119 protein-coding genes, 1 tRNA gene, 1 other RNA gene and 2 pseudogenes (1 of these 123 cut by a window edge) are annotated in these 109561 nt (G+C 52.6%); 86 read left to right on the top strand and 37 right to left on the bottom strand.

The window, feature by feature from the left end:
- A protein-coding gene (locus ACQE3Y_RS13400; RefSeq protein ID WP_426981874.1) for a DUF441 domain-containing protein crosses the window boundary here: on the bottom strand, positions 1-237 show its 5' portion. Its footprint begins 213 nt before the window's first position; only the first 237 of its 450 coding nucleotides appear in the window; the start codon lies at positions 235-237; its stop codon lies beyond the left edge, outside the window.
- Between the two features lie 238 nt (positions 238-475).
- On the opposite strand from ACQE3Y_RS13400, the gene ACQE3Y_RS13395 reads away from it, so the two are divergent.
- A complete protein-coding gene (locus ACQE3Y_RS13395; protein ID WP_426981873.1) occupies positions 476-2041 on the top strand; it encodes a methyl-accepting chemotaxis protein in 1566 nt (521 codons plus the stop codon).
- Positions 2042-2111: 70 nt separating this feature from the next.
- Here the strand turns inward: ACQE3Y_RS13395 and fbp are convergent, their stop codons facing one another.
- The gene (fbp, locus tag ACQE3Y_RS13390) at positions 2112-3119 is read right to left on the bottom strand and encodes a class 1 fructose-bisphosphatase (protein WP_426973286.1); all 1008 of its coding nucleotides are present in this window, start codon (positions 3117-3119) and stop codon (positions 2112-2114) included.
- 168 nt (positions 3120-3287) lie between these two features.
- On the opposite strand from fbp, the gene mpl reads away from it, so the two are divergent.
- On the top strand, positions 3288-4643 hold the full coding sequence (gene mpl / locus ACQE3Y_RS13385; protein WP_426973288.1) for a UDP-N-acetylmuramate:L-alanyl-gamma-D-glutamyl-meso-diaminopimelate ligase: 1356 nt from the start codon (positions 3288-3290) through the stop codon (positions 4641-4643).
- A gap of 95 nt (positions 4644-4738) precedes the next feature.
- On the opposite strand, the gene yjgA is transcribed toward mpl, so the two are convergent.
- Complete coding sequence (gene yjgA, locus ACQE3Y_RS13380; RefSeq protein WP_085069914.1) at positions 4739-5284, bottom strand: ribosome biogenesis factor YjgA; 546 nt, start codon at positions 5282-5284, stop codon at positions 4739-4741.
- Positions 5285-5459: 175 nt separating this feature from the next.
- Here yjgA and pmbA point away from each other — a divergent pair, with 175 nt between their 5' ends.
- From pmbA to ACQE3Y_RS13325, 11 genes are all read left to right on the top strand, one after another.
- Positions 5460-6800: a metalloprotease PmbA gene (gene pmbA / locus ACQE3Y_RS13375; RefSeq protein WP_426981872.1), complete on the top strand. Its 1341-nt coding sequence runs from the start codon at positions 5460-5462 to the stop codon at positions 6798-6800.
- A 406-nt stretch (positions 6801-7206) separates the two neighbouring features.
- Positions 7207-7536 carry a glycine dehydrogenase gene (locus tag ACQE3Y_RS13370; RefSeq protein WP_426973291.1) on the top strand — a complete coding sequence of 110 codons (330 nt, stop codon included), beginning with the start codon at positions 7207-7209 and terminating at the stop codon, positions 7534-7536.
- A 55-nt stretch (positions 7537-7591) separates the two neighbouring features.
- Positions 7592-7948 carry an SFCGS family glycine-rich protein gene (locus ACQE3Y_RS13365; protein ID WP_085069919.1) on the top strand — a complete coding sequence of 119 codons (357 nt, stop codon included), beginning with the start codon at positions 7592-7594 and terminating at the stop codon, positions 7946-7948.
- Positions 7949-7950: 2 nt separating this feature from the next.
- Positions 7951-8250, top strand: a complete 300-nt coding sequence (locus ACQE3Y_RS13360; protein ID WP_250650944.1) for a DUF4312 family protein — start codon at positions 7951-7953, stop codon at positions 8248-8250.
- Between the two features lie 33 nt (positions 8251-8283).
- Complete coding sequence (locus tag ACQE3Y_RS13355) at positions 8284-9060, top strand: DUF4311 domain-containing protein (RefSeq protein ID WP_085069922.1); 777 nt, start codon at positions 8284-8286, stop codon at positions 9058-9060.
- Between the two features lie 13 nt (positions 9061-9073).
- The gene (locus ACQE3Y_RS13350) at positions 9074-9718 is read left to right on the top strand and encodes a DUF4310 family protein (protein ID WP_426981871.1); all 645 of its coding nucleotides are present in this window, start codon (positions 9074-9076) and stop codon (positions 9716-9718) included.
- A 47-nt stretch (positions 9719-9765) separates the two neighbouring features.
- A complete protein-coding gene (locus tag ACQE3Y_RS13345) occupies positions 9766-10899 on the top strand; it encodes an amidohydrolase/deacetylase family metallohydrolase (RefSeq protein WP_426981870.1) in 1134 nt (377 codons plus the stop codon).
- A complete protein-coding gene (locus ACQE3Y_RS13340; protein WP_426973296.1) occupies positions 10883-12004 on the top strand; it encodes a DgaE family pyridoxal phosphate-dependent ammonia lyase in 1122 nt (373 codons plus the stop codon). Before ACQE3Y_RS13345 ends, ACQE3Y_RS13340 begins: the two co-directional genes overlap by 17 nt.
- Positions 12001-12741, top strand: coding sequence for a 2-dehydro-3-deoxy-phosphogluconate aldolase (dagF, locus tag ACQE3Y_RS13335; protein ID WP_426973298.1), 741 nt, complete (start codon positions 12001-12003; stop codon positions 12739-12741). The genes ACQE3Y_RS13340 and dagF overlap by 4 nt, the downstream gene beginning before the upstream one ends.
- A 46-nt stretch (positions 12742-12787) precedes the next feature.
- Entirely contained in the window at positions 12788-13087 is a 300-nt protein-coding gene (locus tag ACQE3Y_RS13330) for a beta-propeller fold lactonase family protein (protein ID WP_426973299.1), read from the top strand.
- Positions 13088-13127: 40 nt separating this feature from the next.
- The gene (locus tag ACQE3Y_RS13325; RefSeq protein WP_426981869.1) at positions 13128-15038 is read left to right on the top strand and encodes a BglG family transcription antiterminator; all 1911 of its coding nucleotides are present in this window, start codon (positions 13128-13130) and stop codon (positions 15036-15038) included.
- Between the two features lie 68 nt (positions 15039-15106).
- On the opposite strand, the gene rnpB is transcribed toward ACQE3Y_RS13325, so the two are convergent.
- An RNA gene (gene rnpB, locus ACQE3Y_RS13320) (RNase P RNA component class A) lies at positions 15107-15484 on the bottom strand.
- A 32-nt stretch (positions 15485-15516) separates the two neighbouring features.
- Positions 15517-16380 carry a 16S rRNA (cytidine(1402)-2'-O)-methyltransferase gene (gene rsmI / locus ACQE3Y_RS13315; protein ID WP_426973302.1) on the bottom strand — a complete coding sequence of 288 codons (864 nt, stop codon included), beginning with the start codon at positions 16378-16380 and terminating at the stop codon, positions 15517-15519.
- Between the two features lie 61 nt (positions 16381-16441).
- Between rsmI and ACQE3Y_RS13310 the strand changes: the two genes are divergently transcribed.
- The 4 genes from ACQE3Y_RS13310 to dolP are packed head-to-tail and all read left to right on the top strand — an operon-like array spanning position 16442 to position 20046.
- Positions 16442-18505 carry a penicillin-binding protein activator gene (locus ACQE3Y_RS13310; protein ID WP_426973303.1) on the top strand — a complete coding sequence of 688 codons (2064 nt, stop codon included), beginning with the start codon at positions 16442-16444 and terminating at the stop codon, positions 18503-18505.
- On the top strand, positions 18463-18858 hold the full coding sequence (locus ACQE3Y_RS13305) for a YraN family protein (RefSeq protein WP_250650936.1): 396 nt from the start codon (positions 18463-18465) through the stop codon (positions 18856-18858). Before ACQE3Y_RS13310 ends, ACQE3Y_RS13305 begins: the two co-directional genes overlap by 43 nt.
- 14 nt (positions 18859-18872) lie before the next feature.
- Positions 18873-19460 carry a DnaA initiator-associating protein DiaA gene (diaA, locus tag ACQE3Y_RS13300; protein WP_426973305.1) on the top strand — a complete coding sequence of 196 codons (588 nt, stop codon included), beginning with the start codon at positions 18873-18875 and terminating at the stop codon, positions 19458-19460.
- A 13-nt stretch (positions 19461-19473) separates the two neighbouring features.
- On the top strand, positions 19474-20046 hold the full coding sequence (gene dolP / locus ACQE3Y_RS13295) for a division/outer membrane stress-associated lipid-binding lipoprotein (RefSeq protein ID WP_426973306.1): 573 nt from the start codon (positions 19474-19476) through the stop codon (positions 20044-20046).
- A 39-nt stretch (positions 20047-20085) separates the two neighbouring features.
- Here dolP and ACQE3Y_RS13290 read toward each other — a convergent pair whose 3' ends face one another.
- Positions 20086-20790: a pirin family protein gene (locus tag ACQE3Y_RS13290; protein ID WP_426973308.1), complete on the bottom strand. Its 705-nt coding sequence runs from the start codon at positions 20788-20790 to the stop codon at positions 20086-20088.
- A 132-nt stretch (positions 20791-20922) separates the two neighbouring features.
- On the opposite strand from ACQE3Y_RS13290, the gene ACQE3Y_RS13285 reads away from it, so the two are divergent.
- Complete coding sequence (locus ACQE3Y_RS13285) at positions 20923-21822, top strand: LysR family transcriptional regulator (RefSeq protein WP_085069943.1); 900 nt, start codon at positions 20923-20925, stop codon at positions 21820-21822.
- Positions 21823-21902: 80 nt separating this feature from the next.
- Here ACQE3Y_RS13285 and ACQE3Y_RS13280 read toward each other — a convergent pair whose 3' ends face one another.
- From ACQE3Y_RS13280 to ACQE3Y_RS13235, 10 genes are all read right to left on the bottom strand, one after another.
- Complete coding sequence (locus ACQE3Y_RS13280) at positions 21903-22889, bottom strand: glutathione S-transferase family protein (protein WP_426973310.1); 987 nt, start codon at positions 22887-22889, stop codon at positions 21903-21905.
- Positions 22890-22958: 69 nt separating this feature from the next.
- Positions 22959-23351, bottom strand: a complete 393-nt coding sequence (locus ACQE3Y_RS13275) for a DoxX family protein (protein ID WP_426981868.1) — start codon at positions 23349-23351, stop codon at positions 22959-22961.
- Positions 23352-23555: 204 nt separating this feature from the next.
- Entirely contained in the window at positions 23556-23843 is a 288-nt protein-coding gene (locus tag ACQE3Y_RS13270; RefSeq protein WP_426973313.1) for a YqjK-like family protein, read from the bottom strand.
- Positions 23840-24238 (bottom strand): phage holin family protein, encoded by a 399-nt coding sequence (locus tag ACQE3Y_RS13265; protein WP_250650930.1) that lies wholly within the window; start codon positions 24236-24238, stop codon positions 23840-23842. The genes ACQE3Y_RS13270 and ACQE3Y_RS13265 overlap by 4 nt, the downstream gene beginning before the upstream one ends.
- A 2-nt stretch (positions 24239-24240) precedes the next feature.
- On the bottom strand, positions 24241-24546 hold the full coding sequence (locus ACQE3Y_RS13260) for a DUF883 family protein (RefSeq protein ID WP_085069951.1): 306 nt from the start codon (positions 24544-24546) through the stop codon (positions 24241-24243).
- Positions 24547-24588: 42 nt separating this feature from the next.
- The gene (locus tag ACQE3Y_RS13255) at positions 24589-24960 is read right to left on the bottom strand and encodes a DUF1090 domain-containing protein (RefSeq protein WP_157130164.1); all 372 of its coding nucleotides are present in this window, start codon (positions 24958-24960) and stop codon (positions 24589-24591) included.
- 185 nt (positions 24961-25145) lie between these two features.
- On the bottom strand, positions 25146-25520 hold the full coding sequence (mzrA, locus tag ACQE3Y_RS13250) for an EnvZ/OmpR regulon moderator MzrA (RefSeq protein WP_085069955.1): 375 nt from the start codon (positions 25518-25520) through the stop codon (positions 25146-25148).
- Positions 25520-26197, bottom strand: a complete 678-nt coding sequence (locus tag ACQE3Y_RS13245; RefSeq protein WP_426973316.1) for a DedA family protein — start codon at positions 26195-26197, stop codon at positions 25520-25522. Before ACQE3Y_RS13245 ends, mzrA begins: the two co-directional genes overlap by 1 nt.
- A 339-nt stretch (positions 26198-26536) precedes the next feature.
- On the bottom strand, positions 26537-27307 hold the full coding sequence (gene exuR / locus ACQE3Y_RS13240) for a transcriptional regulator ExuR (protein ID WP_426973317.1): 771 nt from the start codon (positions 27305-27307) through the stop codon (positions 26537-26539).
- Between the two features lie 161 nt (positions 27308-27468).
- A complete protein-coding gene (locus tag ACQE3Y_RS13235) occupies positions 27469-28773 on the bottom strand; it encodes an MFS transporter (RefSeq protein WP_426973319.1) in 1305 nt (434 codons plus the stop codon).
- 421 nt (positions 28774-29194) lie between these two features.
- On the opposite strand from ACQE3Y_RS13235, the gene uxaC reads away from it, so the two are divergent.
- From uxaC to ACQE3Y_RS13220, 3 genes are read left to right on the top strand one after another with little or no spacing between them, the layout of a single operon-like run.
- Positions 29195-30604 (top strand): glucuronate isomerase, encoded by a 1410-nt coding sequence (gene uxaC / locus ACQE3Y_RS13230; protein WP_426981867.1) that lies wholly within the window; start codon positions 29195-29197, stop codon positions 30602-30604.
- Positions 30605-30618: 14 nt separating this feature from the next.
- A complete protein-coding gene (locus tag ACQE3Y_RS13225; RefSeq protein WP_426981866.1) occupies positions 30619-32064 on the top strand; it encodes a tagaturonate reductase in 1446 nt (481 codons plus the stop codon).
- A gap of 12 nt (positions 32065-32076) precedes the next feature.
- Positions 32077-33567, top strand: coding sequence for a UxaA family hydrolase (locus ACQE3Y_RS13220; protein WP_426981865.1), 1491 nt, complete (start codon positions 32077-32079; stop codon positions 33565-33567).
- Between the two features lie 60 nt (positions 33568-33627).
- Here ACQE3Y_RS13220 and sstT read toward each other — a convergent pair whose 3' ends face one another.
- The 3 genes from sstT to ACQE3Y_RS13205 form a co-directional block, all read right to left on the bottom strand.
- Entirely contained in the window at positions 33628-34866 is a 1239-nt protein-coding gene (sstT, locus tag ACQE3Y_RS13215; protein WP_426981864.1) for a serine/threonine transporter SstT, read from the bottom strand.
- 243 nt (positions 34867-35109) lie between these two features.
- On the bottom strand, positions 35110-36087 hold the full coding sequence (locus ACQE3Y_RS13210) for a TerC family protein (RefSeq protein WP_426973328.1): 978 nt from the start codon (positions 36085-36087) through the stop codon (positions 35110-35112).
- Between the two features lie 260 nt (positions 36088-36347).
- Complete coding sequence (locus tag ACQE3Y_RS13205; protein WP_426981863.1) at positions 36348-37340, bottom strand: Gfo/Idh/MocA family protein; 993 nt, start codon at positions 37338-37340, stop codon at positions 36348-36350.
- Between the two features lie 158 nt (positions 37341-37498).
- Here ACQE3Y_RS13205 and ACQE3Y_RS13200 point away from each other — a divergent pair, with 158 nt between their 5' ends.
- A complete protein-coding gene (locus ACQE3Y_RS13200; RefSeq protein WP_426981862.1) occupies positions 37499-39184 on the top strand; it encodes a chloride channel protein in 1686 nt (561 codons plus the stop codon).
- On the opposite strand, the gene ACQE3Y_RS13195 is transcribed toward ACQE3Y_RS13200, so the two are convergent.
- Complete coding sequence (locus ACQE3Y_RS13195) at positions 39181-39684, bottom strand: M48 family metallopeptidase (protein ID WP_426981861.1); 504 nt, start codon at positions 39682-39684, stop codon at positions 39181-39183. The two genes, ACQE3Y_RS13200 and ACQE3Y_RS13195, sit on opposite strands and share 4 nt — an antisense overlap.
- An 84-nt stretch (positions 39685-39768) precedes the next feature.
- Between ACQE3Y_RS13195 and rlmG the strand changes: the two genes are divergently transcribed.
- Positions 39769-40887, top strand: a complete 1119-nt coding sequence (gene rlmG, locus ACQE3Y_RS13190) for a 23S rRNA (guanine(1835)-N(2))-methyltransferase RlmG (RefSeq protein WP_426981860.1) — start codon at positions 39769-39771, stop codon at positions 40885-40887.
- 15 nt (positions 40888-40902) lie between these two features.
- Here rlmG and ACQE3Y_RS13185 read toward each other — a convergent pair whose 3' ends face one another.
- The gene (locus tag ACQE3Y_RS13185; RefSeq protein WP_426981859.1) at positions 40903-42918 is read right to left on the bottom strand and encodes an FAD-dependent oxidoreductase; all 2016 of its coding nucleotides are present in this window, start codon (positions 42916-42918) and stop codon (positions 40903-40905) included.
- Between the two features lie 184 nt (positions 42919-43102).
- Entirely contained in the window at positions 43103-46666 is a 3564-nt protein-coding gene (locus ACQE3Y_RS13180) for an ATP-binding protein (RefSeq protein ID WP_426981858.1), read from the bottom strand.
- 518 nt (positions 46667-47184) lie between these two features.
- Here ACQE3Y_RS13180 and ACQE3Y_RS13175 point away from each other — a divergent pair.
- The gene (locus ACQE3Y_RS13175) at positions 47185-47886 is read left to right on the top strand and encodes a response regulator (RefSeq protein WP_426973339.1); all 702 of its coding nucleotides are present in this window, start codon (positions 47185-47187) and stop codon (positions 47884-47886) included.
- A gap of 75 nt (positions 47887-47961) precedes the next feature.
- Here ACQE3Y_RS13175 and ACQE3Y_RS13170 read toward each other — a convergent pair whose 3' ends face one another.
- Positions 47962-48678 (bottom strand): polyphenol oxidase family protein, encoded by a 717-nt coding sequence (locus ACQE3Y_RS13170; RefSeq protein WP_426981857.1) that lies wholly within the window; start codon positions 48676-48678, stop codon positions 47962-47964.
- 665 nt (positions 48679-49343) lie between these two features.
- Here ACQE3Y_RS13170 and ACQE3Y_RS13165 point away from each other — a divergent pair.
- From ACQE3Y_RS13165 to ACQE3Y_RS13155, 3 genes are all read left to right on the top strand, one after another.
- The gene (locus ACQE3Y_RS13165) at positions 49344-49988 is read left to right on the top strand and encodes a carbonic anhydrase (RefSeq protein WP_426981856.1); all 645 of its coding nucleotides are present in this window, start codon (positions 49344-49346) and stop codon (positions 49986-49988) included.
- Positions 49985-51460, top strand: a complete 1476-nt coding sequence (locus tag ACQE3Y_RS13160; protein ID WP_426973342.1) for a SulP family inorganic anion transporter — start codon at positions 49985-49987, stop codon at positions 51458-51460. The genes ACQE3Y_RS13165 and ACQE3Y_RS13160 overlap by 4 nt, the downstream gene beginning before the upstream one ends.
- 229 nt (positions 51461-51689) lie before the next feature.
- Positions 51690-53123 carry a diguanylate cyclase gene (locus tag ACQE3Y_RS13155; RefSeq protein ID WP_426981942.1) on the top strand — a complete coding sequence of 478 codons (1434 nt, stop codon included), beginning with the start codon at positions 51690-51692 and terminating at the stop codon, positions 53121-53123.
- A gap of 71 nt (positions 53124-53194) precedes the next feature.
- On the opposite strand, the gene ACQE3Y_RS13150 is transcribed toward ACQE3Y_RS13155, so the two are convergent.
- Together ACQE3Y_RS13150 and ACQE3Y_RS13145 are read right to left on the bottom strand one after the other, a co-directional pair.
- Complete coding sequence (locus tag ACQE3Y_RS13150) at positions 53195-53407, bottom strand: hypothetical protein (protein WP_426973344.1); 213 nt, start codon at positions 53405-53407, stop codon at positions 53195-53197.
- 309 nt (positions 53408-53716) lie between these two features.
- The gene (locus ACQE3Y_RS13145; RefSeq protein WP_426981855.1) at positions 53717-55141 is read right to left on the bottom strand and encodes a PLP-dependent aminotransferase family protein; all 1425 of its coding nucleotides are present in this window, start codon (positions 55139-55141) and stop codon (positions 53717-53719) included.
- 217 nt (positions 55142-55358) lie between these two features.
- Between ACQE3Y_RS13145 and ACQE3Y_RS13140 the strand changes: the two genes are divergently transcribed.
- The 7 genes from ACQE3Y_RS13140 (at position 55359) to ACQE3Y_RS13110 (ending at position 63244) form a co-directional block, all read left to right on the top strand.
- Complete coding sequence (locus ACQE3Y_RS13140) at positions 55359-56345, top strand: hypothetical protein (protein WP_426981854.1); 987 nt, start codon at positions 55359-55361, stop codon at positions 56343-56345.
- 122 nt (positions 56346-56467) lie between these two features.
- The gene (locus ACQE3Y_RS13135) at positions 56468-58606 is read left to right on the top strand and encodes an iron-containing redox enzyme family protein (protein ID WP_426981853.1); all 2139 of its coding nucleotides are present in this window, start codon (positions 56468-56470) and stop codon (positions 58604-58606) included.
- A 19-nt stretch (positions 58607-58625) separates the two neighbouring features.
- Entirely contained in the window at positions 58626-60458 is a 1833-nt protein-coding gene (locus tag ACQE3Y_RS13130; protein ID WP_426981852.1) for a carbamoyltransferase family protein, read from the top strand.
- Between the two features lie 11 nt (positions 60459-60469).
- Positions 60470-60622 (top strand): hypothetical protein, encoded by a 153-nt coding sequence (locus ACQE3Y_RS13125; protein ID WP_426981851.1) that lies wholly within the window; start codon positions 60470-60472, stop codon positions 60620-60622.
- Positions 60623-60626: 4 nt separating this feature from the next.
- Complete coding sequence (locus tag ACQE3Y_RS13120; RefSeq protein ID WP_426981850.1) at positions 60627-61949, top strand: aspartate aminotransferase family protein; 1323 nt, start codon at positions 60627-60629, stop codon at positions 61947-61949.
- Between the two features lie 32 nt (positions 61950-61981).
- Complete coding sequence (locus ACQE3Y_RS13115) at positions 61982-62584, top strand: formyltransferase family protein (RefSeq protein WP_426981849.1); 603 nt, start codon at positions 61982-61984, stop codon at positions 62582-62584.
- 33 nt (positions 62585-62617) lie between these two features.
- The gene (locus ACQE3Y_RS13110; RefSeq protein ID WP_426981848.1) at positions 62618-63244 is read left to right on the top strand and encodes a LysE family translocator; all 627 of its coding nucleotides are present in this window, start codon (positions 62618-62620) and stop codon (positions 63242-63244) included.
- A 601-nt stretch (positions 63245-63845) separates the two neighbouring features.
- Here ACQE3Y_RS13110 and ACQE3Y_RS13105 read toward each other — a convergent pair.
- Positions 63846-64882, bottom strand: a pseudogene (locus ACQE3Y_RS13105) (phage integrase).
- 1 nt (position 64883) lies between these two features.
- Entirely contained in the window at positions 64884-65465 is a 582-nt protein-coding gene (locus ACQE3Y_RS13100; protein WP_426973349.1) for a phage repressor protein CI, read from the bottom strand.
- Positions 65466-65605: 140 nt separating this feature from the next.
- Between ACQE3Y_RS13100 and ACQE3Y_RS13095 the strand changes: the two genes are divergently transcribed.
- From ACQE3Y_RS13095 to ACQE3Y_RS13070, 6 genes and pseudogenes are all read left to right on the top strand, one after another.
- Positions 65606-65827, top strand: a complete 222-nt coding sequence (locus tag ACQE3Y_RS13095) for a regulator (protein ID WP_426973351.1) — start codon at positions 65606-65608, stop codon at positions 65825-65827.
- Between the two features lie 30 nt (positions 65828-65857).
- A pseudogene (locus tag ACQE3Y_RS13090) lies at positions 65858-65962 on the top strand (phage regulatory CII family protein); the annotation flags it as partial.
- Between the two features lie 40 nt (positions 65963-66002).
- Positions 66003-66428 carry a hypothetical protein gene (locus tag ACQE3Y_RS13085; protein ID WP_426973353.1) on the top strand — a complete coding sequence of 142 codons (426 nt, stop codon included), beginning with the start codon at positions 66003-66005 and terminating at the stop codon, positions 66426-66428.
- A complete protein-coding gene (locus ACQE3Y_RS13080; RefSeq protein ID WP_426981847.1) occupies positions 66425-66709 on the top strand; it encodes a hypothetical protein in 285 nt (94 codons plus the stop codon). The genes ACQE3Y_RS13085 and ACQE3Y_RS13080 overlap by 4 nt, the downstream gene beginning before the upstream one ends.
- Before the next feature lie 158 nt (positions 66710-66867).
- On the top strand, positions 66868-68910 hold the full coding sequence (locus tag ACQE3Y_RS13075; RefSeq protein WP_426973356.1) for a replication endonuclease: 2043 nt from the start codon (positions 66868-66870) through the stop codon (positions 68908-68910).
- Positions 68911-68983: 73 nt separating this feature from the next.
- The gene (locus ACQE3Y_RS13070) at positions 68984-69172 is read left to right on the top strand and encodes a hypothetical protein (protein WP_426973357.1); all 189 of its coding nucleotides are present in this window, start codon (positions 68984-68986) and stop codon (positions 69170-69172) included.
- On the opposite strand, the gene ACQE3Y_RS13065 is transcribed toward ACQE3Y_RS13070, so the two are convergent.
- Positions 69169-69432, bottom strand: coding sequence for an ogr/Delta-like zinc finger family protein (locus tag ACQE3Y_RS13065; protein WP_426973358.1), 264 nt, complete (start codon positions 69430-69432; stop codon positions 69169-69171). The genes ACQE3Y_RS13070 and ACQE3Y_RS13065 overlap by 4 nt on opposite strands.
- A gap of 1144 nt (positions 69433-70576) precedes the next feature.
- On the opposite strand from ACQE3Y_RS13065, the gene ACQE3Y_RS13060 reads away from it, so the two are divergent.
- The 20 genes from ACQE3Y_RS13060 (at position 70577) to ACQE3Y_RS12965 (ending at position 85490) form a co-directional block, all read left to right on the top strand.
- Positions 70577-71053: a phage tail protein gene (locus tag ACQE3Y_RS13060; RefSeq protein ID WP_426973359.1), complete on the top strand. Its 477-nt coding sequence runs from the start codon at positions 70577-70579 to the stop codon at positions 71051-71053.
- Positions 71054-71219: 166 nt separating this feature from the next.
- Positions 71220-72374: a DUF2586 domain-containing protein gene (locus ACQE3Y_RS13055; RefSeq protein ID WP_426981846.1), complete on the top strand. Its 1155-nt coding sequence runs from the start codon at positions 71220-71222 to the stop codon at positions 72372-72374.
- 2 nt (positions 72375-72376) lie between these two features.
- The gene (locus tag ACQE3Y_RS13050; RefSeq protein WP_426973362.1) at positions 72377-72832 is read left to right on the top strand and encodes a phage protein; all 456 of its coding nucleotides are present in this window, start codon (positions 72377-72379) and stop codon (positions 72830-72832) included.
- A gap of 4 nt (positions 72833-72836) precedes the next feature.
- Positions 72837-73127: a holin gene (locus tag ACQE3Y_RS13045; protein WP_426973363.1), complete on the top strand. Its 291-nt coding sequence runs from the start codon at positions 72837-72839 to the stop codon at positions 73125-73127.
- On the top strand, positions 73124-73465 hold the full coding sequence (locus ACQE3Y_RS13040; protein ID WP_426973365.1) for a M15 family metallopeptidase: 342 nt from the start codon (positions 73124-73126) through the stop codon (positions 73463-73465). The genes ACQE3Y_RS13045 and ACQE3Y_RS13040 overlap by 4 nt, the downstream gene beginning before the upstream one ends.
- Positions 73465-73827, top strand: coding sequence for a hypothetical protein (locus ACQE3Y_RS13035; protein ID WP_426981845.1), 363 nt, complete (start codon positions 73465-73467; stop codon positions 73825-73827). The genes ACQE3Y_RS13040 and ACQE3Y_RS13035 overlap by 1 nt, the downstream gene beginning before the upstream one ends.
- Positions 73772-73945, top strand: a complete 174-nt coding sequence (locus tag ACQE3Y_RS13030) for a hypothetical protein (RefSeq protein ID WP_426973368.1) — start codon at positions 73772-73774, stop codon at positions 73943-73945. The genes ACQE3Y_RS13035 and ACQE3Y_RS13030 overlap by 56 nt, the downstream gene beginning before the upstream one ends.
- 1 nt (position 73946) lies before the next feature.
- A complete protein-coding gene (locus ACQE3Y_RS13025) occupies positions 73947-74213 on the top strand; it encodes a putative phage tail assembly chaperone (protein ID WP_426973369.1) in 267 nt (88 codons plus the stop codon).
- The gene (locus ACQE3Y_RS13020) at positions 74210-74401 is read left to right on the top strand and encodes a DUF6890 family protein (protein ID WP_426981941.1); all 192 of its coding nucleotides are present in this window, start codon (positions 74210-74212) and stop codon (positions 74399-74401) included. The genes ACQE3Y_RS13025 and ACQE3Y_RS13020 overlap by 4 nt, the downstream gene beginning before the upstream one ends.
- A gap of 74 nt (positions 74402-74475) precedes the next feature.
- Positions 74476-76380 (top strand): phage tail tape measure protein, encoded by a 1905-nt coding sequence (locus ACQE3Y_RS13015; RefSeq protein ID WP_426973370.1) that lies wholly within the window; start codon positions 74476-74478, stop codon positions 76378-76380.
- Positions 76377-76706 (top strand): DUF2590 family protein, encoded by a 330-nt coding sequence (locus tag ACQE3Y_RS13010; protein WP_426973371.1) that lies wholly within the window; start codon positions 76377-76379, stop codon positions 76704-76706. Before ACQE3Y_RS13015 ends, ACQE3Y_RS13010 begins: the two co-directional genes overlap by 4 nt.
- A complete protein-coding gene (locus ACQE3Y_RS13005; RefSeq protein ID WP_426973373.1) occupies positions 76703-77887 on the top strand; it encodes a baseplate J/gp47 family protein in 1185 nt (394 codons plus the stop codon). Before ACQE3Y_RS13010 ends, ACQE3Y_RS13005 begins: the two co-directional genes overlap by 4 nt.
- Positions 77880-78452 (top strand): phage tail protein, encoded by a 573-nt coding sequence (locus ACQE3Y_RS13000; protein ID WP_426973374.1) that lies wholly within the window; start codon positions 77880-77882, stop codon positions 78450-78452. Before ACQE3Y_RS13005 ends, ACQE3Y_RS13000 begins: the two co-directional genes overlap by 8 nt.
- A 9-nt stretch (positions 78453-78461) precedes the next feature.
- Positions 78462-80411 carry a phage tail protein gene (locus ACQE3Y_RS12995; protein WP_426981844.1) on the top strand — a complete coding sequence of 650 codons (1950 nt, stop codon included), beginning with the start codon at positions 78462-78464 and terminating at the stop codon, positions 80409-80411.
- The gene (locus ACQE3Y_RS12990; RefSeq protein WP_426973376.1) at positions 80411-80848 is read left to right on the top strand and encodes a tail fiber assembly protein; all 438 of its coding nucleotides are present in this window, start codon (positions 80411-80413) and stop codon (positions 80846-80848) included. The genes ACQE3Y_RS12995 and ACQE3Y_RS12990 overlap by 1 nt, the downstream gene beginning before the upstream one ends.
- Positions 80838-81560, top strand: coding sequence for a hypothetical protein (locus tag ACQE3Y_RS12985; protein WP_426973378.1), 723 nt, complete (start codon positions 80838-80840; stop codon positions 81558-81560). Before ACQE3Y_RS12990 ends, ACQE3Y_RS12985 begins: the two co-directional genes overlap by 11 nt.
- On the top strand, positions 81532-82098 hold the full coding sequence (locus ACQE3Y_RS12980; protein ID WP_426973379.1) for a hypothetical protein: 567 nt from the start codon (positions 81532-81534) through the stop codon (positions 82096-82098). The genes ACQE3Y_RS12985 and ACQE3Y_RS12980 overlap by 29 nt, the downstream gene beginning before the upstream one ends.
- Positions 82085-83731, top strand: a complete 1647-nt coding sequence (locus ACQE3Y_RS12975; protein ID WP_426973381.1) for a hypothetical protein — start codon at positions 82085-82087, stop codon at positions 83729-83731. Before ACQE3Y_RS12980 ends, ACQE3Y_RS12975 begins: the two co-directional genes overlap by 14 nt.
- 491 nt (positions 83732-84222) lie before the next feature.
- Positions 84223-84543 carry a hypothetical protein gene (locus ACQE3Y_RS12970; RefSeq protein WP_426973382.1) on the top strand — a complete coding sequence of 107 codons (321 nt, stop codon included), beginning with the start codon at positions 84223-84225 and terminating at the stop codon, positions 84541-84543.
- The gene (locus ACQE3Y_RS12965) at positions 84540-85490 is read left to right on the top strand and encodes a glycosyltransferase (RefSeq protein WP_426973384.1); all 951 of its coding nucleotides are present in this window, start codon (positions 84540-84542) and stop codon (positions 85488-85490) included. The genes ACQE3Y_RS12970 and ACQE3Y_RS12965 overlap by 4 nt, the downstream gene beginning before the upstream one ends.
- 163 nt (positions 85491-85653) lie before the next feature.
- Here ACQE3Y_RS12965 and ACQE3Y_RS12960 read toward each other — a convergent pair.
- The 5 genes from ACQE3Y_RS12960 to ACQE3Y_RS12940 form a co-directional block, all read right to left on the bottom strand.
- A tRNA-Ile gene (locus tag ACQE3Y_RS12960) sits at positions 85654-85738 on the bottom strand.
- 287 nt (positions 85739-86025) lie between these two features.
- Positions 86026-86652: an HNH endonuclease gene (locus ACQE3Y_RS12955; RefSeq protein ID WP_426981843.1), complete on the bottom strand. Its 627-nt coding sequence runs from the start codon at positions 86650-86652 to the stop codon at positions 86026-86028.
- Positions 86652-87821, bottom strand: a complete 1170-nt coding sequence (locus ACQE3Y_RS12950) for an AAA family ATPase (RefSeq protein ID WP_426981842.1) — start codon at positions 87819-87821, stop codon at positions 86652-86654. The genes ACQE3Y_RS12955 and ACQE3Y_RS12950 overlap by 1 nt, the downstream gene beginning before the upstream one ends.
- 227 nt (positions 87822-88048) lie before the next feature.
- The gene (locus tag ACQE3Y_RS12945) at positions 88049-89068 is read right to left on the bottom strand and encodes a phage integrase (RefSeq protein WP_426981841.1); all 1020 of its coding nucleotides are present in this window, start codon (positions 89066-89068) and stop codon (positions 88049-88051) included.
- Positions 89069-89076: 8 nt separating this feature from the next.
- Entirely contained in the window at positions 89077-89697 is a 621-nt protein-coding gene (locus ACQE3Y_RS12940) for a phage repressor protein CI (RefSeq protein ID WP_426981840.1), read from the bottom strand.
- A gap of 90 nt (positions 89698-89787) precedes the next feature.
- Here ACQE3Y_RS12940 and ACQE3Y_RS12935 point away from each other — a divergent pair, with 90 nt between their 5' ends.
- The 10 genes from ACQE3Y_RS12935 (at position 89788) to gapS1 (ending at position 96056) form a co-directional block, all read left to right on the top strand.
- Positions 89788-90024: a regulator gene (locus tag ACQE3Y_RS12935; RefSeq protein ID WP_239315397.1), complete on the top strand. Its 237-nt coding sequence runs from the start codon at positions 89788-89790 to the stop codon at positions 90022-90024.
- 35 nt (positions 90025-90059) lie between these two features.
- Positions 90060-90569, top strand: coding sequence for a phage regulatory CII family protein (locus tag ACQE3Y_RS12930; protein WP_426981839.1), 510 nt, complete (start codon positions 90060-90062; stop codon positions 90567-90569).
- 7 nt (positions 90570-90576) lie between these two features.
- The gene (locus ACQE3Y_RS12925) at positions 90577-90768 is read left to right on the top strand and encodes a phage filamentation protein Fil family protein (protein WP_426981838.1); all 192 of its coding nucleotides are present in this window, start codon (positions 90577-90579) and stop codon (positions 90766-90768) included.
- A complete protein-coding gene (locus tag ACQE3Y_RS12920; protein WP_426981837.1) occupies positions 90732-91073 on the top strand; it encodes a DUF5347 domain-containing protein in 342 nt (113 codons plus the stop codon). Before ACQE3Y_RS12925 ends, ACQE3Y_RS12920 begins: the two co-directional genes overlap by 37 nt.
- 68 nt (positions 91074-91141) lie before the next feature.
- Complete coding sequence (locus ACQE3Y_RS12915) at positions 91142-91372, top strand: DUF2732 family protein (RefSeq protein WP_426981836.1); 231 nt, start codon at positions 91142-91144, stop codon at positions 91370-91372.
- Positions 91372-91599 (top strand): TraR/DksA family transcriptional regulator, encoded by a 228-nt coding sequence (locus ACQE3Y_RS12910; RefSeq protein WP_426981835.1) that lies wholly within the window; start codon positions 91372-91374, stop codon positions 91597-91599. Before ACQE3Y_RS12915 ends, ACQE3Y_RS12910 begins: the two co-directional genes overlap by 1 nt.
- The gene (locus tag ACQE3Y_RS12905) at positions 91596-91910 is read left to right on the top strand and encodes a DUF5405 family protein (protein WP_426981834.1); all 315 of its coding nucleotides are present in this window, start codon (positions 91596-91598) and stop codon (positions 91908-91910) included. Before ACQE3Y_RS12910 ends, ACQE3Y_RS12905 begins: the two co-directional genes overlap by 4 nt.
- Complete coding sequence (locus ACQE3Y_RS12900; protein WP_426981833.1) at positions 91903-93906, top strand: replication endonuclease; 2004 nt, start codon at positions 91903-91905, stop codon at positions 93904-93906. Before ACQE3Y_RS12905 ends, ACQE3Y_RS12900 begins: the two co-directional genes overlap by 8 nt.
- Before the next feature lie 100 nt (positions 93907-94006).
- Positions 94007-94195: a hypothetical protein gene (locus ACQE3Y_RS12895; RefSeq protein ID WP_426981832.1), complete on the top strand. Its 189-nt coding sequence runs from the start codon at positions 94007-94009 to the stop codon at positions 94193-94195.
- A 334-nt stretch (positions 94196-94529) separates the two neighbouring features.
- The gene (gapS1, locus tag ACQE3Y_RS12890) at positions 94530-96056 is read left to right on the top strand and encodes a GapS1 family protein (RefSeq protein ID WP_426981831.1); all 1527 of its coding nucleotides are present in this window, start codon (positions 94530-94532) and stop codon (positions 96054-96056) included.
- A gap of 94 nt (positions 96057-96150) precedes the next feature.
- Here gapS1 and ACQE3Y_RS12885 read toward each other — a convergent pair whose 3' ends face one another.
- Positions 96151-97185 carry a phage portal protein gene (locus tag ACQE3Y_RS12885; RefSeq protein ID WP_426981830.1) on the bottom strand — a complete coding sequence of 345 codons (1035 nt, stop codon included), beginning with the start codon at positions 97183-97185 and terminating at the stop codon, positions 96151-96153.
- Positions 97186-98952 carry a terminase ATPase subunit family protein gene (locus ACQE3Y_RS12880; protein ID WP_426981829.1) on the bottom strand — a complete coding sequence of 589 codons (1767 nt, stop codon included), beginning with the start codon at positions 98950-98952 and terminating at the stop codon, positions 97186-97188.
- Between the two features lie 142 nt (positions 98953-99094).
- On the opposite strand from ACQE3Y_RS12880, the gene ACQE3Y_RS12875 reads away from it, so the two are divergent.
- The 11 genes from ACQE3Y_RS12875 to ACQE3Y_RS12825 all read left to right on the top strand — a co-directional run bounded on the left by ACQE3Y_RS12875 (position 99095) and on the right by ACQE3Y_RS12825 (position 104530).
- Positions 99095-99928 carry a GPO family capsid scaffolding protein gene (locus tag ACQE3Y_RS12875; RefSeq protein ID WP_426981828.1) on the top strand — a complete coding sequence of 278 codons (834 nt, stop codon included), beginning with the start codon at positions 99095-99097 and terminating at the stop codon, positions 99926-99928.
- 16 nt (positions 99929-99944) lie between these two features.
- Positions 99945-101000: a phage major capsid protein, P2 family gene (locus ACQE3Y_RS12870; RefSeq protein WP_426981827.1), complete on the top strand. Its 1056-nt coding sequence runs from the start codon at positions 99945-99947 to the stop codon at positions 100998-101000.
- Between the two features lie 3 nt (positions 101001-101003).
- Positions 101004-101654, top strand: coding sequence for a terminase endonuclease subunit (locus ACQE3Y_RS12865; RefSeq protein ID WP_426981826.1), 651 nt, complete (start codon positions 101004-101006; stop codon positions 101652-101654).
- 100 nt (positions 101655-101754) lie between these two features.
- Positions 101755-102219, top strand: coding sequence for a head completion/stabilization protein (locus tag ACQE3Y_RS12860; RefSeq protein ID WP_426973415.1), 465 nt, complete (start codon positions 101755-101757; stop codon positions 102217-102219).
- A complete protein-coding gene (locus tag ACQE3Y_RS12855; RefSeq protein WP_150034663.1) occupies positions 102219-102422 on the top strand; it encodes a tail protein X in 204 nt (67 codons plus the stop codon). Before ACQE3Y_RS12860 ends, ACQE3Y_RS12855 begins: the two co-directional genes overlap by 1 nt.
- A 4-nt stretch (positions 102423-102426) precedes the next feature.
- Positions 102427-102642, top strand: coding sequence for an HP1 family phage holin (locus tag ACQE3Y_RS12850; RefSeq protein ID WP_250650651.1), 216 nt, complete (start codon positions 102427-102429; stop codon positions 102640-102642).
- Positions 102623-103135 (top strand): lysozyme, encoded by a 513-nt coding sequence (locus tag ACQE3Y_RS12845; protein WP_426981825.1) that lies wholly within the window; start codon positions 102623-102625, stop codon positions 103133-103135. The genes ACQE3Y_RS12850 and ACQE3Y_RS12845 overlap by 20 nt, the downstream gene beginning before the upstream one ends.
- Entirely contained in the window at positions 103135-103560 is a 426-nt protein-coding gene (gene lysB, locus ACQE3Y_RS12840; protein WP_426973741.1) for an Rz-like lysis system protein LysB, read from the top strand. Before ACQE3Y_RS12845 ends, lysB begins: the two co-directional genes overlap by 1 nt.
- A complete protein-coding gene (gene lysC / locus ACQE3Y_RS12835; RefSeq protein WP_426973418.1) occupies positions 103451-103693 on the top strand; it encodes an Rz1-like lysis system protein LysC in 243 nt (80 codons plus the stop codon). The genes lysB and lysC overlap by 110 nt, the downstream gene beginning before the upstream one ends.
- A complete protein-coding gene (locus ACQE3Y_RS12830) occupies positions 103656-104081 on the top strand; it encodes a phage tail protein (RefSeq protein ID WP_426973420.1) in 426 nt (141 codons plus the stop codon). Before lysC ends, ACQE3Y_RS12830 begins: the two co-directional genes overlap by 38 nt.
- The gene (locus tag ACQE3Y_RS12825; RefSeq protein WP_426973422.1) at positions 104081-104530 is read left to right on the top strand and encodes a phage virion morphogenesis protein; all 450 of its coding nucleotides are present in this window, start codon (positions 104081-104083) and stop codon (positions 104528-104530) included. The genes ACQE3Y_RS12830 and ACQE3Y_RS12825 overlap by 1 nt, the downstream gene beginning before the upstream one ends.
- 1 nt (position 104531) lies before the next feature.
- Here the strand turns inward: ACQE3Y_RS12825 and ACQE3Y_RS12820 are convergent, their stop codons facing one another.
- Complete coding sequence (locus tag ACQE3Y_RS12820; RefSeq protein WP_426981824.1) at positions 104532-105227, bottom strand: DUF6216 family protein; 696 nt, start codon at positions 105225-105227, stop codon at positions 104532-104534.
- Positions 105228-105371: 144 nt separating this feature from the next.
- A complete protein-coding gene (locus ACQE3Y_RS12815) occupies positions 105372-106025 on the bottom strand; it encodes a hypothetical protein (RefSeq protein ID WP_426973425.1) in 654 nt (217 codons plus the stop codon).
- Between the two features lie 143 nt (positions 106026-106168).
- On the opposite strand from ACQE3Y_RS12815, the gene ACQE3Y_RS12810 reads away from it, so the two are divergent.
- The 5 genes from ACQE3Y_RS12810 to ACQE3Y_RS12790 all read left to right on the top strand — a co-directional run.
- Positions 106169-106747, top strand: a complete 579-nt coding sequence (locus ACQE3Y_RS12810; RefSeq protein WP_426981823.1) for a phage baseplate assembly protein V — start codon at positions 106169-106171, stop codon at positions 106745-106747.
- Positions 106747-107100 (top strand): GPW/gp25 family protein, encoded by a 354-nt coding sequence (locus tag ACQE3Y_RS12805; RefSeq protein ID WP_426973742.1) that lies wholly within the window; start codon positions 106747-106749, stop codon positions 107098-107100. Before ACQE3Y_RS12810 ends, ACQE3Y_RS12805 begins: the two co-directional genes overlap by 1 nt.
- Positions 107087-108007, top strand: a complete 921-nt coding sequence (locus ACQE3Y_RS12800; protein ID WP_426981822.1) for a baseplate J/gp47 family protein — start codon at positions 107087-107089, stop codon at positions 108005-108007. The genes ACQE3Y_RS12805 and ACQE3Y_RS12800 overlap by 14 nt, the downstream gene beginning before the upstream one ends.
- The gene (locus ACQE3Y_RS12795) at positions 108004-108618 is read left to right on the top strand and encodes a phage tail protein I (RefSeq protein ID WP_426981821.1); all 615 of its coding nucleotides are present in this window, start codon (positions 108004-108006) and stop codon (positions 108616-108618) included. The genes ACQE3Y_RS12800 and ACQE3Y_RS12795 overlap by 4 nt, the downstream gene beginning before the upstream one ends.
- On the top strand, positions 108615-109561 hold a 947-nt coding region (locus tag ACQE3Y_RS12790), incomplete at its 3' end, for a phage tail protein (protein ID WP_426981820.1). The genes ACQE3Y_RS12795 and ACQE3Y_RS12790, both read left to right, overlap by 4 nt.

Raw genomic sequence — 109561 nt, 5'->3', positions numbered from 1 at the left:
TTTCAATAGCGTATTAAGCGGCAGAGAGCCACTGACCAGCGGCGAAAGCACGCCAATAGTAAGAATGATGATCCCCAGGGTCAGCCCCTGCTTTTCGATATAGGGGAAAAATTGTGACAGCGGCGTTAATTTAATCACCAACAACGCCGCGACGGAGAGCGTCACGGCGGTATTGTGAACCAACAAACTCAAACCACCGAGAACCAGCAAAATACATATTGAGGTAAAGGCCGTCATGTAACGCTCCATGACCCGACAGGAAACAAAAAAATACTATAACAACGGATACCGGCGGAGGCGAGCAGTGGCTGCGCCAGAAGTATTAACGCGCAGAAATATCATTAGTACGCAAATTAGTAAGTTATGTCCGTTATAGAGTTTGTTAATTATGCCGATATTTATAGAGAACAATAAGAATTCACCATGATCTTCAGACGAAGGAACGCAGAATGTATTATTTTATGGAAACTATCTTATGTTGAAAAATATATCGTTGCGTACAGCATTAATTTTCCTGCTAACAACAGTCACGCTGCTGTTGCTTATCGTCAGCGTTATTGGGCTTAGCGCGGTGCAAAAATCAAATGATTTTCTTGAGGAAATTGATTATATCGACAGCGAGATCATCAGTCCGCTTTATCAGCATAACAGTAATCTGTTTCGCGCACGTGCCACGGCGGCGACGGCGTTTTACCAACTCAGCAATAATCAACGGGCGGAAGCAGAAAAAAATATTACCCGCGTGATCGGTTATATCCAACAAGCGCAAAAAGCGATGGACAGGGTCATTGCCAGTCATATCGATACAGAAAACGGCAAAGAGCTATTTACGTCGCTTGAAGCCAGCTATCAACGTTACAGACAACAAGGCATCGACCCTTTATTACAGGCGCTGGAAAATAAAGACGCCAGTGCTTATTACCAGCTGGTAGGAAATGTGCTTACCTCTTCTACCGGCGGCTATCAACAGGCGTTTGATGCCTTCGCGCAGGACGCTAATCAAATCAGCAATATGCGCCTGGAGCAGGCGAAACTGAATGAGCAGGTAATGCAGATCAGTATTATCGTCTGCTGCCTGTTAACCCTGACGCTGCTGGTTATCGCATGGATGACATTAAAAGCGGTGCTGCTTAAACCATTGAATCAGGCGGTTGAACAGCTGGAACATATCGCCATCGGCGATCTGACGCAGCCGATACCGGATGCGGGCCGCAATGAACTGGGGCGCTTACTTGAAGCGATGAGAAAAATGCAACAGGGACTGCTTGATTCCGTTAGCCAGGTGATGGAAGCCTCGTTACAAATCGATGTGGGTAGTCGTGAACTTTCGTTAGGCAATCTCAACCTGTCACAGCGCACAGAAGAGTCGGCGGCCTCGCTGAAGCAAACGGCGGACAGCATTGAAAAATTAACCCTGACGGTGAAACAGAACGCTGACAATGCCTTGCAGGCGCATCAGCTGGCGCGCAATGTTTCCACTACTGCCGAAACGGGTGCTGAAGAGGTCAGCAGCGTTACCGGCAAGATGCAGGAAATAGCTGAAAGCGCCAACCATATCGCTGATATTTTGGGCGTTATTGACGGCATTGCTTTCCAGACCAATATTTTGGCATTGAACGCCTCGGTGGAGGCGGCGCGCGCCGGGGAGCAGGGGCGCGGCTTCGCCGTGGTGGCGAGTGAAGTGCGCAACCTGGCGCAGCGCAGCGCAGGAGCGGCAAAAGAGATCCGTCAGTTAATTGGCGAGTCGCAAGGTCGGGTGAAAGAGGGGAGCGACATGGCGCAGCGCGCCGGCGCAACCATAAATGCTATCGCGACCGAAGTGAAACATGTTACCGCCCTGATGAGAGAGATTTCTGACGCATCGCTGGAGCAAAGCCACGATATCGAGCAGATCAATCAGGCGGTGAGTCAGATGGATGAAGTGGCGCAGCAAAATGCCGCATTAGTCGAGCAGGCCACAGCGGCCACGCAGTCGCTGGAAGAGCAGTCGCGTCAGATGGTAAGTAGCATGTCGCAGTTTCGGGTAAGTATAGCGAAATAAGCGCAGCAGGCAGGCGCATCGGGCCATAATGAAAAAGGCCGCCCGAATCATGGGCGGCCTTGTTTATCTTTTAAGCCTGATGATCGTCTGGATATTCACGCATAAAGCGCTCGACATCTTCAACCATCGCATCGTTACCGACAAAGAAGGGGCAACGCTGATGCAACGCTTCCGGCTGCAGATCAAGGATACGGTTTTTACCGTCGCTGGCTTTACCGCCCGCCTGTTCGGCGAGGAAGGCCATCGGGTTGCACTCGTACAGCAGGCGCAGCTTACCGCTGGGGTGGCTGGCGGTGCTGGGATAGAGATAGATGCCGCCCTTCAGCAGATTGCGGTGAAAATCCGCTACCAAAGAGCCGATATAACGCGAGGTATAAGGACGATGTGTCGCTTTATCCTCTTCCTGACAGAACTTCAGGTACTTCTTCACGCCCTGCGGGAAGCGAATATAGTTGCCTTCGTTAATGGAGTAGGTATAGCCCTTCTCCGGGAAGGTCATACGCTCCTGACTCAGGCAAAATACGCCCAACGACGGATCGTAGGTAAAGGCATGTACGCCACAGCCCGTGGTATAAACCAGCATGGTTGAGGAGCCGTAAACCACGTAACCCGCAGCCACCTGTTTATTGCCCGGCTGCATAAAGTCCGCTTCGGTCACTGGCGTACCGGGTGGCGTCACGCGACGATAAATAGAGAAAATCGTACCGACCGACACGTTGACATCGATATTCGACGAGCCATCCAGCGGGTCCATTAAAACCACATATTTACCATTTTCCACGCCTTCGAAAATAACGATTTCGTCCTCTTCTTCAGACGCGATACCGGCTACGATGCCGCGCGCTTTTAACGCCGCCTTGAGTTTTTCGTTGGCGAACAGGTCGAGCTTCATCTGCTGCTCGCCCTGAACGTTTTCAACGCCGCTGGCGCCCAGAATATCAACCAGCCCGGCTTTATTAATATCGCGATGGATAATTTTAGCACCGAGCTTAATAGCGGAGATCAGCGCCGTCAGTTCACCTGTGGCATGCGGAAAGTCGTGTTGCTTCTCGACGATGAATTCGCCTAATGTTTTCATAACACAATCCCTGAATCTACGATGGAGTAGCAGCATAGGGTACAAAGCTGCAACGTATGCCATCGCAGTTTAACGGAATGAACCGCAAAGACCATAGGTCAAATCCGTTTCTTCCCGCGCTGCTCGGCGCTACACTGTGCCCCGAACTTTTTCGAAAACGGATCTTTTATGCGTATTCATATCCTGGGTATCTGTGGCACTTTTATGGGCGGGCTGGCGATGCTGGCGCGTGCGATGGGCCATGAAGTCACCGGCTCTGACGCCAACGTTTATCCGCCCATGAGCGTGCTGCTGGAGAATCAAGGCATTGATTTGATTCAGGGTTACGACGCCAGTCAGCTCGATCCCGCGCCCGATTTAGTCATTATCGGCAACGCAATGACGCGGGGCAACGCCTGCGTTGAAGCGGTGCTTGAGCGCAATATTCCCTATATGTCCGGACCGCAGTGGCTGCATGATTTTGTGCTGCGCGACCGCTGGGTGATCGCCGTTGCGGGAACCCATGGGAAAACCACCACCGCAGGCATGACAGCGTGGATTTTACAGGCTTGCGGGCTGGAACCGGGGTTTGTTATTGGCGGCGTGCCGGGAAATTTCTCGGTATCGGCAACTTTAGGAAAAAGCCCATTCTTCGTGATTGAGGCTGACGAATATGACTGCGCCTTTTTTGATAAGCGCTCCAAGTTTGTTCATTATTGCCCGCGCACGCTGATTTTGAACAACCTCGAATTCGATCACGCCGATATTTTTGACGATCTGCGCGCAATTCAGAAGCAGTTCCATCATTTAGTCCGTATCGTGCCGGGTCAGGGCAAAATTTTGCTGCCGGAGCACGATACCAACCTGAAACAGGTAATGGCGATGGGATGCTGGAGCGAGCAGGAAACGGTGGGTGAGAACGGCCGCTGGCAGGCGAAAAAAGTGACGGCGGACGCTTCATGTTGGGAAGCCTGGCTGGATGGCGAACGCGTTGCGGAAGTGAACTGGTCGCTGGTGGGCGAACACAACATGCATAACGGCCTGATGGCTATTGCCGCTGCGCGACACGTTGGCGTGAAGCCGGAAGATGCCGGACGCGCGCTGGATGAATTTATCAACGCGCGTCGGCGTCTGGAACTGCGCGGCGAAGCCAGCGGCATTAAAGTCTATGACGACTTCGCTCATCATCCTACGGCGATTCTGGCGACGCTGGCTGCGCTACGCAGCAAAGTAGGTGGCACCGCCCGTATCCTTGCCGTGCTGGAGCCACGCTCGAACACCATGAAGCTGGGGGTCAGCAAAGATGACCTCGCGCCTGCTCTGGGGCGTGCCGATGAAGTCTTTCTTTTCCAGCCGCATCATATTCCCTGGCAGGTAGCAGAAGTGGCGGATGCCTGCATCCAGCCCGCTTTCTGGAGCGCTGATGTTGATGCCCTGGTAGAGATGATCGCCAAACATGCGCATCCGGGCGATACCATTCTGGTAATGAGCAACGGCGGCTTTGGCGGTATTCATCAGAAACTGCTGGATCGCTTAGCAAAATAACGGAACGTTAAGCGCAAACCGCATCATTAACGGTGGGAAGTCAGCGTTACGCTCAGTGTAGAGAGCGTAACGCTGTTGCTGCGGGGGACGACAACTTACGCGCTTTCAGCCAGTTCGCGCAGATACTGGAAGATCTGACGATACGACTTTGGCGGTTTGTTGGCGGCCTTTTCTTTTTGCGCGTTGCGGATCATGCTGCGCAGCTGCTGGCGATCGGCATGTGGGTAGAGGTTAAGCACCTCAGGCATCGCGTCATCGCCCTGTTCGACTAAACGGTCGCGCATCGCTTCCAGCTTATGGAACAGTGCAATCTGCTGGTTATGCCGGTTCTTCAGCTTATCCAGCGCCTGGTAGATCGGATCGGGATCGCGCGCGCGCAGCAGCTTGCCAATCAGCTGCATTTGACGGCGTCGGCCCTCTTTCTTGATGCGTTGCGCCAGCTCGATCGCGTCGCGCAACTCTTCATCCAGCGGCAGGCGATCAAGAGAGTTTTTCCCCAGATCGACCATCTCCGCACCGAGTCGCTTTAGCTCCTCGGCATCACGTTTAATCTCACTCTTACTGACCCAGATAATCTCTTCATCTTCTTCTTCTTGATTATCCGGTACGTCGTCGAGCCACTCTTCGGGGTGTTTCGTCATTATCAGGCTCCTGAAAAAGAGGCTAATGCTATCAGGTTACGCGGCTACTGCGAAATTGTTCTCTGACTCTGTTAGACTCCAGATAAGGATACAACTCACGCGTTGCCTTGCAATGTCTGGCTCAGCAGGACCCGCCGGCGCAGGCAGACCGTACTCATCATATTATGGTAGATCAATGAAAATACTCACTCAGGTTGCAGAACAACGTAAAGTGCTGGAGCAGGCGGTAGCCCAGGCGCTGGAGCTGGCGAAAGCAGGTACCGACGGCGCTGAGGTAGCGGTCAGTAAAACCACGGGTATTGGCGTCAGTACTCGTTATGGTGAGGTAGAAAACGTTGAGTTTAACAGCGATGGCGCGCTGGGCATTACTGTCTACTACCAAAACCGCAAGGGAAGCGCCTCTTCCACCGATCTCAGCAGTGACGCAATCAAACGCACCGTACAGGCAGCGGTAGATATCGCCCGTTACACCTCGCCCGATCCCTATGCCGGGATGGCCGATCGCGAGCTGCTGGCCTTTGACGCGCCGGATCTCGATCTTTTCCACCCGTGGGAGATCGATCCTGACAAAGCGATCGAGCTGGCGGCGCGTGCGGAGCAGGCTTCGCTGCAGGCGGATAAACGTATTACCAATACCGAAGGCGGCAGCTTCAACAGTCACGTCGGGATTAAAGTCTTTGGCAACAGTCACGGTATGCTGCAAAGCTATTGCTCCAGCCGCCACTCGCTCTCCAGCTGCGTGATCGCCGAAGCGGAAGGGGATATGGAACGTGATTACGCCTATACCATTGGCCGCGCATTAGACGATCTTCAGTCGCCAGAGTGGGTTGGGCAAGAGTGCGCACGCCGTACTCTGTCACGCCTGGCACCGCGCAAGCTGCCAACCATGAAGGCACCGGTCATTTTCGCCCCGGAAGTCGCAACTGGCCTGTTTGGTCACCTGGTCGGCGCAATCAGCGGCAGCAGCGTCTATCGTAAATCCACCTTCCTGCTTGATGCGCTGGGCACCCAGATCCTGCCGGAATGGCTGACCATTGAAGAAAAGCCGCATCTGTTAAAAGGGCTGGCTTCCACGCCGTTTGATAGCGAGGGCGTACGCACTCAGGATCGTGAGATCGTCAAGGCGGGCGTGCTACAAACCTGGCTGCTGACCAGCTACGCGGCGCGTAAGCTGGGGCTGCAAAGCACCGGTCATGCGGGCGGCATCCATAACTGGCGTATCGCGGGTCAGGGCAGCAGCTTTGACGATCTGCTTAAACAGATGGGCAAGGGTTTGGTTGTCACTGAGCTGATGGGGCAGGGCGTAAGCGGCATCACCGGTGACTATTCACGCGGCGCAGCGGGATTCTGGGTTGAGAATGGCGAAATTCAGTATCCGGTAAGCGAGATTACCATTGCCGGCAACCTGAAAGATATGTGGCGTAATATTGTGACCGTAGGCAACGATATTGAAACACGTAGTAATATCCAGTGCGGCTCCGTGCTGCTGCCGGAAATGAGCATCGCCGGACAATAATGGAATAAATATAAAAACCGGGTGCGCTGGCGTATCCGGTTTTTGTAATCAGCACCATAAAATGCCTCTTTTTAACCTATTACTAAATAATGGGTGCCAACTCACATTTCCTCACCATTTTTTATTCATAACTTTTTCTTATTTATAAACAAATAGGGCGTTTCCCTCTTTTTCGTTCCCGCTGTTTATTTCTGACTGTTGCGTAAATTCGCGCTATTCCCTGCATGAAATGGGTTTCTTTTCCCCTTATTTTGCACAGAATAACTTTTTTGCGACTTTGCGCAGCGGATGCGCTGTTATTTCCACTTCGTGGCGGAAAAATTCGGGCTACAAACCCACCGGCGATAGCGCTACTTTGTTTCCAACGCGAAACAAATGGACCTTCAGGCAATCAGGAGTGGGAAAGGTGAATAACAGTGCGGTGCAAAAGCCGGTCAGCGATGCAGAAATAGATGCGCTTGCCGAACAGGTAAAAAAACAAATAGACCAGATCTTTGCCGCAGAGGCTATTCATGCCAATGCGGTACAGCAACAGATGCTGGCTTCCCACGTACGCGCTATGGCGCTGCGCTCATTAACCGGTGAGCCGCTGCCAGAAGTTGAAGCGGAACTGTTTGAGGATATCTCTCCTGAATCAATGCGGCTGGCACAGCAGGTCGTGGATCTGTTTGGCAACCTGCCGCGTGAAGAGACGTGGCTGCTTTCGGTTCATTTCGAAGTAGCGAAATCAAATTAATCAACGGCAGGCCGAGGCCAGCCAGCAGTTAGCAACCCAACAGAAGGAACGCAATATGGTAACCGTAGTGATTGGCGATCGTTTAGGTAAAGGACAAAAAGTTGCGGCCGGGATCGAAAAAGCGGGCGGGCGTGCGGTAGTGGTGCCTGGCGTCGCGGCGGATATGAAACTGGGCGATGTGATGAAGGCGGAAAACGCCGACTTCGGCATCTCTTTTTGTGGCAGCGGCGGTGCAGGCGCGATCACGGCGCAAAACAAATATGGCTATAAGGCCAAACACGGCATGCGCTCGATAGATGAAGGCGTGACGGCGATTAACGAAGGCGCCAACGTACTGGGATTTGGCTTTATGGATAAAGAGGAACTGGGCGAGAAGCTGGTGCTGGCCTGGAATAAAAAATACGGCAGCTAAACATGAAACAGCAATTCACCACTTCGGTTCTGGTCAGCGGCAAAGGCGATACGCAAAGCAGAGCTTTTGCCGATGCGCTCAGCCATGTGCAGCACAAGGTGCTGCAGTCCACCCAGAAAGTTTTGCTGCGCATCGAGCCACAGGACGTAAAGGTTATTCGTGCGCAGCAAAGCGTCAGAAAAGAGAAGTTTCTGTTCTTTTTTCTGCCGCGTGAACGACGGAGCTACAGCGTGGAGCTGGAAATTACCGTCAACGTGACCGTGATTGATACCGACAAGGTGGAATTTACGATCGCGCAATAAAAACGTTAGGCGATAAGACATAAGGAAAAACTGATGTTTTTAATTATTTTGCTTAAGTCGCTGGTGATTGGGGGGCTGGTCGGCGTGGGCGTCGGCGCAGGTGCCGCGCGCATGTTCCATGCGCCAACCTCTCAGGGCATGGGCGCATTTCGAACACTGGGCGAACTTAACTCCTGTGAAGGCGATCCTGCCTCTCACTTCTCCTTTGGCCTCGGCTTCTTCTTTAACGCATGGGCCTCCTCGGTGGCCGCCGGTTCTTTTACGCAGGATGTGGATCACCGCATTATCCCTAACTGGGGCGCGGCCGCGCTCATGATCAAAAACCGCAACGTCGCTGAAACGCTACACGACCCGAAAAAAATGGCGATTGCCTGCGGCCTTATCGGCATGTTTGTGGTGGCCTTCCTGAACTCAACCGCTTCGGCGGTGCCGGAAGCGCTACAGGTCACGGCAGTCAAGGTACTGGTTCCGGCCGCTAATTTGCTGGTGAATACGGTCATGCCGGTGATCTTCTGGCTGGCAGCGATTGATGCCGGAAAAAAATCAGGCTTTTGGGCCACGATTTTTGGCGGGCTGGCGCAGCTGATTATGGGCAACGCCGTGCCAGGCCTGGTGCTGGGCATTCTGATTGGCAAAGGCGTGGAAGAAAGCGGCTGGAACAAAGTCACCAAAGTCATGATGGTCTCGATTGTTCTGCTGTTTGTGCTGAGCGGTTTTTTCCGCGGCTTCGATATCAAACTGCTGGAATCATTCCATGCGGGCGTGCCGGGCTGGCTTGAGATGATCCATAACAGCCTGAGCGGCAAATAACCGGGAGCATACGATGAACGAGACTAAAAGTGGATTTTGGTACGCCGACTGGTCCTTCCCGATCTTTGTTGGCCTGCTTTCCGCCGGTGTATTCGCCGGTACCCATATGTATTACCTGTATGGCATCGGCGCTTTTAACGAAGTTGCCTTTGTTTCCATGCTGCGCGCCGGGATGGAAACCGGCGCCTACGGCGCGGTAGCCGCCTTTGGCGCCAGCTTTCTGTTTGCACGCATTATCGAAGGCTCGCTGGTGGGCATTCTGGATATCGGCGGTGCGATTCAGACCGGCGTTGGGCTGGGCGTTCCGGCGCTGCTGCTGGGCGCAGGCATTATCTTTCCGGTGGCGAACTTTGCCGCTTCGCTGGTGACCGGCCTGATTATCGGCGTGGCGATTGGCTATGTCATTATTCTGGCGCGTAAATTCACCATCAACCAGAGCGACTCTACCTACGGCGCAGATGTGATGATGGGAGCAGGCAACGCCTCCGGGCGCTTCCTCGGACCGTTAATTATCCTCTCTGCGATGGGTGCCTCTATTCCTATCGGTCTCGGTTCGCTGATCGGCGCGCTGCTGTTTTACCTGTGGAATAAGCCGATTACCGGCGGCGCGATCCTTGGCGCAATGGTGCTGGGCGCTATTTTTCCGGTGGCGCTGTAAACCACAGCGGGCTTGCTGCCCAGGCCGGCCCGCCAGAAGGAGTTGTTATGTTCGATTTGATTATTCGTCGCGCCCGTCTGGTGGATGAGCGGCTGGTCGATATCGCTATCCAGGACGGGAAAATTGCCGCCATTGGTGAGGTAACCGCGCCAGCAAAAGATGAGCGGCTACTGGATGGCAGTGTTTATCTCAGCGCAGGCTGGATTGATTCGCACGTTCACTGTTATCCCAAATCACCGATTTATTATGATGAGGCGGACAGCATCGGCGTCGCGACTGGCGTGACCACCGTGGTGGATGCGGGCAGCACCGGCGCGGATGATGTCGACGATCTCCGGCAGCTAACCCGTGAAGCGCGAACGCAGGTCTATGCGCTGCTTAATATCGCCCGTACCGGCATCGTCACGCAAAACGAGCTGGCCGATCTTAGCCAGATCGATAAGCCCGCCGTGCACGCTGCGCTACAGCGCCTGCCTGGTTTTATTGTCGGCATCAAGGCGCGTATCAGCAGCAGCGTGGTGGGAGAAAACGGCATCCGGCCGCTGCAGCTGGCAAAAGAGATCCAGCAGGAGAATGGTGATCTGCCGCTGATGGTGCATATCGGCAATAACCCGCCGAATCTGGACGATATCGCCGGGCTGCTGACCGCAGGGGACATTATTACCCACTGCTATAACGGCAAGCCGAACCGCATTTTGACGCCAGAAGGCGAGCTGCGACAGGCGGTGAAAAAAGCGCTGCAGCGTGGCGTACGGCTGGATGTCGGCCACGGCAGCGCCAGCTTCAGCTTTGAAGTAGCGCGGCGCGCCATCGCGCAGGGCATTCTGCCCGATACCATCAGCTCTGATATTTATTGCCGTAATCGGATCGAGGGACCGGTGAAGAGCCTGGCGCACGTTATGTCGAAGTTTCTCAGTATTGGCATGACGCTGCCGCAGATAATCGACTGTGTGACCTGGAAAGCGGCAGAGGGGCTGCGTCTGGCGCATAAAGGGCGACTGGAACCCGGTTTCGATGCCGATCTTACCCTGTTTACGCTGAGCCACGAGGCGCGCCCGCTGCTGGATTCAGAAGGCGAAACCGTACAGGGAGCGCAGCATTTCACCCCGCTGGCGGCGGTCGTTGCTGGTCAGTGGATGGTTACCGATGAAGGGAAAGCAAAAAATGTCTTCAATTTATGAGAAATATCATCTGAAACAGGTGATCAACGCCTCCGGGCGTATGACGATTCTTGGCGTCTCCACGCCATCGGCAGACGTAGTGGATACAGTGAAATATGGCCTGAACCACTATTTTGAAATGAAGGATCTGGTGGATAAAACCGGTGCCTGGATCGCCAGACTACTCGGTGCGGAAAATGCGCTGGTGGTCTCCTGTGCTTCTGCGGGGATCGCCCAGTCGGTAGCGGCGGTGATTGTGAAGGATAACGCCTGGCTACTGGAGAATTTGCACGCCGCGCCGCTTACGGTGCCGCACGATATCGTGTTGCCAAAAGGACATAACGTTAACTTTGGCGCGCCGGTGGGCACCATGGTGGCGCTGGGCGGCGGTCGTCTGGTAGAGGCAGGATATGCCAATGAATGCTCCGCAGAGCAGCTTTCTGCGGCGATAACGCCCCAAACGGCAGCCATTTTGTATATCAAATCACATCACTGCGTGCAGAAAAGCCATCTGAGCGTGGAGCAGGCGGCAGTGGTGGCGCGTAAACATAATGTCCCGCTGATTGTTGATGCGGCAGCGGAAGAAGATCTCCAGCGCTACTACCAGTGCGGTGCGGATCTGGTGATCTACAGCGGCGCAAAAGCGATCGAAGGGCCGACCAGCGGCCTGGTGGTCGGGAAACAGCAGTATGTTGAGTGGGTTAAGCGCCAGTCATCAGGCATTGGTCGGGCGATGAAAGTGGGAAAAGAGGGCATTCTTGGCCTGACGCAGGCCATCGAAAACTATCTGACGCAGGAAAAAGAGAGCGGTGCGCAGATGGTGGAAAAAATGACGCCTTTTATCGACAACCTGAACACGCTGAATGGCGTTAACGCCCGGGTGGTCTGGGATGCCGCCGGACGCGATATTGCCCGTGCCGAGATCCATTTTGACGAGGCGGCTATCGGACAGACCACCGGCGAGCTGGTACAGGCGCTGAAAAATGGCGCGGTCGCAATCTATTTTCGTGGCTACAAGGCCAATGAAGGCATCGTTGAAGCTGACGTACGCAGCGTAACGCCGGCGCAGCTGAACACCATTTATCTGAGCATTAAAGCTTTACTTACAGGAGAGAAACAAGCATGACGCTGACGCCAAACTTTTATCACCACCGGGTTTGCCTGAACGTTCTGGCAGGATCAAAAGATAACGCCCGGGCCATTTGGCAGGCGGCCGAAGGCCATGTGCTGGTTGGCGTATTATCGAAAAATTACGCCAGCGTGGAGCGTGCCGTCGACGATATGCGTCAGTATGCCGCGCTGATTGATAATGCGCTTTCCGTTGGGCTGGGCGCGGGCGACCCGCGTCAGTCGGCGATGGTCAGCGAGATCTCTGGTGAAGTACAGCCGCAGCATGTTAATCAGGTATTTACCGGCGTAGCAACCAGCCGCGCGCTGCTGGGGCAGCAACAAACCGTGGTCAACGGCCTGGTATCGCCCACCGGAACGCCGGGGAAAGTTAAAATTTCCACCGGACCACTCAGCGCCCAGGCGCCAGATGCGATCGTGCCGGTTGAAACCGCCATCGCCATGCTGAAAGATATGGGCGGCAGCTCGATAAAATATTTCCCTATGGGCGGCCTGAAGGCGAGAGATGAGTTTACTGCAGTGGCGCAGGCCTGTGCCGAGCACGATTTCTGGCTGGAGCCGACCGGCGGTATCGATCTGGACAACTATGAGGCGATTTTACAGATTGCGCTGGATGCGGGCGTCAGCAAAATTATTCCGCATATTTACAGTTCTATTATCGATCAAGGCTCTGGCGATACGCGACCTGAAGATGTCAAAACGCTACTGGCGATAACCAAAAGGCTGGTGGGCTAACGCCCGGCAGGAGCAGCGCAACGGCATACTGATTCAGGATAATCTTATGCGAAAACAGCTGATTGTCGCCTTATCTGTGGCATTGTTTGGCGTTGCGCCGCTGGCTGCGGCAACCCCTTTTGCGTTTACAGGAACTTATCAGCCGCACGGGACGCTGACCCTGATCGAGCGTCTCCGGACGCGTAGCGACTTGACGCTGTCCGAAGATGGCAAAACGCGCTATGTGCTTAACCAGCACAGCGACAACCTTACGCGTTTTTATATTGATAGCAGCAGCGGAATGCTGCGTTTTAGTGATGACTACACTGCCATTGGTGCGCCGTTCCAGATGGTGATTGTGCCATGATGATACGTTAATTTACGTAGCCAACAGGGGGAGAGCTGCCGTGAGATTTCCGAACCAGCGACTGGCTCAATTATTTGATACGTTGCAAAAAGAGACGCTGCCGCAGGATGAGCTGGCGCGCCGTTTTGCGGTTTCCACGCGCACGGTGCGTACCGATATTAATATGCTTAACGAGATGCTGGCCGATCACGGTGCGCTGTTTGTGCTCTGTCGCGGCGAAGGCTATCAGCTGCGTATTCTCGATCCGGTGCGCTATCAGCGCCTGACGCAGCAGTCGCCGGCGCATTTGCGCATTCCCCGTACCTCAACAGAGCGCATTCATTATCTGCTGACGCGTTTTCTGACGTCGGCCTGGGCGATCAAGCTCGAAGATCTGGCGGAAGAGTGGTTTGTCAGCCGCGCCACGCTGCAAAGCGATATGGCGGAAGTCAGGGAGTGGCTCAGCCGCTATCAGCTTACCATTGAGGCGCGCCCGCGCTACGGCATGAAGCTGTTCGGCAGTGAAATGGCGATTCGTACCTGCCTGACCGATCTGCTCTATCAGATTGCGCAGGAAAATAGTGAAAACCCGCTTTTGCAGATGGAAGCGCTCAACAGCGGTGTGCTGCTGACGCTTCAGCCGCTGCTGTTGCAGTGCTTTGCGCGTTTTAATATCCGTATGACCGACGAGGGCGAACTTTACCTGCGTCTTTACTGTGCCGTTGCGGTGCGCCGCATCAGCGAAGGCTATCCGCTTTCCGATTTCAGCGCCGATGAGGTGGAGAGCGATGTGCAGGCGGCGGCGCGCCATATCATTAACCTGATGCGCCCGATTACCGGTAAAGTTATTGCGCCTGCAGAAGAGGCCTGGCTGCGTCTGAATATCGCCGCCCGACGGGTAGAAGAGATCGCGCCCAGCGCTATCAGCGCCGACGATGGCGATTCGCTGGTGAATTACATCCTTAGCTATATCAACACCCACTACAACTATAACCTGCAAAACGACCAGCAGCTGCGTGCCGATCTGCTTACGCATATCAAAACCATGATCACCCGCGTCCGCTATCAAATCACTATTCCCAATCCGCTGTTAACCAATATCAAGCAGCACTATCCGATGGCGTATGACGTGACGCTGGCGGCCGTTTCCAGCTGGAGTAAATATACGCCGTATGTGATCAGTGAAAACGAGATCGGTTTTCTGGTGCTGCATATCGGCGTTGGCCTGGAGCGTCACTATAACGTGGGCTATCAGCGTCATCCTCAAGTCATGCTGGTATGCGATACCGGCAATTCAACCGTACGCATGATTCAGGCGATGCTGCTGCGTAAATATCCCCAAATCGTTGTCACGCGCATCATTTCGCTGCGTGAATATGAGATGCAGGAGAGTATTGAAGAGGATTTTGTTATCTCCACCGTGCGGTTAAGCGAGAAGGGCAAGCCAATAGTGGTGATGTCACCTTTCCCCACCGATTATCAACTGGAGCAGCTGGGAAAACAGGTGCTGGTGGATCGCACGAAACCTTACATGCTGGAGCGATTTTTCGACGCGCGTCACTTTTGCATTATCGATCGGCCGATGGAGCAGGCACAGCTGTTTCGCCAGCTGTGCCTGCAGCTGGAGCAGGAGGGCTTCGTGGACGCGAGCTTTTATCCTTCCGTTGAGGAGCGCGAAGCGATTCTCAGTACCATGCTGGGCGAGGGGATTGCGCTGCCGCACTCGCTGGGCCTGCTGGCGAAAAAAAGCGTGGTCTATACCGTATTAGCGCCGCAGGGCATCATCTGGGGAGAAGAAACCGCCTATGTGATTTTCCTGTTAGCCATCAGCAAGGATGACTATGAAGAGGCGATGGCGATCTACGATCTGTTTGTGACCTTTATGCGCGAGCGCGCCATGACGCGCCTGCGCGACAGCAGCGACTTCGCCAGCTTTAAAAGCGTGGCGCTGGACTGTTTAAGTCGCCTGTAAGCGATACCTGTTCAGCCCTGTTTGCCGCGATATAAAGCAAAAACCCCGCCGAAGCGGGGTTTTGTAAAGAGTGAAGCTGACCGGTAAGCCGGGTTCTGTCTTGGACAGTCATTCATCTAGGCCAGAAATCGCTCACTGGCTCAAGCAGCCTACCCGGGTTCAGTACGGGCCGTACCTTGTGAACCCCTATTTGGCCTTGCTCCGGGTGGAGTTTACCGTGCCACGAACTGTTGCCAGACGCGCGGTGCGCTCTTACCGCACCCTTTCACCCTTACCTGTGCTCACGAATGAGCCATCGGCGGTTTGCTCTCTGTTGCACTGGTCGTAGGCTTGCGCCTCCCAGGCGTTACCTGGCACCCTGCCCTATGGAGCCCGGACTTTCCTCCCCTCTGCCCGTCTCCCCCGAAAGGGGACGGCGACAAAGCGGCGACTGTCTGGTCAGCTTCGGCGCGGATAATAGGGCATTCTGAACGTTTTGTCATCCTTCTTGCTGTTCGAGTGCATATTTATACAGCGCGTTCTTTTTCACGCCGTGAATTTCCGCCGTCAGCGCCGCCGCTTTTTTTAACGGCAGCTCTTTTTGCAGCAGCGCCAGGGTGCGCAATGCTTCGATCGGCAGCGCCTCTTCATCGGCATGATGCCCTTCGACAACCAGCACCATTTCGCCTTTACGCCGGTTCTCATCCTCTTCAATCCACGCCAGCAGCTCCGCTACCGGCGCACCGTGAATCGATTCCCAGGTTTTGGTGATCTCACGCGCCAGCACCACATAGCGATCTGCCCCCAGTTCGCTGATCATATCGCGCAGGCTATCAAGCAGACGATGGGTTGATTCATAAAAAATCAGCGTACGTGGTTCCTGAGCCAGAGCGCGTAGCGTATCGCAACGCGCTTTGCTTTTGGCCGGTAAAAAGCCTTCATAACAAAAGCGGTCGGAGGGCAAACCGGCAGCGCTCAGCGCGGCGATCGCGGCGCAGGCACCCGGCAGCGGTACCACGCGGATACCGGCTTCGCGACAGCGGCGCACCAGATGATAGCCGGGATCGTTGATTAATGGCGTACCGGCGTCGGAGACCAGCGCTATGCTCTGGCCTTCCTGCAGTTTCGTCAGCAACAGCTCCGCTTTTTGCTGCTCATTATGATCGTGTAATGCGAACAGTCGCGCATTGATGGCGAAATGTTGTAGCAACAGTCCGGTATGACGTGTATCTTCCGCAGCCACCAGATCGACGCTTGTAAGCACCGCCAGCGCCCGCTGGGTGATGTCGCCCAGATTGCCTATTGGGGTGGGTACAATATAGAGCGTGCTGGCAGAAATCTCTGCCCGATCGTGTTGTTTCATTGTTTCATCCGAATTGCCGATTTAATATTGAGCATCCTGAAAAAAACTTACTGGATACAGTATGCTTCCTTCAAAAGTCGTTCGAAAAAAAGCAGGGCGCTTTGTGCCTGTTCTCCTGGCTGGGCTGATCTTAGCAGCCTGTACCGGCCAGACGCCGCAGGCTCCCTCGGTAAATATTCAGGGACCGGCAACGGGCACATCCAGCTACTACCTGCAGCAGGTGCAGCAAAGCCCAGATGATAACAAGGCTGACTGGCAATTACTTGCGATACGTGCACTGCTTAACGAAGGGAAGTATCCCCAGGCATACCAGCAAATTAATCAGCTGCCGCAGCAGCTGAGCGACACGCAGCGTCAGGAGCTACAGTTGCTTACCGCCCAGCTGCGTCTTGGCAATCAGGATATCCCCAGCGCGCAGGCGATACTGGCGAAGCTTGATCCCTCAATCCTGTCGAAAGATCAGCAGCAACGCTACTACGGCCTGAAAATTGCCGCTAACCAGGGACGACCGTCGTTGGATCTGGTGCGCATGCTGATTGCGCAGGAGCCGCTGTTAACCGACAAAGCGCATCAGGATAATATCGATGCCACCTGGCAGACGCTGACGCAGCTGCCGCCAGAGGAGATGAACAGCCTGGCGATTAACGCGGATGAAAATACGCTGCAGGGCTGGCTCGATCTGCTCAACGTGTACAAGGCGAATCGTACCGAGCCCGATATGCTGAAAGCGGGGATTAGCGACTGGCAGATACGCTACCCGCAAAACCCGGCGGCAAAAACGCTGCCTACGGCGCTCGGCCAGGTGCAGAACTTCCAGCCCGCCTCCACTAATAAAATCGCGCTGCTGCTGCCGCTGAGCGGCCAGGCGCAGGTTTTTGCCAGCGCAATCCAGAAAGGTTTTAACGATGCGAAAAACGGCCTGCTGAATGCACCACCGGCGCCTGCCGTTGGCAGTGCGCAAAATCCGGTTGCGTTATCCAACGATGGCGCGCAGAGCGCTGAACCGGCAGCCGGCGATGCTGCAACGCAGAACGCAGATGCGGTTGTCAGTCCCTCCGCCGCGCCTGGCGACAGCGCAGCCAGCACCGAAACAGCACCGCCTGCCGCGCAGCCTGCGGCCAGCGTCACCACCGCCCCGGCCAGCAACGCCGAGGTAAAAGTGTATGACACCAGCTCGCAGCCGATTCAGCAGGTATTGGCGCAGGCGCAGCAGGATGGCGCGACACTGGTGATTGGACCGTTGCTGAAGGATAAGGTGCAGCAGCTGGCGGATTCCTCCACGCCGTTGAATGTGCTGGCGCTTAATGAGCCGGAAAAAATCCAGAACCATCCGAATCTTTGCTACTTTGCGCTTTCTCCTGAAGACGAGGCGCGAGATGCTGCGCATCATATTTGGCAACAGGGCAAACGCATGCCGTTATTGCTGGTGCCGCGTAGCTCGCTGGGCGATCGCGTCAGCAAAGCATTTGCACAGGAGTGGCAAACGCTGGGCGGCGGTACGGTGCAGCAGCAGGGGTTCGGCTCCTCAGCTGAGCTGAAGCAGGGCATCAACAGCGGCGCAGGCATCAGCCTGAGCGGTACGCCGGTGACGCCAGCGGCAAGCGAACCGCAGGGCATTACTATTGCTGGCCTGACGATCCCGGCACCACAGAGCAGCACGCAGCCTGAGGCTACAGCCAGCGGCGGCGCGGTGGATGCGGTTTATATCGTGGCCACTCAGAGCGAACTGCAACTGATTAAGCCGATGATCGCCATGCGCATCAGCAGCCGCAACAATGTTGCGCTCTATGCCAGCTCGCGCAGCTTCCAGGCCGGTGCCGGTCCTGATTTCCGTCTGGAAATGGAAGGGCTACAGTTTAGCGACATTCCGCTGCTGTCGGGCGCGAATCCAGGGCTGATGCAGCAGGCAGCGCGCAGCTTTAATAATGATTACTCGCTGGTTCGCCTGTATGCGATGGGCATTGATGCCTGGACGCTGGCTAACCACTTTAGCGAAATGCGTCAGATGCCCGGTTTCCGTATTGATGGCAACACCGGTCAATTGAGCGCCACGGATGATTGCGTTATCAACAGGAAGTTGACATGGAGCCAGTATCGTCAGGGGCAGGTGGTCCCGGCCAGCTAAGCCGTCAGCAACAAGGCGCGCGCTATGAACGCATAGCGCGCCGTTATCTGGAGCAGGCGGGGTTGGTATTTGTCGCCGCCAACGTGCGATATCGTGTTGGCGAGCTGGATTTAATTATGCGTGACGGGCGACAGTGGGTGTTTGTCGAGGTACGCTATCGTCGCGACGCGCATTTTGGCGGCGCGGCCGTCAGCGTAACCTGGCGCAAGCAGCAAAAACTGTTACGCAGCGCCGCCCTGTGGCTGGCGGCGCGCAACGCCAGTTTTGATACGGTAGAGTGTCGTTTCGACATCGTCGCCATTACCGGGCAGCAGCTAACCTGGCTGCCCGATGCGTTTCAAGCCCACATTTAGAACCAGGTGGTAGTGTGCTGGAAAGAATAAAAGCCTGTTTTACGGAAAGTATACAGACCCAGATAGCCGCTGCGGAGGCGTTACCCGATGCCATTTCCCGTGCGGCAATGACCATAGTGCAATCGCTGTTGAACGGCAACAAGATCCTCTGCTGCGGCAACGGCACTTCGGCGGCAAATGCCCAGCATTTTGCCGCCAGCATGATTAACCGTTATGAAGCAGAGCGTCCCAGCCTGCCGGCGCTGGCACTAAGCGCGGACAATATCCTGCTGACGGCGATTGGCGACGATCGTCTGCACGTCGAGGTTTATGCTAAACAGGTCCGGGCGTTAGGCCAGACGGGGGACGTGCTGCTGGCGATCTCTACGCGTGGCAACAGTCGCGATATCGTTAAGGCGGTAGAAGCGGCGGTCACACGCGATATGACCATCATTGCCCTGACCGGCTATGATGGCGGCGAGCTGGCTGGACTGCTGGGCCCGCAGGATGTGGAGATCCGCATTCCATCACACAGAAGCGCCAGGATTCATGAAATGCATATGCTTACCGTGAACTGCCTGTGTGATTTGATCGATAACACTCTGTTTCCTCATCAGGAATAAACAAGGAGATGTAATGAAGGCATTATCTGCACTGGCAGTGATCTTTGCTGCCCTGTTATTACAGGGCTGTGCCGCCGTTGTGGTGGGCAGCGCGGCGGTAGCGACCAAAAGCGCAACCGATCCGCGTACCGTAGGAACCCAGGTAGATGACAGTACGCTGGAGCTGCGCGTCAGCAACGCGCTGGCGAAAGATCAGCAAATCAAGAAAGAGGCGCATATCGTGGCCACCGCTTATCAGGGCAAAGTGCTGCTGACCGGTCAGGCGCCGAGCGCGGAATTAGCCGATCGCGCGAAGCAGATCACCATGGGGGTTGATGGCGCAGCGGAAGTGTATAACGAAATTCGTCAGGGGCCGAAAGTGACGCTGGGTACCGCCTCTTCCGATACCTGGATCACCACCAAAGTACGTTCACAGCTGCTGGGCAGCGATCAGGTGAAATCTTCCAATGTGAAGGTCACCACTGAAAATGGCGAAGTGTTCCTGCTGGGTCTGGTAACCCAGAGAGAAGCCAGCGCGGCGGCGGATATCGCCAGCCGGGTAAGTGGCGTGAAGCATGTCACTACCGCTTTTACCATTCTGAAATAATCTTGCCGGGGCGGTGTTAGCGTCGCCCCAACTTTCTGCTTAACTCATCAAATCCACTATCAGCGCGCGCAGTGGCGTTTGCGCCTTCAGGCGAATGCTGGTTTCATCGCAGATAAAAGCGCCATCGCCGCAGCCCAACGCTTCCTGTTCGCCATTTGCCGACATCGCCTGAAATTCACCATGAATCGACTGTAGCCAGGCGCGCGAGCCTTGCAGCGGCTGATGCCATTCCTGACCAGGTTCCAGCGTGATCTGATGGATCCAGACCTGCTGGCGCACCTGCAGGCTGCTGTTCTCGCCATCGGGCGAGGCGAGTAGCTGGTGGGGTTGATTTAACGCCAGCGGCAGCTGCTGCACCACGGGATTTTCACGTTGCGGACAAGCGTCCAGCCAGAGCTGAATCCGGGTCAGCGGCGCATCGCGGTTCACGTTTTGCTCGCTCCAGGTGACGCCAGGCTGCGTCGCCAGCAGCAGAGCATCGCCTGCGCTGGCGCGGCAATAATTGCCTTCACTATCGCGATATTCCGCTTCGCCCTGCAGGATCAGGTTAAGGATATCCACGCGTGGATAAGTGCGCGGCTGGAAGGCGGCGCCGGGCGCGAGGACTTCCTGATTCAGTACCCGCAACGAGGCATAACCCAGAAGTTTTGGATCAAAATAGTGGCCAAAGGAAAATGTATAACGCGCCTGCAGCCAGCCGTAATCGGCCTGACCGCACTGTTTCGCAGTACGTGGTTTCATCATTGTAGATTACCTCTCCAGCGCTGGTTTATATCGCCAGGTCATCTGTCAGGTTTCTATGGTAAATATCTGGACGGCGGATTGTTAGCCAGTTAATCTGCCAGGCATATTCAAAATTACTGACAGAGACGTGTTATGGCAAAAGATCGGGCCCTGACTTTGGAAGCACTACGCGTGATGGACGCTATCGATCGGCGCGGCAGCTTTGCTGCAGCGGCTGACGAACTGGGCCGCGTACCTTCCGCCCTCAGCTACACCATGCAAAAACTGGAAGAAGAGTTAGATGTGGTGTTGTTCGATCGCTCTGGCCACCGCACTAAATTCACTAACGTAGGGCGTATGCTACTGGAGCGCGGGCGGGTGTTGCTGGAAGCAGCCGATAAACTCACCACCGATGCGGAAGCGCTGGCGCGTGGCTGGGAAACTCATCTCACCATCGTTACCGAGGCGCTGGTGCCTACTGAAACGTTATTTCCGCTGGTGGAAAAGCTATCGGAAAAAGCGAATACGCAAATGTCGTTAATTACCGAGGTGCTGGCAGGTGCCTGGGAACGGCTGGAGCAGGGACGGGCCGATATTGTTGTGGCGCCGGATCTGCACTTTCGTGCCTCCGCCGAGATCAACACCCGCAAACTCTATAGCATTATGAGCGTGATTGTCGCCAGCCCGGATCATCCGATTCATCAGGAACCGGAGCCGCTTTCTGAAACAACACGCGTGAAATATCGCGGGATAGCGGTAGCGGATACCGCCCGTGAAAGGCCGGTTCTGACGGTACAGCTGCTGGATAAGCAGCAGCGCCTGACGCTCAGCAGCATGGATGATAAGCGCCGCGCCTTGCTGGCGGGCTTAGGTGTGGCAAGCATGCCTTATCCGCTGGTGGAGCAGGATATCGCCGAAGGCCGTCTGCGCGTGGTTAGCCCTGAAACCACCAGTGAAATTGATATTATCATGGCCTGGCGGCGCGACAGCATGGGCGAGGCTAAAGCCTGGTGCCTGCGTGAAATCCCGCGCCTGCTGGCCAAAAAAGGGTAACCAGAGCGCCTCGCGAAATAGTTACCCCGGAAATCGCCATCTGGCAGGCGAGCGGTCATTAACCTTACCCCAGCTGCCAGTCAGGAAAAGCGTTCGTCGCGCCCGTGCGGCTCATCCCAGTCAAAAGCGGGCCCTGTGGAGATCACGCCGCTGGGGTTAATAGTTTTATGGCTGCAATAGTAGTGATGGCGGATATGTTGCAGGTTAACCGTCCCGGCAATGCCCGGCATCTGCCAGATATCGCGTAAAAAGCCGTTCAGATTGAGATAGTCGCCGATACGATGCCTGTCGCATTTAAAATGGGTAACGTACACCGGATCGAAGCGCACCAGCGTGGTCCACAACCGAAGATCCGCTTCGGTAAGCTGATTTCCGGTCAGCCAGCGATGCTGACCCAGGATCTGCTCCAGACGATTTAACGAGCGAAACAGCGCCTCTACAGCTTCGTCATACGCTGCCTGTGAAGTGGCAAAACCCGATTTATAGACGCCATTATTCACCGTATCGTAGATCCAGCCGTTCAGCTCATCGATCTCCGCACGCAGTTCAACGGGATAGTAATCCCCGGCGCGTGCGCCGACAGCGTCAAAAGCGGTGTTAAACATACGGATAATATCGGCAGATTCATTGCTGACAATGGTCTGCTGCTGTTTATCCCACAGCACGGGCACCGTTACCCGACCGCTATAGTCTGCATCGGCATGCTGATAAAGCTGATAAAGAAAGTCATGCTGATAAAGCGTATCGCCGGTGGCCGCCGGGAAATCGGTAGCGAACGTCCAGCCATTTTCCAGCATCAGCGGATGTACCACCGAAACGGAAATCATCTGCTCCAGCCCTTTTAACTGACGCATCAACAGCGTGCGATGCGCCCACGGGCAGGCAAGGGATACATAGAGATGATAGCGATCGCGCTCGGCAGTAAATCCCGCTTTTCCCGTTGGTCCCGCGCTACCATCAGCGGTAACCCAGTTACGAAACGCGGACTCGGAGCGCTTAAAGCGGCCGCCGTTTGATTTAGTGTCGTACCAGGTATCCTGCCAGACGCCATCAACCAGTTGTCCCATAAAGCCTCCAAAATCAAAGGGGCGAGAATGCACCATTCTCGCCCGTTGAGAGTTAAGTATAGCCAGCGCTTACCACTTTTTACCAGGCAGGCGGTCGATGCTGTAAGCGCCCGGACCGCTGATCCCCAGCAGCAGGAAGCCACCCGCGATCGACAGGTTTTTCATGAACATAATTGCGTTAACGCCCTCAGCGAAATTGCTGTGGAACAGGAAAGCGGTCAACACCGTAAAAACTGCGGTAAACAGTGCGGTAAAGCGCGTGAGAAAACCGATCATAATTGCCAGCCCACCGCCCAGCTCAAGCAGGATAACCAACGGCAGAATAAACGCCGGTACGCCCATCGCCTGCATATACTGCGCGGTACCATCATAGCCAGTGACTTTACCCCAGCCAGACACGATAAACAGGATCGGCAGTAGAATCCGTGCTACCAGCAGGCCAATATCTTCGAATTTTTTCATGATGTTCCCCAGCGTTGTTTTTTCTCAGGCCAAAAGCGCCTGAGCAAGTATTTAGTGTGATTGCAGGCGATTACGCGCTGCTCTCGGTAACTGAGGAGGATAATAAGTGGGCGGGGAAAGATTTGTAAGCAAGATAAACTGTCAAAGAGGTTCAATAAAATTGATACTGATTGCCTGCGGGTCGGCAGGCAATCAAAGGAAGCGCTATTTCTTACGCGGCAGATTGGATTTTATCAGTCGCAAGGTGCTCCATAAGCCCAGACCACGCTTCGCCCAACGCATCAAAAAGTTGGGGTTACGTACCGACCAGATCGCTAATGCACTGCTACCGATAGCCAGATAGCTACGCAGACTAAGCAGCGTCATCCAACCGCGATCGTAACGGGCGGTTTCCAACAGCCATTCACGGCGCGCCAGACTAAGATCGAGGCGCTGCTGGTGAATAGTTATTAGCAGATCCGCTTTACGTCGTTCACGGTCAGCACGCGTCATGGGTGGCGGTCCTCCAACATTTGACGGTCAGAAGAGAGCTCTTTCCGTGTATGGTGAAGCAGCGTGGATTTACGTGACTTACGTAGCGTCCAGAGGCCAAAAAACAGCGCCAGCACAAACAGAACGCAAGTTGTAATACCAATGACCATCAGGCGATACTGCGCGTCAACCGCCCAGATAATCAACACCATCAGGCTCATCAGACCAAACGCGGTAAACAGCATAGTCAGGCCAATCATCAACAGCATCTGTATCAGATTAGCCTTTTCCTCTTCCAGCTCGACCACAGCAAGGCGTACACGGGTTTCTACCATGCTAACCAGCGTAGTGACGAGACGCTGTCCGATGTTTATGACCCCTTTGCCCGGGCCGTGGCTCTGCTGAGAATCGGCCATAATTAACGACGCGAAATCAGCATGCCGATGGCCAGCCCGATGGCTGCGCCAATCCCTACGCCGTGCCAGGGATTTTCACGCACGTAATCATCAGCGTGGCTCACCGCTTCACGGGTTGTCTGCGACAGGCGGTCGCCGGTTTCACCGAGACGCAGGCGCGACTCATCCAGCGCGGCACGCGCTTTGCTACGCAGTTTATCCATTTCTGATTTTGATTTATCGGTGGAATGGCTAAGCACTTCTTCCAGCGTATCCGCCAGATTCTTTAGCTCGGCGCGCAGGTGTTCTGACGTAGTATCTTTTGACATGAAACACTCCTTTATTCTCAGGCAATGTACGCTGTAAATGGGTTACCAGGGAGCAGACTGAAGCGCTTTAAGCTCTTCGCGTTCTTCCTGTAATTTTCGTTGGCGTTTAGCGATTTTTTCCTTATCGCCATCTTCTTCGGCATCTTTTAAATCTTGCTCTCGCTCTGCCACTTCCCGCTTTTTCGCGTTGATGTTTTCCTGATGAGCCGCTTTGAGCTTTTCATCAGTGCAGCTGGCGCGGACTTCCGTCAGAGCGCGCTCAAGACCGTTCACCCGGCGTTGATTATCATGTTGTTTAGCAACTGCGATCTCATGCTCAATGTTTTTCTCTTTCTGCAAACAGAGTACGCCAGCGGCGTGGGTAAAGCCGGAAAGGGAAAAAAGAGCCAGAAAAAGCGAGGTACGAAATTTCATCCGATCATGACCTTCCATTGTTAAATTCAGCCGTTTCCTGTGAACGGTAAAGATGCAGCAGCTATAAGGCTGGCAGCCATGCCGCCTCATAACCTTTTGTAAGAATAGACACTCTTTCCGGAAAGCTCAAAAGTGTTGAGGAAGAAAGCCTGTTTTGGGAACAGGAATGACGCTGTGGAACGGGGTTAACCTACAGATTGCGGGCGCAGCGAGATCTTATTCAGCCAGCCGCCGCTGTTTTCCATCTGAGCGATATCAAACCCATGCGGCAGAATTTTAAGCAGGGCACGCTGTGCCGCCAGGCTCTGTTCCTGCGACTCAAAGCGCAAAACCAGCGAATCCTGGGCGGGCGTAATGCTTTTTACCTGAATCCCCTGGGCGTTAAGCCGCTGCCAGACATAAAATCCATCCGGCAAGGTCACGCCCTGTTCGGCAGCGCGAATTTGCAGGGCGTTCTCATGGCGAAACAGGGCCGGTACCAGCGCAAAGGTAATGATCGCCAGTAATCCAACCAGCAGCCAGCGCAGCGGCTGGCGTAAAAGAGGCTGTAACCATTGCATTATGGTTGACCTTTTTGCTTGCCGTTACTGTTCCGTTTACGCCACAGTACCACCAGCGAGCCTACCAGCCCAAACACCAGCAGCACCAGCGGCAACAGCATCAGGCAGAACATCAGTTCATCTTCATAGCGGCGGAAGATCGGCGTTTTACCCAGCGCAAAGCCCATCACCGTCAGGATCAACACCCACAAAAAGCCGCTCATCCAGTTAAAGAACTGAAAGCGCGCGTTGCTCAGACCGGAAAGGCCGGCGATGGTGGGCAGCAGCGTACGAACGAAAGCGATAAAGCGACCAATTAACAGCGCAGAGAGGCCGTGGCGGTGAAACAGCTGATGGGCGCGCTGATGATATTGCGCAGGCAAATGGGATAGCCAGTTTTGCACCGTAGGCGTATTGCCCAGCCATCGCCCCTGAATATAGCTAACCCAGCAGCCAAGGCTGGCTGCGGTGGTAAGGATAAACAGGGTAAGCGGAAAATTCATTGTGCCTTTGGCTATCAGCACGCCCACCAGAATAAGCAGGCTGTCGCCGGGAAGAAAGGCTGCGGGAAGCAGGCCATTCTCCAGAAACAGAATCATAAACAGTACGCCATAAATTGCCCAGACCAGCGTCGGATCGGCCAGGGTCTCAAAATCTTGTTGCCATAATGCTTGCAACAGCGCTTTTAAAATATCCATTCATTGTTCCTGAACTTCATTGTTAACACTGGCTCATCGATAAAGAGGCCGGGAGGGCGGATGGGTCGTTTTTGTTAATTGTAGTCGCCGCTACCGCAGGCCAGGTAATCGCCTTTTTGCCTGGATGGCTGATAAAAAACGATGCATTCTTCTTTCCCGCCGCGAAAGGGTAAGAAAAGGTGGATAACTGTAACAAAATCCACCCTGACGAGACAGGGAAAGTTACCACTGACTAAAAGTTTTACCGTTGAAAATCACTGGCTGAAAGGAGCTTTACACTGGCTGACACTAAAGTAAATTAGCTGACTTTAGACGCTTTGTTAGCCAAAGCGTCTGTTTTTAGCGGGAAGAGGAGGTATCGGGCAGGATAACCGGGTTTTCGGCAAACATATAACGGTCAACGTTGAACTCAAAATCGTCGGTTGTGGCGTTAAATAACATCTGGCGGGTATTTTCCAGATGCTGCCACATCGCCAGCTTGGCGGCGGCCGGATCTTTACGCATTAACGCTTTCAGAATCATATCGTGGTCGTTGCACCAGCTGCCAATAGCGCGTTCATCTATATGTTCATGCAGCTTTAGCCAGTAAGGATTATGCGTGCGGTGCAGCCACATTTTTTCCACAATCGCCGCCAGCGCGCTATTTTGCGTCGCCATGGCGATTTGTACATGAAAACGCATATCCCATTCGGAATCGCGAAAGCGATCTTCTTTGCGCGCCTCCTGCTGGATCTCCATAAGCTGCACAATGTCCTGCCTGGTCACACGCGTCGCGGCGAATTCCGCCACGTTACTTTCAATAAGCTGACGCGCCTGTAGCAGTTCAAAAGGGCCGAAATTCGCAAACTCCAGCTGGCTGTTGGTGATAATGCGCGGGTTCTGCTGGCTGGAAATAACATGAATGCCGGAACCCTTGCGCACTTCCACGTAGCCTTCCACCTCCAGCATAATGATCGCCTCACGCACCACGGTGCGGCTGACCTGCATCTCTTCAGCGATTAAACGTTCTGCTGGTAGCTTATCGCCAACCTGATACTGCCCCGATTCAATGCGATTTTTTAGCTCTGAGGCCAGCTGTTGATAAAGACGACGCGGTTCGCTGATTTCCATAATCCATTTCCTGCTGGTGTGTTCTGTAAGTTGTTATACCACTTAGCGGCATGAAGGCCAATCACTCCAGAGGGTAAGAAGAGGGAAATGCGTTGTTGGTCAACCAAGAAAGAAGGGGAGAACAGAGAGGCGCGCATCTGGCGATGCACGCCCTGAAGCAACTAACTACGTACCGGCTCGGCAGCAGGCGCGGCAGGCGTCTGCGCCAGTTCGGCGGCCGGTTTGTTTTTCAGCACTGTCCAAATCACTAACGCACCCAGCAGATCGAATACCGCCAGCGCAGCAAACAGCGGGCTGAAGCCCAGCGTATCGGCCAGCGCGCCAACCACCAGCGCAAACATGGTGCTGGCGGTCCAGGCGGCCATGCCGGTCAGCCCGTTGGCTGTAGCCACCTCATTACGACCAAACACATCAGAAGAGAGCGTAATCAGCGCGCCGGAAAGCGCCTGATGTGCAAAGCCGCCGACGCACAGCAGGGCAATCGCCACGTAGGGACTGGTAAACAGGCCAATGGTGCCGGGCGCTATCATCAATACCGCGCCCATTGTTACTACCAGCTTGCGTGAAACAATCAGGTTAACGCCAAACAGCCGTTGAAATAGCGGAGGCAGGTAGCCGCCAACAATGCAGCCGAGATCGGCAAACAGCATCGGCATCCAGGCAAACATGGCGATCTCTTTCAGATTAAAGCCGTAGGTTTTGAACATAAACAGCGGGATCCAGGCATTGAAGGTGCCCCAGGCGGGTTCCGCCAGGAAGCGAGGCAGGGCAATGCCCCAGAACTGGCGGTTACGCAGGATCTGGCCGGCGCTCATTTTTTTGCCGTTGTCGAGCTGATGGTGCGATTCCTGACCGGAAAGAATATAGTCGCGCTCGCTATCACTGAGTTTTTTCTGCTGCCTGGGATGTTTATAAAATACCAGCCAGCAAAGCGCCCAGATCAGGCTGAGGACGCCGGTAATAATAAACGCCATTTGCCAGCTATGGGCGACGATAGCCCATACCACCAGCGGCGGCGCAACCATTGCGCCAATCGAGGAGCCAACATTGAAATAGCCCACCGCAATAGAGCGCTCTTTTGCCGGAAACCATTCGCTGCTGGCTTTCAGGCCGGCGGGGATCATGGCCGCTTCGGCGGCACCCACGGCGGCACGCGCAATCGCCAGACCGCCCCAGCTGTTTGCCAGTGCGGTTGCGGCGCAGAAGATTGCCCACATAATCGCAAACACGGCATAGCCGACCTTGGTGCCAAGGATATCGAGAATGTAACCGGCCACCGGCTGCATAACGGTATAGCAGGCAGAGTAGGCGGCTACGATATAAGAGTATTGCTGCGTGGTGATATGAAGCTGTGCCTCAAGCGTTGGCGCTGCTACGGCAATGGCGTTACGTGTCAGGTAACCCAGCACGGTACCGATGGTCACCAGACCGATCATATACCAGCGTAGCCCTTTTATTTTACGCATGTCATACCTCTTCCAGTTCTGTTTGCGGCTGTGCCGCTGTTGTTTTTTATTGCGGGTCTGCCGCGGTCAACTGCGTACAGAAAGCATCCGTGAGCAAGACCTTGCCTTTGCCCTTTTCCATTCCTTACCTGTGAGAGAAATTTCTGCTCATCAAAATCTGACCGGCAGACGATAACTTGTCATACCGATTTAAAAGTTGAATGCCATCACAAAACCCATTTTTGCAATGTGGGATACTCAAACCCAAGAAATGTCAGGTGATTACTGGCTTGCAAGGCAGTTGGCCGTCAACCAACGGGCGCGACGTTGTCTGATATGTGAGCTGTATCGCAAAATAATCGCTGCTATAGCTTTAATTGGTATGATAACTTTTTGCCATCAGGTGAACGCATCGATAACGTTCATGTAAAAGGAGATCGGAATGTCCCGTTTTATGACCGAAGATTTTTTGCTGGATAGTGAGTTTGCCCGCCGTCTGTATCATGACTACGCGGCCGATCAACCGATCTTTGATTACCACTGTCACCTGCCGCCGCAGCAGATCGCTGATAACTATCGCTTTAACAACCTGTACGACATCTGGCTTAAGGGCGATCACTATAAATGGCGCGCCATGCGCGCTAACGGCGTGCCGGAAGCGCTTTGCACCGGCGATGCCAGCGATCGTGAAAAATTTAACGCCTGGGCACGCACCGTTCCGCATACCATCGGCAATCCTCTTTACCACTGGACGCACCTTGAGCTGCGCCGTCCGTTTGGCATTACCAATGTGCTGTTGTCAGAAAAAACCGCCGATCGCATCTGGGACGAGTGCAACGCATTGTTGGCGCAGGATGGCTTTAGCGCACGCGGCATCATGCAGCAAATGAACGTACGAATGGTGGGAACCACCGATGATCCGGTAGACGATTTACAGCATCATCATCGCCTGGCGCAGGATGAAAGCTTCACCATTAAGGTGTTGCCGAGCTGGCGTCCTGATAAAGCATTCAATATCGAAGCCGAAGGCTTTGCTGACTATATGCATAAGCTTGGCGCCGTCGCGGATACCGATATCCGCCGCTTTGAGGATTTACGCCGTGCGTTAAGCAAGCGCCTCGATCATTTTGCCGCGCACGGCTGCAAGGTTTCCGATCATGCGCTGGATGTGGTGCTGTTTGCCGAAGCGGACGATGCCACGCTGGATGAGATTCTGGCGCGTCGCCTGCAGGGAGCGCAGCCTTCGGAACAGGAGATAGCGCAATTTAAAACCGCAGTGCTGGTATGGCTGGGCGCAGAGTACGCCCGTCGCGGCTGGGTGCAGCAATATCATATCGGTGCGCTGCGCAATAATAACCGCCGTCAGCTGCAGCTGCTGGGGCCGGACGTGGGTTTCGACTCTATCAATGATCGTCCGCTGGCTGAGCCGCTGGCGCGTCTGCTTGATGCGCAAAACCGCAATAACGCCTTACCGAAAACCATTCTTTACTGCCTCAACCCGCGCGACAACGAGGTGCTGGCGACGATGGCCGGCAATTTCCAGGGTGAGGGCGAGCCAGGCAAGATGCAGTTTGGTTCCGCGTGGTGGTTTAACGATCAGCTGGATGGTATGCAGCGTCAAATGACGCAGCTGGCGCAGATGGGGCTGCTGAGCCGCTTTGTCGGCATGTTAACCGATAGCCGTAGCTTCCTTTCTTACACGCGTCATGAATATTTCCGTCGTCTGCTCTGCCAGATGATTGGGCGCTGGGTAGAAAACGGCGAAGCGCCGGCGGATATCGATCTGTTGGGCAACATGGTGAAAAACATCTGCTTCAACAATGCCCGCGACTATTTTGGCATTGAGCTTTAATCCGGGGAAATGTCATGCAAACACTGAATCGCAAAAATTTTCCTGGAGCGCAATATCCAACCCGCATCATCCAGTTTGGCGAGGGTAACTTTCTGCGCGCCTTTATCGACTGGCAGATCGATCTGCTTAACGCCCACAGCGATCTGGCTGCGGGCGTAACGGTCGTCAGGCCGATCGATCGTCAGGTCGACTATACGCTTAACCATCAGGACGGACTTTATACCGCCCTGATCCGTGGGTTGAATGCGCAGGGGGAGGTGGTGAGCGAGCCGCGCCTGATCCGCTCGATAAACCGCGAGATCCAGCCGTATCGGCAGTTTGATGAATTTATCGCGCTGGCGCAGGACGCGCATATTCGCTTTATGTTTTCCAATACCACCGAAGCGGGCATCGCTTTTAACGCCGACGATCGGTTGGAAGATCGCCCGGCGCGCTCGTTCCCTGGCAAGGTTGCCCAGCTATTGTGGGCGCGCTGGCAGCATTTCTCCGGCGCGGCGGATAAGGGCTGGATCATCCTGCCCTGCGAGCTGATCGATAATAACGGCGACGCGCTGCGCGAGCTGGTGCTGCGCTATGCCGAGTGCTGGCAACTGCCAGCGGATTTCAGCGCCTGGGTGAAGCAGCACAATATTTTCTGCAACACGCTGGTGGATCGCATCGTTCCCGGCTATCCGGCGGCAGAGGCTGAAGCGCTGTTTGTGGAGCTTGGCTACCGCGATCCGATGCTGGTGGCGGGTGAGGTGTTTTACCAGTTTGTGATTCAGGGCCCACAGCAGGTAGCCGATGAACTGCGGCTGTCGGCGCTGCCGCTTAATGTCCGGCTGGTGGAAGATATCAAGCCGTGGAAAGAGCAGAAAGTGGCGATCCTTAACGGTGCGCATACGGCAATGGTGCCGGTAGCCTGGCTTTCCGGGTTGGGTACCGTCGGCGAGGCGGTGAGCGATAATGGCATTGCACATTTTATCGATGCCATGCTGCGCGAAGAGGTGATCCCAACGCTGGATCTGCCTGCGGAGGATCTTCACCGCTTTGCGGATGCGGTGCTGGGCCGTTTCCGCAATCCTTTTATTCACCATCAGCTTTCGTCGATTGCCTTAAACAGCATGACTAAATTCCGCACGCGTCTGTTACCGCAGCTGCTGACCAGCTATCAGCAAAACAACCGCTGGCCAACGCGCATCACATTTGCGCTGGCGGCGCTGCTCGCTTATTACCGTGGCGAACGCGACGGCGAGCGTTATCCACTACAGGATGATGCGCGCTGGCTGGATCGCTTTGCCACGCTTTGGTCGCAGCAGGCGCAGGGCACTATCTCGCTGCCGCAGCTGGTTGCAACGGTGCTGAGCGATGAGCAGCACTGGGGAAGCGATCTCAGTGAGCAGCCTGGCCTGGTGGAGGCCGTTACCCAACACCTGCAAAACATCACCGCTCACGGCATGCGGGCGGCGTTACCACAATGAGGAATACCGGCTATGCAACAAGCGATTAAAATAGCGCCGCGCGATAATGTCGCCGTTGCGCTCAGCGATCTGGACGAAGGTAGCGTGCTGACGCTGGAGCAAGTGACCGTCACGTTGCGTCAGCCGGTAGCCCGCGGACATAAGTTTGCGCTGCGGTCGATCGCCGTCGATGAACACATTATTAAGTATGGATTGCCAATCGGGCACGCCACGCAGCCGATCGCGGCGGGTGAGCATGTCCATGCGCAAAATGCGCGAACCAACCTCAGCGATCTGGACGAATATCAATATCAGCCCGATTTTATAACGCTGCCGCCGCAGGCCGCCGATCGCGAAGTGCAGGTTTACCGGCGCGCTAACGGTGAAGTCGGTATTCGTAATGAGTTGTGGATCCTGCCGACCGTTGGCTGCGTCAACGGCATCGCCCGTCAGATCCTGCAGCGCTTTTTGCGTGAAAGCGGCGACGCTGCCGGTATCGATGGCGTTCATCTGTTCAGTCATCCTTTTGGCTGCTCACAGCTCGGTCAGGATCATGAGAATACCCGCACCATGCTGCAAAATATGGTGCGCCATCCCAATGCCGGCGCGGTGCTGGTGATTGGTCTGGGCTGCGAGAACAATCAGGTTGATGCGTTTCGCGATACGCTGGGCGGCTATGATAGCGATCGCGTCAGCTTTATGATCTGCCAGCAGCAGGAAGATGAAGTCGAGGCGGGGCTGGAACGCCTGCATCAGCTTTATCAAACCATGCGCCACGATCGACGCGAGCCGGGAAAGCTAAGCGAGCTAAAATTCGGACTGGAATGCGGCGGCTCAGATGGTTTCTCCGGCATTACCGCCAACCCGCTGCTGGGACGTTTTTCCGATCGCATGATCGCTAACGGCGGAACCACGGTGCTGACCGAGGTGCCGGAGATGTTTGGCGCAGAACGTATTCTAATGAGCCGCTGTCGCGACGAGGCGACGTTTGAAAAAACGGTCGCGATGATCAACGACTTCAAACGTTATTTTATTGCGCATCAGCAGCCAATCTATGAAAACCCGTCGCCGGGCAATAAAGCGGGCGGCATTACCACGCTGGAAGAGAAATCGCTGGGCTGTACGCAAAAGGCCGGTCAAAGCCAGGTGGTGGATGTGTTGAAATATGGCGAACGTCTGCGTCAACCCGGGCTTAATCTGCTTAGCGCGCCGGGCAATGACGCGGTTGCTACCAGCGCGCTGGCGGGCGCGGGCTGTCATATGGTGCTGTTTACCACCGGGCGCGGTACGCCTTACGGCGGCTTTGTGCCAACGGTAAAAATCGCCACCAATAGTGAGCTGGCAGAGCGTAAGCCGCACTGGATTGATTTCAACGCCGGTCCTCTGGTGCTGGACACGCCAATGGAAACGCTGCTGGAGCACTTTGTTGATTATATCGTTGAGGTGGCGAATGGCAGGCAGACCAACAATGAACGCAACGATTTCCGCGAGCTGGCGATCTTTAAAAGCGGGGTCACGCTGTAAAAGAGGCGGCCTGATGGCCGCCTCTGTAATTGCGCTTTTTTGCTCAGAAACCCTCAGCGGTCAGCTAAGGCTCTTTGATGCAGTGCGCTGTTCTTCCGCCTGACAAACGGCAGCGGTAAACAGAATATCGGTGGATGAGTTCAGTGCGGTTTCCGCTGAATCCTGCAATACGCCGATAATAAAGCCAACCGCCACTACCTGCATGGCGATGTCATTAGGAATGCCAAACATATTACAGGCCACCGGAATCAGCAGCAGCGAGCCGCCAGCCACGCCGGATGCGCCACAGGCACACAGTGAAGCGACCAGGCTGAGCAGTACGGCTGTGAGCACATCAACCTGAATGCCCAGCGTATTTACCGCCGCCAGCGTCAACACGGTAATGGTAATGGAAGCGCCCGCCATACTAATGGTTGCACCCAGCGGGATGGAGACCGAATAGGTATCTTCATCCAGATTCAGCCTCTTCGCCAACGCCATATTCACCGGAATATTGGCTGCCGAGCTGCGGGTGAAGAAAGCGGTCACGCCACTTTCACGCAGGCAGGTAAACACCAGCGGATAGGGGTTGCGGCGGATTTTCCACCATACCAGCAGCGGGTTAAACACCAGCGCCATCAGCAGCATACAGCCAATCAGCAGGGTAAGCAGATGCGCATAATTCCACAGCGCGGAGAAGCCGGTTGACGCCAGAATCGAGGCAACCAGACCAAAGATGCCCAGCGGCGCGCAGCGGATCACCATGCGTACCACCCAGGTCACTGCATGGGAGGCATCACTAAGCAGTTGCCGGGTATTGTCGCTGCTGTGGCGAAATGCAATGCCCAAGCCAATTGCCCAAACCAGGATGCCAATATAGTTAGCGTTCATTAAAGCAGTAAATGGATTCGCAACCATGCTCATTAGCAGGCCGTTTAATACCTCAGCGATGCCGGATGGCGGGGTAATTTCCGTTTGCACCGCGCTCAGGGTCAGCATCTGCGGATAGAAATGACTGCAAACCACCGCGACTACTGCCGCAAAGAAAGTGCTTAACAGATACAGCAGGATGATCGGGCGGATATTACTTTTTTGCCCATGTCGGTGATTAGCAATCGAGGAGATGACCAGCACCAGCACCAGCAACGGCGCTACGGCTTTCAGGGCGTTAACAAAAAGCGAGCCGAGTAAGCCCACCGCCAGCGCTGCATCTTTGGAGAACCAGGCAAGCGCAATACCGGCCACCAGGCCTACCATAATTTGTTTTACCAGACTGCCGCCGAGCAGGCGCGCAATCAGCGTGGAAGAACTTTTTTCCATCGTGAGAACCAGTAATAGTTATTGTGGCCGTCGCCGCCTTATCAGACCACGAGCGGCATGAGTGTTTGCCTGGAGGAGTATAAGGAAATGCGTTGGCAGGAAAAGCAGAAATTATGGCTATCAGGGCGGGATCAACTTTTTTTGTTTCTGTTTATTGGAATTGTGACAGTGATTCCAATTGCTCGATGTTGTTTGAGCGGAATAATTAACGGGGCGCTAAGCGCCCCGCAGCATATTAATTTGTTACTCTGCTTTGCTTATTTTATTGCGATCGTTTCGGTGATTAACCCAGGCGTTGATCAACAGCGTCAGGCCAAGGATCGACCCAACCACAGTCAGTGAAACTGAAACCGGAATATGCCAGATATCAACAATCAGCATCTTAATACCGATAAATACCAGCACAATCGCCAGGCCATACTTCAGCATAGAGAAGCGTTCTGCCACGCCCGCCAGCAGAAAATACATGGCGCGCAGGCCAAGGATCGCAAACAGGTTAGAGGTCAGCACAATAAAGGGATCGGTGGTAACGGCAAAAATGGCCGGGATACTGTCGACGGCAAAAATCACGTCGCTCAGCTCTACCATAATCAGTACCAGCAGCAGCGGCGTGGCATACAGCAGGCCGTTGCGACGAACGAAAAATTTCTCGCCTTCCAGATTATCCGTCATACGTAAATGACTGCGCAGCCAGCGCACCACCGGTTTATCACCGACAGAATTTTCATCTTCCTCTTTGCTGAACGCCATCTTGATACCGGTAAGCAGCAGAAAGGCACCGAACAGATAGAGGATCCAACTAAACTGAGTGACCAGCCAGCTACCAGCGAAAATCATAATGGTACGCAGGACAATGGCGCCCAGCACGCCGTAAATCAGCACCCGACGCTGATAGGCAGCCGGTACGGCGAAATAACCGAACAGCATCAGCCAGACAAAAACGTTATCCACGGCCAGCGCTTTTTCCAGTACATAACCGGTCAAAAAAGCCATGGTTTGGGTATTCGCCATTTCACGGCCGGCAGAGCCATCGAGATACCACCAAAAAGCGGCGGAGAATAGCAGGGAAACAGAAACCCAGACCAGCGACCAGACTGCCGCTTGTTTAAGCGTCATGGCTTGTGCGCCGCGCCGTCCCTGTAAAAAGAGATCGATCGCCAGCATGATTAGCACGACAACGGCAAAGCTGCCCCAGAGTAACGGTGTGCCAACGGTTTGCATAAATAATATCCTGTCAGTAAACAAAAACGGCCAACGTCGGAAGACGTCAGCCGCGCTGTTTATCGCAAGCAAAACCCCGCCTTCCGGCAAGGTCTCACTTACAACGCAGAAATAATTCCGGGTTGCCCGATGACCGGATGCATAACGCATCGTAATGACGATCGATCGGCTAACAAGTTACTCCCCTTTGCTGCAAAGAAAGATAGAAGAGCACCAGTCAATAAGCAACGTATCTAAAGTAATATTTTGAAATATTTACACTAAGTGGATCTGATCGCTTTATCAGCCGGAAAAACCACACCGGTTTGCCGACGGATCTCTGACAACAGGCGCGCTGTGCTGCACGCCAACGACAATCCTGCATGCTCGACGTGCCGCTTAGCGACCAGCTCTGCGAAATGCTCAGCTTCATAACGCATCGTGTTACTGTGCTGCGCTGGCGTCAGATCCTGCGCTGCGCCGCCGCGAGGGATAAAGGTAATGCGTTGGACTTCAGAGAGTTTTTCTATCACCAGCGAGCCCGCCTCGCCCTGAATTTCGCTGGGAATATGCGAGTCGCTGACTTTGGAATGCAGCAGCGTGACATCGAAATCGCCGTAATGCATCAGCACCGCACCGTGCGCATCAACGCCGCTTGCCAGTAGTGCGGCCTGCGCCTGTACCCGTTGCGGCTCGCCCCATAGCGCCAGCGCGCTGGCCAGGCAGTAATAGCCAATATCCATAATGGAGCCGTTAGACCAGCGCGGATCGAAAGTATTGGGATGCTCGCCGTTCAGGTAACGCGGATAGCGGGAAGAGTACTGACAATAGTTGAACAGCGCCTTACGCAGCCTGCCAAGCTGCGGCAGGGCCTGTTGGATCACCTGAAAACCCGGCAGGCAGGCAGTTTTAAACGCTTCAAACAGCACCACCTGATTTTCAGCGGCGCAGGCGATCATCTGTTCAGCTTCCTGAAGAGTAGAGGCGAGCGGCTTTTCACAAATCACATGCTTGTTATGACGCATGAACAGCAGCGCCTGCTCACAATGCAGGGCATTAGGGCTGGCGATATAAACCGCGTCAATCTCAGCGCAGGCTGCCATCTGCTCCAGTGAGATAAAGAGGTGATCGGCCGGACAATCTTTAGCGAACGCCAATGCCTGTTCCAGCGTGCGCGAGTAAATGGCGGTCAGCTTCATTTTGCCGGTTTCATGGGCAGCCTCCACAAACTGCCGGGTAATCCAGTTAGTGCCTACAATAGCGAAGCGAATCATAAAAATTCTAACTCCTGAGCTTGAGTGCAGAAGGGCAGAGTAGCATGCGCGTTGGGTTGCGCTACGGCAAAGCGCTACTGCTGATTTGATCCTGCGATCCGCCTTCCAATATCATGGCTTCTTTCCTGGATGCAGGAACCGTAACAGAAGGATGCGATGTGAGCGTTAAACATGTTCTTAACTGGACCACTATTCTGGTCGCGATCCCGGTAGGCTGCGCGGCATCGCTGGTAACGCTGGGCTTCCGTCATCTGATTGAATGGATTAATCAATTACTGTTTCATAGCGATCGCGATATTACCGTGGCGATGACCGTCTGGCCCTGGTACTGCTGGCCGCTGATTGTTGGGGCAGGCGGCGTTATTGCCGGTTTTTTTCTGCGCTATGCCGTCAGTCTCGAACAGCAGCAAATCAGTAAAACCGACTATCTGGATGTCATCAACGCCCGGCTGGATGCGGTGCCGACCAGAACTTCATTGTTTCGCGCGCTCTCATCAATTGCCAGTATTGGCAGCGGTGCCTCTATTGGTAAAGAAGGGCCGATGGTGCAGCTTTCGGCGCTGTGCGGCAGCCTGATGGGGCGTTTTTGCTTTAAATCGGTCGCTATCAATAACAGTGAAATTGTTGCTATGGCCGCCGCCGCCGGGCTGGCCTCGGTTTATCATGCTCCGCTGGCCTCGGCAATTTTCGTGGCGGAGATCGCTTTTGGCATCACGGCGCTGCAGCGGCTGATCCCGCTGATTATCGCGGCCGCCACGGCGGTCATGACCATGTGGTCGCTGGGGCTGCGCAATGCGCTTTATCCCTTTGCCGAGGTCGCGTTTCAGCTGGATCCGACCACGCTGCTGTTGACGGTTGCCGTTGGCCTGTTATCCGGCCTGCTTGGCTGGCTGCTGATTAAAATGATCGGCCACAGCAGGCAGCTTTTTTCTCATGTTCGGTCGCTGCCGCTGCGTCTTGGATTAGGGGGAGTGCTGGTGGGCACGCTGGCGCTGGTTTCCACCGATATCCTTGGCAACGGCTATGAAGTGATCGTGAAGATTATGGCCGGACACTATCTGCTGCCCGCGCTGCTGCTGCTGCTGGCATTGAAGATGAGCGCAACGGCGTTGTCGGTGGGCTCAAATGCGGTAGGCGGATTATTTACGCCCTCGCTATTGGTAGGGGCGCTATTGGGCGTAATCATCGCTACGCTGGCGCGACAGGCCGGGCTGCCGGTAAGCAACACGCTGCTGTTTGCAGTGGTGGGCATGGGGGCAGTGCTGGCTGCGGTCAGTCAGGCCCCCCTGATGGCGATGCTGATGGTGCTGGAAATGACTTTAAACAGCAGCCTGCTGTTTCCGGTAATGATCGCTACCGTGCTGGCGGCAATGGTCGCCTGGCAGCTGCAGGCGACCAGTACCTATCCCGTGGTAACGCAGCATTTTAATCGCGCTGATGCCAAGCTCGATTTTGATAACAGTATCATCGAGCAGCTGATTGTACCCGGCGCCGCGCTACAGCCGCATGAATCGGTAGGGCGCGCGCTGGCGGTCAGCTCGCTGAAAAAAGAGCGCTATGTCTATGTAATTAACGACCTGGAGCATTTTCTTGGCGTGGTTTCGATTCACGATATTTCGCGCAAAATTCTCGATCATGAAATTACGCTCGATTCGCCGGTGATTCTGGTGATGGATGCACAGTTTCCCTGTGTGTTCCGCAATCAAACGGTGCGCGAGGGATGGGAAGCTTTTGCACAGGTCACGCTGGAGCGTCTGCCGGTATTAAATAATCCACAGGATCGTAAATATCTTGGCGTATTGACCAAAACCAGCCTGATTAGAAAGGCGAAAGCGTTTATTTAATCGGCGTTGCCCAACTGAGCCTGATGAGTTAGCCACAGTCGGGTATCGAACTCCAGTTGATGATAATCTGGCTCCATGTGGCAGCAGAGCTGGTAAAACGCTTTGTTGTGCTCTTTCTCTTTGATATGCGCCAGCTCATGCACCACGATCATGCGCAGAAAGGCTTCCGGTGCCCGGCGGAACAGCGTGGCAACACGAATTTCCGCCCGCGCTTTCAGCTTGCCGCCCTGCACCTGTGAGACAGCGGTATGCAGGCCAAGCGCATGTTTTATGACGCGGATTTTACTGTCATAGATCACTTTATTCAGCGGCGCGGCGTTGCGTAAATAGCGGTTTTTAAGCGCCTGCGTATAGTCATACAGCGCTTTGTCACTGGTGATATTGTGCATGGCGGGATAGCGCTGTTGTAGCACTTCGCCAAGGCGCTGCTGATCAATAAGGGTCTGGACCTGGCGCAGCAGCGTTTCAGGATAGCCCTGCAGATAAATTAACGACGACATGACGCGGCTCGAATAAAAAGGCAGTATACTGCGCCCCCGCTTTCGGGGCGAAAAGATGCGCAATAGTACCACGCCGAGGAATCCATGAGCCAATTAGAACTGAGCCAACGCACGCTGACCTTACACCGCTTCCCGCGTATGCAGGAAGAAAACCCACTCCAGGCGTGGGATTCGGCCGATGAGTATCTGTTGCAGCAAACGCTGCCGGAGCAGGGACCACTGCTGGTATTTAACGACAGCTTTGGCACACTCGCCTGCGCGCTGGATCGCCCACTCTACAGCATTAATGATTCATGGATTAGCCAGCAGGCGACGCGTCAAAATCTGCGTGACAACCTGCTGGATGAGGATCGGGTGACCCTGCTTGACAGCATGGCATCGCTGCCTGCTGCCCCCGCCTGCGTGCTGATTAAGATCCCCCGCACGCTGGCACTGCTGGAGCATCAGCTGCGTCAGCTGCGTGAAGTGGTGACGCCGGAAACCGTTATTATTGCCGGTGCGCGCGCGAAAGATATCCATACCTCCACGCTGCAGCTGTTTGAACGTATTCTTGGCCCAACGAAAACCTCGCTGGCGTGGAAAAAAGCGCGCCTGGTTTACAGCACTTTTGCCGCGCCGGAACTCAAGCCGCAGGCGGAGACGCTGAGCTGGCCGCTGGATGGCACCGCGTATCAGATTCATAATCATGCCAACGTCTTTTCCCGCAGCGGGCTGGATATTGGCGCGCGTTTCTTTATGCAGCATCTGCCGGATAATATCACCGGCGAGATTGCTGATCTTGGCTGCGGAAACGGCGTGATTGGCCTGCTGGCGCTGGAGATGAATCCACAGGCGGAAGTGCATTTCATTGATGAATCCTGGATGGCGATCGCTTCCAGCCGCATGAACGTTGAGCTTAACCGTCCGCAGGATATGGCGCGCAGCCATTTTCAGGTCAATAACGCGCTGAGCGGTTTTCCGGCCGATCGTCTGCATGCGGTGCTCTGTAATCCTCCTTTCCATCAGCAGAGCGCAGTGACCGATCATATCGCCTGGCAGATGTTCCGGGACGCGCGCCGCTGCCTGCAGTATGGCGGCGAACTGCGTATCGTTGGCAACCGCCATCTGGATTATTATCGCAAAATGAAAAAGCTGTTTGGCAACTGCACCACCGTGGCGTCAAATAACAAGTTTGTGGTGCTGCGCTCGGTAAAGCTGCGTTGAGATTGCCAGCGTGGATCAGATGGCCAGCGCCAGTTCCGTTCCCTGGGCGATAGCGCGGCGCGCATCCAGCTCCAGCGCCACATCCGCGCCACCGATAATATGCACTGGCTTACCTGCCGCCTGCAAGGGAACCGCCAGCGTCCGGTCAGGCTCCTGACCGGCGCAGATAATCACGTTATCCACCGCCAGCGTGAGCGGTTGGCCGTCGCGCAGGATATGCAGCCCCTCATCGTCAATGCGCTGATACTGCACATTGCCCCACATCTCTACGCCGCGCGCCAGCAGAGTGCTGCGGTGGATCCAGCCGGTGGTTTTCCCCAGCCCGGTGCCCGGCTTGCCCGCTTTGCGCTGCAGCAACCAAATCTGACGCGGGCTGCCGACGGGCTGCGGCGTGGTTAACCCGCCGCGCTGCTGCAGACTTTTATCGATCCCCCACTCCTGGCAGAAGGCATCAATATTCAGGCTGCTGGCATTATCGCTGTGGCTGAGATAGCTGGCGGTATCGAAGCCGATGCCGCCAGCGCCAATAATCGCAACGCGTGCACCCACCGGTTTTTTATCGCGCAGCACCTGCAGATAGTTCAGCACCTTGCTGTGCGATATGCCTTCAATCGCTGGCGTACGCGGCACGATGCCGCTGGCCAGGATCACCTCGTCAAAATCGTGCAGCATTTCCGCGTCGGCACGGCAGTTCAGGCGGGTCTCCACGTTGTAGCGCTGTAGCTGGGTACGGTAGTAACGCAGCGCTTCATTAAATTCTTCTTTGCCAGGGATCTGGCGCGCCACGTTAAACTGACCGCCAATAGCGCTGGCGGCATCGAACAGTGTGACCTGATGGCCGCGCATGGCGGCATTTACCGCAAACGCCAGACCAGCGGGGCCTGCGCCAACTACCGCCAGCTTTTTCTGCTGGCGGGCGGGCGTCACCGGCATCAGTGTTTCATGACAGGCGCGTGGGTTAACCAGACAGGAAGTCACTTTGCCCGCAAAAATTTGATCGAGGCAGGCCTGATTGCAGCCGATGCAGGTATTGATCTCGGCAGCGCGGTTGGCCTGCGCCTTAGCGACAAAAGCAGCATCCGCAAGGAAAGGCCGTGCCATTGAGATCATATCCGCACAGCCCTTATCCAGCAGTTGCTGCGCTACCTCCGGCTGGTTGATGCGGTTGGTGGCGATCAGCGGCAGCGTCACATGCTGTCGCAGAAGGCGCGTGACCCAGCCGAAAGCAGCGCGCGGAACCGAGGTAGCGATGGTAGGAATACGCGCCTCATGCCAGCCGATACCGCTATTGATCAGCGTGGCGCCCGCCGCTTCGATAGCCTGCGCCAGCGCGATTGTTTCTTCCAGCGTATTGCCCTCCGGCACCAGGTCGAGCATCGACAGCCGATAAATAATAATGAAGTCAGGTCCGGTCGCAGCGCGTACCGCCTGCACAATGCGTACCGCAAAACGCATACGATGCGCAAAATCGCCTCCCCATTCGTCGCTACGTTGATTAGTGCGTAGCGTCAGGAACTGATTGATCAGATAGCCTTCCGAACCCATGATTTCCACGCCGTCATAGCCCGCCTGCTGGGCCAGCGTCGCACAGCGCGCAAAGTCCTCAATCAACTGCAAAATGGCCTCATGGCTCAGGGCCTGCGGCATAAAAGGATTAACAGGCGCCTGTAGCGGCGAAGGTGCTACCAGCGCAGGCTGATAGCTGTAGCGACCGGCATGCAGGATCTGTAAGGCGATTTTCCCATCGTGCTGATGGACCGCGTCGGTAATGATGCGGTGATGCGCCAGCTGCGTTTCAGCGTTCAGTACCGAACCGCCAGCAACCACCACTCCTTCCGGGGAAGGGGCTATGCCGCCGGTAACGATCAACGCTACGCCGCCCGCGGCGCGATCGGCATAAAAGGCGGCAAGCCGCGCTGCGCCGTCAGGCCGCTCTTCCAGACCGGTATGCATCGATCCCATTAGCACACGGTTTTTTAGTTGGGTAAAGCCAAGATCGAGCGGATCGAAAAGCGATGGCGTGATCGACATAAAGCTACTCACCTGAATGTTAAATTATTATTAAGTGGTCGGATGAGTTGACTGTAGCGCTCAGGTTAAGAAAGAAAAGCGGCAGCGGGTCAGCCTGTGAGATACATCAAAAAAGTAGCGGGCCTGAAGCAAAACGCCTGCCCGACAAGCGGGGCAGACGTTTAAGACAGAGCCTGAGATCGGGTCAGTCGCGGTTTAACGATCGCAGCCGGGTAAGCAGCATGGCCTCCAGTACCTGCACTTCATTAATCACTTCCTGACACAGTTCATCAAGATGGACATCATCGCTTTCGCTGTCTTCTAACTGCTGGCACAGCTTTTCCAGCCGCACCGCATTAAGCAGGCGCGCTCCGCCTTTTAATGTATGGGCCAGGGTAATGATCTCAGCATGCTGATGACATTGCTGTAGCTGAATGATCAGCTGGCGATGGCTATCAATTGCGCTGGTAATTAGCCTGGCGCAGGCATCAGGATCAACATCGATCAGTTGCTCAAGCAGCCCGTTGCCCGGTACTGCGGGCGCGTTCACGTAAACAGAGGTAGAGATAAAGCTATGCAGGGTGTCGATATTCGCTGGTTTAAACAGGCAGCAATTCATACCGGCATCGATGCAGCGTTGCTGGATCGTCTTTTCTGCAGCGGCAGTCAGGCCAACGATCGGTACCGGCTGCAGCCCCAGTTCCGCTTCACGCTGGCGCAAAGTTTGGGCAAAGATAAAACCATCCATATCAGGAAGATTGCAGTCGGTAATGATTAAATCGATGGCGTTTCTCTGCTGCTCCCAACAAACCAGCGCCTCGCTGGCCCGCTCTGTTTCAATAACCTGATGGCCCAGATAGATCAGCTGCTGGGCCAGCAGCAGCCGGTTCGGGGCGTGATCTTCCACGATCAAAATGCGCATAACGCCGTCGCCCTGATGCTGTCCGTGGTTCTCGTTGACTGGCATATTTTCTTCGCATAGCGGCACACAAAAGCTAAAAATAAACACGGAGCCTGTACCCGACTCGCTCTCTACGCTGATTTCTCCGCCCAACAGATGTGCCAGATGGCGGCAGATACTCAGGCCGAGACCGGTTCCCGCCTGTTGGCTATGTCGATCGCCTACCTGAACAAAGGGATCGAAAATTTTATGCAACTCATGAGGGCTAATACCGCAGCCGGTGTCACTCACTTTCAGGATATAGCGGCCGCGCTTATTTGCCAGCTCGGCGGCGTCCGGTTGCTGATACAGCGTAATTTCTACCTTACCCGCATGGGTAAATTTCAGCGCGTTGCTCAGCAAATTAGCGACGATTTGATTAAACATGGTGGCATCAATCAGCACGCAGGGATGTACCACGCTGAGCGCTTTGCGAAAGAGCAGGCCGCGCGCTTCAGCTTTGCTGTGGAACAGAGCAAACAGCTGTTCCACAACCGTCACCAGGTTGGTGGGCATCGGTTCAGGCTCTAAAATCCCCGATTCAATTTTCGATAAGTCCAGTACATTACCGATCAGATTTTGCAGCGTAGTGGCAGCGTCATAAGCGGCTGTGATGTTCGGCCCAAGCGGTTGCGGCGAGCGCCGCATTTCCAGCTCCAGCAGGCCAATAATCGCATGTAACTGGGTGCGAATATCATGGCTGGTATTTGCCAGAAAGCGGCTTTTAAATTCGTTGGCGCGGTCGGCTTCCTCTTTGGCTTTTTCCAAGGCGGTAAGCAACTCATAGCGCTCGGTAATATCCAGCCAACCGCCAATAACGCCCACGATATTATCTGCATGATCGCGATAGGGCAGCGCCCAGTGCAACGCGTAATAGTCGCGCCCCTCATAATGCATGTTGAGATCCTGCACCAGAGGTTTTCCTTCTTCAAAGGTCTGTTGATAAATTTCCTGAAACCGTTGCCTGATAACAGACTCTGTTGGCAGCACATCAAGCGCTGTACCCAACAGCTGTTCACGTGGAATATGCAGGAAATCGACGTAGGCCTTGTTGCAATGCAGCAGGCGCATCTGTCGATCGCGGACATACATCACTACCGGCGACTCATCAAACAGCGTATTGGTAAAGGTTAACTGGTTTTTTAAGGTCTGTTCTGCACGGGTGCGCTCGCGGATAATGTGCTGCAGATGCCGGTTCCAGAGCAGGATCAGTAGGGCGAGCAGGCCGATCCCCAGCGTAATTTTAATAATGGTGCTGCGGTAATATTGCCAGTAATTATAAGTATCGACGTGACGGGCGTTTTGCCAGCGCAGCACGATTCTTTCCCGCGTGTCACGCGAAATGTCCAGCAGGGCTTTATCAATAATATGCATTAACTCCAGATTTTCAGTCTGGGTGGCCATAACGAAACGCGCAGGCTTGCTGTTCAGGGTGCGGCTGATCCGCAGATGACCGGCATACTGATTATTTAACTGATAATCGGCGATAATTTTGGGTTGAATAATGGCATCAACTTCGCCTCTCGCTAACAATTCAAAAGCCTGCTGCGCATTCTCCACGATACGTATTTTAGTGCCGGGATACTGTTGCTGTAGCCATTTGCGCACAGGACTACGTGCTTCTATCGCCAGCTTCCTGCCTGGCGACGCCGAAAGGGACCAGGCTGGATCGTTATTGTTTTTCTGCACCATTACCCATGGCGTAACGATATACGGGCGTGAATAAACAAGATGAGGATCGGGATGTTCCGGCTCCAGTTCTGCCAGCCGCAGCGCCAGAATATTATTATCCCTGGCGGCGAAAGGCTCAGGATAAACAAACTTCACGCCGGTGCGTTCACTAATCAGTTGCAGAAGCTCTGCTTCAATCCCGGCAGGCTGGTTATCATAATTGACCATTGAAAGCGGGGCGATGTTCCAGTTTGGCACCACGGGAATCACTGGATGTTGACGCAGCCAGATCTCATCCTCTGCATTGAGCTGTAACGGATTGGCTTTAAGCACAAACGTCGAGTCCAGCCCCCAGTTGGTGGCGATGCGCAGGCGGCCCGCCAGGGGTATCTGCTGCAGCGCGATATTAATTGCTTTAGCCAGCTGTGGCTGTGCTGCGGACACGCCAAAAGAGAGATTCATATCAGGAACCGAGCGGCTGGCGCTCAGGTTAATTCGACCGCTGTAGCCATAGCGCCGAATGAATTCGATGCTGGCAGCGCTGCCCCACATGGCATCTGCCTGACCGAAGGCAACGGCAGCCAGCGCCATTTCTGCATCGCGATAGTGCTTCAGGCGCGCGTTTGGAAAGTAGTGTTGCAGTTGCTGGCTAAAGCCAGGGGCTTCAGCCCAGGCCAGCACCGGCTGCATGGCGCTATTGAAGTTAACCGGGGCGCGCTCATTTTGGGCAATAATCGGACGATCCAGCAGCCAGGGTGGGGTAGCGATAATGCCGTCTTCGCCATAGAGATAGGGATTATAAAAAGCCAACATATCCAACTGCTGTTTTCTGAGCGCCTGGATTGCTTCCGCTGGCTTAGCGTAGGAGACGATCTGCAATTCAACATCCAGCATCTTTTGCAGGGCGCCAAGATAATCTGCAGCGATACCAGCGAATTTTCCTGGTTCCATATTGTTGTAAATAGGGGGATGCGGGGAACCCGGTACGCCAACGCGCAGCCGTTGTGGATAATTAAGCGTTTTTAATTCATTAAGCTGTTCTTTCGGCGGCAATACAATGTCGGTATGTACCTGTAGTTCTAATTGCGGCAATTGAGCGAGGGCAGGAAAATTAACAATAAATAAAACCAGGTAAAAATATAAAGTCCTTTTTATCATTAGCGTTATCCTGAGATTTTTATGTTGCAAAAATAAAACCTGGCGGGGAGTAACTTCTTATCTTGGTGTAGTTTTTATATGCGACTTTACTGAGTATAATAGGTTTTTTCCTGCGTAAAAAATAGATGATTTATCGTTTCGTTATTATTTTGAGACGTTTCTTGTATTAAGAAAAATTTTTTGTCATTCATTGAGTGCCGCGTCAGCACGAGAGAAACAGGCTATCAGTATGTTTTTTTTTATGCTAAAAATATCAGGAATTGTCTCAGGTCTCCATGCCTTGTTTAGGCCTCACGCCTACACGGCAAGCTGAGGATAGGGGCCTGGCATTAATCAGTTCCGTTATTTTTATGCGCGTCTGCTCAATCAAGGAAGGGTTAGAAAAGGCGTTTAATAACCAAGACGATAACGACAGATATTAATAACAATCAGGCCAAAACATTACGCCCGTTCTACAACAGCGCGTAACAAATTAATTTATGCGCTTATTCATCGATAATGATTCAAGGAGTGAAGAGATGACGAAAACGATCGCCCGGCCTTTACGGGTAGCGTTACTGGACGATCATCCCATGATTCGCACGGCATTTGAGATCTGCATAAACGCCGAGCCGGATATGATGTTGATCAAGGCTTTTGGCTCCAGTCAGCAACTGTTTACCGAACTGCCGGATTTACAGCTTGATGTATTAGTACTTGATTTCTTATTAGGCGAAAAAGAACTGGATGGCCTTGCCCTGGTCAAGCAGTTGCGTAATCACTATCCACGCTTAAATATTCTTATTTCTTCAGCGATGGAAAGCCCGGCGGTTGTAAAAATGGTGCTTAACGCAGGCGTGAAAGGCTTTATTGGTAAAAGCCAGGATATGAGTGAAATGATTCAGGCGATTCGGCAGGTCGGCTACGGGCGTCACTGGCTGTCACGTGATATGGCTTATGAGATTGAAGATTTATATGTGATCCACGAGGAACTGAGAAACCCGCTGGCAGGGAATAATCAAAAAGGCAGCCTGTATGAAAAGGTCAAGCTACTCAGCCCGCGTGAGGTGGAAGTTATCCGTTGTTTCCTTAACGGCATGAGCGTTTCTCAAATCGCCATTAAATTTAAACGCAGCCGTAAAACCGTTAGCGGGCAGAAACAGTCGGCCTTAAGAAAGCTGGGGCTGCGCTCTGACAATGAACTGTTTAAATACAGTAGTGATTTGCTGTCACGTTCCTGAGCCCGTTTTTCTGCGTTTACTTCTGGCGCTTAACAAACGACCGCAACGCCAGTTTTACGCTTTACAAGGCTGCCGTTATGTCCGGCGCTGGATCCAGGAGTAACGCAAAGCGTATCCGTCAGAAAAATGCGCGTTTCGTCGATAGCTGGATTGCGGCTCAGCGCTGCAGTAAGTACATACCGGCAGCACCTCTATTTGGGCTGCCGGGATTTTCATATCCAGCAGCATTTGTCGTCCCAGCGCCGGAAGATCAAACCAGATCCCCTGGTTCTTTGCCTCTGCCTGAGGTCGTACCGCATGCGGATTTATGGGCTGGGTAGAAAACCATTGCGGCGCGGTAACACGCGGGTCGGAGGTTATCGTCCCCAGTACATCCTGTCCAAGCTCATAACAGCAGGGCGCAATGGCTGGACCAATCGCCACAAACAGGCTTTCAGGCGTAGCACCCAAAGCCAATAACCGATTCACCGCCGCAGGCAGCACGCCAGCCAACGCCCCTTTCAGCCCTGCGTGTACAGCTGCAACATGATGCTGGCGCGTATCGGCAATCAGCACCGGCAGGCAATCTGCAGTATATACGGCCACAGGGCGTGAATCCGTAGCGATCACGCCGTCTGCTTCGCACTGCTTGCGCGGGAAAGCCTCTTCAGACATCACGATAGTAGGGCTATGTCGCTGATGACCACAGGCAGTCTCTTCTGGCGGTGCTATTCCCGCCGGCAAAAAAGCATGGTCCAGCCAGCCAAGCGAAGTGAGCAGAGCAGAGGTACGAACCGGAGCGGCGTTTTGCATAGAGCATCCTTACAGGGAATCAGCGACTGACCAGCGATATCCGTCATTAAACAGGATGAGGCTGGCCATGACTACCAGCAGCCTGATAAATTTTTTTCACTCTGTTAAGTAAATAAACGCAAATTCTTTACGGCAACAATGAATGTAATGATGCACCATAATAATGTTTGCCAACGCCGGTCTGATAAACGATTTATTAATTGCGTGCGTTATTATTTATCGCGCCTCAGACCAACAGGACCGGCGTTTATTAGGCTGTCATCGTTTTTTCTTATGATAAATAACCGGTGGTATGCTCCATAAAAATTGAGATGCCATGCTAATAATGAGATTGACGTCTATTTTATTATAACCTTTTAAAATGCATGGTTTTATTATTATCGTTTAAAATAAAGGAATTTTTATTATTTAACTAATTGTTTTTAATTGGTTTTTAAATTTTTTATATTTTATTGCCATTACAAGTGTCCATAATCCTATTTACTCATTTTATACATTGCCTTTAGATAAAATTACACTCCCACCCTTTCTGGAATAATTGTTTTTTCACAATCTGCACTTAATATAAAAAGTGGTACTACTTATTTGCCGGAGGCTTTATTTGGCTCTTCCGGTATTTCCTGATGAAGTTTAACTGTCGCCCAGGCTTGCCTGTATTTATCCGAATGGAGACGACGACTTTGACGACCCTGAAACCCCTGTTAGCAAAAAACCGTAGCTGGGCCTTACAAAAAACACAGCGTAACCCGCGCTATTTTGAACGCTATTTGCATCAGCAAAAGCCACACTCGCTGTGGATTGGCTGTTCTGATAGCCGTGTACCGGCAGAGGTATTGACCGGTGCCGATCCGGGAGAACTGTTTGTGCATCGCAATATCGCCAATATGGTGTTAACCGATGACGATAACTTTATGAGCGTGCTGCAATATGCGCTGGAGTACCTTGAGGTAAAACGCATCGTACTGTGCGGACACTATGGCTGTGGAGGCGTACAGGCCGCCGTCGCGCTGCCGGACAGTCCGCTGGCGCAGGAGAACTCCCCGCTGTCACGGCGTATTGCTGCCCTGCGCATGGCGCTTACGGATGGGCTGGCAGCGTTTCATGCCGCCGGCGAGGCGGACACTGCGCGCCATAATCGCCTGGTTGAGGCCAATGTACTGGCGCAGTTTGCTAACCTGGCGGTCAGCGCCCCGGTGCTGCAAGCCTGGCGTAGCGGTAAAGAACTGGATTTGTTCGGCTGCGTTTACGATCTGCAGTCAGGACATTTAACCGAGTTAATTCAGCAATCTGCAGAGGAAACATCGCCATGATTCCAAAGACGCTTCGGCAGGATCTGCCTGCCGGCCTTGTCGTGTTTCTGGTGGCGCTGCCCCTGTGTCTGGGCATTGCTCAGGCCAGCGGCTTGCCGCCGTTCGTTGGCCTGCTGACCGGCGTGATCGGCGGGCTGGTCGTCACCTCTTTTAGCCCATCACGCTTTGCCGTCAGCGGCCCGGCGGCTGGCCTGGTCACAATTGTCGTATCATCTGTTGCTTCATTAGGATCGTTTTCCGCCTTCTTGCTGGCGCTGGTGCTGGCGGGCGTGATTCAGGTCGTACTTGGCCTGCTGCGGGCCGGGCGCTTTATTGCGCTGGTGCCCGGCAGCGTGATCAAAGGGATGCTGGCGGCTATTGGTATTCTTTTGATTATGCAGCAGATCCCGGTTGCGCTGGGAGCCAGCGGCGATAGTGAACTGAGCGCGCTGTTTAGCGGTGAGTTTAGCTTCTCTGTGTCGGCCATCATTGTCGCTGCGGTCGGTCTGCTGATTTTGTGGATATGGACGACGCCGGTGGTGAAAAAAGTGAAGGCGCTAAGCTGGATCCCCGGGCCGCTTATCGCCGTACTGTTTGGCGGGCTGGCTACTCTGTTTGGCGAGCGGTTGCAGCCGGAATTTATCACTAACCTGCCGCGTATTTCCTTGCCGAAATTTGATAGCCTCAGCGCGCTCACTGCCGAGCTGGAAAGGCCTGACTGGCAGGCGTGGCGTAATCCGTCGGTGTATGTTGTTGCCGTTACGCTGGCACTGGTGGCCAGCCTGGAAACGCTGCTTAGCCAGCAGGCGCTGAACAAGCTGCGCCCGCAGAATCCGTCACCTTCGCCAAATAAAGAGATGGTGGCGCAGGGCATCGGTAATACCCTGGCTGGTTTTCTTGGCGCTTTGCCCATTACCGCGGTTATTGTCCGCAGTTCGGTGAACGTCAGCGTAGGCGCGCAGAGTAAAATCTCTATTCTGCTGCATGGCGTACTGCTACTGATCTGCGGCCTGTGGTTCAGCGAGTTGCTGAATGTGATCCCGCTGGCAAGCCTGGCGGCAGTACTGCTGTATACCGGTTATAAACTGGCTACGCCGCGTCTGTTTATCGATCAAATCCGCATGGGGGCGCAGCAGTTTGTACCTTTTATCACCACTATCGTAGGCATTATCGCTTTTGGGATGCTGGCCGGTATTGGATTAGGGATTGCTACCCAGATTCTGTACAGCATTTATAAAAGCCATCGTAACGCGATGCATCTTACTCGTTACGATGACCATTATGTTTTGCGCCTGCAGCAGAATCTGACGTTTATGCATAATCCGCGTTTGCAGAACCTGCTGGATGAGATCCCGGAAAACAGTGTGGTGATTGTCGATCATGATAATGTGGATTATCTCGATCCCGACGTAAAAGCGGTGCTGAAAGATTTTGGCGAAAAAGCGCCGCGACGCGGCATACGCCTCAATCAATGGCCGGTGGCGGTAAAATAATCTGCCAGCTCTTGCCGCATTGTAAGCGGGTTAGTCTCCTCAGGCACTCAATGAGTGCCTGTTTTATTTTTACCGGCTGAAGAAGATTCATCCTGCCGATGGAACACACCATGATAAGATGCGCCGCTTCGCCAGAATGACATTGGCGCTCCAGATAATATGCCGCCTTAATGAATTTGCGATGGATACTCTGAAGACGGCAAGAGCAACGCAACAGGTACGCCCGGTTATGCAATTTACGCTTTTTGATAAAAACGGACCGCTCAAAAATGCCCTCATTCTGTTTGTTTTCACTCTGTTCTTTTGTTTTGTTGGCGGACATTTACGTCTGCCCGCTGAGCTGTCGCTGTTCTGGCCGATTAATGCGTTGTTGACCGCTATTTTTGTGCGTTTCTCCTGGCTGCATCGACCGCACTACTATCTGGTGTGTTATAGCGCGATGGTTCTGAACGACACCCTTTTTTCCGGCTGGGCGATACCCGCCTTTACCCTGAACGGCGCTAATCTGCTGTTTATCCTGGTGGCTGTCTCCATGCTGATCCAGAGACCGGGGCTGCTTAACGCCTCGGGTAGAGTAAAAAGCGCGTTGAACATTTTCCCTGCCTGTCTGTTGGCTTCGATTGCCTGCGCCACCTGGGGGGCGCTGGCTCAGGGGCTGCTTATTAGCGAGCGCTTCCTGCCTGCCTGGAGCGACTGGCTAAGCGAACAGTTTTCTACCGGCGTCCTGCTGCTGCCGTTTCTGCTGACGTTGCCGCGAAGGCCATCATTGCTTTCAACGCTGCGGCGCTGGCGGAACTGTCTGCCGATAGCATCGTTAATACTGTCGCTGAGTGCGGCGGTGGTGATTGGCGGCGGCGGCAGTCTCTCGTTTCCCGTACCGGCGCTGATTTGGTGCGCCATCAGCTATCCGCTCTGGCTGACCAGCGGCCTTACGCTGATAACCGGCATCAGCGAAATTGTTTTGGTTATGCATGGCTTGATGAATATTCAGGGGGACGACAGCCTGTTGCCGCTGGGACATCTGGCTTCAGCGAGGCTGGGCGTGGCGACGGTCGCGATCAGTCCGCTGATCGTTGCCGTCAGTATGGATGCCATCCGGCAGCTTAATCATCAGCTGGCGCTGCGTGCTAACCATGATTTCCTTACCCGCCAGCTGTCACGTTCAGGCCTGTACGAACGACTGCATCAGCTGGAAAAAACCAGCGATCTGCGCGCGCGCATAGCCGGTGTGCTGTTGATCGATGTCGATTATTTTAAATCCATTAATGACAACTACGGACATGATGCAGGCGATGCGGTGCTGTTTGAGGTCGCGCAGCGTATGCAACAGGCGGTAGGGCAGGAGGGGCTGGTTTGTCGTTTTGGCGGAGAAGAGTTTTTGGTACTGCTTTTCGGGCTAAGCGATGGACAACTGCTGGAGAAAGCGGAGGCGATTCGTCACCGCATTATGCAGGAAAAAATCATGCTGCGCGGCAGTGGTGTTGCCGTTACCGTCAGTATCGGCGTAGCCAGCGGCGCTCTTGAAACTAATAACGTAAGCGAGTCGTTTAACCGGCTGGTTTCTGCCGCCGATAAACAGCTGTTTATCTCAAAACGCAACGGGCGCAATCAGACAACGTCCTCGCTAACAAGCGAAAACGCGGTATCCCACACTCTTGCATAGCTTGCATCAGAAAAAACCGCAGCAGCTAACCTGCACTGTTGCGGGGTCAGAATTAAGTATGGGTTTGGGCATTAAGAACGGATATAGCTACGAATCACATCGGCGATGGCTTTGTTCGCTTCCCGGCCATTACGGTGTTCAACTTCACTTGCCAGGTTTTCCAGATATTTATTCAGCTTGCCGCCGGTGGGGACATTGCCGAAGGTAATCAGCATCTGGACGATTTGACGCAGAGCCAGCAGCTCCAGCGACAGGCGTTCAACAACAGGATCTTTCTCAGACATACAAACTCCGGCGGATACGTTTCTTTTCTGGGAAGCATCATACGGTGTTGTGCATTTTTCAATCGGCTAAACAGAGGTGATAAGCGGTGGTATTTTGCGCCACCCTCATAACGGATTTCCCTGCGGAAGCGTTATTTTGCTAAGGTTTCGACATTTATCGATCGCGGGCAAATGGAGGTGCGATTTCTGTTAAGCGCTGCCTTTCATGGCCAAGGCTATGGCAGAATCGCAGGAGACCATCTGCCAGGCTAAGCCTACCGCAACGGTTAACACTGGCACCTGGCATCGAAAGCGGTGCTTCATTTGATGTCACAGACCAAATGTAGAGCTTTTTACCTCGGTAAGACACTGCCTGGCTGATTGCGCCAGCGATTCAATCATCTCGTCAGCATCGTACAGATGCAGCGAGGAATAACTCAACCGTAGTGATGAAGTGAAACGCTTTTGTGGTGAAAATAGAGTGCCTGGCAAGATTTTAATTTTCTTCAGTTCCAACTGAGCGCATAGTTCGCTTATCTGAATTTCATTTGGTAAGTTAATCCATAAATGATAGCCGCCCTGCGGCGATATAAAATGTGTTCCCTTGGGGAAATACGCTAACACTTTCTCTTGTGCTATCGCCAGGTGTTTTCGATAGAGTAGGCGCATTTTACGAATATGCCTGGCATAATGTCCCTGCTCAATAAAATCAGCGATAGCCATCTGCGGCGTTATTGCTGTTACACCGGAAGTCATTAGTTTTAAATTAAGTAGTTTTTTCTGCTGGCGATTAGCAAATATCCATCCGGTTTTCATGTCAGGCGTTAAGGTTTTAGAGAAAGAACTGCATAATATAACGCGGTTTTCGCTATCCCAGGATTTTATGGGCCTTGGCCGCGGCAACAGATAGCTAAGTTCACTATAGATATCATCCTCAATTAAAGTGATATCATATTTATTCGCTATATTAAGTAACTGGCGCTTGCGTACATCTGACATGGTATACCCTTGCGGATTGTTGCAGTTTGGTGAAAGGTAAACCGCTTTAATCGGCAACGTTTCCAGCGCAACAACAAGAGCCTCAAGGCTTAAGCCATGCACCGGATCGGCAGGTATTTCCACTGGTGTAACACCAGCAATTTTAAGTAGCTCAAGAATACCAAAGTAGCAGGGGGATTCTATAGCCACTAAATCGCCAGGCTCACAGCTGGCTTTCAAAGCAATGAACAGCGCTTCTTTGCATCCGTTAGTGATAATGACATCGTCTGTCCGACTCTGACAGCCGGCATCCAACATCAAATGTGAAATATGCTCGCGCAAAGCCAATAAGCCTGAGGGATGCCGCCGGGTCTGTGGGGACTGCACGTAATTTTGTGCCTGACGATGTAAAGCGGTAAACAGCGGAGCCATAGAAGGCGCATTCATACAGGGATAACCTGTTCCCAGTAGCAGTCCGGGGTGCTCCATGTAGTACTCAAACTCCACGCTGTTTTGTGACTCCACAGGCTCTGTTGAGAAAGCCTTGATATCATTTGCTGCCATAGGGCGAGGCAATACCGGTATCGTTTTAACATAATAGCCAGACTGGGGTTTAGATTCGATTAAACCATCACTTTCGAGTTGGCGGTAAGCCAGCTGGACCGTAGTTACGCTTACCCCATGATCGCTGCTCAAGGTTCGTACTGAAGGCAAACGCATACCGCTGGAAAAAATGCCCTTTTCAATCCTTTCGCGCAGATGCGCTGCTACGCTCATATAAAGTTTCATGATGAATGAGGTGAACCTGAAAGTGGATGGCTGTAATATTACTGTACTGAAAAAAAGCACAGTTTGACATCGTTTATCCAGCTTTAAATGTTAATCCCCGCAGCAAAATCATGAAAATAATTAATATTTGTATCTTTTGTCTTGTAGACTGGCGTGGTTAACTAATTCACGGTTATTAACTAAGTGAGCGAGTGTAGCGGTAACCATGAATCGTCAAAGCCTTATTCCTTATATGAAAGAATATGAAGAAAAATTTACCGATAGTGGGCTGGTAAGATGGCTGCCTTACTTGATGTATTTTCATCCAACCTCACATGTTTCCCCTGTTGTTAATACCGATAGATTTGGCTTCAGGTATACCGAAAAAAATAAAAGAGCTTTCTCAGTTGCTGAACATAATGGCGAAAAGGGATACAAACTGTTAGCGGGAAGTTCGACCGTATTTGGTATTGGTGCCAGCCACGATCGCTGGACATTATCCTCCTGTATGAGCGAGCGCGATCCGGATGGCGGGCGATGGCTCAACTTTGGCGGGCGCAGTTTCAATTCCACGCAGGAACTGCTGTTACTGACGCTTTACCATCAACATTTACCAAAGATCGATGAAATCGTCCTGTTCTCTGGTTTCAATAACCTGGGTCTGGCGCGTCAACCTGCTGCGATGCGTGGAGATAATGGCGCGTTCTTTAACTGCCATACTTTTTTTGATGCGCTGGAGAGTAAGAATAGTCGGGGGCTTCGCTGGCCTTTTCAAAATAAGCCGCAAGCGGTAAGCGAATCCGTGCCGGGCATGGAACAACAGATCGCTTTCGCCAGCCAGCTCACTTTGAATCATCTTACCGTCTGGCAAGCCATGGCCAAATTACTGGGCGCGAAGCTCACCTATATTCTTCAGCCACTTTCCGGCTGGGTCAGAGAAAAAGGTTCAGCAGAAGAAGAAATCATTTTCGCGGAGCTGGATGAATTGGGTGGCTTCTCACAACAGTATGGTGACATTCTTAAATATGAAGTTTGTGAAGAATATGCGCGTCAGCTACAACATGGTTCAGCTGAATTAGGCCTGAACTTTATAAACAGTACGCCATTAATCCGTGACGCGATTAAAGATGATGACTGGATATTTGTGGATCGCATTCATTTTACTGACTACGGTCACAGAAAAGTATCACAAATTATCCTTGATGCCATTTAACAGAAGGAAATAAAGATGCGTCTTTTAAAGAAAATATTCTCTATTTTCTCGCGTAAAAAGAAGAAGAAAAAGAACGATTCTTCGATTTATCCCATGTTTTAAAAGCCTAAAGGGAAAATAACGTGTGGCGTAAAAAATTCAAAGACACACAGGATCCAGAAATATGGATCGATGATGATGTGCTGACTGATACGATCAGAATAAGCCGACATTCTGCTATTCCTTCCGTTGAGTCACTGGCGGCTGAGATTAATGCATGGTGCGATGAAGCTAAAAAGGCCTGGCAGATATTGCATTCGCAAGCATCAATACGTTCACATTTATTTTCCTTTCAAGAGAAAATTGCAGCCCAGTTGCTTCCCATGATGTCCATTCAGGGGGCATGGCTTCAGGGGCTCTCTGCTCCTGGTGTATTCGAAGACAGCCATCAGCTGGCATTAATGGCGATTCTTGCTGACGATATCGGCGGGGGAGCGATTCATGCTACGCGGTTTGATACATTTCGCGCCTGGCTACTCAGAACAGGGCATCACCATTTAACTGTCAGCTATGCCGATATTGCAGAAACTGAATTGACTAAAGATAACGCTTTCAGGTTACCTGCATTGTTGCTGTCTTTGAGTCGTCGAAGCGATCGCTTTAACGACGAACTCATTGGCATTGACTGGGTCTTCCGCCAAATTGATTTGATGCCGGTGCTTTCCGGATTAGGCCTGGAGCAGGATACACAGCACGCCCTTGCCATGAATTCAACGTTCATGCTGGGCGAGCAAACTGTTCAGCCACTGGCGTTAACTACCGCCATAATAGCGGATTTTAAAACGCATGCCCCTGAACGCCTGACACGTATGCTGCGCGGCGCGATCTGGGCGCTGGAAAACCTGTATTTATGGGATCAAGACCTGCGTGAAGAAGCGGAGTACTGTCTTGATCCTCTCTCTGAAGCTGCAGGCGTGATTCAGCGACTGGCACGTGCTGGTGCAGTTTATCACCAGCAGTTCAGGCTACAGGGAAAATCGCTCTCAACGTGGCTGCAGGATGCCAGAGTGGATCCTTATCCTCTGATGGCAGCGATTGCGCAGAGCAAGCTTGTTGCACCGGGTAAACCTGAGCGCAGCCCGTTAGTCACCAGCCTGATCTCTTTGAAAGGGCGAATGTTTCGCGTTTTTAGCGACGACGATGTGGCTGTACTGAAGCGCTGGATTGCCGGACTGCCTGATTCAAACATGCCGCAGCGCCGGGCCATTCAACGCGTACCATTAACAGAAAGCGTGGCGCTCAATCAACCGCAGCCACAGAAAACACACTATCCTTCCTCGTTGCGACACGCGTATTTCCTGCTGCAGGGACGAGCGATAAGCGGAAGGACGCGACAGTTTGCCGATGATTACATTCAGTTTTGGTTAAAAAATGCCGAACACTCGTTGCGTACCAGTCAACGTCGCTTACCGCTGGCATGGCGCAATGGAGACCTAAAGCAGTGGCTTATGGCACAACACGATGCGCACGGAGAGGCGTTTAGCAACAGCGATCCTGGGACGCTGCCAGCGCGTGACGAGGTGATTCATTCTACATTGCAGTTAGCTCCATTAACGCTGATTGATGGCGGATGGCTGCAAGGCTTCACTGATATTCGTCTGGCAAGCTCAACCATTGGATTTTCTCTGTTCAGAACCTATTGGGATGAACTGGGTAATGGCCTCTGGGAGCTAAATCATCCCAAGATTTATCGTGATGTGTTGCAGCAAATGGATATTCAACTTCCCCCTACCGGAAGCTGGGAGTTTGCGTTTGATGCGCGGCTGGAAGAGGCATCATTCGCACTGCCGGTGTACTGGTTGTCGATTGGCAAATTCCCGGTGCGCTATCAGGCTGAAATTTTGGGTATGAATCTGGCCATGGAACTTTCTGGCGTTGGCGGCGGCTATCTTTCGGCACGGCGTTTTCTAAAGCATTACGGCTTCAGCACCGCTTTTGTCGATTTACATAACACAATAGACAATGTGCAGACAGGTCATTCCGCGTGGGCAGCAGAGGCCATCGAAGCCATGATGCGTCGGACGCCAATGCATCAGCATGAGGCTGTGTGGCGGCGCGTGTGTATCGGATATGAATCACTTGCCCCGCGATATACCACATTAAAACGCCTGTTAAAGCAGGATCGTTTTTCATTCCCACGCAATGAAAGCATTAATCAGGATGCCCGACATCACGCTTATATTAGTCAGCCTGTTGCTGATAATTCTCTTTTGACAGTGTAATCAAAACAGGAAGGTATCAATGGCAAGTTATGTGCTTGGTCTGTCAGCCTATTATCATGACAGTGCTGCAACGTTAATTAAGGATGGTGTGATTGTCGCGGCTGCTCAGGAAGAGCGTTTTAGTCGAATACGTCATGATCCGGCATTTCCTGAAAAAGCTATTCGTTATTGTCTGGATGAACAGGGTATTCAGCTAAATGATCTTGTCGCTGTTGTGTATTATGAAGATCCAAAAATAAAATTTTCGCGCGTCATCTCATCTTTTTCCAGTGGTGGATTAAAATGTGGCCGCGTTTTTTTGCGCACGCTGCCCGAATGGCTGGACTGGAAAATTAATGTCCTGCTGCATATCGATGAGGCTTTACAGGCATTAGGGCTGGGCGTCGCCCCAAAAGTGACCCATTCACAACATCATCGTGCACATGCGGCATCCGCTTTTTTTCCGTCGCCTTTTGAAAATGCGGCAGTGATCTGTATTGATGGCATTGGTGAATGGCAATCAACCACTGTCTGGCACGGTACAGGAAATAAACTTAAATTAGTGAACTCAATATCCTATCCGCACTCAATTGGCTTGCTTTACTCCGCCTTCACCTATTACTGCGGCTTTAAAGTTGATTCTGGCGAATATAAATTAATGGGGCTGGCTCCTTACGGAAATCCTGTTTATGCCGATCTTATCCGTCAGCATCTCGTTAATATCCGTTCGGATGGTTCTTACACACTGAATATGGATTATTTCGAATATCTGTATGGTGAAAGAATGGTGGGTAAGGCGTTCGAAAAATTATTTAACGGTAAAATACGCCAGCCTGAAAGCCCGCTGACTCAGCGTGAATGTGATTTGGCTGCCTCTGTTCAAAAAGTCACGGAAGAGATTGTCCTGGGCCTTGCACGCTATGCCGCGAAAGTTACTGGTGAAACCAACCTCTGCATGGCAGGTGGCGTGGCGCTTAATTGCGTCGCCAATGGCGTATTAAGCCAGTCAAAGATCTTTGAGCGTTTATGGATTCAACCCGCAGCCGGTGATGCCGGATGCGCCCTTGGTGCTGCGCTGGATTATGCCGTAGAGCGCTTCGGCAGACCGCATTTGCGTACGGATGCTGAAGATGCGATGCAGGGAAGCCTGCTTGGGCCTGCGTGGAGTAATGACTATATCGCCGCTTTTCTGCAGAAAAAAGGTTATCAGGCACATTATGAAACGGACGATCAACTTTATAATCGCGTTGCGCAGCATTTGAATAACGGTGCTGTGGTGGGCTGGTTTCAGGGTCGCATGGAGTTTGGGCCACGGGCTCTGGGGGCGCGTTCAATTATTGGCGATCCGCGCAATATTGAAATGCAGCGAACCATGAACCTTAAAATAAAGCACCGTGAATCTTTCCGGCCTTTTGCACCCGCAGTTCTGGAAGAGGATGCAAAGCACTATTTTAATCTGCGTGAATATAATCCTTATATGCTAATTGTCTCGGAAGTGAACGACAGTATTAAAAATCCTCAGCTAAAGGGAAAAAAACAGAATTTAGGCAGCATCAATGAAGTGAGATCTCAGCTTCCGGCTATCACGCACGTGGATTATTCAGCCCGCGTTCAGACGGTATCAGAAAAAAGTAATGTACCTTTTACCCGGTTATTACGTAGCTTCAGGAAACTGACGGGCTGTTCTGTTTTGGTCAATACATCTTTCAACGTACGCGGCGAACCTATTGTCTGTAAACCTGAAGAAGCCTATGCCTGCTTTATGAGAACGGAAATGGATGTTCTGGTACTGGGCAATTATGTGTTGTTACGGCATGAGCAACCCGTGTTTAGCGAAAAAACTGACTGGCGTGAAGCTATTCCGCTCGATTAATGGTGAGGTTAATGATGAAAACAATGCTTGCTGTGATGTTATTCATTTTTGCGCTATTTCCGCTTTATCTGATTCGCCGTGTTTTTAATATTTCTCGTTTTAGTAAGCGCTTCCATCAAGGGGCTACGGGATGGGATAACACAACAGGTTTCAGTGGAGAATAGTGCTGTGTCATCTGTGATTTATAAAAATCTTAATCAGCCACCGGTTGAGGTCACTGGCGGCGAAGGCGTCTGGTTGCATGACAGGCAAGGCAAGCGCTGGCTGGATACATGTGGTGGCGTCGCGGTGTCATCATTGGGCCACTGCCATCCACGTATTATCGCAGCAATGCAGCGAGAATCTGGCGCGTTAAGTTGGGCGCATGCCGGAAGCTTCACCACGCCGGCCGCCGAAGCACTGGCAGACTGGCTGGTTATGCGTTCTGGCGGCATGGCGAAAGCGCAGTTCCTGTCTGGTGGTTCAGAAGCGATGGAGCTTGCGCTTAAAGTGGCCTGGCAATATCAACATGAACGAGGCAAGTTTCAAAAGACTCATATCATCGCACGTCGGCAAAATTATCACGGCAGCACGTTCAACATGCTCGCCATTTCCGGAAACAGTCAACGCAGAGGAATTTACGATCCTTTGCTTCCTGCGGTGACGTTTGTCTCGCCTTGTTATGCCTTTCGCGACCAGCGAGGCGAAGAAACGGATAAGGCATACACCGACCGCCTGGCTCAGGAGTTAGACGAGCACATCACGGCTCTCGGCAGTGACAATGTGTGTGCGTTTGTCGCGGAGACAGTCATCGGTTCCACTGCCGGTGCGGTACCTCCTGTCGTCGGATATTTCAGGAAGATACAACAGGTTTGCCAACGGCATGATGTGTTACTGATTCTGGATGAAGTGATGGCCGGGATGGGGCGAACTGGTAGCTATTTCGCCTATCAGGATGACGGGATTGTGCCAGACATGGTGGCGGTGGGTAAAGGACTGGCTGCGGGTTATCAGCCGATTTCAGCCTTATTAATCAATGCCAATATTCATCAGGCTATTGCTGATGGTACCGGTGTTTTAGCCAATGGTCAGACGCATGTAAATCATCCTTTTGCTTGCGCGATTGCGCTGGAAGTGCAGCGAACGCTTGAAGAGGAACAGTTACTTCCCCGCGTTGTTCGGGCCGGAGAGTTTTTCCGAACCATGCTGAAAGAGTCGCTGTCTGGCCTTGATTATGTGGGCGATATTCGGGGGAGGGGGTTGTTTTGTGGCGTTGAATTTGTCACCGACCGATACAGCATGAACCCATTAGCACCTCATCAACAGTTCGCGGCACGTTTAAAAACGGCAGGACTTGAGCAGGGGCTGCTGCTCTACCCTGGTACCGGTACGGTCGATGGTATTAACGGACAACATATCTTGTTTGCTCCACCTTTTATTGCCGGTGACGACGAACTGGCGCAGATGGTCGAACGGTTCACCGCAATACTTTCAACCTTAAAGATGAAATGAAAAGTCGAAATTTAACAAAAAGAGGATGAATAATGTCTGAAGATTTACGCTGTAAAGATAAGGTATTACTTTCAGTTTGTACGATGGACTGGTGTGACCTTGGCGTTGAATTTGCCAAAACGATTTTTTCTGATGTCGAGGTATTTTGCTGGGATCCAGGTGATGCCTGGCCAGAGCATTTAGAGAATTGGGAAGGCGAATGGATTATTTCGTATCGCGGTGATTTTATCTTCCCAGAGCGTATTTACAAAAAAGCGCGTAAAGGGGCGATTAACCTTCATCCAGCTCCACCTCGTTACCGTGGCCTGGGTAGCCAACACTATGCGATTTATTATGGCGATGAGACCTATGGTTCAACCTGCCACCATATGGCTCCATCAGTAGACAGTGGGCAGATTATCGATGTTGCCAATTTTGCTATTGCACCGGGCGCCACGGCCTCTTCACTGCGCATGCATGTTGGTATCTCCTGCCTGCAACAATTCGCACGACTCATGAGCGATTATATTGTTCAGGGTAAACCGCTGCCGGTTTCTGAGTATCGCTGGGGAGATAGACTGTACAAACAATCAGAACTGAAAGACTGGATGTTAACCATGCGGGAAAACGAACCGGATCACCGTTGCTTCAAGTGATACGCTCAGACATGTTTTTGGTCAGGTGAATGTATGTGGGATATGTCTTCGTTTTTAGCGGCATTGCTGGTTTACAGCATTGGTACGGCGTCGCCGGGGCCGGGTAATCTTTCCATCGCCAATGCCGCGATGAATTATGGTCGTAAAGCGGGTCTGGTTCTGGCAACCGGTGTGATTTCAGGCTCTATCTGCTGGGGTATGTTAACGGCGCTTGGTGTATCAGCCATTTTGATCTCTTCACAGAGTTTTATGATCTGGCTGAAGCTGTTAGGGGCCGCCTATTTACTCTGGCTGACGTATAAAGCGTTACGCAGTGCGTTTCGCCCCGGCGATCTTTCTGCACGAACAACGCAACAGCATCAGAATTTACGAGGCTATTACCTTCAGGGATTAGGGTTACACTTAAGCAATCCTAAAGCCGCATTAACCTGGTTTACCGTCACCAGTATGGGAATAACAGGTAGCGCCCCGCAATGGGAGAGCTATTTCCTGGTGGCGACTTGTGCGCTTTTAGGTGTAATGATATTTGGTCTGTATGCGCTGATTTTCGCCTCGCGTACCGCAGAAAAATATCTGAACCGCGCCCGTCGTAGTTTTGATCTGATCTGTGCGGGTTTCTATGCCCTGGTAGCGATTGGGTTTCTGGTTTCACTTTGGTAACCAAAGCCCCTCTTTTTAACTGATCCCCTAAAGTTGCATAGTTAGATCACAGGGTTGGTTAAAACGTGAATCCGGTATTCTACCGGGCTCATGCCATTGAGTCTCAGACTAATTCGTTCTGGCTGTTATTACCGTTTCTGTTACAGGCAAAATGTATCGAGTGCTATCAAGGCCTAAGGGAAATTGAAGCTTTTTAATAGTGATGGTCAACTAATAGTGATGGTCAACTTCTTCAAAGCTATGCATACATAGAACGCATACTTTTGCTTGCGTTCTCCATCCCTGGTTTGATGTTACTGGCCTGTACTGGCACGGTTTTGATGCTATCACCAATCTGGTGCCACTTGTTAAAGCCCAACAAAAAAGCCACTCCGAATGAATTGCACCCCAAAAGTTGGACACTCAACGATTAAGGGTGCAGTTCACGAAGAGTGGCTTTAATGAGCTTACCTGGCAGCTAAAATCTGGTGGCCCCTGCTGGACTTGAACCAGCGACAAAGCGATTATGAAAACGATGTACCACCATTAAAAAACAATAATTTATCTTAAAAAAAGAAAATTACCGCTCGGATGCTGCTGGATGTTACTGAATGTGTGAGTCTTAAGGGGAGAGAAAAGGGACATTTTTCCTCAATGGGTTGAGCGTAATTGCTTGCTGCAAGTGGCTTGGGGTGAAATGCGCATAACGCATGGTCATCTTAATGTCCGTATGCCCCAGTATATCTTTAAGCACCAGGATGTTTCCTCCGTTCATCATAAAGTGACTGGCAAAAGTGTGACGCAGCACGTGAGTTAGCTGGCCCGGTGGTAGCTCAATTCCTGCCCGTTCTAACGCTGAGCGAAAAGCATAATAGCAGGGCGAAAATAATGCCCCATTCTTTTTAGGTAGTTCTGCCAATAGCTTTGCATCGACAGGAATTGATCTATTTCTTTTACCCTTTGTTTTAACAAAGGTAATTTTTCCTGCTGCTACCTGAGAGCGTTTGAGGGATTCCGCTTCGCTCCAGCGTGCGCCAGTAGCCAGGCAAACTTTGACCACCATTTCTAAATCTGGCGCAGAGCTTTGGCGGCATTCAGTCAGCAGGCTATCTATCTGTTCTCGCGTCAAAAAAGCCATTTCACTTTCATCCGTGCGGAACTGGCGCACGTTCTCCAGCGGGTTGGGCGGTGACCATTCGCCCAGTCTTTTGAGTTCATTAAACACTGCTAAAAAATAAGCGTGTTCCAGGTTCATTGTACGCGGCGAAACTTTGCTAATACGCGTTGTCCTGGCGAAATGGCCATCTAACCTTTTTGCACGGTAAGCTGTAAAAAGTTGCGCAGTAAACTCACTAGCCAGCGGGTGTCCCATGCACTCGGCAGCCCAAAGCATCGCTTTTTTGCGCTTCTCTCCATCCCGCAAAATTATACCGTGCCGGTCATACCAAAAATGCATTAAATCAGACAGGCGGCGCTTAGCTTTTCCGTCACCCGGCCAGGGAGCATCCTCAATCTTTTGTCGTGAGTCATTTTCAGAGGCCAGCGCTTCACCTTTGGTGGCGAATTTTTGCGTCTTCGCTTTTCGCTGTTGCTGTTACCACGGTTAACAGCATAAAAATCGGCTATCCACTGGCCGTTATTCAGTTTTCTAACCGCCATATCATTGGATGGTCAGAATCACTCGCCCAATGACCTTGATGTCATCAATTCCACAATCAAATGCCATGCCAACGCCGCTAACGCGAACTTTCTTTACTGGGATCCGGGTTAGCGTGCGGATGCTTGCTTTGCCTTCAATTTCCACCAGCCAGGCATCGTCATAAATTTCACTGAAATCCTGCTCGATAATGTACTGGACTATCCCTTCGATAATACAGGTGGGATTGGCTGGCAGGGGCTTGCCCTGAAGGAATGAAACCTTATCCAGCATAAATGTCCCTGCTTCATACAGTTGGCCATCAACGATTTTTTGGCGCGGCATTTTTAAAATGTCTAATTCTTCATCTTCAAATTTTGTGCCTTGCCCGGTAGCCAGCCATTCCAGAGATGCTCCCGTTTCCGCTGCACACCTGACAACCATATCGGCAGGAAACGTCCCACGGCGATATCTGCCGGAAAGGCTACTTGAAGCCATATCAAAATGCTCAGCCAGTGCAAGTTTGGATGTGAAGCCATACGCCTCAACTATGCGATCCAAAACTTTTTCACTGGAATCTGCCTTTTCAAAAGGAAACTTAGGCATGGTTTTTCTCTCGCTTTTTGAGAAATGCTATTGCAATGTTTCGTTTTACGAGATAGCATTGCTTATAATGTTTCATTATACGAATTTTGATGATTTTAACCCTGTATTTACCGTACAGGATAACCGCTGGAGTTTGCCTTATGCGTCCTGATATTACAATTGTCATCCCCGAAACTTCCTTTCCCTTAGATAAGTATTGCTGCCGTACCGGAACCAACAAGGACATAGATAACCTTTTGATTAAAATGATAAAAGTAGGTGTTGGGCCTAAAGGGAGGCCAAAGAAAGGGATTATTGAAGTCACCATGGCTGCGCTAACAGTCATGACTTTAAGAGCCTGTAATATTTCGCTTAATGCGTAATTCAGCTGACTGACTTCGGTGAGACTAACTATGTTTGATTATCAACGGTCTAAACATCCTCATTTTGAAACAGACTGCCGTGCATTTGCTCAGGCTCACAACCGCGCAGAAGTGGCTAATGCTGTTGGTATGCACCCGTGGTGGCAGCGTCTGCTAAAAGTTATCGGGGGACGCTATGGCAGATAACAAAACCTGGCTGGAGCGGATCCGCAAACAGCTGGATGCCAGCCATTCTGCAGCTGCTGATTACTGGAATTCACTTTTGCCAGAATGGCGTGGCGTCGTACTGCACGCTGCATCTATCCATAACACCGGCACCTTTAAACCTTACCTGGCTAACTACAGCTGGAATGAGCTGTATGCGCATATCGGATGCCGGGGAATGACTCTGTTGCGTACCGGCATTATCCGGGCACGAAACATGCTGAATGAGTTTGGTCCGCTAGGGCGTAGTGAATTTACCCGCCGTACCGCGAGCCGCCAGGAACCTTCTCGCCCAAATATCACACCGGGACAGGAGATGGTAATTGCACCGGCATTACTGGTGCAGCTGGAACAACAGCTGGCGAACAAACAAAGCAAAAGGGAGGCAGGGCAGTGAAACAAATCTCAGTACCAACAACCGGATTGCGTGAAGACTTTAATAACTGGCGCGTGCCGGCCGATTATGTTGATGCCTTTTTAGGGAAATGCGACGGCAGGGATGGGTGTGTAACCCTGCGTCCATTCGCTTTTAACGATACGGAACATCTGACGAATCAGCGCCACTGGCTGGCAGCTAACGCTGCGTTCCGGTGCCGTGCCTGCCGTGAAGCGGAAACTGACTGTGAGCAAGCAGAAACGCTGGCATCTGTCCGGGCCGTTTTAAACCTCGCACTTTAATCCATTAACCCCTGAAATTTTGCTGGTCACCTTTACCGTGGCCGGGCTTTCTGCACCCTGGAGATAGCAAATCATGCATATGACTCGTCAGGATATACCCAAAAACTCTGCAGACGTTGACCTGTTGGCGCTGATCTTTTGGCTACAGGCAATTCGCAGTGAGTGAAATTCAGTACCCTGCTGGCCACTATCACACAGTCGATGCCTGGCGGCGTGAACATTTTGCGTCTGACGTTCCGCGTGATGTTACGCTCATCGAGCGCCGCCTGTGGCACGTAAATCCGGCAGATCACAGCTGGCGCGAAAAATATTTGCACGAAATGCCCAACTGGTTAGCCGGATATTTTGCTAACCGCTATGAGCAGCTTTTCAATAATCCCCATAATGGCCGCCGCCTCGCCAATACGTTTTTGCGCCAGACGCTTGGGCAGAACGTATTACCGCGCCTGAAGATGGTGAAGAAAAAATATACGTTACCTTCATCGGCAGCGCATGAGTTGCCATTCATTAAACAACTGGAATGTCTGCCAACGCTGGGCCACCTCAAAATTCGCGATTTGGCGTACCGCGTTGCGTCGTTCCTTTCTTATAGCCTGGTTGAATTTACTGCCGCCGTTTCCATGCCTGCTGATTCTGATGAAACGACGGTAACCATAACGGCATATCGTTATCTTGCTGAGCTGGCCGCGCTGACCGGCACTACACCCCCATACTGGGCCAGATTCCATGCTGAAGACGGTGTATTGCCACTGCGCCAGGCACAATCCGGCCTACTGCGTATGATGGCCCCAGAGTGGTGGCGTGGACGCCTGAAAAGGATGCGTGACCTGCAGCGGGAGCATATGGCCATCGCTGTAGGGCAGGTACAGAAATCAGCATCGGCGTATGTTTCACGCAGTACGCTGGGCGAATGGGTAGAGCAGAAAAAACGTAACCGGGAGTTTTTCAAACGCTTTGACCTGATAAACGATGAAGGTTACCGCATTGCGTTGGAAGAGGTGGTGAACCACAGCAACGCTAATCCGGCAATACGCCGTTGTGAACTGATGGTACGTATGCGTGGCTTCGAGGATATTGCCAGCGAAACCGGCTGCGTGGGGGATTTTTACACCATCACCGCCCCATCAAAATATCATGCCGTTCACAGCAGAGGCGGCTTTGTTTCACAGTGGAACGGGGCCAGCCCGGGCGATACACAGCGCTATCTGTGCAAGGTCTGGTCTAAAATCCGTGCCAGGCTTTCTCGTGAAGATATGCACGTTTTCGGCTTTCGTGTCGTTGAGCCACACCATGACGGGACGCCACACTGGCATATGCTGCTGTTTATGCGCCCGGAGCATCTCGAGCGCGTGCGCGAAATTATTCGTGATTATGCGTATCAGGAAGACAGCGACGAGCTCACCACCGACAAGGCCCGCAAAGCCCGCTTTCATGCCGAAGCCATCGATCCGGCCAAGGGCAGCGCTACGGCCTACATCGCCAAGTACATTTCAAAGAACATCGACGGCTATGCGCTGGATGGCGAAATAGATGACGAAACCGGGGAGAGCCTGCGTGATATGGCCAAAGCCGTTTGCGCGTGGGCGTCCCGCTGGCGCATCCGCCAGTTTCAGCAGATCGGCGGCGCACCTGTTACTGTCTGGCGTGAGCTGCGCCGACTGCGTGATAAGCAGCTGCCTGACCCGAAGATGGACGCCGTGCTGGCCGCTGCGGATACCGGCTGCTGGGCATCCTATACGCAGGCGCAGGGTGGCCCGCTGGTATCCCGTGAAGATCTGGTGATCCGCCTTTGCTATGAAATCACTGAGCAGGGCAACGAGTACGCGGAGGACGTGCAGCGCATTCAGGGTATCTATTCACCGCAAATCCGTGGCTCTGAAATTCCCACGCGGCTGGTTAAGTGGGAAAAGGTCGCCAAAGCCGAAGCGTCAGCGGAGGCAGGTTTTTCTGGCGGCTCTGCCGCCCCTTGGAGTTCTGTCAATAACTGTACGCACGCGCAGCGTCACCGTTTGACGGGGGCATTGCAAAGACGAGGAGTCGCCGGTTCGGACAGAGATATTGCCGTGCTGATGCGCGGAGGTAGACTGTTAATAAGCGGTCGTAACTATCTTATTTACCGCAACGGGCGATTAACGGAAAGGATAAGTTGCACCATTAACGCGCGATACAGCTGTGATGAAGAGCAAGGCTCGCTAATATAAGCAGGAAAAATATTCCCCCGCTTGAGTAAATATGTATACTGTATTAATATACAGTACATGATGGAGGTTGCACATGCCGGATATGTTCCAGGAAGTGATAGTGGCTCAGCGGATGGAGTTGCTGCTGAAGCTTATTAACAAAGCGGGTTGCGATAATGAAAAAGAAATGGCGCTGGCCTTTGAATGGCTTTTTGAATTGATGGTGGACCATACGGAATCTTTAGCTTATAAAGAAGTTCATTCCTCTGTCGCTGGAACTTAGGCTTGTTTTTTCAAAAGCTCCATTAATTTTTGCCGGTCGTCATTATCAATATTTGACACCAGGCTTTTCAGCATATCATCTTTGTTTTTGGCGCTTGGGCTGATCGTATGGGAAAAGGTGACATTCATGACGAATGTATGGCCGCATTCATAATCAGTACAGGCGCAGTAAAGATCGGATAATTCCCGATGGTGACGAACTGTTTTTTTAATTATTGATTTTTCGCCGCAGGCAGGACATTCGATTCGCATAACGCGCATGATTTTTCTCCCTAATTAAGATAGCGTTATTTTACCCTGTTGCTGGCTATTATTCACTAATTCTCTGCTTATGATAAAAATAAAATGACATAAATTTTCTTGCTTGAGAGCGCTGAAAAAGGTTTTTCACTTTCTGCGTTGGCAGCCTGTTTTGGCAGTCTGCGCATCGTTCAGTGTCTTACTTATAGAAATGGCAGTGGTCTTATTCTGCCGGAAAAGATCATCGGTAGTCGGTTCTCCGGGTCTGGATAAATGACCATCCAGAGATTTATTCGCCAAGTTAATCAAGTGGTTGTTTATATTAGAGCATCAGTCAGGCGTATGCGGCCATCCATCCACGGCGTTAGCGGCGTCTCAGGTTTGCCGCCAGCGCTGCGACAAACCTCACGTGGCGCGTTCGGCGCTGAGGAAGCTCAGTAGCCACCCGTAATAAACCTGTTTTATATTCTTCACTCTCCCCGGGTAGAAATTTATATCAGCATGACCTCTTCCCATGCATCAATCTATATCAGCACAATCCCTTTCCGCTATAGCGTGCGATGTTTTATCACGCTGGCGCTTAATGTGACCGTTTTTATAAGAACTTTTATCGATGTTGCGTCATCGCTTTTTGTAATGCGGAGCAATTTATCCGTTTCATTCCCCTTTCGCTATAAAGCCATACCAATGATATCTTTCCTCGCACAGCTCCAGGGTGCGATTTTTATCATCGAAATAAGATTTCTTCATCACGAATGGTCATCGGGATATTTTATTTTCGGCATTCTTCGGTAATGCGTCATATCCGAATCGCGCTGGATGCGGTGCGGTAGGAAATTAGCGATACTACACATGCAGCAGGAAAGGAGGCCGTAATAGCTGTTCGCGCCGCCCGATAACTCTCATTTCCTTACATTAAGGGAAAGAAGCGGGCGACTACCTGAACAGGCGATAAGGAATATCTATCGCTGCGGAAATAAGCTTAGCCAAATGGCGCTGGCAACGAAGACATGAAATATCTGAACTTGCTATAGCCAATGAATAAAAGCTGAGCTGAAAAAAGCGGTAATAAGGATGACCTGGTTCATTAACCAAATTAATTGAGGCAGGCGCAGGGATGCCATTTTACAGAGCATTTGTACTCAGTTAACGCCAGGAGGATTGAATGAGCCCGTTGGAAAGCCTGACGGCCTTTATCACCGATGCGCTGTCGGCAAGCCTGATGGAAGGCTTCAGTAGCCGGATGGAAAGCATGAAACCGATCGCCGCACAGCGCGACATGGGATTGGGACAGTATCGGCTCGCCATTATCCGCTATGACGTCACGCTGAGCTGGGCACGTTTTCCGTACCGGGAACAGGATCCGAAACTTCTGATGGCTCTGCTTCTGGCCTGGCTAAATCAGGAAGATCGCAGCCTGTATGAGGAGATCGGCATCGATACGGAGCTGCCCGTTTTCACCGTTTCCATGAACGACGACGGTACCGCGGCCATCGTGGCAAAGCTTCCGCTAGTGGAAGCGTTGGATTTGGCGCCGGACGGAAAGGGGCCGATTCCTTTCGATGGTCAGCGCTGGAGGCTGGAGGACGCGCAGATATGGATCGCGGAAGAGGCAGAAGTGACGTCGTCGGTCAGGCCGTAATACCCAGCGTGGCAGGGGAAGAAACAGCAGGAATTTCAGGGAAAACGGGCGTAGCCATACGGCGGTTTTCCTGAAAATCAGGGAAGTTTTAACAAGGCGTCTGTCCGTCGGCAGCAGCTGACGGCGCAGACTGGGATGTTGATGTAGGAGATGTAAAGGAAAAATTATGACGTGGCCTTCTGTACAGATTAACCAGATTAATCAGCTTCAGGGCGAAACTGATGAAATTGAGCGCGTTCTGCTGTTTGTCGGAACTGGCGGTAAAAACGCCGGGAAAGTATTGCCTGTCAACACGCAAACCGATTTTAACGCCCTGCTCGGCGAGGGCGACAGCACGCTGAAAAGCATGCTGAACGCGGCGATGCTTAACGCCGGGCAAAACTGGAGCGCCTATGTGCGCGTGTTAGGCACCACCGAAACCGGCGATGGCGACAATAAAACTGTGGAAACGGAATCCTGGGCGCAGGCCGTTCGTGACGCGCAGACCGTTGCCTCCGTGGAAGGGGTAGTGCTGACCGACGCTATTGCGAATAAAGCCGCGATCAACGAAGCCGCCGTGCTGCGTGACGAGCTGCTTGCTAAGTTTGGCCGCCGCGTCTGGTTCATCCTGGCGGTGCAGGAGCCGCAGCAGGGCGAAGCCTGGGCGGATTACGTAGAGCGTCTATCGGCGCTACAGGAAAGCATCGCCGCGTCATCGGTGCAGCTGGTGCCGCGCCTGTTCGGCAATGAGCCGGGCGTGCTGGCCGGTCGACTCTGTAATCGTGCGGTCACCATCGCCGATAGTCCTTGTCGCGTGGCGACGGGTGCGCTACAGGCGCTGGGCCGCGACGATCTGCCAGTCGACGGCAACGGCACGGTATTGGATCTGGCGACGCTGCAAGCGCTGGAGGCGAAACGTTACAGCGTGCCGATGTGGTATCCCGACTATGACGGCTTTTACTGGGCCGACGGTCGCACGCTGGATGTGGAAGGCGGCGACTATCAGGTGATCGAGTATGTGCGCATCGTCGATAAAGTCGCGCGTCGCGTCAGGCTGCAGGCTATCGCGAAGATCGGCGATCGTTCACTGAACAGCACGCCAGGCAGCATCGCCGCGCATCAGTCGCTGTTCGCCAAAACGCTGCGCGAAATGGCGCGCGCCGGGCAGATTAACGGCGTCACCTTCTCTGGCGAAGTCAAACCGCCGCAGGATGACGATGTGACCATCAGCTGGCAGTCGAAAGAAAAAGTCGCGATTTATATCGTGGTGCGTCCTTATGAATGTCCAAAAGGCATCACTGTCAGCCTGCTGCTTGATGCCAGCCTTACGGAGAGCAATTAACCATGGCGAAAAGAATTTCCGGTCAGTCCGTTGACGTCCGTTTCGATGGCGACCTTATCCATATGGAGAAAATCTCCCTGGATATTACCGACAACACCGCCGCCGCGCAGTCTCGCGGCGTGCCGGACGGTTGGGTGTCGGGCGATGTCTCCGCCGAGGGTGAAGTGGAGCTGAGCAGCAAAGCGTTTCAGCAGCTGACGGCGGTGGCGCGCCGTGCCGGCAGCTGGCGCGGTATCGAACCGGTCGACATCATGTTCTACGGCAGCGCGGGTAATGAAGAGCTGAAAATCGAAGCGTTCGGCTGCAAGTTCTCAGTCAGCAACCTGCTTGACAACGATCCTAAAGGCGGCGCGGTGCTGACCCATAAGATCAAGTTTGTAGTGACCAGCCCTGATTTTGTGCGCATCAACGGCATTCCTTATCTGTCCGACGATGACGTGCGCGACCTGATCGGATAAACGCATGATGCAGGAGCATGAAAAGAGCTTTTATATGCTGGTGCTGATGGGAGGCGTAATCGCCTTGGGGAAACTTTTGGCAGAGGGCGGCCCGATTACCTCGCGGGTGGTCTTCGGTCGCGTGATCCTGGGCAGCGCGCTGACCGTCGCGGCGGGAGCGGTGCTCTATTTCGTGCCGGAGCTGCCGATGCTGGCGGTGCTGGGCATTGGTTCGGCGATGGGCATCGCCGGCCAGCAGGGCGTTGAAGTCTGGCTGCGCCGCCGCATCGGCATCACGAAAGGGAATGACCAATGACCTTAAGCGAAAAACAGGCGCGCTTTGCAGTGATGAGCGCGCAGTTGATCCTCTGGGCACAGGCGCACGGCTACTGCCTGACCTACGGTGAGGCGTACCGCACACCGCAGCAGGCGGCACTGAATGCGAAAAGTGGCGCAGGCATCAGCAACAGCCTGCATACGCAGCGGCTGGCGGTCGACTTTAATCTGCTGGTAAACGGGGAGTACAAGACCCGCACGGAAGATTATCTGCCGCTGGGCGAATACTGGGAGTCGCTGGGAGGCAGCTGGGGCGGGCGCTTTGTCTCAAACCCGGACGGCAATCACTTCAGCCTGGAGCATAACGGGGTGCGCTGATGCGTTATCTGTGGCCGCTCGCCGTCATCGCCGCATTCGCTGCTGGCTGGAAAATATCTGGCTGGCAGCGCGACAGTACGGCGCTGGTGATTGAACAGGCGGCGCAGCGTGCCGGAAATAACGCGCTGCAGCAAATGCAAAACGCCTCCGGCCGGAATGCCAGAGCATTGGAAGAAAAGCTGGAGGCGTTGAAAAATGCCACGCCAAAAACGATCCATACCGAGATCGTTAAGCCGGTATTTACTCACGTGTGCGTGTCTGATGATTTTATCCGGATGTACAACGCCACTGCAGAAAATACCGAACGTGCCTTATCAGGAAAACCTGAAAACAAAATGTCCGGTAAATATCCCGCGCCTTAACGGCGCAACCGGAAAAGTATTAGCAGAGCAGTTAATTAACTGGATGCAGCTCTATTCAGAATGCGCCGCGCGCCATAACGCGCTGGTAGATGAAATTAATCAACGTAAAGGAATATAACATGGCTAAAGCTGTACAAATCAAAATGAACGTGGCGGGCAAAGAACTGGTATTTGAGCCTAATACCATCGCCTATAATAAATTTATCAATGAAATGTCGATGGACAATAAAATTTCTCCTGCAAACAACTACCTGCGCCGCATTGTTACCGTCGAATGCAAAGAGGTGCTGGACGAACTGCTGGAGATGCCTGGTGCGGCGCTGCAAATTGTGGATGTAGTGAACACGCAATATGTACCCAAGCTGGAAATTGATTTAAAAAACTGACGGCGCGGGTACGCGCTATTGAGAATAACGGGCTGGAGCAATATCTGATATTACGGCGTCATTATTTGCCCCATGAAAATGACGATCCGGAAAATCTGGCCCGTGCCATATGGCTTGATAATCGTCACTGGGAAAATCAACGCGTCGCCGTGGCAAACGGAATTGCGTTGGCATTTAAAGGCGAGTAACGAAACAGATGGATTTGACATTAAGCCTGATTGAAAAAATAACGAGATCTTTTAAAAAGTCTCAGGAAGCGTTAGTGGTGTTTAAGGACAAAGGCCGAGAGGCCTTTTCCCAAATTAAAAACGGCGTTGACGACCTGAAGGGACTCGGCAGCGGTCTCCAGAGCGCGCTGGCACCGGCGATCCAGATGTTTAACGCGATGGAGGACGCCTCGACGCACGGCGTCAGCAACAACGCGCTGGCGCTGATATCGCAGCAGGCGCTGGATTTCTCCATGAAATACGGTACCGCCGCCGATGAGTATGTGAAGTCGTCGGCGCAGATCCGCACCGCAATCGACGGGCTGGACGACGGCGGGCTGGCGAAAGTGACTAACGTCGCCAGTTTAATGAATAAGGCGCTGGGTGCTACAACGGAAGAGACCACTAATTTCTATCGGCAGATGTTCAGCAATTTTCGCGCTGAGGCTGACATCGTCGGTCATGCACAGTTTGCCGAGCAGCTGGCCGGAAAAATGGCCTATATGCGCGGAGCTTTCGACGTCGGGCTGAATGACATCACCGCGATGATGAAGGGCGCGCAAAGCGCAGGAAGCAACTTTGGCATCAGCCTTAACGAGCAACTGGCGGTGATAGGTGATCTCTACTCTTCGCTGGGCGCAGGATCGGGCAGCGCCTATCAGGACTTTTTATCCAACGCGGCGAAGGGGGCGGAAAAGCTGGGACTCTCGTTTACCGATGCCAACGGCAGCCTGCTGTCGATGCCACAGATGCTGCAAGCGCTGCAGGATAAATATGGCGCGTCCATCGACGGCAATCTGAAAGCGCAGTTAGAGCTGGATGCGGCGTTCGGCAGCGGCGCAGGCGTCATAAAGCAGCTTTATGGGCATGTCGACGCGCTACAGGGACATATTAATGCGCTGGGCAGCAGCAAGGGAATGGCGCAGCTGCAGAGTATGGCGGAGAAACTGACCAGCCCCTGGGAGCGTTTATCTGCGATCTGGAATGTGATTAGCATCGCGGTGGGACTGACGATGCTGCCGGTGCTTTATCAACTTCTGAATACGCTGGTGGACAGCGGGCAGCAGATGGCTGACTGGATGAAAATGTTCCCGATTATCGCTCAGTTGGTGGGCTATGCAGCGCTGGCTGTGACGGCGTTTATGGCGGTCGGCTCGGCGGTGAATATCGTGATGGGTGCCGGTCGGCTGGTCATACTGGGTGTTCAGGCCGCCTGGTGGGCGTTGACCGCCGTCACCAAAATCTACACCGGCGCGATATGGCTGGCGCAGAAAGCGATGATGATATGGAACGTGACGTTACGTGCTATACGCGGCGTGCTGCTGGCGGTGCGCATCGCCGCCGTGCTGGCCGGCGTGTCGATCAACTTTATGTCGTGGCCTATCCTGCTGATCATCGGCGCTGTCGCTCTGCTGGCTGCGGGTTTTTACCTGCTGATCACCCACTGGAACGACATCAAAGCTGCGGTAATGAACACTTCCGCGTTCCAGTATCTGATGAGCTACATCAGCTACCTCGGTAATGTATTCACGACCATCTGGAGCGGTATTGCCGCTGGCTGGCAGTGGTTGTGTCAGCAGTTTCAGGGCGTTTCACCGCTGCAGGGCCTGACGGATATCGCCTCCAGCATCGGCACCTTGTTCAGCAAACTGTGGGACACGATAAAGAATACGTTTAGCAGCACTTACAACTGGATCGTAGACAAGCTCAACGTGCTGCCCGGCATCAATATTAAGGCGACGGCGATCCCGAATAGCCCGCCGCCGTCACCTCCGCCGCCGCCGCCAACAGCGCTGACGGGCGGACAGGTAGCCAGCGTCGGTAGCGGTGGGGGAATAAACCCTAACAACAGCTATCCAGGCGTAACGGACAACAGCAGACATATCGGCAGCGTGACCATTTATGTAAATAACGGCATGACGCCGGGGCAGCTAAGGGAATGGCAGGAGCTACAGGCATGACGGAGCCACTGTATATCGATTTACTGATCACCGAAGGTGATTTCACGCTCAACGCCGGCGCGGAGCCGGTGCTGTGCAATAACCGCGTGAGCATTGGGCAGGACATTGTTCACGCACTGATTGAAAGCGGGCTGGCTACGCGGCTGGTCGCCGAGCGCAGCCCGGTGTTGCGCGCCGATGTTATCACGCAAATGGTGCTGCTGGTGGAGGACGATGAACGCATTATTCCGGGCACGGTTTCGATTACCGAAGAATCGCCCACAAGATTATGGATCACGGCTGAGACCTGGGATTTTGGCCGCATTTCGCTGGGAGTGGATATATGACTGAGCGTCCTGTCGTCGATTTTGAAAAAGTGCTGGCCGACAACGGCATGCCGGTGACCGAAGCGGCGATCGCCGCAGAGTTTCAGGCGGTAGTGAAGGCCGAAGGGCTGATTACCAACACCTCGCGCATGTCGCCGTTCTGGCGATTGATCTCGACCACCGTCACCACGCCGGTGCTGTGGATCAAAGAGGCGCTGGTGAATGGTGTGCTGGCCAACACCTTTGTTGCCACCGCCAGCGGACAAATGCTGCGGCTACTGGCATGGGGCGTCAACCTGACGGCCAAGCCCGCGGTAAAAGCCAGCGGTGCGATCCGTTTTTACAAAACAGATGCGAAGCAGGCGGTAACGGTGAACGCCGGCACGCTGATTCAGACGGAGCGCATCAATGGCGTGGTTTACGTGCTGAGCGTGACGGCGGACACCACTATCCCGGCGGGTGCGGCTGACGCGCTGGTTCCCGTCGAGGCGGAGCACGCGGGCGGCGCCTGGAACCTGGCTCCGGGCTATTACCGTATTTTGCCGGTTGCCGTGGCGGGCATCTCTCATGCCGTTAATGAGGACGACTGGCTGCTGTCCCCGGGCGCTGACGAGGAATCGGATAATGAACTGCGCGAGCGCATCCGCAATCAGTTCAATCTGACCGGCAACTACCATACCGATGCGGTATACCGCTCGATGATCGCCGCCGTCGCCGGACTGAGTATCGACCGCATTTACTTCAGGCATGACGCGCCGCGCGGTCCCGGCACCGCTAATGCTTACATTTTGCTCGACAGCGGCGAGGCGTCGCAGCCGTTTGTCGAGGCGGTGAACCGCTACATCAACGATGAGGGCCACCACGGTCACGGCGATGATATGCAGTGCTTCGCTATGCCAGAAACGCTGCATGACCTGACCATCACGGCTTACGTAGTTAACCCGGATAACCTGAGCGATGACGAACGGCGTGCGCTTGCCGGTGGCATTGAAAATCTGGTGCGCAGCGCCTTCCGCGAGAATGGTGACTATGACGTTACGCGCACCTGGCCGCACAGTCGCTTCTCCTTCTCCCGTCTGGGGCAAGAGTTGCACGCTGCGTTCCCGGGTATCGATTCGCTAGCGTTCTCGCTACCGGACATCATCAGTGAACTGAACGTGCCGCGTCTGAAATCGCTGACGGTGGAGATTAAAGATGCCTGACTTTCAGAAACTGACGCTGCCCTCCTGGATGGACAAGGGCGAGCCGGCCAAACTGCTGCGCGCCTGCACGACGTTCTGGCAGCGCGTGTTGAACTGGGCGAACTGGCCGCTGAAGCAGCTCAACCCACTGACCTGCGCGGAGCCGCTGCTTAATCTGCTGGCCTATGAGCGCGATATTACGCGTTTCAACGGCGAGCCGTTGAGCCTGTATCGCAAACGCGTGGCTTACGCCTTCGTCAATGCGCGCGACGCGGGCTCGGTGGCCGGATTTATCAGCATTTTCGAACGGCTGGGTATCGGCTATGTGGAGCTGCTGGAGCGGCAGGAGGGCATCGACTGGGACGTTATCCTGGTTCGCGTCACAGATAACCAGGTTTCATCAAACGCCCAGCTGCTGCTGGAAATCATCAGGCAGTACGGGCGAACCTGTCGCCGTTACCAGTTTGAGGTGATGACGGTAGACGGGCTGGCGCTGCGGGCGGGCTGGAATCAGGGAGAGTACGTCTGCTATCCAGCAAGGCTGGCTGAAGCGGACGTTAGCACGGTATTTGGGGCAAAAATTTAAGGACAAAGAATGAGTCAGACAGTAATCACAACAGCATTTGAGCAGTGGAAAGCGCAGCAGGCCGTTAATGGCGGGGCGGTGGCGCTGGATGAGTTTGTTTTCGCCAACGTGCCGGACCTTGATACCGATGCGCCGATTGACCGCGCTGAAGGTCTGCCGGATAAGGCGCAGATTGTGCATCGTCAGGCGGTTAGCCGCACGGGCGTAGTGAATGAAAATGCCGTGGTCTATTCAGTGGTATTGGGCGCGGAAACCGGTGATTTCTCTTTTAACTGGATCGGTCTGATGAACAAGGCCAGCGGCACGCTGGCGATGATTGTTCATGCTCCGCTGCAGCAGAAGATCAAAACCACGGCGGGACAGCAGGGCAACGTACTGACGCGTTCGTTTCTGATGGAGTTCAACGGCGCGCAGACGGAGACGGCAATCAGTATGCCCGCCGAGACGTGGCAGATCGATTTCACTGCACGCATGATGGGCATGGACGAACGCCAGCGGCTGGAGAATATCGATATTTACGGCCCCGGAGCCTTTTTCGGCAACGGCTGGCTGGTGGGCAAAACCGGCACGCAGTATTTCGTGACCAAAGGCGCGGGGTATGTGGCGGGCCTGCGGGCGGAGCTGGCGACGAACCAGAATATTACCGTTACCACCAAGCCGGTTAAAGTCTGGCTGGATGTCTGCTGGCGCGGCACGCTGACCAGTGCATGGACGGTTGAGCAAAAAGTCACGGTAGCCGCCAGCCTGTCAGACTATGAGCAGAACGGTGTTAAGCATTATGTTTTTGCGCTGGCCAGTATTGACGAAAATGGCGTTATCACTGACCTGCGGCCTAAAGGGGCACTGTCTGAGCAGCAAGCCAGCAGTGATTACATGCGCAAGGATAAAAACCTGCAGGACGTGGCTAATATTCCCGCAGCACGTAAGGTGCTGGACGTATACAGCAAAGCTGAAGCTGTACCGGCAACGCGCAAAATTAACGGCAAGGCATTAAGTGGTGATATTACCATTTCGGCCACTGATGCGGCTGCAATTCCTGACGGCGGCAATCTCGGCACAATTAATATCAATACTCTAACCGGTACTAAATTCGGCCGGTACGTACAGCCAGTCAGTGCTAACGCAACGGAGGCTAACGGCTATCCGCCGCAGGCAGGCGTCGCCGGTGCGCTGGATGTTATTCAGAATGCTGCAAATGGTTTTGAAGGCTGTACGCAAGAATTCCGGCCGTATAATTCTAATGTGTGCTATCGCCGCTTTTACAATGCTGCTAATAAAAGCTGGTCAGCGTGGCTGTTTGATATAAGCAGTGCAGGAGGGCAGGTTACTGGAGAATTAATGATAAATAACCCAGGGCTGGCACTGAGGTTAATAGCGCCAAAAGGTCGTGGAGTATATATACAGGCGAGAGATACGGATAATAACCCGCGATGGTATATTGGGGCAGGATCTGACAATAATGATGGATGTGCATTTCAGAATTATAAATACGATACAAATATCGTTTTAAGTAGCGTTATTACCTGTAACAAATCGGTAAATATTTCGGGTGCTGTAACACCTACTTCATATGTGAATTTTGATGCCCGCTATCAGGCGAAAGGCAATTATACACCCGCAGGCCAGGCATATACAAAAGCCGAAAGCGACGCGCGTTATAACTTAAAAAACAGTATCAGTATCAAAACCGCGAGTCGGCTTGTAACAAAGGACAGCACTACTGGTGTGATGGAGGTTGTTATGAGTGGCATAAGCGTTGGGAATAGGGTAAATGCCAATGTAACTTTCCCAGTGGCTTTCCCAAATGCTTGTGCAGGTGTAGTAATTTCTTATAACGGCGCAGGGCATGGAAATGATTCAGATTCAGCTATCTATGTTCCTTCATATAGCAAAACTGGATGTATTTTATATGCAAATAATGCAAACGGTATTTTTACGCTAATAGCTAAGGGGTACTGATGAATAATTATTTATACAGCGCTACTACAGGTGGTTTTTATCTAAAAGAGATGATCGATGTTTATAAAGATTCAGGCGATGGCTTACCTGATGATGTGATTGAAATCACAAGTGAAGACCAGCAAAAATTAATGGACGGTCAGAGTGAAGGAAAAGTTATTGTAGCAGATGATAATGGCTATCCTGTTTTGCGTGAACGTCCTGCGCCAACCCGCGAAGAAGAAGAAAAGGTTGCTCAGTTGGAAAAGGTGAACTCTATGAAGGTCGCGACAGACATCATAAATACGCTGCAGGATGCAGTAGAACTCGGCATGGCTACCGATGACGAGGCCGCTCTACTGACAGCTTGGAAAAAATACCGCGTGATGTTAAACCGGGTCGATACCAGCACAGCGCCAGATATCGAGTGGCCAGAGGCACCGGACGATGTGGCGTAAGGCAAAGATAGCTTTTACGGATGAAATGGCCGCGCTGAGCTGCTCAATCGTTCCGGCGCATCCGTGGATTTATGGGCTGGGCCAGTCTGCTGAAACCGGCGTTTACCTCAGTCCGCAGAACGCCGTAAATTATCTGGCCGGTAAGCTGTCCGGCCAGGCAGACTCTGCTGATGTGGTTGTTTTCATGGTGAGCGCTGATACGCAGTCGGAGTTTATGAGCAATCTGGATGCGCTGACTTCCGTGTTTCCGGTCCCGGCATTTACGCAGGTCAGGCGACAGGCCCAGGCGGCGGCGGAGCTGGCCGTTACGCGGATGCAGATCCCGGCAAAGGCGGCAAACGAACTGCCCGCCGCGCAGCCGCTGTCTGTATCAACCAGCCGTCAGGCGTTGAACGCAGCTCGGATTACAGCGGCGAAAGCAGAAGCGGGCGCGGGGGCCAGTCTGGCAGGCATGGCTGATGCGCTGACCAGCTTCAGCAAGGCTCGGGATACGGCGCTGGCCAGCATTAATGAAGCCCTGAACGAACTGAAAGGTAAAAGCGCGGATGCATGGGTTTTTACCGGCACCGGCAGTCTCAACACAACAGCCTCGGAGATGCTGCGGGATATTCCAGCGACATCCTCTGTTTACTGCGTGGCGATGATGTTCGTGGGTGAACTGGACGCATTAAGGACGATGATTTATGACGCAGATAATTACGCTGGCGCTTGATGGCGAAGCGGTGCCGCTCAAAGATATGAAAGTTACGGTTACCATGCAGTATCAGGAAAAAGACCAGTCCGGGCAGTCATCCAGCACCGCCCGTTCCGAGCAGGGCATCAAAGCGAAAGAGCTGCGTATCAGCGGGCTGGTGCCGTTCAGCAAGCCTGAAGTGCTGAGCCGGATTTTTGAGCTGGGGTCCGCGACCACTGACAGCGGAAAACTGAAGGTCTACCGTGTGGCTAATATGACTGCCACCGCCGTTAATCTTCGTGAGGCGACTTTCAGCGGCCAGATCGAAGCACCCCAGCAGGACGGGAAAATGGCCTGGACGGTTTCTTTCACGCTGCGCGAATACGTCAGCGTGCCGGAGAAAAAACAGGCCCGCGCCAACAGCAAACAGACGGCAAAGGCCCAGGGTCAAAACGGCAAGGCACAGGTAATCGACGGCGAAGGGGAAAAAGAGCGGACCTCATGGTTTGAGCGCAAGGTACTGCAGCCTATTGATATCGCATTAGGCAACACGGGGGACAGCGATGCGGTCAGTTAAACGTCTCTTTTTATCGATGGACGAAGTGCATCTTGCAGACCTGCAGCTGGTGCTGGAGCTGAGCGCCTGTGGGCGTGGCTTTATTACCGCGCAGACTGAAACGGACTATACCGGCAAGGTAGTGCGCATCGACGTCGGGTATTCCGACCAGCTGTACCGCTGGTTTACCGGTTATGTGGAACGAACGCAGCCGGCAGAAAACGGCTGTCAGCGCCTGTTTGTGCGTGAACTGGTCGGTATCTTTGACAAGCCGTGGCCGTGCAGCTTCCAGCATCCCACGCTGCGTACCATTACCGACTGGCTGACGGAGCAAAGCGGGCTGACCTTTACCCTGGCGGATGATGCTGCGTATGCCGATAAACCGATCCCGCATTTTACGCACAGCGGAACCGGCTACCAGCTGCTGGCCGCATTAGGTCCGTCGTTCGGCATTGATGACTGTATCTGGTATCAGTTGCCCGGTGGCGACGTATTTGTGGGCAGCGCAGCGCACGGCATGTTTGCCGGTAAGCCGGTGACCATCCCTGCCGAGTTCAGCCAGGGTGTGGCGGCAGGTGATTCTGTGACGCTGCCGCTGGTGCCGTCCCTGCGTCCGGGCGTGGAGGTGAACGAAAAACGCGTGCGCCAGATCCGTCTGCATAATGATGAAATGACGCTGACGTGGGAAACTGTTGCCAGACCGTTTGAGATAAAAAGCCCGCTGGTCAGGCAGATTGAAAGCGCGTACCCGGAGTTGGCCAGCGGTCAGCATTTGCCGAAATTTGCCCGCGTTGAAGCGCCAGCGGAGAACGTGGCCAGCGGTAATATTGCCGATCCCTTTCGTCCGCGCTATGCCGTGGATTTGCAACTGCTAGATGCAGACGGCAAGCCCGCAGCTAATACGCCAGTTTATCCCGCTGTGCCGCTGCCAGTGCCGATGGCCGGTAATGAATCCGGCATGTTTCAGTTTCCGCCACCTGGAACGCTGGTTGAAGTGGCGTTTACGGACGGTCGCCCGGATAAGCCCTTTATCCGTCAGACGCTGGCGCAGGGGAACAGTCTGCCGGACATAAAGCCCGGCGAGCAGCTGCAACAGCAGCGTGAGGGCGTCTCACAACGCGTCACCGTCGCGGGGGACTGGGAGCGGCAGACAGACCAGACTATTCGTGAATTATCCATGAGCCGGGTTATCACCGCCGATGATGAAACCCGCATGCTGGTCGCACGTGAAACCACGGTTCAGGCTACGGATAAAACCACGGTACTGGGAACGGCCAGCCTGATGGCCGGGGCTGTCCAGCATATAGCCAGCGGGGATTATGCGCTGGCCAGCGGTGGTAATCTGGTGACCACTATTGCGAAGGATGCCAGCTTGCAGGCAGGCGGAAGCCTGACGGAAAAAATTGCGCAGCTGCGGCAGAGCATTGCAGGCACACGACAGGAGGTTATTGCGCCGGTGGTGTGGGTTGGCAGTCAGTCCATCAACGTTATGCAGCTGATGCTGGACACGCTGGACATAATCCAGCAGCTGGCGCAGCAGACGGCCAGCCATACGCACAGCGGCACGGGAGCGCCGCAGAACGCCAGCGCCATCAGCGCTACCGGCACCAGTGCCGCAGGACTCCAGACGAAATATAAACCCGTTATTGGGTAAGCTTGCCAATAATCAAATCGCTTTTCATCATGCCCGCATTGCGCGGGCTTTTTTATGCCCGTAAAACGTAGCCAGCGCTTCTGTGCGGGGCGCTTTTGCTTACAGGCGGCACGGCGTGGCATTAAATGGGTCGTATCGCTGTGGAATCACCAGCGCAGCGGCAGCGCCACGAAATCACGAAGGAGGTGACGAAAATGGCACTACACCGCACCCGCCTGCGGTTTTCGTGTTGAAAAGTTATTTCAGTTTTCTTTTTTTACAAACCATACTGCCAGTTCGCGTCGTAACCAGGCTTCCGCGTAAAAACCGCAACTGAAAAGGTTTTTTTCAGTAAACCCGATCGAGCGAGGAGTACAGTGATGATTAAATTAATGATAAATCAATGAAAATATTCTGGGTGAATCTAAAGCATGTTTCTAACAGCGCTGGAAATTTGTAACATTATTGGCAGAGCGCGGCCTAAGCGCGTAGGATAAACTGAAGTTCGTTGTATGGCTTTAATGTTTTTATATGGTGTTGTCAAGATTCTTCTTTATAAGCGCAGAGTGAATTTTGCAGCAGAAGATTATCGAACTCTTAGAGTTGTTGAATATATTTGTAATACGTTATTATTAACTTTAACGAAGTCTTATTTAGAAATGACAAATCACAAAATGATAGCCGAAAAATATTGTTCAAAATGCAATAAAAAAAGGAGTCTGTTGGAAAGGGTGACAGATACAGATCGAGATATGTGCGAAACCTGTTATCGAGTGTTTGTTAATGATATTAAAGAAAAATCTGATAAGGGCAATCATAGGTTTAAACAATGACGGAAATGGTTGACGCTTCTATTATTATCCCTGCCTATAATGCGCAGGAACACATCAAAACTGTCCTTGATTCCCTTCTTAAAGAAACTTCAAACAGTTTTGAAATTATCGTCGTGAATGATGGTTCTACTGATGATACGGCTGCTGTTCTTGCAACGTTTAACGATTCTCGTCTAAGGGTAATAACTCAAGAAAACATGGGGGTATATGCAGCCCGTAACGCGGCATTGTCGGTACATCGTGGCCGCTGGGTAATGTTTCTTGATGCCGATGATTCAGTTTCTCCTGATTTTATTGCTAACCGACTGAGGATCGCTGAACAGTCGGGAGCAGACGTTGTAATATTTAATGCTCTTCGCTCAGGAGGAGATATTACTAAAGCCAGGGCTGTTCATACCAGACAACCTTATAATACTATCATCAGTGGGACTTACTGGATTAATCACTCAGTTGATTGCCGGGAATGGCCACACTATCTCTGGCTGCAGACAATCAGCTCTGAGTTTATCCGCAAACATGGCCTGAAGTTTCAGACCGGCAGAAGCCATAAAGATATCCTTTGGACAGCAGAATTAGCAACTCACGGCGGCAGTTTCCTAATCCGTCCGGAGAAAGATTACATATATCATTTTAATCCTGCCTCTATAACAAATCGTAATGATTATCATGACTTCAGGGCAATAAGTTATATCGACGTAGTCTCATCTTTCCTTGAACTAGCCAACCGGCCTGAGAATCAAACAGTCAAATCAGCATTGATTCGGCATAGCCTCAACGAGTGCCGCCATTTTTTTGGCTTGTATAAACGTAAAGTACTAGACAGAAAAGGTCTGAAAGAACAGTTTCGAAAACGCATATCGCTACTGACCATAGCGCAAGGTATACGTACTCCTCGTGATTTGTTTTTCTTTCTTAAGTTGGCTCGGCAGCTATTAATCTCAATATAAAACAGCTAGTTAAACACCGAACAGCATAAGATTGTTTTAGTACATAGCTAAACTTGAATAGTAACATTTGACATTTTGGGAGGGCAGAAAGAGGCGATTGGCTTTGGAACAAAAAAGCCACTCCGGAGAGTGGCTCTAACCAGCTTATTTAACAGCTAAAATCTGGTGGCCCCTGCTGGACTTGAACCAGCGACCAAGCGATTATGAGTCCCAATCTGAGGCGAATAAAATCAGTAACTTACTGATTTTTAAGTTTTCCTGAAGCCGAATAGTGATAGAAAGCACCAAATAGCGTTGCGCTCTGCTGCCACTTTGCTGCCAATTATCAGCATCAGTAGAAAATCTCACTAAAATGATAAGTACAATATTAAAGCAGTATTAAAGTTATACATATGTTTAAACACTAATTTTAGTATCTCCAGTTTTAACAAGTTTCTTTAATGTAATGCTTAATGTTTTTTTAATTGGTTATAAAAGGTACCATAATAATGGTTATAGCTAAATGGTTATTGTATTCACTTAGCTATAATTTATGTTAACTTAACATTGAATTGACGAGATTTGAAAACTGTTCAGCAATTATCGGGTCAAAGGGTTCTTTTCTACTTGTAGCTTCCTGTGCCTCATCAAATGTATTAGCTTGAATTTTGTCGAGCTCAAAATACTTTTTGGTAAATTCTCCTTTTGCGCTTCCGGGCACGACTTGATAATAAACAATTTTTCGTCTATTAACTTGAGCCACCAAATATACTAAGTTATCATTCCAATTGTCAATGTTGGGGTGAATAAACTTATAATGATCGGTTTGATAGTAATTTTCAGATGCTTTGAAAGCTTCAAACTCTCCCTCAATAAAAGAAACGTCCTCACCTTTAATTCTCATATTGCATCTTTTGCAAGATACTGCCAAATTCATCATCTCAAACATTTCTGACTTAATTTTAGATTTTGGAATGATATGCTCTATGTCAAGTACCATATTAAATTCATCGTCAATGTTACGAGAACAATAACAACAACATTCCTGCTGATTTTGCCTAAGGTGATTTTTTATTTTTCTTTTAAGATCACTAAGAGACTCATCACTCCAGAATGTATGGCCGTGCTCAATAGCGTTTGCCATCAAGACTTTTTCCTCTTCTAAGAATGATATATTATTCATTATTCAAACCCTTTCTTAATGGCAACTTTTGAAATTAAATCACCAACACCTTTAAGGAATTTTTTTTGAGCAAAGTCATTTGACATGCCTTGAAATTCTGCAAGGCGTTCTCTTGCTGTTTTTAATGATATTTCACCGCCGGTAAATTCATCAATAATATCTACGCATCGATTTGATAAGGCCCTGTTCTTAGGCGTCAGCGTGTCAAAATAATCAATATATAACTCTTCAGCATTATCATTAAATGATTCAACTCTGGTGAAAAAGTCATTTTCTCTCTTAAAAATTGCCACTTCATTGTTTTCTGAAACAGAAGATATAATAAGAGGTGAGTGTGTTGCTACAACAACTTTACATCCATTATATCCAATGGCTCCCTTAAGAAGATCGAAATACTCCCTTTGCCATTGAGGGTGCAAGCTATTCTCAGGTTCATCGATAAAAATAAATGAGCGGTCATTTGCACAAAAAGCAATATGTACAAGTAATGCTATAAAAGATAGTTCTCCTGAACTTGCAAAGCTTAATGGAAATGACTTACCACCTTTGCTCAAAAAAACATCTATTCCAGAGATAATATTTGCCTTTTTCAAAAGCCGTTCGAACTTTAGTAAAAGTAAATAAGAGTCGAAATTACCTTCATAAAATACATTGCTTTGATTATTTAGCCAAACTAAAGCGCTGTAACCATAATTTATCTGATGAATAGCTTTGTCTATGGCCATTTTAAGCTCATCTGGTATTTCTTCATCGCTGTTATCAAAGAAAATGGGATAGTAATCGCCTGCTGAGTTTTTATTATATCTTATTGCATCTTTGAATTTTTTCTTAAATTTTACTGAAATTCCAACTCTCTGTTCATATCCTATATGATCTAAAACTGAAAATATGCTATTGACTTTATTTTTACTTTCAGTGGAAAGAGTTTTTTTGATCGCTTGAGCAGGGAAATTCCTACCGAGTTTACTACCAATATAGTTATAGTTTAGGCTTTTTTGATGCGCTTGAAATTTATCAAAGAGTGTATTTGAAACTGCAATTGTGGTGTAACCTGAATCGTGAAACTCTTCAGCTAAGTTGTGGAGTAGTCTGCTTTTCCCACTTCCATTTTTCCCTACTAAAATAAAATAATCTTTTGAGGAATTTATAATGCCTCTAGAATTTAACATTTTTTTCCTTAGTAATTTTGTTAACCATCTTTTCCGATGAATCGAGGGTTCGTTATTTTCTGAAGTTTGATTTTCTATTATAAAACCTATTTATAATCAAATTAAAGAGTTAATGCTTATAGGAGTTATAATGTTTATTTTGTTATCTATGTGACGAGATTAACTGAAAAATAGATTAACTATAATTTGAAGGTGGTTGTTATCTGTTAGCTCACATTTCATATTAATTATACCTCCATAAAATTTAAAGGGTTAAGTAACATTGCCTCTGACAAATGGTCCGGAGCAAAGTGTGCGTACCGCATAGTAACCTTTATATCTGTATGCCCTAATATTCGCTGAAGCACAAGGATATTGCCTCCGTTCATCATGAAATGAGATGCGAAAGTGTGACGTAGTACATGCGTTAGCTGCCCTGCAGGTGTTTCGATGCCGGCGCGCTGCATGGCCTTTCTAAAGGCTGAATAGCATGGTGTAAAGAGCGGCTGCGCCTTTCTGCTTGAGGGTAGTTCTGCCTGCAATTTTTCTGCTATCGGCACGGCCCTATTTTTCTTGCCCTTAGTTTTTACGTAGATGATCTGACCGGTGCGGATTTGGTTTCCCTTCAAGCCTTCGGCCTCACTCCATCGTGCTCCCGTCGCCAGACAGATTTTCACTATAGTAGATAGATCTTTAGATCGGCTTTTCTCACATTCGGCGAGAAGGGTTCTGATTTCCTCAATGGTAAGATACGCCATCTCCGATTCGCTGATTTTGAACTCGCGCACGTTCTCAAGCGGATTAGGTGCAGTCCATTCATCCAGGCGGCGCAACTCGTTGAACATGGCTCTGAAGTAAGCCAATTCGAGGTTTACCGTGCGGGGCGTAACCGTCTTTACTCTGCTTGAACGCGTAATCTTGCCGCTTAACCGCTGTTCCCGATAAGCAGCAAAGATTTTAGCGTTGAATTCGATAGCAAGCGGATTGCCCATTGCCTCACAGGCGAACGCCATCGTTGTTCGCCGCTTCTCACCATCGGCTAAAGTAATTCCATGCGTATTGAACCATAGCTCGACCAGATCAATTACTCGCCGCTTATCCGTCTTTTCTCCCAGCCACGGCTTATCCTGAGACTGTTCTTTAATAAACTTCTCAAAAGATAATGCTTCACCTTTCGTTGCAAACTGGCGGCGGATTCTTTTGCCGTCTCGGCCATTCGGGAAGACCTGTGCCTGCCATTTGCCGTTGGATAGTTTGCTAACAGCCATGTTTTGCCTTACAGGTACTCTGTGCGGGCAACGACTTTGCCCAGCACTGTAATTTCACTCGCTAAGCATTCAAATGAAGCCTTTTCATTCTCTACTCGTATTCTCCCGCCGGGAAAACGCACCAGTTCTCGAATACTTACCAATTTATCAATCTCGATGAGCCAGGTCCCATCTACAATTTCACCTTCATACGTGTCGACCAAATAACTTTTCCTGTCAGCATTAATCACAAATGGGGCGTTCAATCCAGCAGGCAGTGAGCCTTTATCCAGAATGAAATCATCCATAGGCTCTAAAATCCCATTTGAGATTTTTTTATGTGTGGCAATCACAACTCGAGATTCCTCAGCTTCCATAAAGCGTGCACCTTTACCTGTTGTAAGCCAGGTTAGCGATGCTCCCGTTTCCATATGGCAAATGATCACCCAATCAGCTGGGAAAGTATCGCGTGCTGAACGGTTGGCAAGTGTACTTTGCGACACACCCAAATGAGCGCATAGCGCTTGGCGACTACTGAATCCGTACGCCTCAACTAAACGCAGAATAGTGTCTTTTCCGCCCCGGTTGCTCTCAACTGCTTCACGTACCACTTTTGCATTATGGCGATTTGTGTTTTCTTTCGTTGACATATCCGATTTGTGATCCTATTCTTCGGTCTGTGATGAGATGAATAGCGTTTAATAGTGATACCTAACACCTAAACCGAGGAATACTGCATCATGACCCGTAAACTTTCAATGCGCCCATCAATCAATCTCGTGATTTCAGAACCCTACATAACAGTAGAAGAGTTTTGCCGCCGTACCGGTTACAAAGAAGGAACTGTCCGCCAGATGTACCGTGAAAACCGCCTGCCGATCAGAAAGAAAGAAGGGGTTAACGGGCTTATCGAAATCAACATGGTGGCCTTAACGATAGAGGCGGCCGCTGGCTGCGAAATCACAATGCAAGGCTAATGGATTCCATATTGGGATATCAAAAGGGATTAATCATGTTTGATTTTCAGGTTTCCACACATAGTCACTTTGATGAAGCCTGCCGGGAGTTTGCGGCAAAGCACAACATTATCCAGCTGGCTAAAAAAGCGGGCCTTAACCCTCAAACTATCAGGAACAAGCTGAACCCGGAACAGGTGCATCAGCTTACGGTTCGGGAAATGCTAATCCTTACCGATCTGACTGAAGATGCTACGCTGGTTGACGGAATGCTGGCGCAACTTCAGTGCCTGCCTTGTGTACCAGTGAATGAGGTGGCGCAGGAAAAGTTATCTTCATATGTCCTCAAGGCCACGGCAGAAGTAGGGCAGCTGGCCGCAACTGCGGTCGTTCAGGACAAGATCACCACATCCTGCCGACGCGGCTTAATTCAGAACGTAAACAGCGGCATTCGCTGTCTGACGCTGGCCGCAATGGCCGTACAAACGCGCATCCATTCAAACCCGACGCTTGCCAGTACTGTTGACGCCATCAGCGGCCTTGGCGCCTCGATCGGTATCAGCTGAGGTAAGCATGGCATTTTCAGTGGCCCCTCTGCTGAAGCGGCAGAGTCCGTCATCGGCCTACGGGCACGGTTGGATCATGGGGCAGGGCGGCAGGCGCTGGCATCCGTCAAATAACCAGGCGGAACTGCTGGCAGGTTTAACCGGAAACGGGAGTAATAAAAAATGGCAATTGAAAGTGAAAACATTGCTGCGCAGTTAAGCGCCGGTCAGCGTGTTAATGGCCTGAATCATATTGCGGCTATCCGTGCGCAATTATGGGGTGACAATTGTGGCAATGAGTTAAAGCGTTTTATGGCTGATATGCGAGACAAGCGCGATACGCAGTACGAGCAGAACAAAAGGGCATTAAGCGCAATTTTCTTCCTGGCAAATATCCGGTCAGAACGTCATGACGTTGAATTTGATGAACTGACGAGTGATGAAAAATACGCGCTGATAAGTGCGATGAACCATTTTCGTGCAGTCGTAAGTTTATTTCCCAAAAAGCTGACGTTACCTAATTAATTAACCCAAAAAATTAAATGGCGTAAACCCGTCGGGCATTCTTTTGCCAAAAATCTGGAGAAACAAAGATGAATAACTTTATTGAAGATATAAAAGCTGAAGGTTACGACCTGCCATTAAATTTAATGCTTCAGGATGCGCGAATGGAGGAAAGACGAGCCAGGGCTGAAGTCATGGTGTCTCGCCTTATTGTTCTGGCATGGAAAATCCGAAGCAGTCAGTTAAGCCATGTGGAAGCCGCTGAGCTACTTACCCAGGAAGCTGAGAAATTTCAAAATCAGGCAGAGGAGCTGCACTGATGACAGACGCAATGGACCGCGTGCAAGAGCGTGTACAGGAGGAACTGGCGCGCCATCTTCATAATGCCCTTAATCGGCCCGTGCAGATTAGCGAGTTTTTCTGTCTCGCGTGTGGTGAGGCGATCCCTGAGGCCCGCCGCCGTGCCGTTCAAGGTGTGACCCGCTGCGTGACCTGTCAGGACATCAGCGAGCTGAAGCGTACTCATTACAACGGCGGTGCGGTATGACCACAAAACCGGTTATCGATGGCCGTTACGCCATTTCCGTAAAGCAGCAGAAGCAGCCGGGCAAGCCCCGGCTTATTGCTTTAGAGAAATTCAGCTGGCGGGAAGAGGAGGGCGTACGCAGGCAGGTTTCGGAAGTCATGGCCCTTTACAGCAGCCCCGTGCTGCTGGTGCGTGACCTGGTGTCCGATGCGGTCGGGTATCAGGTGCTACGTAAAGGGATGGAAACGGTCAGCAGCTATGTGGCTGAAACCCGCAGGCTGGCGGAGCTGGCCGAAATGGCGCTGGCTGAGCTGCGGGCCGCACATGACTGAAGCCGTAATGGAAATTCTTCAGGGAAGCTATCACGCCGTTAATCAGATGCGGCGTGAGTTCTTTGCGCCGGGCGCGCCGAAGGACATCACCCTGACGGAGCTGAGGCTGTGGCACCAGGACGCCACGGATCACGACTGGCGCAGTCAGTATCTGCACGATATGCCAGATTTTCTCGCTGGTTATTTTGGTGAGCGCTATGCCAGATTGCTGACAGACGGAAAACAGGGCCGTCGCCGTGCCAATACGTTTTTACGCCAGACTATCGGCCAGAACGTATTGCCACGCCTGCAGCTTGTCCGCAGCCGCTACAGCTTGCCCGAAACGGCCGCAAGTGAGCTGCCGTTTATCAAACAGCTGGAGCGCCTGCCTACGCTGGACCGTCAGGACGTCCGCGATCTTGCCTATAAGGTCGGCACCTTCATGGCGCAGAGTCTGGCTGATTTCACGACCGCCGTGACCCTGCCGGATGACGCCGACGAAGAGGCGATCACGCTGGTTGCCTACCGCTACCTTTCCGAACTGGCCGCGCTTACCGGTACCATGCCGCCTTACCGGGCTGAATATCAGACTGGTCGGGGCACGCTGCCGCTGCGTAAGGCGCAGTCCGGCCTGCTGCGAATGATGGCCCCGGAGTGGTGGCGCGGACGCCTGAAGAAAATGCGCGATCTGCAGCGTGAGCATATGGCTATCGCCGTCGGTCAGGTACAAAAAACCGCTTCGCCGTATGTGTCCCGTGGCACCTTGGGCGAATGGGTGGAGCAGAAGAAACGCAACCGGGAGTTTTTCAAACGCTTCGACCTTATCAACGACGAAGGTGATCGCATTGCCCTGGAAGATATGGTTAACCGCAGCAACGCAAATCCGGCCGTTCGCCGGTGCGAGCTGATGGTGCGAATGCGCGGCTTTGAGGACATAGCCAATGAAACCGGATGCGTTGGTGAGTTCTACACACTTACAGCGCCGTCAAAGTATCACGCCGTATACAGTAAAGGCGGCTTCGTGTCGCAGTGGAACGGTGCCAGCCCCAAAGACACGCAGCGCTATCTCTGCAAGGTCTGGTCAAAAATCCGGGCCGCGCTCTCACGTGAAGACATTCACGTTTTTGGCTTCCGCGTAGTGGAGCCGCATCACGATGGAACGCCGCACTGGCACATGCTGCTGTTTATGCTGCCGGAACACCGGGAGCGGGTGCAGGAGATTATGCGTTATTACGCTTATCAGGAAGAAAGCGCGGAGTTGAAAACGCCAGAGGCGCGCCGGGCGCGATTCCATGCCGAAAGCATCGATCCGGCCAAGGGCAGCGCTACGGGTTATATCGCCAAATATATCTCCAAAAACATCGACGGCTACGCGCTGGACGGCGAAAAGGACGACGAAACGGGAGAAAGCCTGCGCGATATGTCGAAGGCCGTTTCCGCTTGGGCGTCCCGTTGGTCCATTCGTCAGTTCCAGCAGATTGGTGGCGCACCGGTTACGGTATGGCGTGAGCTGCGCCGGTTGCGTGATAAGCAGCTGCCTGATCCGAAGATGGACGCCGTGCTGGCTGCCGCTGACGTGGGTTGCTGGGCGTCCTATACACAGGCGCAGGGTGGGCCGCTGGTTTCCCGTGAAGATCTGGTTATCCGCCTTTGCTACGAAATCACTGAGCAGGGCAACGAGTATGCGGAAGACGTGCAGCGCATCCAGGGCATCTACTCACCGCAAGTCTATGGCTCTGAAATCCCCACGCGTCTGGTTAATTGGGAAAAGGTCGCCAAAGCCGAAGCGCCAGCGGAGGCAGGTTTTTCTGGCGGCTCTGCCGCCCCTTGGAGTTCTGTCAATAACTGTACGGGGCCGCAGCGCCGACGATTAGAGCTGGAGTTAAAAAGCCGGGGGTTCGATGGCAGTGATGAGGAAATAGCGCTGCTTTTGAGGGGCGCCAACCTCGATAGTGGGGCAAAAATGAAGCTTTTCTATCAGAACGGCAGGTTACAGGAGAAGCGTATCGGCAGCTGAGAGCATCAGATCAATCCCATTGAAAGTTAAAAAAAGTTTCACATCATCTGAAATTTTTTATACTGTATATATATCCAGTGAGCAGAGTGAAGGAGGCGACATGCAGGACTATCTTTTGGAGTCAGTAAAACTCCAGCGTATTGATTTCTTTTTAAAACTTGTTTCTGTCAGTGACTGTAGCGATCAGGAAAAACGTCTGGCAATAGAATGGGTATCAGAACTAACAGACGAACTGATGGCGCGCCTGCGTAATCACGAGTACAACCGTTCAATGCAAATTTCAGAGTGATAACTGGTAGTGCGGCGGTGATAACTTGGCGTGCATGACTATGCCGCATGAATTCGCATGATCCCCAAAGGATCGCCAGCATTGAAGCCCGCCAGTCCCGGCGGGCTTTTCCGTATGTCATGCAGGTGCATGAAAACCGCTACATAAAGCGGGCAGGCGTGGCGGGGGTACGAGCGCGCGCTGACGTAGATTTTTAGGCATTCATAAATAAATTGGGGATTTTGTTTAGCTAAAATGTAAAATCAACGACGATGATTCACAAGCTACGAATTCCGAATAATTTCCAATGATTTCTATGCTTAAAACGCTGGTTAGGTGAAAAATGTCAATCAGGATGAAAACGTTAACTCCTATTTCATACTCTATAAAAGCAAAGGCCATCAAGAAAAAACTGGCAAGATTTAAAGATCATGACTTCCTTGAAAATTTTTATAGGCACTTCCATTCGTTCCGTAATGAAAAATATGGAATAGTTTACAATTTTCCTTGGTGTTGCTTCCTTGCATTAAAATGGAAATTTTCATCCCCGGAAAGCAGGAATGCAAGGAGTATGTCTTATAGTGAATTCGTTAAAATTATAAATAGAATCTATGATTTGCAATCTGAAGCTTCTAATTTAAACGCTGAAGACAATTTAATTCTGGGTGTTAGGAGGATAACGATAAATCAGCTTCTATATCAGCATTCGGATAAATTTAACTACACATCATTAATTAGACAGTATATTTGGTATTGTGATGGGGATCCTTACTTCAAAGAAAGTTTTTATAAAATTACCGGTCTTGAAATGAATAATTATTACCGGATGGCTAGCTATTTATTTATCATGGCCTTGATTAAGAAAAGAAATGATTCTGAAGTTTTTCCTTATAAGCTTTTTATTCTTCATTGGGTTCCATTGGTTGGCATTGGGCAAGTAAAGAAATTTTTTAATTTAATTTCATTAAAGGCTGAGGATATAAGAGGATTTATTGATGGATATAAATATCATCATGATTTGATTATAGAGTATTATGAAGATACTCCTATGCTAAGAAAACCTGCAATGCTAGCAAAAGAAGGTTTGGTTGTATTTTCTAAAAAGATATTGAAAACAGGATTGGTAAATTTAGTGCCAGAAATACTAAAGGATAATTTCCAAGAAGAATATAAAGTTGCCTTTGGGAAAGTACTTGAGAATTATACTGCTGATGTTTTCAATTGTTATGGCTATAAATTTATCAATGAAAATGGAATTAAAGAACTATATAAGAAAAACAAACTGGATGGAAAGTCTGTTGATTTTCTTATTCATGAACATGATGGTTATATTTTAATTGACTGCAAGGCAATAGAGCCTGCTCCTTACATAAAAACTACTAGTGACCCTGAAAGAATAAGGCAAAGGCTAAAATCCAGCTTTATTAAAGGGATTTTCCAAGGTGAGCATACTGCTTTTAATCTTTTAAAATCAGGGGTTATTGGAACGAGCAAAAAGCTATCTATAATAGTAGTTGTACATAGAGATCATTATCTTTCTAATGGTTTAGATGTAGAATCATTAATTTACAAATCATTAAGCTCTGAAATTACAATAAAATATGGGGTGTTACCAATTCCACTCAGTCGCGTATATTATATTACTATTGATAGCTTAGAGCATCTTTTAGGGGTATGTAAGAAAAAGAACATTTCTTTAAACGCATTCATAGACTATTGTTCAGAATGTGACTCTTCTTTTAAATCAAAAAGAGCCAGCATCGATATGCACATGAGTGACATATATTCAGAGGGAGTTGAAGATATTCAAAAAATAAAGGATGTTAAAGATGTGTTGCTCCAGGAAACTACTAATATAATAGGAGGTGGAGGTAAAATATAGCAGGGTAGGGTTGAAGCATTCATATCGATGCTAGATATATCTATATTCATGATTTTCAATTAATTTTTAGGGGCTGAGTAAGCCCCTTTTTTGCTTAATTTAATATATATTCCTCAAACCTGATAACTTCTTCGCCAAGCCATGCATTAAGCTCTTCAAAGCGTTTTTGTAATGGAACAAGTTCATTCCTCACAAAAACCCGGCTGGCTTTCTCCACATCTCCAAACCCCCCAGTGTTGTTAGGAATAATCCCCATCATCTGCGGCGGCACGCGGTGTGCGGCCATCATGTCATCCCGTGACACGTTCTTGATATTCAAAAACTCATCCTTTGCCGCTACTTCTGACAACGGGATAATCTGAATCCCGTCCTTCTTCCCGCTCGGCGAGTACATAAACAGGTTACGGAAATTGCCTGGGCCTTTCGCGCTGCGCATCGCCTTGCGCATGCTGTCCACGTCCTCCTGACTCTGCGCCGGATCGGTGACATACATGATGAAGCCCGCATGGCTGCCGTTAAGGTAATACTTCCGGCGGAACAGGGTGGCCGACTCGTTCAGCAGGGTAGAGGGAATGGCGGACAGGTATTCCGGCAGGCCGTAAATCTCCTGGTTTAAGTCCGGTTCCATCAGGTGGAAAACGCTGCCCGGCGTGAACTGGTAGGGCTGCGTGGTCAGGCCATATTGCACAAACCAGTAGGTATCCAAATCGGTGCCGCGCCGGGTATATTTTGCCAGCGCTGGCTCCAGCGACAACAGGCCGCCAAGGCGGTTAGTGCGCTTCTCCAGATAGGCATTACCAAACACCAGATAATCCTGCACGAAGCGGCTGAAAGCCTGCTGACTGAGCAAAGGATGCGGGATAAAGGTGCCGGTCAGAATATTGCGCTTCACGTTAATCGGTGAGCTGTGATGTACGGCGGCGCGGAACGTGCGCGCCAGCCCGTCAAAACTCACCGGCGGTTCATACCAGCGGTCCATCACCACGCATTCCACGTAGTCCAGCAGTTCGCGGCGATCGAGAACCGGCACTGGATCGCCAAACGTGAACGCTTCTGCCGCCGGTGCGCCGGTCATTTTTTCCGGCTGGCTTACCGGCTGCGTGCGGGCGCGGCTTTTTCGTTTGCTCATTTAACAGATCTCCATAATGTTGCGGGTGTGGGCCGCTTCGCCCTGCAGGGGTTCGTTTGCCAGCGCGTGCATGGTCGCCCAGGCGAGATCCGCGTGGCTGGCTTCCTCGCTGCGGCTGGCTTCATAGGTGGGGCGGTTGCCGCTGGCCGTGACGGCTTTGCGGATCGCCATGAATGACTGCGCGATGTCGAGGTGCCCGGCGTCAAACTCCAGGCGCTGATGACTGATAATGTCGTACGCCTTCAGTACCAGGGCGTTTTTTACGTTCGGGTTGTAGACAAACTCTTTCACCGCCGGAAAGAACATCTTCACATTTTCATAAACGCCCAGGCCGACGCCGGTTGAGTCGATGCCGATATAGGTCACGTTGTACTGTTGCGTCAGCTTTCTGATAGCCTCCGCCTGGGCGCGAAAGTCCATGCCGCGCCACTGGTGGCGCTCCAGGATGCGGAACTTGCCGCCCGGCACGGCAGGCGGGGCGATCACCACGCACCCGGCGCTGTCGCCGTTCTGCGTGCCTTTGGCCGGGTCGTAGCCTATCCAGACTTCCCGGAAGCCGAACGGGCGCAGGGCCAGCGCCTCAAAATCGGTCCAGACTTCCCAGCTGTCCACCATGCACGCCTGCAGCAGCGTGAGCGGGAACACGGACGCCAGGTCGTCCACAAACTCACACATCAGCAGGTTCTGGTATTCCGGCGGGCTGTACTCCAGGCGCAGCTGGTCAAGGTCGAACAGGTTACAGCCGCCGCGCACCGCGTCCTCCACGGTGACAATCTGGCGGAACTGGCCGTCATCGCAGAAACGGCCCGGCGACAGGTTCGGGTGCGTCAGGTCAATGTCCACGCGATCGGCTTTGGCGCGGCCCCGGTTGAACAGGGCGCCGGACCAGAACGGATAGGCGCTGTGGGTCAGGCTGGACGGCGTGGAAAAGTAGGTCTGTCGCCATTTTTTGTGCAGCGCCATACCGGACGCCACCTTGCGCAGTTCCTGAAATTTCGGTATCCAGAAATATTCATCCAGATACAGGTTGCCGTGGTAGCTCTGCGCGGTGCGGGCGTTGGTGCCCAGAAAGTACAGGCACGCGCCGTTGCTGAGCGTCATCGGGTCGCCTTTCAGTTCCACGTCCACTTCTTTGGCAAACTCAATGATGTACTGTTTGAAAACGTGCGCCTGCGCCTTACTGGCCGACAGGAAAATCTGGTTGCGCCCGGTGGTCAGCGCATCAATCAGCGCTTCGCGGGCAAAGTAGAAGGTGGCACCAATCTGGCGCGACTTCAGCACGTTGCGGATACGGTGCTTGTTACCGGCTTCCCACCACTGGCGCTGATAGCCGAACATCGAGCCGTGAAAAATCTCCTGCAGCTTCTCGATCTGTTCGTCTGAAAACACATTCTTTTCCGGCGGCCTGCGTGGTCCGCTGTTGCGGTTCGCCACCTTCGGATTCAGGTCCGCTTCGTTCCCGCCGTTGCTGAATTTGCCGATGCGGGCGTGGCGCTCGGACTGGCGCGCCAGCAAGTCAATTTCCTTGAAGTCTTTCCCTTCTTTCTGCTCCTTCATGATGAGCTGGCAGTAACGCGCAGCCGTGGTGAGCTGCATCTGGTCAAGCGGGCCATAGTCGCCCCACTTGTCGCGCTTCTTCCAGCTGTGAACGGTCGCAGGCTTCTCTCCCAGCATTTCAGCAATGCGGGCGATACGGTATCCCTGAAAGTACAGGAGCATGGCCTGCCTGCGGGGATCGAGGTCGTCGGGCGTCATCATCGTAGTCATGGGCACAAAATACGGTCCCGCCGCCTGCTTTTCTGCCGCCGTGCTTTGTGTGGTTTTTCACACAATGTTCCCGCGTTGTTTCAGGCACCCTTCCGCCGCAAACATAGGGCCTCACGAGTTTTTCCTCAACGGAGCCTGACCTATGGCAGTGAAAGCAAAGCGTTTCCGGATCGGGGTGGAAGGTGCCACCACGGACGGACGCGAAATCCAGCGCGACTGGCTGGAAGATATGGCGGCGAACTATGACCCGAAGGTCTACACCGCCGTGATCAACATGGAACACATCAAGGGCTACACGCCTGACAGCCCGTTCCGCCGCTTTGGCGTGGTGGATGCGCTGGACACGGAAGAAATCCAGGGTGGTCTGCTGGACGGCAAGCTGGGGCTGTTTGCCACCATTTCCCCGACCGACGAGCTGGTCACCATGACCGGGAAAATGCAGAAGCTGTTTACCTCGATGGAGGTCGCGCCGAAGTTTGCCGACACCGGCAAAGCCTACCTGATTGGCCTGGCGGTGACCGACGACCCGGCGAGCCTCGGCACCGAAATGCTGGCCTTCAGCGCCAGCGCCGCGCAGAACCCGCTGGCGAACCGCAAAAAGCACCCGGACAACCTGTTTACTGCCGCCGTTGAAACCGTCATCGAGCTGGAAGAGGTGCCGGATGAAAAGCCAGGCCTGTTCGCCAGCGTCACCGCGCTGTTCCGTAAAAAGCAGCAGTCCGACGATGCCCGCTTTTCGGATGTGCATCAGGCGGTTGAGCTGATCGCCACCGAATACCAGGACTTCAGCGCCCGCACCGATGCCGCCCTGCAGGAGCAGGCAGCACGCACCGGCGAGCTGGAAGCCGGACTGAATGAATACAAAGCCGCGTTTGATGCGTTGCAGGAACAGCTGAGCCGTCAGGACAGCCGCAACGATTATCGCCAGCGCGCACCGGGCGGTGACGCACCGGCAGGCACCCTGACCAATTGCTGATGGAGCAACAGACCCAATGAAAAAGAATACCCGCTTTGCCTTTAACGCCTACCTGCAGCAGCTGGCCCGCCTGAATGGTGTGGAAATTACTGAACTCTCCAGCAAGTTCAGCGTGGAGCCGTCCGTGGCGCAGACGCTGGAGGACCAGATCCAGCAGTCCACTGCGTTCCTGACCCTGATTAACGTGATGGGCGTGGCGGAGCAGTCCGGCCAGCTGCTGGGTCTTGGCGTGGGCAGCACCATTGCAGGCACCACCGACACCACGACGAAAGAGCGTGAGCCGACCGACCCCACGCTGATGGCGGACGTGGAATACAAGTGTGAGCAGACCAACTTCGACACCGTGCTGACCTACGCGAAGCTGGACCTGTGGGCCAAGTTTCAGGACTTCCAGGTGCGTATCCGTGACGCCATCGTGAAGCGTCAGGCACTGGACCGCATCATGATCGGTTTTAACGGCGTGAAGCGCGCCAAAACCTCTGACCGTGCTGCAAACCCGCTGCTGCAGGACGTAAACAAGGGCTGGCTGCAGAAAATCCGTGAGGATGCGCCGGACAACGTCATGGGCAGCGTGACCAAAGACGGCGTGACCACGGCGGAGCCGGTGAAGGTGGGCAAAGGTGGCACCTACGCCAACCTGGACGCGCTGGTGATGGACGCAGTGAACGAGCTGATTGACCCGATTTTCCAGGACGATGACGGGCTGGTCGTGGTCTGCGGACGTGAGCTGTTATCCGATAAATATTTCCCGCTGGTTAACAGTGACCAGGCCAACACGGAGAAACTGGCCGCCGACCTCATTATCAGCCAGAAGCGCATGGGCGGCCTGCAGGCCGTGCGCGCGCCGTTCTTCCCGGCGAATGCCGTGCTGATTACCCGTCTGGATAACCTGTCCATCTACTGGCAGGAGGAGACCCGCCGCCGCTCGGTTATCGACAATCCGAAGCGCGATCGCATCGAAAACTTTGAATCGGTTAACGAGGCGTACGTGGTGGAGGACTACCGCTGCGCGGCGCTGGTTGAAAACATCACCACCGGCGACTTCAGCGCGTCAGCTGATACCGGAGCGTAACGCATGAGCCTGAGTCCCGCACGGCAGCACCGCCTGCGCATTCAGGCCGAACAGGCCGCCCGCCAGGGCGGCAGCGTTCGCCATGCAAAGGGCTACGACCTGATGCTGATGCAGCTGGGTGAAGACCGCCGCCGCCTCAAGGGCGTCCAGTCCACGGTCAAGAAAGCCGAAATCAAGCAGGAAGTGCTGCCCGGATATGCCCACTGGGTGGACGGTGTGCTGGCCGCCAACGGCGCGCAGCAGGATGACGTGCTGATGTACGTGATGCTCTGGCGCATCGATGCGGGGGATTATGCCGGGGCGCTGCTGATTGGCCGCCATGCGCTGAAGCACGGCTGGGTGATGCCGCAGGGCTTTAACCGCAACGTGCAGACGCTGCTGGCTGAAGAAATGGCCGACGCGGCAAAGGCGGCGCTGCTGGCTGGCACCCCGTTTGATGCGGGGCTGCTGCTGCAGACGCTGGATGCGGTGGGAGAGCTGGATATGCCGGACCAGTCCCGTGCCCGCCTGCACAAGTCGCTGGGCTGGCTGCTGCGTGAAAGCGATCCCGCCACTGCCCTTAACCACTTAAAAACCGCCCTGCAGCTGGACGAGCGCTGCGGAGTGAAAAAAGACATTGAACAGCTGGAGCGCCGACTGCGCAATGCCAGCTGATAACCGGACGTGCCCACGCGCGGGGCGGCACGGGGTGGCGACAGGCATGGCCTTATCAAAACCCCGTCCACCGCCCAACTAATTCAGGAGAACCACGGCAATGAACTTTGTAGCGCCGGAGCAGGCACCGGACACGCCGGAAATTATCGAAAACACGCCGTTCTGGCCGGACCTTAACCTGGCAGATTTTCGCAGCGCCATGCGAACGGACGGCACCGTGACCGCGCCCCGTCTGCGTCAGGTGGTGCTGACCGCCATTTCTGAAGTGAACGCGGAGCTGTACGACTACCGCACCCGCCAGCAGCAGCTGGGCTATGTGTCGCTGGCAGCGGTTCCGGCAGAAAAGCTGGCCGGGCAGAGCCAGCGCGTTCATCACTACCGCAACGCGGTGTGGTGCTGGACGCGGGCGGTGCTGAACGAGCGTTATCAGGACTATGACGCCACGGCGGCAGGCGTGAAGCGCGGGGAGGCGCTGGAGGATGCCTCGGGCGATCTGTGGCGGGATGCGCGCTGGGCCATCAGCCGCGTGCAGGACCGGCCGCACAGCATCGTGGAGCTTATCTGATGAAAGTGCGTGCGCAGCAGTATGACACGGTGGATGCGCTTTGCTGGCGTCACTACGGGCGCACGCAGGGGCTGACGGAGCAGGTGCTGCAGGCGAATCCGGGGCTGGCTTCACACGGCCCCTTTTTACCCCACGGGCTGGAGGTGGAGCTGCCGGACGTTACGCCTGCAGCCACTGCGCAGACCGTACAGCTTTGGGACTGAAACCATGACAACAGAACGCATCAGCGCGTTTATCACCTGGTGCATCGCGGTGGCGATGGCCTGGCTGGGTGAGATGTCGCTGAAAGATATTTCCACCCTTGTGGGGCTGGCGCTGGGCGTGCTGATGACGCTTATCAGCTGGTACTACAAGCGCAAAACCTACCAGCTGCTGGAAAGCGGCCGCATCAGCCGGAGTGACTATGAATCTGCAAACCGTTAGGCGCTGTACGGTGGGCGTGGTGCTGGCGATTGCCGCCACGCTGCCGGGCTTTCAGCAGCTGCACACCTCGGTGGAAGGGCTGAAGCTGATTGCCGGTTTTGAGGGCTGCAGGCTGCAGCCGTACCAGTGCAGCGCCGGAAAATGGACGGACGGGATCGGCAACACCCACGGCGTGGTGCCGGACAAAGCCATCACGGAGCGGCAGGCGGCGGAAAGCCTGATTACCAACGTGTTGCGTACGGAGGCAGCGCTGGGCCGGTGCATCGTCACGCGGCTGCCGCAGCATGTCTATGACGCGGTGGTGTCGTTTGCATTCAACGTGGGCACCGGCAACGCCTGCGGCTCTACGCTGGTGAAGCTGCTGAACCAGCGCCGCTGGGCGGATGCCTGCCGTCAGCTGCCGCGCTGGGTTTACGTGAACGGTGTATTTCATCAGGGGCTGGATAACCGCCGTGGGCGGGAAATGGCCTGGTGCCTGAAGGGGGCGGCGTGATGCGCGCACTGGTGGCAGTGCTGCTGATGGCGATCGCGGCGATGTGCGTTCAGACGTGGCGGCTGGACAGGGCTGAGCAGCAAAGCCGCAGCCAGGAAAAGGAGCTGACTGCGCTGGAAGCGAAGCTGAACCAGAAAAACAGCCAGCTGATTGCCCTGAATATCCTGACGCAGACCAACAGCCGGGAGCAGACCCGGCTTTATGCGGCAGCCGAAGAAACCCGTGCGCTGCTGCAGACGCGCCAGCGCCATATCGAGGACCTGACCCGTGAAAATGAAGCCTATCGCCGCTGGGATGCTGCCCCTTTGCCTGCTGTTGCTGTCCGGCTGCGCCAGCGACCGGCCATCAGCGGAGGTCAGTCTTACCGTGACTGGCTGTCCCAGAATAACGCGCTGCCACCTGCCGGAAGCCGCCCCGCGCAGTAACGGCGATCTGATGCGCCTGCTGGATGAGACGGAAGCCGCCTGGGCGAACTGCGCGGACAAGGTGGACACCATAGTGAACTGTCAGGAAAAAGACGATGAACAAACCGCAGTCCTTACGCCACGCCCTGAATAAGGCGGTGCCCTACGTGCGGGAGAACCCGGACCGGCTGCACCTGTTTGTGGATAACGGTTCGCTGGTTGCCACCGCTGCCGCGTCCATCTCATGGGAGTACCGCTACACCCTGAACGTGGTGGTGACGGATTTCACCGGTGACCAGAACCTGCTGATGGCACCTATTCTCTACTGGCTGCGGGACAATCAGCCTGATGCGCTGCAGAGCCCTGACGAGCGGGGAAAGCTGTTTACCTTTGAGGTGGATATTCTGGGCAACGGTGCCTGTGACCTCAGCCTGAACCTGAAGCTGACGGAGCGGGTGCTGGCGCGGGAAGTTGACGGACAGATGCAGGTTGAAGCCGTACCGGAGCCGGACGAGCCGGAAGAATACTGGACGGGCCGCTGATGGATGAACTGCAAAAGATTGACGACTGGCTGGCCGCGCTGCTGGCAAACCTGGAACCGGCAGCGCGCACCCGGATGCTGCGAGAGGTGGCGCGGGACGTCCGGCGCATACAGCAGCAGAACATCACCGCGCAGCGTGCGCCGGACGGAACGGCATGGGAGCCGCGCCGGATGACCGCCCGGACAAAACAGGGGCGGGTTAAGCGCAAAATGTTTACGAAGCTGAAAACGGCGAAATACCTCAAAGCGCAGGCGAATGCCAGCCAGGCAGAGGTCCGGTTTACCGGGCAGGTGCAGCGTCTTGCCCGTGTGCATCACTACGGGTTGCGCGACCGGGTGAGCCGGGGCGGACCTGAAGTGAAATACGCAGCGCGTCCCCTGCTGGGCGTGGATGATGATGTGGAAACCACGGTGCAGGAGGCTTTGCTGCGCTGGCTAATTGACAATTGATTTAGGTTAAATACTGATAGCTTTTTTCTGCTTCTTTTTTATTATATTCAGTAATTTTATTTGTTATGTATACATCTACGATCATTGCAACACCCAACGACATAAAATAAATTAGTGAAAACAAAACTATAGGTGCCATTACCATTATTGTTAAGAAGTTTTTGTCTGCGTATTTTTTTATTTCTTCTTTCTTTTTTGGGGCTAACATGTAATCACATATAAAAGATTTTGTTTCTTCTTTGATTGCTTTTATTTCTTTAAGCTCATCTTTTTTTAAGCAAGTTTCAGCAGTTATTTTCCAAATGTTTTTATCTTCAGGGTTTTTAGCTTCGCCTGGTTTTATCCAGATTTTATCTTGGGTGGTTTTGTGCTTAAAATCAACCCATTGAATAGGGCCATTGATAAGTATTTTAGTAAAGCTATAAAAGAAGATTAGGCAAACTAAAATAATAAAGCCACCAAGTATAATTTGGGTATACTTTGAGGATGTTGTTTTAGCTCTTGTGTTTTTCTTATACTTACAATAAGTGATTCTAATTGTAGGTGCGCTGAAATTTAAATCATCAATTAAAAATTGTTCTTCTGGGTGAGTTTTGTTTAACCAACTCCAGCAAGACTTAATTGCACCGGCCAGCCATTTAAAGATAATACCGCCGATAGCAGTAGCTAAAAAAGCATTTAATTTATCAATGTCCACGATTTTTTCTCCTTTTCAGACGAAGTATCAGTATATGTACCAACTACCAAACAATGAAGATTAACTCCCGCAGACGAGCTTAGTAGGCATGATGTAGTTATGATCATACAAATCACCGAAATTATGCGCTTTATTATTAATATTTTACTTACATGATTTTATTAATTCTTTCAAAATCTTTATTTCTTGATCAATGACATTAAATCCTTTATCAACAGTCTCTCTGAGCTCTGCATCAATCGCTTTGATTTCCTGCGCATAATCAATCATTACTTCGATTTTTTTATCACGCAATCTTTTATACATCTCCTTATCTTTATTGTTATCGGCCATATCGAAGAGGATTCTTTCATATTCTACAGCAAGATCATTATTACCTTTAAAAGTCTGTATTAATGAGCGAGTATAAGTGTAGATATTAATTATTGAATCTCTTGGGTTATCATTTAATTTTGCAATGATATTTGCATTTTTTTCATAGAAGGTAAAATTATCGTCTCCAATAGGGAAAATAAAATCCAGCATTTTTCCAGGGCCGATATTATCAATGTGATGTTGCATCCTTTTATTATATAGGTTAATTAGAGTAGAAACTTCGCCTTTAACTCCTTTCAATACTGACAATTGTAACTCAAGTGACTCCCTTTCTGCTCCTGCCCGAGTAATCTTAGCCTCGCGATCGACACCTTTAAGAGTAAATACCCCCCCAACAAATGCGCCCATTAATGCAGTGATAAAGGATGACACCCATTCAGGAATGCTATCTAAGAAAACATTAACTTCACTCAAAAAACTCATTTATGCCGCCTCATGTTCATTCTGATTTAATTTAAAGCAGGTAAAATATCAGCTCAATGGGTCCGTACAGATAAATATTTGTATCACATCTCACACAATGCCTACTACTGCCTGTCAACCTTAGTTCATGGCAACCTTCCTTTATGAACGCACAACTCACCGAAATCATGCGCCTTATCACCAACCTGATCCGCACCGGCATTGTGTCGGAAGTGGACCGGGACAACTGGCTGTGCCGGGTGAAAACGGGCGACCTTGAAACCAACTGGATTAGCTGGCTGACCCTACGCGCCGGCAGCACCCGCACATGGTGGGCGCCTACCGTGGGAGAGCAGGTTGTCCTGCTGAGCCTCGGCGGCCATCTGGAAACCGCCTTTGCGCTGCCTGCTATTTATTCCAATACCTTCCCGCCACCGTCCGATTCAGAAGAGGGCAGCGTGACCGCATACCCGGACGGCGGCTGGTTTGAATATGACCCGGCCAGGCACCGCTGGCTGATTAAGGGCGTGCAGAACGTGGTGATAGAGGGGGCCGAAAATATGGAGCTGAACACGAAGCGCTTTGCGCTTAACGCTGAGCAGGCAGAAATCAACGCGGAAATGACCATTAACGGCGGCGTGACGCAGAGCGGCGGCGCCATGAGTTCTAACGACGTGGTGGTGGATAAGCACAAACACGGTGGCGTGAGGTCCGGCAGCGATACGTCAGGAGGCCCGCAGTGATGTATCTCGGCATGAATCAGCAGACCGGCAGGGCGCTGACGGACACCGACCATATCCGGCAGTCGGTCCGCGACATTCTGGTAACCCCGCAGGGCAGCCGCATTGCCCGGCGTGAATACGGCTCAATGCTGTTTGCCCTGATGGACCAGCCGCAGAACGATGCGCTGAACCTGCAGCTGATGGCCGCCATCTACGCCGCGCTGAGCCGCTGGGAACCGCGTATCAGGCTCAGTGCCCTGCAGGTCAGCCGCAACTATGACGGCTCCCTGCAGGTGGAGTTAACCGGGCAGCGTGCGGACGGTTCGCCGCTGGGCATGAACGTCTCAACGGGAGGAAACAGTGGCGGTAATTGACCTTTCACAACTGCCCGCGCCGGAAGTGGTGGAGGTGCCGGACTTTGAAACGCTGCTGGCGGAGCGCAAGGCGGCGTTTATCGCGCTGCATCCGGCCGATGAGCAGGAGGCGGTGCGCCGCACGCTGGCGCTGGAGTCTGAACCGGTGGTTAAGCTGCTGCAGGAAAATGCCTACCGGGAAATCCTGCTGCGCCAGCGCATTAACGAAGCCGCGCAGGCGGTAATGGTGGCCTATGCGCTCGGCAGCGATCTGGATCAGCTGGCGGCGAATTACAACCTGAAGCGCCTGACCATTACTCCGGCGGACCCGGAGGCTATCCCGCCGGTTGAAGCGGAGATGGAAACGGACGATGACCTGCGTCTGCGTGTGCCGGATGCCTTTGAGGGGCTAAGCGTGGCCGGACCCAAAGCGGCCTATGAGTTCTATGCCAAAAGCGCTGACGGGCGCGTGGCGGACGTATCGGCAACCAGCCCGGCCCCGGCTGAGGTGTTAATTACCGTACTGAGCCGGGAAGGAGACGGCACGGCACCGGCTGACCTGCTGACTGTTGTGGACAGCGCGCTGAATGACGAAAGCGTGCGCCCGGTGGCGGACCGCGTGACGGTGCAGGGCGCTGAGATATTCCCCTACCGCGTGGAAGCCAGGCTGCATCTTTATGACGGTGTGGTGGCCGGTCCCTGTCTGGATGCCGCTAACGCGGCGCTGGCCGCCTACCTGAAAGAACAGGCGAAGCTGGGGCGCAGCGTGCGCCAGGACTCTTACGGGGCAGTGCTGCGTGTGGCTGGCGTGGATTGGGTGGAAATGGTCGAACCGGCCAGCGACATTATCATGGACCGCACGCAGGCAGGTTACTGCACCGGCACGCTGATAACGGTGGCGGGTGACGCTGCAGGGGGAGCGGTATGAGCCTGAACAACAGCCTGCTGCCGCCAGGTTCATCTGCCACTGAGCGCAGGCTGGCCGCTGCCTGCAGCGACCTGGCCGGGCTGAAGGTGCCGCTGCGTGAACTGTGGAACCCGGCAACCTGCCCGGTAAAGTTTTTACCGTACCTTGCCTGGGCATTTTCGGTAGACCGCTGGGATGAGAGCTGGGCGGAGAGCGTCAAGCGCAAGGTGGTACAGGATGCGTTTTACATCCATCAGCACAAGGGAACCATCAGCGCGGTGCGCCGCGTGGTGGAGCCGTTCGGTTTTCTTATCCGCGTTATTGAATGGTGGCAGAACGGCGAGGCACCAGGCACCTTCCGGCTGGATATTGGCGTGCAGGACCAGGGCATTACGGAGGAAACCTATCAGGAGCTGGAGCGCCTGATAAGCGATGCCCGCCCGTGCAGCCGTCACCTGCTGGGCATGTCTATCAACCTGCAGGTAAGCGGCGAAACCGTTATGGCTGCAGGCAGTTATGACGGTGACGATCTCACCGTTTACCCGTACACACCTGAACTGATTACCGTCAGCGGACCGCTTTATGGCGGCGCGGCGATCCATGTTATTGACCTGATGGAAGTGGGACCATGACACAAAAATATTATGCAATCGTGACCAACCTCGGCGCCGCAAAGATTGCCAACGCCGCCGCGCTGGGCACAAAGCTGAACATTACCCAGATGGCTGTAGGTGACGGCGGCGGCTCATTGCCCACGCCGGACGCCAGCCAGACACGCCTGGTTAACGAAGTGCGCCGCGCTGCGATTAATACCCTGAGCGTGGACGCGGCCAACGCCAGCCAGATTATTGCTGAGCAGGTTATCCCGGAAACAGAGGGGGGCTTCTGGATCAGGGAAATGGGGCTGTTCGATGCAGAGGGGACGCTGATTGCGGTCTGTAACACGCCGGAAACCTACAAGCCCGCGCTGCAGGAGGGAAGCGGCCGCACGCAGACCGTGCGTATGATTTTAATCGTGAACAGTACCGACGCTATTACGCTGAAGATTGACCCGTCCGTGGTGCTGGCAACGCGGAAGTATGTGGATGATAAAGCGATCGAGGTGCGCGCCTATGCTGACAGCCTGATGGCGAAACATCTTGCTGCCGCCGATCCGCATTCGCAGTATGCGCCAAAGGTCAGCCCGACCTTTACCGGTACGCCGAAAGCGCCGACTGCGGCGGCTGGTAATAACTCCACGCAGCTGGCAAACACAGCGTTTGTGCAGGCGGCACTGGCAGCACTGGCAGGCAGCGCACCCGCCACACTGGACACGCTGAAAGAGCTGGCTGACGCGCTGGGCAATGACCCGAACTTCTCCGCTACGGTGCTGAACAAGCTGGCCGGGAAAATGGATATTGCGAAGAACGGCAGCGATATTGCCGACGTGGCGGCGTTTCTTAAAAACCTTGGTTTAAGCGAAGCGGCAAAAAGAGAGGTTGGAACAGGCAGCAATCAGATTCCTGATATGTCTGCATTCGCTTTCACGAAAGGCAATCCGCTTAGCTACCAGTTGCCGGGAGGTCTGATTCTGAA

The organism is Pantoea sp. FN0305 (assembly GCF_050113845.1).
Taxonomy (GTDB): Bacteria; Pseudomonadota; Gammaproteobacteria; order Enterobacterales; family Enterobacteriaceae; genus Mixta; species Mixta alhagi.
The sequence above is the reverse complement of the archived record's forward strand: the minus strand, read 5'-3'. Positions and strand labels throughout refer to the sequence as shown.

Excerpts from the sequence above, each read along its gene's own strand:
- ACQE3Y_RS13395 (WP_426981873.1), top strand. The coding sequence starts at position 476 with ATGTTGAAAAATATATCGTTGCGTACAGCATTAATTTTCCTGCTAACA.
- fbp (WP_426973286.1), bottom strand. The coding sequence starts at position 3,119 with ATGAAAACATTAGGCGAATTCATCGTCGAGAAGCAACACGACTTTCCG.
- mpl (WP_426973288.1), top strand. The coding sequence starts at position 3,288 with ATGCGTATTCATATCCTGGGTATCTGTGGCACTTTTATGGGCGGGCTG.
- yjgA (WP_085069914.1), bottom strand. The coding sequence starts at position 5,284 with ATGACGAAACACCCCGAAGAGTGGCTCGACGACGTACCGGATAATCAA.
- pmbA (WP_426981872.1), top strand. The coding sequence starts at position 5,460 with ATGAAAATACTCACTCAGGTTGCAGAACAACGTAAAGTGCTGGAGCAG.
- ACQE3Y_RS13365 (WP_085069919.1), top strand. The coding sequence starts at position 7,592 with ATGGTAACCGTAGTGATTGGCGATCGTTTAGGTAAAGGACAAAAAGTT.
- ACQE3Y_RS13360 (WP_250650944.1), top strand. The coding sequence starts at position 7,951 with ATGAAACAGCAATTCACCACTTCGGTTCTGGTCAGCGGCAAAGGCGAT.
- ACQE3Y_RS13355 (WP_085069922.1), top strand. The coding sequence starts at position 8,284 with ATGTTTTTAATTATTTTGCTTAAGTCGCTGGTGATTGGGGGGCTGGTC.
- ACQE3Y_RS13350 (WP_426981871.1), top strand. The coding sequence starts at position 9,074 with ATGAACGAGACTAAAAGTGGATTTTGGTACGCCGACTGGTCCTTCCCG.
- ACQE3Y_RS13345 (WP_426981870.1), top strand. The coding sequence starts at position 9,766 with ATGTTCGATTTGATTATTCGTCGCGCCCGTCTGGTGGATGAGCGGCTG.
- ACQE3Y_RS13340 (WP_426973296.1), top strand. The coding sequence starts at position 10,883 with ATGTCTTCAATTTATGAGAAATATCATCTGAAACAGGTGATCAACGCC.
- dagF (WP_426973298.1), top strand. The coding sequence starts at position 12,001 with ATGACGCTGACGCCAAACTTTTATCACCACCGGGTTTGCCTGAACGTT.
- ACQE3Y_RS13330 (WP_426973299.1), top strand. The coding sequence starts at position 12,788 with ATGCGAAAACAGCTGATTGTCGCCTTATCTGTGGCATTGTTTGGCGTT.
- rsmI (WP_426973302.1), bottom strand. The coding sequence starts at position 16,380 with ATGAAACAACACGATCGGGCAGAGATTTCTGCCAGCACGCTCTATATT.
- ACQE3Y_RS13310 (WP_426973303.1), top strand. The coding sequence starts at position 16,442 with ATGCTTCCTTCAAAAGTCGTTCGAAAAAAAGCAGGGCGCTTTGTGCCT.
- ACQE3Y_RS13305 (WP_250650936.1), top strand. The coding sequence starts at position 18,463 with ATGGAGCCAGTATCGTCAGGGGCAGGTGGTCCCGGCCAGCTAAGCCGT.
- dolP (WP_426973306.1), top strand. The coding sequence starts at position 19,474 with ATGAAGGCATTATCTGCACTGGCAGTGATCTTTGCTGCCCTGTTATTA.
- ACQE3Y_RS13290 (WP_426973308.1), bottom strand. The coding sequence starts at position 20,790 with ATGATGAAACCACGTACTGCGAAACAGTGCGGTCAGGCCGATTACGGC.
- ACQE3Y_RS13285 (WP_085069943.1), top strand. The coding sequence starts at position 20,923 with ATGGCAAAAGATCGGGCCCTGACTTTGGAAGCACTACGCGTGATGGAC.
- ACQE3Y_RS13280 (WP_426973310.1), bottom strand. The coding sequence starts at position 22,889 with ATGGGACAACTGGTTGATGGCGTCTGGCAGGATACCTGGTACGACACT.
- ACQE3Y_RS13275 (WP_426981868.1), bottom strand. The coding sequence starts at position 23,351 with ATGAAAAAATTCGAAGATATTGGCCTGCTGGTAGCACGGATTCTACTG.
- ACQE3Y_RS13270 (WP_426973313.1), bottom strand. The coding sequence starts at position 23,843 with ATGACGCGTGCTGACCGTGAACGACGTAAAGCGGATCTGCTAATAACT.
- ACQE3Y_RS13265 (WP_250650930.1), bottom strand. The coding sequence starts at position 24,238 with ATGGCCGATTCTCAGCAGAGCCACGGCCCGGGCAAAGGGGTCATAAAC.
- ACQE3Y_RS13260 (WP_085069951.1), bottom strand. The coding sequence starts at position 24,546 with ATGTCAAAAGATACTACGTCAGAACACCTGCGCGCCGAGCTAAAGAAT.
- ACQE3Y_RS13255 (WP_157130164.1), bottom strand. The coding sequence starts at position 24,960 with ATGAAATTTCGTACCTCGCTTTTTCTGGCTCTTTTTTCCCTTTCCGGC.
- mzrA (WP_085069955.1), bottom strand. The coding sequence starts at position 25,520 with ATGCAATGGTTACAGCCTCTTTTACGCCAGCCGCTGCGCTGGCTGCTG.
- ACQE3Y_RS13245 (WP_426973316.1), bottom strand. The coding sequence starts at position 26,197 with ATGGATATTTTAAAAGCGCTGTTGCAAGCATTATGGCAACAAGATTTT.
- exuR (WP_426973317.1), bottom strand. The coding sequence starts at position 27,307 with ATGGAAATCAGCGAACCGCGTCGTCTTTATCAACAGCTGGCCTCAGAG.
- ACQE3Y_RS13235 (WP_426973319.1), bottom strand. The coding sequence starts at position 28,773 with ATGCGTAAAATAAAAGGGCTACGCTGGTATATGATCGGTCTGGTGACC.
- uxaC (WP_426981867.1), top strand. The coding sequence starts at position 29,195 with ATGTCCCGTTTTATGACCGAAGATTTTTTGCTGGATAGTGAGTTTGCC.
- ACQE3Y_RS13225 (WP_426981866.1), top strand. The coding sequence starts at position 30,619 with ATGCAAACACTGAATCGCAAAAATTTTCCTGGAGCGCAATATCCAACC.
- ACQE3Y_RS13220 (WP_426981865.1), top strand. The coding sequence starts at position 32,077 with ATGCAACAAGCGATTAAAATAGCGCCGCGCGATAATGTCGCCGTTGCG.
- sstT (WP_426981864.1), bottom strand. The coding sequence starts at position 34,866 with ATGGAAAAAAGTTCTTCCACGCTGATTGCGCGCCTGCTCGGCGGCAGT.
- ACQE3Y_RS13210 (WP_426973328.1), bottom strand. The coding sequence starts at position 36,087 with ATGCAAACCGTTGGCACACCGTTACTCTGGGGCAGCTTTGCCGTTGTC.
- ACQE3Y_RS13205 (WP_426981863.1), bottom strand. The coding sequence starts at position 37,340 with ATGATTCGCTTCGCTATTGTAGGCACTAACTGGATTACCCGGCAGTTT.
- ACQE3Y_RS13195 (WP_426981861.1), bottom strand. The coding sequence starts at position 39,684 with ATGTCGTCGTTAATTTATCTGCAGGGCTATCCTGAAACGCTGCTGCGC.
- rlmG (WP_426981860.1), top strand. The coding sequence starts at position 39,769 with ATGAGCCAATTAGAACTGAGCCAACGCACGCTGACCTTACACCGCTTC.
- ACQE3Y_RS13185 (WP_426981859.1), bottom strand. The coding sequence starts at position 42,918 with ATGTCGATCACGCCATCGCTTTTCGATCCGCTCGATCTTGGCTTTACC.
- ACQE3Y_RS13180 (WP_426981858.1), bottom strand. The coding sequence starts at position 46,666 with ATGATAAAAAGGACTTTATATTTTTACCTGGTTTTATTTATTGTTAAT.
- ACQE3Y_RS13175 (WP_426973339.1), top strand. The coding sequence starts at position 47,185 with ATGACGAAAACGATCGCCCGGCCTTTACGGGTAGCGTTACTGGACGAT.
- ACQE3Y_RS13170 (WP_426981857.1), bottom strand. The coding sequence starts at position 48,678 with ATGCAAAACGCCGCTCCGGTTCGTACCTCTGCTCTGCTCACTTCGCTT.
- ACQE3Y_RS13165 (WP_426981856.1), top strand. The coding sequence starts at position 49,344 with ATGGAGACGACGACTTTGACGACCCTGAAACCCCTGTTAGCAAAAAAC.
- ACQE3Y_RS13160 (WP_426973342.1), top strand. The coding sequence starts at position 49,985 with ATGATTCCAAAGACGCTTCGGCAGGATCTGCCTGCCGGCCTTGTCGTG.
- ACQE3Y_RS13155 (WP_426981942.1), top strand. The coding sequence starts at position 51,690 with ATGCAATTTACGCTTTTTGATAAAAACGGACCGCTCAAAAATGCCCTC.
- ACQE3Y_RS13150 (WP_426973344.1), bottom strand. The coding sequence starts at position 53,407 with ATGTCTGAGAAAGATCCTGTTGTTGAACGCCTGTCGCTGGAGCTGCTG.
- ACQE3Y_RS13145 (WP_426981855.1), bottom strand. The coding sequence starts at position 55,141 with ATGAGCGTAGCAGCGCATCTGCGCGAAAGGATTGAAAAGGGCATTTTT.
- ACQE3Y_RS13140 (WP_426981854.1), top strand. The coding sequence starts at position 55,359 with ATGAATCGTCAAAGCCTTATTCCTTATATGAAAGAATATGAAGAAAAA.
- ACQE3Y_RS13130 (WP_426981852.1), top strand. The coding sequence starts at position 58,626 with ATGGCAAGTTATGTGCTTGGTCTGTCAGCCTATTATCATGACAGTGCT.
- ACQE3Y_RS13125 (WP_426981851.1), top strand. The coding sequence starts at position 60,470 with ATGATGAAAACAATGCTTGCTGTGATGTTATTCATTTTTGCGCTATTT.
- ACQE3Y_RS13115 (WP_426981849.1), top strand. The coding sequence starts at position 61,982 with ATGTCTGAAGATTTACGCTGTAAAGATAAGGTATTACTTTCAGTTTGT.
- ACQE3Y_RS13110 (WP_426981848.1), top strand. The coding sequence starts at position 62,618 with ATGTGGGATATGTCTTCGTTTTTAGCGGCATTGCTGGTTTACAGCATT.
- ACQE3Y_RS13100 (WP_426973349.1), bottom strand. The coding sequence starts at position 65,465 with ATGCCTAAGTTTCCTTTTGAAAAGGCAGATTCCAGTGAAAAAGTTTTG.
- ACQE3Y_RS13095 (WP_426973351.1), top strand. The coding sequence starts at position 65,606 with ATGCGTCCTGATATTACAATTGTCATCCCCGAAACTTCCTTTCCCTTA.
- ACQE3Y_RS13085 (WP_426973353.1), top strand. The coding sequence starts at position 66,003 with ATGGCAGATAACAAAACCTGGCTGGAGCGGATCCGCAAACAGCTGGAT.
- ACQE3Y_RS13070 (WP_426973357.1), top strand. The coding sequence starts at position 68,984 with ATGCCGGATATGTTCCAGGAAGTGATAGTGGCTCAGCGGATGGAGTTG.
- ACQE3Y_RS13065 (WP_426973358.1), bottom strand. The coding sequence starts at position 69,432 with ATGCGCGTTATGCGAATCGAATGTCCTGCCTGCGGCGAAAAATCAATA.
- ACQE3Y_RS13060 (WP_426973359.1), top strand. The coding sequence starts at position 70,577 with ATGAGCCCGTTGGAAAGCCTGACGGCCTTTATCACCGATGCGCTGTCG.
- ACQE3Y_RS13055 (WP_426981846.1), top strand. The coding sequence starts at position 71,220 with ATGACGTGGCCTTCTGTACAGATTAACCAGATTAATCAGCTTCAGGGC.
- ACQE3Y_RS13050 (WP_426973362.1), top strand. The coding sequence starts at position 72,377 with ATGGCGAAAAGAATTTCCGGTCAGTCCGTTGACGTCCGTTTCGATGGC.
- ACQE3Y_RS13045 (WP_426973363.1), top strand. The coding sequence starts at position 72,837 with ATGATGCAGGAGCATGAAAAGAGCTTTTATATGCTGGTGCTGATGGGA.
- ACQE3Y_RS13040 (WP_426973365.1), top strand. The coding sequence starts at position 73,124 with ATGACCTTAAGCGAAAAACAGGCGCGCTTTGCAGTGATGAGCGCGCAG.
- ACQE3Y_RS13035 (WP_426981845.1), top strand. The coding sequence starts at position 73,465 with ATGCGTTATCTGTGGCCGCTCGCCGTCATCGCCGCATTCGCTGCTGGC.
- ACQE3Y_RS13025 (WP_426973369.1), top strand. The coding sequence starts at position 73,947 with ATGGCTAAAGCTGTACAAATCAAAATGAACGTGGCGGGCAAAGAACTG.
- ACQE3Y_RS13010 (WP_426973371.1), top strand. The coding sequence starts at position 76,377 with ATGACGGAGCCACTGTATATCGATTTACTGATCACCGAAGGTGATTTC.
- ACQE3Y_RS13005 (WP_426973373.1), top strand. The coding sequence starts at position 76,703 with ATGACTGAGCGTCCTGTCGTCGATTTTGAAAAAGTGCTGGCCGACAAC.
- ACQE3Y_RS13000 (WP_426973374.1), top strand. The coding sequence starts at position 77,880 with ATGCCTGACTTTCAGAAACTGACGCTGCCCTCCTGGATGGACAAGGGC.
- ACQE3Y_RS12995 (WP_426981844.1), top strand. The coding sequence starts at position 78,462 with ATGAGTCAGACAGTAATCACAACAGCATTTGAGCAGTGGAAAGCGCAG.
- ACQE3Y_RS12990 (WP_426973376.1), top strand. The coding sequence starts at position 80,411 with ATGAATAATTATTTATACAGCGCTACTACAGGTGGTTTTTATCTAAAA.
- ACQE3Y_RS12985 (WP_426973378.1), top strand. The coding sequence starts at position 80,838 with ATGTGGCGTAAGGCAAAGATAGCTTTTACGGATGAAATGGCCGCGCTG.
- ACQE3Y_RS12980 (WP_426973379.1), top strand. The coding sequence starts at position 81,532 with ATGACGCAGATAATTACGCTGGCGCTTGATGGCGAAGCGGTGCCGCTC.
- ACQE3Y_RS12975 (WP_426973381.1), top strand. The coding sequence starts at position 82,085 with ATGCGGTCAGTTAAACGTCTCTTTTTATCGATGGACGAAGTGCATCTT.
- ACQE3Y_RS12970 (WP_426973382.1), top strand. The coding sequence starts at position 84,223 with ATGGCTTTAATGTTTTTATATGGTGTTGTCAAGATTCTTCTTTATAAG.
- ACQE3Y_RS12965 (WP_426973384.1), top strand. The coding sequence starts at position 84,540 with ATGACGGAAATGGTTGACGCTTCTATTATTATCCCTGCCTATAATGCG.
- ACQE3Y_RS12955 (WP_426981843.1), bottom strand. The coding sequence starts at position 86,652 with ATGAATAATATATCATTCTTAGAAGAGGAAAAAGTCTTGATGGCAAAC.
- ACQE3Y_RS12950 (WP_426981842.1), bottom strand. The coding sequence starts at position 87,821 with ATGTTAAATTCTAGAGGCATTATAAATTCCTCAAAAGATTATTTTATT.
- ACQE3Y_RS12945 (WP_426981841.1), bottom strand. The coding sequence starts at position 89,068 with ATGGCTGTTAGCAAACTATCCAACGGCAAATGGCAGGCACAGGTCTTC.
- ACQE3Y_RS12940 (WP_426981840.1), bottom strand. The coding sequence starts at position 89,697 with ATGTCAACGAAAGAAAACACAAATCGCCATAATGCAAAAGTGGTACGT.
- ACQE3Y_RS12935 (WP_239315397.1), top strand. The coding sequence starts at position 89,788 with ATGACCCGTAAACTTTCAATGCGCCCATCAATCAATCTCGTGATTTCA.
- ACQE3Y_RS12930 (WP_426981839.1), top strand. The coding sequence starts at position 90,060 with ATGTTTGATTTTCAGGTTTCCACACATAGTCACTTTGATGAAGCCTGC.
- ACQE3Y_RS12925 (WP_426981838.1), top strand. The coding sequence starts at position 90,577 with ATGGCATTTTCAGTGGCCCCTCTGCTGAAGCGGCAGAGTCCGTCATCG.
- ACQE3Y_RS12920 (WP_426981837.1), top strand. The coding sequence starts at position 90,732 with ATGGCAATTGAAAGTGAAAACATTGCTGCGCAGTTAAGCGCCGGTCAG.
- ACQE3Y_RS12915 (WP_426981836.1), top strand. The coding sequence starts at position 91,142 with ATGAATAACTTTATTGAAGATATAAAAGCTGAAGGTTACGACCTGCCA.
- ACQE3Y_RS12910 (WP_426981835.1), top strand. The coding sequence starts at position 91,372 with ATGACAGACGCAATGGACCGCGTGCAAGAGCGTGTACAGGAGGAACTG.
- ACQE3Y_RS12905 (WP_426981834.1), top strand. The coding sequence starts at position 91,596 with ATGACCACAAAACCGGTTATCGATGGCCGTTACGCCATTTCCGTAAAG.
- ACQE3Y_RS12900 (WP_426981833.1), top strand. The coding sequence starts at position 91,903 with ATGACTGAAGCCGTAATGGAAATTCTTCAGGGAAGCTATCACGCCGTT.
- ACQE3Y_RS12895 (WP_426981832.1), top strand. The coding sequence starts at position 94,007 with ATGCAGGACTATCTTTTGGAGTCAGTAAAACTCCAGCGTATTGATTTC.
- gapS1 (WP_426981831.1), top strand. The coding sequence starts at position 94,530 with ATGAAAACGTTAACTCCTATTTCATACTCTATAAAAGCAAAGGCCATC.
- ACQE3Y_RS12885 (WP_426981830.1), bottom strand. The coding sequence starts at position 97,185 with ATGAGCAAACGAAAAAGCCGCGCCCGCACGCAGCCGGTAAGCCAGCCG.
- ACQE3Y_RS12880 (WP_426981829.1), bottom strand. The coding sequence starts at position 98,952 with ATGACTACGATGATGACGCCCGACGACCTCGATCCCCGCAGGCAGGCC.
- ACQE3Y_RS12875 (WP_426981828.1), top strand. The coding sequence starts at position 99,095 with ATGGCAGTGAAAGCAAAGCGTTTCCGGATCGGGGTGGAAGGTGCCACC.
- ACQE3Y_RS12870 (WP_426981827.1), top strand. The coding sequence starts at position 99,945 with ATGAAAAAGAATACCCGCTTTGCCTTTAACGCCTACCTGCAGCAGCTG.
- ACQE3Y_RS12865 (WP_426981826.1), top strand. The coding sequence starts at position 101,004 with ATGAGCCTGAGTCCCGCACGGCAGCACCGCCTGCGCATTCAGGCCGAA.
- ACQE3Y_RS12860 (WP_426973415.1), top strand. The coding sequence starts at position 101,755 with ATGAACTTTGTAGCGCCGGAGCAGGCACCGGACACGCCGGAAATTATC.
- ACQE3Y_RS12855 (WP_150034663.1), top strand. The coding sequence starts at position 102,219 with ATGAAAGTGCGTGCGCAGCAGTATGACACGGTGGATGCGCTTTGCTGG.
- ACQE3Y_RS12850 (WP_250650651.1), top strand. The coding sequence starts at position 102,427 with ATGACAACAGAACGCATCAGCGCGTTTATCACCTGGTGCATCGCGGTG.
- ACQE3Y_RS12845 (WP_426981825.1), top strand. The coding sequence starts at position 102,623 with ATGAATCTGCAAACCGTTAGGCGCTGTACGGTGGGCGTGGTGCTGGCG.
- lysB (WP_426973741.1), top strand. The coding sequence starts at position 103,135 with ATGCGCGCACTGGTGGCAGTGCTGCTGATGGCGATCGCGGCGATGTGC.
- ACQE3Y_RS12830 (WP_426973420.1), top strand. The coding sequence starts at position 103,656 with ATGAACAAACCGCAGTCCTTACGCCACGCCCTGAATAAGGCGGTGCCC.
- ACQE3Y_RS12825 (WP_426973422.1), top strand. The coding sequence starts at position 104,081 with ATGGATGAACTGCAAAAGATTGACGACTGGCTGGCCGCGCTGCTGGCA.
- ACQE3Y_RS12815 (WP_426973425.1), bottom strand. The coding sequence starts at position 106,025 with ATGAGTTTTTTGAGTGAAGTTAATGTTTTCTTAGATAGCATTCCTGAA.
- ACQE3Y_RS12810 (WP_426981823.1), top strand. The coding sequence starts at position 106,169 with ATGAACGCACAACTCACCGAAATCATGCGCCTTATCACCAACCTGATC.
- ACQE3Y_RS12805 (WP_426973742.1), top strand. The coding sequence starts at position 106,747 with ATGTATCTCGGCATGAATCAGCAGACCGGCAGGGCGCTGACGGACACC.
- ACQE3Y_RS12795 (WP_426981821.1), top strand. The coding sequence starts at position 108,004 with ATGAGCCTGAACAACAGCCTGCTGCCGCCAGGTTCATCTGCCACTGAG.